118 protein-coding genes and 1 tRNA gene (2 of these 119 only partly in view) are annotated in these 110,135 nt (G+C 63.7%); 54 read left to right on the plus strand and 65 right to left on the minus strand.

The features are described from left to right. The 9 genes from glgA to gatC form a co-directional block, all read right to left on the minus strand. A protein-coding gene (glgA, locus tag ET21_RS0116115) for a glycogen synthase GlgA (RefSeq protein WP_030540487.1) crosses the window boundary here: on the minus strand, positions 1-768 show its 5' portion. 681 nt of this gene lie to the left of the window's left edge; 768 of the gene's 1,449 nt are visible here — the first part of the coding sequence; the start codon lies at positions 766-768; its stop codon lies off the left edge, out of view. Positions 769-783: 15 nt separating this feature from the next. Further along, the gene (glgC, locus tag ET21_RS0116120; RefSeq protein WP_030540488.1) at positions 784-2,046 is read right to left on the minus strand and encodes a glucose-1-phosphate adenylyltransferase; all 1,263 of its coding nucleotides are present in this window, start codon (positions 2,044-2,046) and stop codon (positions 784-786) included. Between the two features lie 17 nt (positions 2,047-2,063). After that, positions 2,064-4,256, minus strand: coding sequence for a 1,4-alpha-glucan branching protein GlgB (gene glgB / locus ET21_RS0116125; protein WP_051768198.1), 2,193 nt, complete (start codon positions 4,254-4,256; stop codon positions 2,064-2,066). A gap of 22 nt (positions 4,257-4,278) precedes the next feature. Next, entirely contained in the window at positions 4,279-6,744 is a 2,466-nt protein-coding gene (locus tag ET21_RS0116130) for a glycogen/starch/alpha-glucan phosphorylase (RefSeq protein ID WP_030540490.1), read from the minus strand. A gap of 88 nt (positions 6,745-6,832) precedes the next feature. Beyond that, a complete protein-coding gene (locus ET21_RS0116135; protein WP_030540491.1) occupies positions 6,833-8,035 on the minus strand; it encodes a serine hydrolase in 1,203 nt (400 codons plus the stop codon). A gap of 96 nt (positions 8,036-8,131) precedes the next feature. Further along, a complete protein-coding gene (locus ET21_RS0116140; protein ID WP_237751581.1) occupies positions 8,132-9,043 on the minus strand; it encodes a hypothetical protein in 912 nt (303 codons plus the stop codon). Positions 9,044-9,091: 48 nt separating this feature from the next. After that, on the minus strand, positions 9,092-10,594 hold the full coding sequence (gene gatB, locus ET21_RS0116145) for an Asp-tRNA(Asn)/Glu-tRNA(Gln) amidotransferase subunit GatB (protein ID WP_030540493.1): 1,503 nt from the start codon (positions 10,592-10,594) through the stop codon (positions 9,092-9,094). Positions 10,595-10,690: 96 nt separating this feature from the next. Further along, positions 10,691-12,175: an Asp-tRNA(Asn)/Glu-tRNA(Gln) amidotransferase subunit GatA gene (gene gatA, locus ET21_RS0116150; RefSeq protein ID WP_030540494.1), complete on the minus strand. Its 1,485-nt coding sequence runs from the start codon at positions 12,173-12,175 to the stop codon at positions 10,691-10,693. Positions 12,176-12,292: 117 nt separating this feature from the next. After that, on the minus strand, positions 12,293-12,580 hold the full coding sequence (gene gatC / locus ET21_RS0116160; protein ID WP_021239735.1) for an Asp-tRNA(Asn)/Glu-tRNA(Gln) amidotransferase subunit GatC: 288 nt from the start codon (positions 12,578-12,580) through the stop codon (positions 12,293-12,295). Between the two features lie 125 nt (positions 12,581-12,705). Here gatC and ET21_RS0116165 point away from each other — a divergent pair, with 125 nt between their 5' ends. Then, positions 12,706-13,824, plus strand: coding sequence for a DUF3089 domain-containing protein (locus ET21_RS0116165; RefSeq protein WP_030540495.1), 1,119 nt, complete (start codon positions 12,706-12,708; stop codon positions 13,822-13,824). An 8-nt stretch (positions 13,825-13,832) separates the two neighbouring features. Beyond that, on the plus strand, positions 13,833-14,297 hold the full coding sequence (gene ruvX, locus ET21_RS0116170) for a Holliday junction resolvase RuvX (RefSeq protein ID WP_193378982.1): 465 nt from the start codon (positions 13,833-13,835) through the stop codon (positions 14,295-14,297). 9 nt (positions 14,298-14,306) lie between these two features. Here ruvX and ET21_RS0116175 read toward each other — a convergent pair whose 3' ends face one another. From ET21_RS0116175 to serB, 3 genes are all read right to left on the minus strand, one after another. Next, positions 14,307-15,767, minus strand: a complete 1,461-nt coding sequence (locus ET21_RS0116175) for a murein L,D-transpeptidase (RefSeq protein WP_081856749.1) — start codon at positions 15,765-15,767, stop codon at positions 14,307-14,309. A gap of 101 nt (positions 15,768-15,868) precedes the next feature. After that, entirely contained in the window at positions 15,869-16,129 is a 261-nt protein-coding gene (locus ET21_RS0116180) for a hypothetical protein (protein ID WP_021239739.1), read from the minus strand. 154 nt (positions 16,130-16,283) lie between these two features. After that, on the minus strand, positions 16,284-17,162 hold the full coding sequence (gene serB / locus ET21_RS0116185) for a phosphoserine phosphatase SerB (RefSeq protein WP_030540498.1): 879 nt from the start codon (positions 17,160-17,162) through the stop codon (positions 16,284-16,286). On the opposite strand from serB, the gene miaA reads away from it, so the two are divergent. The 7 genes from miaA (at position 17,161) to leuA (ending at position 25,059) form a co-directional block, all read left to right on the plus strand. Beyond that, positions 17,161-18,105, plus strand: coding sequence for a tRNA (adenosine(37)-N6)-dimethylallyltransferase MiaA (gene miaA, locus ET21_RS0116190; protein WP_030540499.1), 945 nt, complete (start codon positions 17,161-17,163; stop codon positions 18,103-18,105). The genes serB and miaA overlap by 2 nt on opposite strands. 101 nt (positions 18,106-18,206) lie before the next feature. Continuing rightward, a complete protein-coding gene (locus tag ET21_RS0116195) occupies positions 18,207-19,955 on the plus strand; it encodes an acetolactate synthase 3 large subunit (protein WP_030540500.1) in 1,749 nt (582 codons plus the stop codon). Between the two features lie 10 nt (positions 19,956-19,965). After that, complete coding sequence (locus ET21_RS0116200; protein ID WP_021239408.1) at positions 19,966-20,316, plus strand: hypothetical protein; 351 nt, start codon at positions 19,966-19,968, stop codon at positions 20,314-20,316. Beyond that, entirely contained in the window at positions 20,316-20,831 is a 516-nt protein-coding gene (gene ilvN / locus ET21_RS0116205) for an acetolactate synthase small subunit (RefSeq protein ID WP_030540501.1), read from the plus strand. The genes ET21_RS0116200 and ilvN overlap by 1 nt, the downstream gene beginning before the upstream one ends. Before the next feature lie 189 nt (positions 20,832-21,020). Next, positions 21,021-22,040 (plus strand): ketol-acid reductoisomerase, encoded by a 1,020-nt coding sequence (ilvC, locus tag ET21_RS0116210; RefSeq protein WP_021239406.1) that lies wholly within the window; start codon positions 21,021-21,023, stop codon positions 22,038-22,040. 354 nt (positions 22,041-22,394) lie between these two features. After that, entirely contained in the window at positions 22,395-23,021 is a 627-nt protein-coding gene (locus ET21_RS0116215; RefSeq protein ID WP_021239405.1) for a YceI family protein, read from the plus strand. 367 nt (positions 23,022-23,388) lie between these two features. Beyond that, complete coding sequence (gene leuA / locus ET21_RS0116220) at positions 23,389-25,059, plus strand: 2-isopropylmalate synthase (protein ID WP_030540502.1); 1,671 nt, start codon at positions 23,389-23,391, stop codon at positions 25,057-25,059. Between the two features lie 115 nt (positions 25,060-25,174). On the opposite strand, the gene ET21_RS0116225 is transcribed toward leuA, so the two are convergent. Next, entirely contained in the window at positions 25,175-25,591 is a 417-nt protein-coding gene (locus ET21_RS0116225; protein ID WP_030540503.1) for a VOC family protein, read from the minus strand. Positions 25,592-25,653: 62 nt separating this feature from the next. Here ET21_RS0116225 and trmFO point away from each other — a divergent pair, with 62 nt between their 5' ends. Next, a complete protein-coding gene (gene trmFO, locus ET21_RS0116230) occupies positions 25,654-27,006 on the plus strand; it encodes a methylenetetrahydrofolate--tRNA-(uracil(54)-C(5))-methyltransferase (FADH(2)-oxidizing) TrmFO (protein ID WP_030540504.1) in 1,353 nt (450 codons plus the stop codon). Between the two features lie 4 nt (positions 27,007-27,010). Here the strand turns inward: trmFO and ET21_RS0116235 are convergent, their stop codons facing one another. Both ET21_RS0116235 and ET21_RS0116240 read right to left on the minus strand, forming a co-directional pair. Further along, positions 27,011-27,475, minus strand: coding sequence for an EF-hand domain-containing protein (locus ET21_RS0116235; protein ID WP_030540505.1), 465 nt, complete (start codon positions 27,473-27,475; stop codon positions 27,011-27,013). Between the two features lie 11 nt (positions 27,476-27,486). Beyond that, positions 27,487-27,990 (minus strand): hypothetical protein, encoded by a 504-nt coding sequence (locus tag ET21_RS0116240; RefSeq protein ID WP_337587957.1) that lies wholly within the window; start codon positions 27,988-27,990, stop codon positions 27,487-27,489. A 275-nt stretch (positions 27,991-28,265) separates the two neighbouring features. Here ET21_RS0116240 and ET21_RS0116245 point away from each other — a divergent pair, with 275 nt between their 5' ends. Genes ET21_RS0116245 through ET21_RS0116255 form a run of 3 tightly spaced genes read left to right on the plus strand, consistent with a single transcriptional unit; the run spans position 28,266 to position 31,578 of the window. Further along, on the plus strand, positions 28,266-30,281 hold the full coding sequence (locus tag ET21_RS0116245; RefSeq protein ID WP_030540507.1) for a TadE/TadG family type IV pilus assembly protein: 2,016 nt from the start codon (positions 28,266-28,268) through the stop codon (positions 30,279-30,281). Continuing rightward, complete coding sequence (locus ET21_RS0116250; RefSeq protein ID WP_051585415.1) at positions 30,278-30,886, plus strand: TadE/TadG family type IV pilus assembly protein; 609 nt, start codon at positions 30,278-30,280, stop codon at positions 30,884-30,886. The genes ET21_RS0116245 and ET21_RS0116250 overlap by 4 nt, the downstream gene beginning before the upstream one ends. 8 nt (positions 30,887-30,894) lie before the next feature. Continuing rightward, positions 30,895-31,578: a TadE/TadG family type IV pilus assembly protein gene (locus ET21_RS0116255; protein ID WP_051768199.1), complete on the plus strand. Its 684-nt coding sequence runs from the start codon at positions 30,895-30,897 to the stop codon at positions 31,576-31,578. A 48-nt stretch (positions 31,579-31,626) separates the two neighbouring features. Here the strand turns inward: ET21_RS0116255 and ET21_RS0116260 are convergent, their stop codons facing one another. The 4 genes from ET21_RS0116260 to eno all read right to left on the minus strand — a co-directional run bounded on the left by ET21_RS0116260 (position 31,627) and on the right by eno (position 35,860). Further along, positions 31,627-33,015, minus strand: coding sequence for a pyruvate dehydrogenase complex E1 component subunit beta (locus ET21_RS0116260; protein ID WP_030540510.1), 1,389 nt, complete (start codon positions 33,013-33,015; stop codon positions 31,627-31,629). Beyond that, on the minus strand, positions 33,015-34,088 hold the full coding sequence (gene pdhA, locus ET21_RS0116265; protein ID WP_030540511.1) for a pyruvate dehydrogenase (acetyl-transferring) E1 component subunit alpha: 1,074 nt from the start codon (positions 34,086-34,088) through the stop codon (positions 33,015-33,017). Before pdhA ends, ET21_RS0116260 begins: the two co-directional genes overlap by 1 nt. A 110-nt stretch (positions 34,089-34,198) precedes the next feature. Then, positions 34,199-34,510, minus strand: coding sequence for a septum formation initiator family protein (locus tag ET21_RS0116270; RefSeq protein ID WP_030540512.1), 312 nt, complete (start codon positions 34,508-34,510; stop codon positions 34,199-34,201). A 75-nt stretch (positions 34,511-34,585) separates the two neighbouring features. Further along, on the minus strand, positions 34,586-35,860 hold the full coding sequence (gene eno, locus ET21_RS0116275; protein ID WP_030540513.1) for a phosphopyruvate hydratase: 1,275 nt from the start codon (positions 35,858-35,860) through the stop codon (positions 34,586-34,588). A 211-nt stretch (positions 35,861-36,071) separates the two neighbouring features. Between eno and ET21_RS0116280 the strand changes: the two genes are divergently transcribed. The 5 genes from ET21_RS0116280 (at position 36,072) to ET21_RS0116300 (ending at position 38,288) form a co-directional block, all read left to right on the plus strand. Then, positions 36,072-36,662: a hypothetical protein gene (locus tag ET21_RS0116280; protein WP_030540514.1), complete on the plus strand. Its 591-nt coding sequence runs from the start codon at positions 36,072-36,074 to the stop codon at positions 36,660-36,662. Between the two features lie 51 nt (positions 36,663-36,713). Then, positions 36,714-37,085, plus strand: coding sequence for a phage holin family protein (locus ET21_RS0116285; RefSeq protein ID WP_030540515.1), 372 nt, complete (start codon positions 36,714-36,716; stop codon positions 37,083-37,085). Beyond that, the gene (locus ET21_RS0116290) at positions 37,082-37,405 is read left to right on the plus strand and encodes a hypothetical protein (RefSeq protein ID WP_030540516.1); all 324 of its coding nucleotides are present in this window, start codon (positions 37,082-37,084) and stop codon (positions 37,403-37,405) included. The genes ET21_RS0116285 and ET21_RS0116290 overlap by 4 nt, the downstream gene beginning before the upstream one ends. Then, entirely contained in the window at positions 37,398-37,985 is a 588-nt protein-coding gene (locus ET21_RS0116295) for a DUF883 family protein (RefSeq protein WP_030540517.1), read from the plus strand. The genes ET21_RS0116290 and ET21_RS0116295 overlap by 8 nt, the downstream gene beginning before the upstream one ends. A gap of 78 nt (positions 37,986-38,063) precedes the next feature. Then, positions 38,064-38,288: a DUF4170 domain-containing protein gene (locus ET21_RS0116300; protein WP_021239389.1), complete on the plus strand. Its 225-nt coding sequence runs from the start codon at positions 38,064-38,066 to the stop codon at positions 38,286-38,288. 19 nt (positions 38,289-38,307) lie between these two features. Here ET21_RS0116300 and ET21_RS0116305 read toward each other — a convergent pair whose 3' ends face one another. The 4 genes from ET21_RS0116305 to carA all read right to left on the minus strand — a co-directional run bounded on the left by ET21_RS0116305 (position 38,308) and on the right by carA (position 44,112). Continuing rightward, positions 38,308-38,946: a rhomboid family intramembrane serine protease gene (locus ET21_RS0116305; protein WP_030540518.1), complete on the minus strand. Its 639-nt coding sequence runs from the start codon at positions 38,944-38,946 to the stop codon at positions 38,308-38,310. Between the two features lie 26 nt (positions 38,947-38,972). Next, complete coding sequence (greA, locus tag ET21_RS0116310; protein ID WP_021239387.1) at positions 38,973-39,449, minus strand: transcription elongation factor GreA; 477 nt, start codon at positions 39,447-39,449, stop codon at positions 38,973-38,975. 81 nt (positions 39,450-39,530) lie between these two features. Then, positions 39,531-42,866 (minus strand): carbamoyl-phosphate synthase large subunit, encoded by a 3,336-nt coding sequence (gene carB, locus ET21_RS0116315; RefSeq protein ID WP_021239386.1) that lies wholly within the window; start codon positions 42,864-42,866, stop codon positions 39,531-39,533. Between the two features lie 52 nt (positions 42,867-42,918). After that, on the minus strand, positions 42,919-44,112 hold the full coding sequence (carA, locus tag ET21_RS0116320; protein ID WP_030540519.1) for a glutamine-hydrolyzing carbamoyl-phosphate synthase small subunit: 1,194 nt from the start codon (positions 44,110-44,112) through the stop codon (positions 42,919-42,921). Positions 44,113-44,267: 155 nt separating this feature from the next. Between carA and ET21_RS0116325 the strand changes: the two genes are divergently transcribed. The 8 genes from ET21_RS0116325 to ET21_RS0116365 all read left to right on the plus strand — a co-directional run bounded on the left by ET21_RS0116325 (position 44,268) and on the right by ET21_RS0116365 (position 52,686). Beyond that, positions 44,268-44,720 (plus strand): GatB/YqeY domain-containing protein, encoded by a 453-nt coding sequence (locus ET21_RS0116325; RefSeq protein WP_030540520.1) that lies wholly within the window; start codon positions 44,268-44,270, stop codon positions 44,718-44,720. Between the two features lie 63 nt (positions 44,721-44,783). Beyond that, positions 44,784-45,182: an endonuclease domain-containing protein gene (locus ET21_RS0116330; protein ID WP_030540521.1), complete on the plus strand. Its 399-nt coding sequence runs from the start codon at positions 44,784-44,786 to the stop codon at positions 45,180-45,182. Then, complete coding sequence (dnaG, locus tag ET21_RS0116335; RefSeq protein WP_030540522.1) at positions 45,179-47,056, plus strand: DNA primase; 1,878 nt, start codon at positions 45,179-45,181, stop codon at positions 47,054-47,056. The genes ET21_RS0116330 and dnaG overlap by 4 nt, the downstream gene beginning before the upstream one ends. A 43-nt stretch (positions 47,057-47,099) precedes the next feature. Further along, positions 47,100-49,145, plus strand: coding sequence for an RNA polymerase sigma factor RpoD (rpoD, locus tag ET21_RS0116340; RefSeq protein WP_021239381.1), 2,046 nt, complete (start codon positions 47,100-47,102; stop codon positions 49,143-49,145). 137 nt (positions 49,146-49,282) lie between these two features. Next, positions 49,283-49,963: a hypothetical protein gene (locus tag ET21_RS0116350; protein ID WP_021239380.1), complete on the plus strand. Its 681-nt coding sequence runs from the start codon at positions 49,283-49,285 to the stop codon at positions 49,961-49,963. Positions 49,964-50,311: 348 nt separating this feature from the next. After that, positions 50,312-51,157: a MoxR family ATPase gene (locus tag ET21_RS0116355; protein ID WP_021239379.1), complete on the plus strand. Its 846-nt coding sequence runs from the start codon at positions 50,312-50,314 to the stop codon at positions 51,155-51,157. 10 nt (positions 51,158-51,167) lie between these two features. Further along, complete coding sequence (locus tag ET21_RS0116360) at positions 51,168-51,581, plus strand: GFA family protein (RefSeq protein ID WP_030540523.1); 414 nt, start codon at positions 51,168-51,170, stop codon at positions 51,579-51,581. A gap of 82 nt (positions 51,582-51,663) precedes the next feature. After that, complete coding sequence (locus tag ET21_RS0116365) at positions 51,664-52,686, plus strand: hypothetical protein (RefSeq protein ID WP_030540524.1); 1,023 nt, start codon at positions 51,664-51,666, stop codon at positions 52,684-52,686. An 18-nt stretch (positions 52,687-52,704) separates the two neighbouring features. Here the strand turns inward: ET21_RS0116365 and ET21_RS0116370 are convergent, their stop codons facing one another. Then, complete coding sequence (locus tag ET21_RS0116370; RefSeq protein ID WP_030540525.1) at positions 52,705-54,069, minus strand: methyl-accepting chemotaxis protein; 1,365 nt, start codon at positions 54,067-54,069, stop codon at positions 52,705-52,707. Between the two features lie 141 nt (positions 54,070-54,210). Here ET21_RS0116370 and ET21_RS0116375 point away from each other — a divergent pair, with 141 nt between their 5' ends. Then, positions 54,211-55,386, plus strand: coding sequence for a VWA domain-containing protein (locus tag ET21_RS0116375; protein WP_030540526.1), 1,176 nt, complete (start codon positions 54,211-54,213; stop codon positions 55,384-55,386). A 3-nt stretch (positions 55,387-55,389) separates the two neighbouring features. Here the strand turns inward: ET21_RS0116375 and ET21_RS0116380 are convergent, their stop codons facing one another. After that, positions 55,390-56,478 (minus strand): anhydro-N-acetylmuramic acid kinase, encoded by a 1,089-nt coding sequence (locus ET21_RS0116380; protein ID WP_030540527.1) that lies wholly within the window; start codon positions 56,476-56,478, stop codon positions 55,390-55,392. A 119-nt stretch (positions 56,479-56,597) separates the two neighbouring features. On the opposite strand from ET21_RS0116380, the gene tyrS reads away from it, so the two are divergent. Both tyrS and ET21_RS0116395 read left to right on the plus strand, forming a co-directional pair. Next, positions 56,598-57,815, plus strand: a complete 1,218-nt coding sequence (tyrS, locus tag ET21_RS0116390) for a tyrosine--tRNA ligase (RefSeq protein WP_030540528.1) — start codon at positions 56,598-56,600, stop codon at positions 57,813-57,815. Between the two features lie 75 nt (positions 57,816-57,890). Beyond that, positions 57,891-58,244, plus strand: coding sequence for a PilZ domain-containing protein (locus ET21_RS0116395; RefSeq protein ID WP_030540529.1), 354 nt, complete (start codon positions 57,891-57,893; stop codon positions 58,242-58,244). Here ET21_RS0116395 and ET21_RS0116400 read toward each other — a convergent pair. Together ET21_RS0116400 and recG are read right to left on the minus strand one after the other, a co-directional pair. Further along, positions 58,216-59,295 (minus strand): mechanosensitive ion channel family protein, encoded by a 1,080-nt coding sequence (locus tag ET21_RS0116400; RefSeq protein WP_030540530.1) that lies wholly within the window; start codon positions 59,293-59,295, stop codon positions 58,216-58,218. The genes ET21_RS0116395 and ET21_RS0116400 overlap by 29 nt on opposite strands. 155 nt (positions 59,296-59,450) lie before the next feature. Next, positions 59,451-61,514: an ATP-dependent DNA helicase RecG gene (gene recG / locus ET21_RS0116405; protein ID WP_030540531.1), complete on the minus strand. Its 2,064-nt coding sequence runs from the start codon at positions 61,512-61,514 to the stop codon at positions 59,451-59,453. Between the two features lie 207 nt (positions 61,515-61,721). On the opposite strand from recG, the gene ET21_RS0116410 reads away from it, so the two are divergent. The 4 genes from ET21_RS0116410 (at position 61,722) to ET21_RS0116425 (ending at position 66,783) form a co-directional block, all read left to right on the plus strand. Further along, entirely contained in the window at positions 61,722-61,991 is a 270-nt protein-coding gene (locus ET21_RS0116410; RefSeq protein WP_021239368.1) for a succinate dehydrogenase assembly factor 2, read from the plus strand. Positions 61,992-62,063: 72 nt separating this feature from the next. Next, entirely contained in the window at positions 62,064-65,537 is a 3,474-nt protein-coding gene (gene mfd / locus ET21_RS0116415; RefSeq protein WP_030540532.1) for a transcription-repair coupling factor, read from the plus strand. Positions 65,538-65,654: 117 nt separating this feature from the next. After that, entirely contained in the window at positions 65,655-66,065 is a 411-nt protein-coding gene (locus ET21_RS0116420; protein ID WP_021239366.1) for a hypothetical protein, read from the plus strand. A gap of 25 nt (positions 66,066-66,090) precedes the next feature. Next, positions 66,091-66,783: a TorF family putative porin gene (locus tag ET21_RS0116425; protein ID WP_051585418.1), complete on the plus strand. Its 693-nt coding sequence runs from the start codon at positions 66,091-66,093 to the stop codon at positions 66,781-66,783. Positions 66,784-66,994: 211 nt separating this feature from the next. On the opposite strand, the gene ET21_RS0116430 is transcribed toward ET21_RS0116425, so the two are convergent. Then, positions 66,995-69,013: a bifunctional diguanylate cyclase/phosphodiesterase gene (locus ET21_RS0116430; protein ID WP_030540534.1), complete on the minus strand. Its 2,019-nt coding sequence runs from the start codon at positions 69,011-69,013 to the stop codon at positions 66,995-66,997. Between the two features lie 122 nt (positions 69,014-69,135). Here ET21_RS0116430 and moaA point away from each other — a divergent pair, with 122 nt between their 5' ends. The 5 genes from moaA to ET21_RS26000 all read left to right on the plus strand — a co-directional run bounded on the left by moaA (position 69,136) and on the right by ET21_RS26000 (position 73,197). After that, a complete protein-coding gene (gene moaA / locus ET21_RS0116435) occupies positions 69,136-70,149 on the plus strand; it encodes a GTP 3',8-cyclase MoaA (protein WP_030540535.1) in 1,014 nt (337 codons plus the stop codon). Next, positions 70,146-70,922, plus strand: coding sequence for an NAD kinase (locus ET21_RS0116440; RefSeq protein WP_021239362.1), 777 nt, complete (start codon positions 70,146-70,148; stop codon positions 70,920-70,922). Before moaA ends, ET21_RS0116440 begins: the two co-directional genes overlap by 4 nt. 79 nt (positions 70,923-71,001) lie before the next feature. Beyond that, positions 71,002-71,076, plus strand: a tRNA-Asn gene (locus ET21_RS0116445). 158 nt (positions 71,077-71,234) lie between these two features. Continuing rightward, entirely contained in the window at positions 71,235-72,470 is a 1,236-nt protein-coding gene (locus ET21_RS0116450; protein WP_030540536.1) for an integrase arm-type DNA-binding domain-containing protein, read from the plus strand. 16 nt (positions 72,471-72,486) lie between these two features. Next, entirely contained in the window at positions 72,487-73,197 is a 711-nt protein-coding gene (locus tag ET21_RS26000) for a hypothetical protein (protein WP_030540537.1), read from the plus strand. Between the two features lie 244 nt (positions 73,198-73,441). Here ET21_RS26000 and ET21_RS0116460 read toward each other — a convergent pair whose 3' ends face one another. The 3 genes from ET21_RS0116460 to ET21_RS0116475 form a co-directional block, all read right to left on the minus strand. Beyond that, on the minus strand, positions 73,442-74,257 hold the full coding sequence (locus ET21_RS0116460; RefSeq protein ID WP_030540538.1) for a DNA adenine methylase: 816 nt from the start codon (positions 74,255-74,257) through the stop codon (positions 73,442-73,444). After that, complete coding sequence (locus ET21_RS28915; RefSeq protein ID WP_081856751.1) at positions 74,148-74,447, minus strand: Com family DNA-binding transcriptional regulator; 300 nt, start codon at positions 74,445-74,447, stop codon at positions 74,148-74,150. Before ET21_RS28915 ends, ET21_RS0116460 begins: the two co-directional genes overlap by 110 nt. 626 nt (positions 74,448-75,073) lie before the next feature. Further along, on the minus strand, positions 75,074-76,270 hold the full coding sequence (locus ET21_RS0116475) for an integrase arm-type DNA-binding domain-containing protein (protein WP_030540540.1): 1,197 nt from the start codon (positions 76,268-76,270) through the stop codon (positions 75,074-75,076). A 155-nt stretch (positions 76,271-76,425) separates the two neighbouring features. Here ET21_RS0116475 and ET21_RS28920 point away from each other — a divergent pair, with 155 nt between their 5' ends. Further along, positions 76,426-76,656 carry a PadR family transcriptional regulator gene (locus ET21_RS28920; protein ID WP_369291713.1) on the plus strand — a complete coding sequence of 77 codons (231 nt, stop codon included), beginning with the start codon at positions 76,426-76,428 and terminating at the stop codon, positions 76,654-76,656. Beyond that, positions 76,649-77,152, plus strand: coding sequence for a hypothetical protein (locus tag ET21_RS0116485; protein ID WP_030540542.1), 504 nt, complete (start codon positions 76,649-76,651; stop codon positions 77,150-77,152). The genes ET21_RS28920 and ET21_RS0116485 overlap by 8 nt, the downstream gene beginning before the upstream one ends. 110 nt (positions 77,153-77,262) lie before the next feature. Here the strand turns inward: ET21_RS0116485 and ET21_RS27775 are convergent, their stop codons facing one another. The 3 genes from ET21_RS27775 to ET21_RS0116500 all read right to left on the minus strand — a co-directional run bounded on the left by ET21_RS27775 (position 77,263) and on the right by ET21_RS0116500 (position 78,630). Further along, positions 77,263-77,565 carry a hypothetical protein gene (locus ET21_RS27775; protein WP_156029233.1) on the minus strand — a complete coding sequence of 101 codons (303 nt, stop codon included), beginning with the start codon at positions 77,563-77,565 and terminating at the stop codon, positions 77,263-77,265. Positions 77,566-77,808: 243 nt separating this feature from the next. Then, a complete protein-coding gene (locus ET21_RS0116495) occupies positions 77,809-78,396 on the minus strand; it encodes a glycoside hydrolase family 108 protein (protein ID WP_030540544.1) in 588 nt (195 codons plus the stop codon). A 6-nt stretch (positions 78,397-78,402) separates the two neighbouring features. After that, the gene (locus ET21_RS0116500; RefSeq protein WP_037471198.1) at positions 78,403-78,630 is read right to left on the minus strand and encodes a hypothetical protein; all 228 of its coding nucleotides are present in this window, start codon (positions 78,628-78,630) and stop codon (positions 78,403-78,405) included. A 221-nt stretch (positions 78,631-78,851) separates the two neighbouring features. Between ET21_RS0116500 and ET21_RS0116505 the strand changes: the two genes are divergently transcribed. Continuing rightward, positions 78,852-79,625, plus strand: coding sequence for a bifunctional 2-polyprenyl-6-hydroxyphenol methylase/3-demethylubiquinol 3-O-methyltransferase UbiG (locus ET21_RS0116505; protein WP_156029236.1), 774 nt, complete (start codon positions 78,852-78,854; stop codon positions 79,623-79,625). A 41-nt stretch (positions 79,626-79,666) separates the two neighbouring features. Here ET21_RS0116505 and ET21_RS0116510 read toward each other — a convergent pair whose 3' ends face one another. From ET21_RS0116510 to ET21_RS0116670, 31 genes are all read right to left on the minus strand, one after another. Beyond that, entirely contained in the window at positions 79,667-80,413 is a 747-nt protein-coding gene (locus tag ET21_RS0116510) for a hypothetical protein (RefSeq protein WP_030540547.1), read from the minus strand. A gap of 11 nt (positions 80,414-80,424) precedes the next feature. After that, positions 80,425-82,086, minus strand: coding sequence for a hypothetical protein (locus ET21_RS0116515; RefSeq protein ID WP_030540548.1), 1,662 nt, complete (start codon positions 82,084-82,086; stop codon positions 80,425-80,427). Next, positions 82,083-82,478, minus strand: a complete 396-nt coding sequence (locus ET21_RS0116520) for a hypothetical protein (protein WP_030540549.1) — start codon at positions 82,476-82,478, stop codon at positions 82,083-82,085. The genes ET21_RS0116515 and ET21_RS0116520 overlap by 4 nt, the downstream gene beginning before the upstream one ends. Positions 82,479-82,501: 23 nt before the next feature. Further along, positions 82,502-84,766, minus strand: coding sequence for a hypothetical protein (locus tag ET21_RS26700; RefSeq protein WP_156029239.1), 2,265 nt, complete (start codon positions 84,764-84,766; stop codon positions 82,502-82,504). A 137-nt stretch (positions 84,767-84,903) separates the two neighbouring features. Continuing rightward, positions 84,904-85,302, minus strand: coding sequence for a hypothetical protein (locus tag ET21_RS0116530; protein WP_030540551.1), 399 nt, complete (start codon positions 85,300-85,302; stop codon positions 84,904-84,906). After that, positions 85,299-85,853 carry a hypothetical protein gene (locus ET21_RS0116535; protein ID WP_030540552.1) on the minus strand — a complete coding sequence of 185 codons (555 nt, stop codon included), beginning with the start codon at positions 85,851-85,853 and terminating at the stop codon, positions 85,299-85,301. The genes ET21_RS0116530 and ET21_RS0116535 overlap by 4 nt, the downstream gene beginning before the upstream one ends. Next, positions 85,853-86,461 carry a hypothetical protein gene (locus tag ET21_RS0116540; RefSeq protein WP_051768202.1) on the minus strand — a complete coding sequence of 203 codons (609 nt, stop codon included), beginning with the start codon at positions 86,459-86,461 and terminating at the stop codon, positions 85,853-85,855. The genes ET21_RS0116535 and ET21_RS0116540 overlap by 1 nt, the downstream gene beginning before the upstream one ends. Next, positions 86,458-89,514, minus strand: coding sequence for a hypothetical protein (locus ET21_RS0116545; RefSeq protein WP_030540554.1), 3,057 nt, complete (start codon positions 89,512-89,514; stop codon positions 86,458-86,460). Before ET21_RS0116545 ends, ET21_RS0116540 begins: the two co-directional genes overlap by 4 nt. 11 nt (positions 89,515-89,525) lie before the next feature. After that, positions 89,526-89,639, minus strand: coding sequence for a phage tail assembly chaperone (locus ET21_RS27160; RefSeq protein WP_081856752.1), 114 nt, complete (start codon positions 89,637-89,639; stop codon positions 89,526-89,528). Next, positions 89,639-90,067: a GTA-gp10 family protein gene (locus tag ET21_RS0116555; RefSeq protein WP_051768203.1), complete on the minus strand. Its 429-nt coding sequence runs from the start codon at positions 90,065-90,067 to the stop codon at positions 89,639-89,641. Before ET21_RS0116555 ends, ET21_RS27160 begins: the two co-directional genes overlap by 1 nt. Then, entirely contained in the window at positions 90,067-90,489 is a 423-nt protein-coding gene (locus ET21_RS0116560) for a phage tail tube protein (RefSeq protein WP_030540556.1), read from the minus strand. The genes ET21_RS0116555 and ET21_RS0116560 overlap by 1 nt, the downstream gene beginning before the upstream one ends. Before the next feature lie 17 nt (positions 90,490-90,506). Beyond that, positions 90,507-90,911 carry a DUF3168 domain-containing protein gene (locus ET21_RS0116565; protein ID WP_030540557.1) on the minus strand — a complete coding sequence of 135 codons (405 nt, stop codon included), beginning with the start codon at positions 90,909-90,911 and terminating at the stop codon, positions 90,507-90,509. A 2-nt stretch (positions 90,912-90,913) separates the two neighbouring features. After that, complete coding sequence (locus ET21_RS0116570) at positions 90,914-91,477, minus strand: hypothetical protein (RefSeq protein WP_030540558.1); 564 nt, start codon at positions 91,475-91,477, stop codon at positions 90,914-90,916. Beyond that, positions 91,474-91,827 carry a phage head closure protein gene (locus ET21_RS26705; RefSeq protein WP_081856753.1) on the minus strand — a complete coding sequence of 118 codons (354 nt, stop codon included), beginning with the start codon at positions 91,825-91,827 and terminating at the stop codon, positions 91,474-91,476. The genes ET21_RS0116570 and ET21_RS26705 overlap by 4 nt, the downstream gene beginning before the upstream one ends. Beyond that, positions 91,824-92,360 carry a phage head-tail connector protein gene (locus tag ET21_RS0116580; protein ID WP_030540560.1) on the minus strand — a complete coding sequence of 179 codons (537 nt, stop codon included), beginning with the start codon at positions 92,358-92,360 and terminating at the stop codon, positions 91,824-91,826. The genes ET21_RS26705 and ET21_RS0116580 overlap by 4 nt, the downstream gene beginning before the upstream one ends. 3 nt (positions 92,361-92,363) lie before the next feature. Continuing rightward, complete coding sequence (locus ET21_RS0116585; RefSeq protein ID WP_030540561.1) at positions 92,364-92,759, minus strand: hypothetical protein; 396 nt, start codon at positions 92,757-92,759, stop codon at positions 92,364-92,366. A gap of 70 nt (positions 92,760-92,829) precedes the next feature. Continuing rightward, positions 92,830-94,107: a phage major capsid protein gene (locus tag ET21_RS0116590; RefSeq protein WP_030540562.1), complete on the minus strand. Its 1,278-nt coding sequence runs from the start codon at positions 94,105-94,107 to the stop codon at positions 92,830-92,832. Positions 94,108-94,199: 92 nt separating this feature from the next. After that, positions 94,200-94,820, minus strand: a complete 621-nt coding sequence (locus ET21_RS0116595) for an HK97 family phage prohead protease (protein WP_030540563.1) — start codon at positions 94,818-94,820, stop codon at positions 94,200-94,202. Continuing rightward, positions 94,795-96,084 (minus strand): phage portal protein, encoded by a 1,290-nt coding sequence (locus tag ET21_RS0116600; protein ID WP_037471201.1) that lies wholly within the window; start codon positions 96,082-96,084, stop codon positions 94,795-94,797. Before ET21_RS0116600 ends, ET21_RS0116595 begins: the two co-directional genes overlap by 26 nt. Next, positions 96,084-97,865: a terminase large subunit gene (locus ET21_RS0116605; protein WP_030540565.1), complete on the minus strand. Its 1,782-nt coding sequence runs from the start codon at positions 97,863-97,865 to the stop codon at positions 96,084-96,086. Before ET21_RS0116605 ends, ET21_RS0116600 begins: the two co-directional genes overlap by 1 nt. Position 97,866: 1 nt before the next feature. Next, complete coding sequence (locus ET21_RS0116610; RefSeq protein WP_237751585.1) at positions 97,867-98,310, minus strand: P27 family phage terminase small subunit; 444 nt, start codon at positions 98,308-98,310, stop codon at positions 97,867-97,869. Between the two features lie 225 nt (positions 98,311-98,535). Continuing rightward, complete coding sequence (locus ET21_RS0116615; protein WP_030540567.1) at positions 98,536-98,862, minus strand: HNH endonuclease; 327 nt, start codon at positions 98,860-98,862, stop codon at positions 98,536-98,538. Next, complete coding sequence (locus ET21_RS0116620) at positions 98,862-99,206, minus strand: hypothetical protein (protein WP_156029243.1); 345 nt, start codon at positions 99,204-99,206, stop codon at positions 98,862-98,864. Before ET21_RS0116620 ends, ET21_RS0116615 begins: the two co-directional genes overlap by 1 nt. After that, on the minus strand, positions 99,170-99,856 hold the full coding sequence (locus ET21_RS0116625) for a DUF3164 family protein (protein WP_030540569.1): 687 nt from the start codon (positions 99,854-99,856) through the stop codon (positions 99,170-99,172). Before ET21_RS0116625 ends, ET21_RS0116620 begins: the two co-directional genes overlap by 37 nt. Continuing rightward, positions 99,853-100,020 (minus strand): hypothetical protein, encoded by a 168-nt coding sequence (locus ET21_RS27780; RefSeq protein WP_156029246.1) that lies wholly within the window; start codon positions 100,018-100,020, stop codon positions 99,853-99,855. The genes ET21_RS0116625 and ET21_RS27780 overlap by 4 nt, the downstream gene beginning before the upstream one ends. 13 nt (positions 100,021-100,033) lie before the next feature. Beyond that, positions 100,034-100,270 carry a hypothetical protein gene (locus ET21_RS0116635; RefSeq protein ID WP_030540570.1) on the minus strand — a complete coding sequence of 79 codons (237 nt, stop codon included), beginning with the start codon at positions 100,268-100,270 and terminating at the stop codon, positions 100,034-100,036. Between the two features lie 88 nt (positions 100,271-100,358). Beyond that, positions 100,359-100,754, minus strand: a complete 396-nt coding sequence (locus tag ET21_RS0116640) for a hypothetical protein (RefSeq protein WP_156029250.1) — start codon at positions 100,752-100,754, stop codon at positions 100,359-100,361. Positions 100,755-100,795: 41 nt separating this feature from the next. Next, complete coding sequence (locus tag ET21_RS0116645) at positions 100,796-101,431, minus strand: hypothetical protein (protein WP_237751582.1); 636 nt, start codon at positions 101,429-101,431, stop codon at positions 100,796-100,798. Next, positions 101,400-101,849 (minus strand): LexA family transcriptional regulator, encoded by a 450-nt coding sequence (locus ET21_RS0116650; RefSeq protein ID WP_030540573.1) that lies wholly within the window; start codon positions 101,847-101,849, stop codon positions 101,400-101,402. The genes ET21_RS0116645 and ET21_RS0116650 overlap by 32 nt, the downstream gene beginning before the upstream one ends. A gap of 62 nt (positions 101,850-101,911) precedes the next feature. Beyond that, positions 101,912-102,925: a hypothetical protein gene (locus ET21_RS27785; RefSeq protein WP_156029253.1), complete on the minus strand. Its 1,014-nt coding sequence runs from the start codon at positions 102,923-102,925 to the stop codon at positions 101,912-101,914. A 168-nt stretch (positions 102,926-103,093) separates the two neighbouring features. Further along, on the minus strand, positions 103,094-103,516 hold the full coding sequence (locus tag ET21_RS0116670; RefSeq protein WP_156029255.1) for a helix-turn-helix domain-containing protein: 423 nt from the start codon (positions 103,514-103,516) through the stop codon (positions 103,094-103,096). A 29-nt stretch (positions 103,517-103,545) separates the two neighbouring features. On the opposite strand from ET21_RS0116670, the gene ET21_RS26010 reads away from it, so the two are divergent. The 13 genes from ET21_RS26010 to ET21_RS26015 all read left to right on the plus strand — a co-directional run. Beyond that, on the plus strand, positions 103,546-103,809 hold the full coding sequence (locus ET21_RS26010; protein WP_037471204.1) for a DNA-binding protein: 264 nt from the start codon (positions 103,546-103,548) through the stop codon (positions 103,807-103,809). A 265-nt stretch (positions 103,810-104,074) separates the two neighbouring features. Beyond that, positions 104,075-104,542, plus strand: a complete 468-nt coding sequence (locus ET21_RS0116680) for a hypothetical protein (RefSeq protein ID WP_030540578.1) — start codon at positions 104,075-104,077, stop codon at positions 104,540-104,542. A 266-nt stretch (positions 104,543-104,808) separates the two neighbouring features. Next, the gene (locus tag ET21_RS0116690) at positions 104,809-105,198 is read left to right on the plus strand and encodes a helix-turn-helix domain-containing protein (protein WP_030540579.1); all 390 of its coding nucleotides are present in this window, start codon (positions 104,809-104,811) and stop codon (positions 105,196-105,198) included. Then, positions 105,188-105,400, plus strand: coding sequence for a hypothetical protein (locus tag ET21_RS0116695; RefSeq protein WP_030540580.1), 213 nt, complete (start codon positions 105,188-105,190; stop codon positions 105,398-105,400). Before ET21_RS0116690 ends, ET21_RS0116695 begins: the two co-directional genes overlap by 11 nt. Then, positions 105,397-105,681, plus strand: a complete 285-nt coding sequence (locus tag ET21_RS0116700; RefSeq protein ID WP_030540581.1) for a hypothetical protein — start codon at positions 105,397-105,399, stop codon at positions 105,679-105,681. Before ET21_RS0116695 ends, ET21_RS0116700 begins: the two co-directional genes overlap by 4 nt. Then, positions 105,668-106,012: a hypothetical protein gene (locus ET21_RS0116705; protein WP_051768205.1), complete on the plus strand. Its 345-nt coding sequence runs from the start codon at positions 105,668-105,670 to the stop codon at positions 106,010-106,012. The genes ET21_RS0116700 and ET21_RS0116705 overlap by 14 nt, the downstream gene beginning before the upstream one ends. Beyond that, complete coding sequence (locus ET21_RS0116710) at positions 106,012-106,407, plus strand: hypothetical protein (protein WP_030540583.1); 396 nt, start codon at positions 106,012-106,014, stop codon at positions 106,405-106,407. The genes ET21_RS0116705 and ET21_RS0116710 overlap by 1 nt, the downstream gene beginning before the upstream one ends. After that, positions 106,407-106,592, plus strand: a complete 186-nt coding sequence (locus ET21_RS0116715) for a hypothetical protein (protein WP_030540584.1) — start codon at positions 106,407-106,409, stop codon at positions 106,590-106,592. The genes ET21_RS0116710 and ET21_RS0116715 overlap by 1 nt, the downstream gene beginning before the upstream one ends. Beyond that, positions 106,585-107,136: a hypothetical protein gene (locus tag ET21_RS0116720; protein ID WP_237751583.1), complete on the plus strand. Its 552-nt coding sequence runs from the start codon at positions 106,585-106,587 to the stop codon at positions 107,134-107,136. Before ET21_RS0116715 ends, ET21_RS0116720 begins: the two co-directional genes overlap by 8 nt. Continuing rightward, positions 107,133-107,330 (plus strand): hypothetical protein, encoded by a 198-nt coding sequence (locus ET21_RS0116725; RefSeq protein ID WP_030540586.1) that lies wholly within the window; start codon positions 107,133-107,135, stop codon positions 107,328-107,330. The genes ET21_RS0116720 and ET21_RS0116725 overlap by 4 nt, the downstream gene beginning before the upstream one ends. A gap of 221 nt (positions 107,331-107,551) precedes the next feature. Further along, the gene (locus ET21_RS0116730; RefSeq protein WP_081856755.1) at positions 107,552-109,687 is read left to right on the plus strand and encodes a ParB/RepB/Spo0J family partition protein; all 2,136 of its coding nucleotides are present in this window, start codon (positions 107,552-107,554) and stop codon (positions 109,685-109,687) included. Further along, positions 109,684-110,016, plus strand: coding sequence for a hypothetical protein (locus ET21_RS0116735; RefSeq protein WP_030540588.1), 333 nt, complete (start codon positions 109,684-109,686; stop codon positions 110,014-110,016). Before ET21_RS0116730 ends, ET21_RS0116735 begins: the two co-directional genes overlap by 4 nt. After that, positions 110,013-110,135, plus strand: the beginning of a protein-coding gene (locus ET21_RS26015; RefSeq protein WP_051768206.1) for a hypothetical protein. 198 nt of this gene lie beyond the right edge of the window; 123 of the gene's 321 nt are visible here — the first part of the coding sequence; its start codon is at positions 110,013-110,015; its stop codon lies off the right edge, out of view. The genes ET21_RS0116735 and ET21_RS26015 overlap by 4 nt, the downstream gene beginning before the upstream one ends.

The following is a 110,135-nucleotide window of genomic DNA, read 5'->3' on the forward strand; positions in this document are numbered from 1 at the left end:
GTCCCAAATGGCCGTGTCCACCCCGTTCAATATGCCGTGCAGCCGGTCGGCCCGCCCGTTCAGCAAGCCGTCGAGGCCCATGCCTTGCGCAGGGGAGCGTATCTCCTGCGCATAGGAGGGGCTGACCGTGGTAATGAGGTCGGCCGATATCAGCCCTGCTTTCAAATAGCCGGTGCCGCCATAATATTCGACGCCATCGACGCCCCATGCTTCGGGCGGAAGGCCAAGGCTGCCGAATATCTCAGGGCCGAACCGCCCCTGAAAGGCGAGGTTGTGGATGGTCACGGCCTTGGGCATGTCACGGGCGGGGCCGTAGCGCATATAGGCCGCCGTCATGGCCGCCTGCCAGTCATGCGCATGGACGATATCGGGCCGCCATCCCTTGATCCCGTCCTCCGCCAGGTCAGCGCCCGCGCGGGAAAGCGCGGCGAAGCGCCTCCAGTTGTCGGGCCAGTCATGTCCGGCCAAATCCCCATAGGGGCCGCCTTCCCGCATGAAGAAGTCCGGCGCGTCGAGCACCAGCAGGTCGAGATCGCCCGCCTTCGCCGCCAGGATGGAGGCCGGTGCGCCGAACAGCGCGTCATAACGCCGCACCACCTTCGCCTTGCCGATGCGCGCCATGACCTGCGGATAGCCCGGCGCCAGCGTGCGCACGGCAATGCCCTCCCCAGCCAGAGCGGCGGGAAGCGCGCCCGCGACATCGGCAAGGCCGCCGGTCTTGATCAAAGGATAGATTTCGGACGCGACCGAAAGCAGCTGCATTCCCATGTCCCCCCGCTCAGCCTATCGGTGCGCCAGCCGCTCGATCATATATTGCGTGATCAGGCACACGCCGCTTTCGGTGCGGCGGAACCGGCGCGCATCCTCTTCCGCATCTTCGCCCACGATCAGGCCCGGCGGAATGATGACGTCGGAATCGAGCACGCATTTGTGCAGCCGCGCCCCGCGCCCGATCTCACAGCCGGGCATGATCACGCTGTCGGTGACGGACGAAAAGCTGTGCGTCCGCACGCCTGAAAACAACAGGCTGCGGTGCAGGGAGGAGCCGGACACGATGCATCCGCCCGCCACCAGCGACGATGTGGCGGACCCGCGCCGCCCATCCTCATTATGGACGAACTTGGCGGGCGGCGTCACTTCGGAATATGTCCAGAGCGGCCAGTTGCGGTCGAACAGGTCGAGCGAGGGCACCACCTCCGTCAGGTCGATGTTCGCCTGCCAATAGGCGTCGATGGTGCCGACATCGCGCCAATAGGGCACGGGCTCGCTTTCCGCCCGCACGCAGCTGCTGGAAAAGCGGTGGGCGACGGCCTTCCCATGCTTGACGATATAGGGGATGATGTCGCCGCCGAAATCGCGCTTGCTGGCGGGATTGTCGGCGTCGCGGCGCAGTTCCTCGATCAGGAATTTAGTGCGGAACACATAGATGCCCATGGACGCCAAAGCGAGATCGGGCTGGCCGGGGATGCCGGGCGGATTGCTGGGCTTTTCGACGAAATCGGTGATGACGTCGCGTTCATCCACATGCATGACGCCAAAGCCGCGCGCCTCCATGCGCGGCACCTCCAGGCAACCCACGGTCACGTCGGCGCCCGTGTCGACATGCTGCTGGAGCATCAGTTCATAGTCCATCTTGTAGACATGATCGCCCGCCAGCAGCACCATATATTCGGGCGCATAGCCTTCGATGATGTCGATATTCTGGAACACGGCGTCGGCCGTCCCTTCATACCATTGGCTTTCGGAAACGCGCTGGCTGGCGGGCAGGATGTCGAAGCTTTCGTTGCGTTCGGGACGCAGGAAGTTCCAGCCGCGCTGTAGGTGGCGGATCAGCGAGTGCGCCTTGTACTGCGTCGCGACGCCGATGCGGCGGATGCCGCTGTTGAGCGCGTTCGACAGGGCGAAGTCGATGATCCGCGCCTTGCCGCCGAAATGCACCGCCGGCTTGGCGCGCTTGTCGGTCAGTTCGCCCAAGCGGCTGCCGCGTCCCCCCGCCAGCACATAGGCCATGGCGTCACGAGCAATCGGCTGGTGCCTTGGTTGCATGGGAATTTTCCTTCTCCTTATCCCGGCGTCAGCCTGCTCTCGTCCCAATCATTATAGTCCAGTTCCAGCATCAAGGTTCCCAAAGGCGGGATGGTGATGCTGGCCCAGCCATCCTCATCCGCCGTCACCGAACCCATATTGCCCGCGCCGCTGCCGCCATAATCGGCCGCGTCGCTGTTCATGATCTCTCGCCACAGCCCGGCGGCGGGCAGGCGTATCCTGTAGCCCTGCCGCAGGACCGGCGTGAAATGGCTGATGACCACGACCGGCGCGGCGGAAGGGGAGCGGCGGACCCAGGCGAAGACGGAATCCGCCGCCGCGTCCACCAGCACCCATTCGAACCCCTCCGGCTCGCAATCGCGCGCGTGCAGCGCCGGGCGCGAGCGGTAGAGGCGATTGAGGTCCGCCACCAGCTTCTGCACGCCCCGGTGCGGCTGATGATCCAGCAGATGCCAGTCGAGCGCCCTCGCCTCGCTCCATTCGGCGCGCTGGGCGAATTCCTGCCCCATGAACAGCAGCTTCTTGCCCGGATAGGCCCACATCATCGCATAATAAGCGCGCAGGGTGGCGAATTTCTGCCAATCGTCGCCCGCCATCTTGTGCAGCAGGGACGCCTTGCCATGCACGACCTCGTCATGGCTGAGCGCCAGGACGAAATTTTCGGTGAAGGCATAGACCAGGCCGAAGGTGATGTCGTCATGATGGTGGGCGCGGTGCACGGCCTCCCGCGACAGATAGCGCAGCGTGTCGTGCATGAAGCCCATATTCCATTTGAAGCCGAAGCCAAGGCCGCCTTCATGGACCGGGTGGGAAACTTTGGGCCAGCTCGTGGACTCCTCCGCAACCGTCATCACGCCGGGATGGGTTCCGTACAGCGCCTTGTTCATCTGCTGGAGGAAATCGACCGCCTCCACATTCTCGCGCCCGCCCTGCGCATTGGGTATCCACTCGCCTGCCTTGCGCGAATAATCGAGGTAGAGCATCGATGCCACCGCATCGACCCGCAGCCCATCGACATGATAGCGCTCCGCCCAGAACAGCGCATTGTTGATCAGGAACTGCGCCACCTCCCGCCGCCCGAAATTATAGATGGCGGTGTTCCAGTCGGGATGGAAACCCTTGCGCGGGTCCTCATGCTCGTAGAGCGCCGTCCCGTCGAAACGGGCGAGGCCATGGGCATCGGTCGGGAAATGCGCCGGAACCCAATCGAGCAGCACGCCCACCCCCGCCCGGTGCGCGCCATCGACGAAGCGGGCAAAGCCATCCGGGTCGCCGAAGCGCGCGGTGGGCGCATAAAGGCCGGTCGTCTGATAGCCCCAACTGGGATCATAGGGATATTCGCTGATCGGCAGAAATTCGATATGGGTAAAGCCAAGCCCCACCACATAGGGGATCAGCCGGTTGGCAAGCTCATCCCAACTAAGGAAATTCCCATCTTCGTCGCGCTGCCATGATCCGGCATGCACTTCGTAGATGGAGACAGGCTCGCGCCGCGCATCCGCCTTTGCCCAATAGTCGCGATGCCGGTCATCGCCCCACACATGCGCGGGGGGAGCAGCGACGATGGAGGCGGTGGACGGCCGCAGTTCGGACTGAAAGGCGAAGGGATCGGCCTTGAGCGGCAAGGGCGTTCCATCCGCGGCCAGAAGCTCGAACTTGTAGGGGACGCCCGGTCCCACTTCGGGAATGAAGATTTCCCACACGCCCGCATCCTGACGGCGGCGCATCAGCCCGCGCCGTCCGTCCCAGCGGTTGAAGTCGCCGACCACGGACACGCGCCCGGCATTGGGCGCCCAGACCGCGAAATGGGTGCCGTCCACCCCTTCATGGCGGATCGGATGCGCGCCCATCTTGTCGAACAGGCGGCCGTGCGATCCTTCGGCGAAATAATAATCGTCCAGCGGCCCCAGCACCGGCCCGAACCCATAGGGATCGATGAAGCAATATTCGCCGCCATCGGGGAAGACCGCATGATAGCGCAAGGGCTGCCGCTTGCGCACCGCCACCTTGCCGAAGAACAGGCCCGCAGGATCGACCAGCGCCAGCGTGCCCGCCATCTTCCCGTCGAGCCGGTAGGCGGTGACGCTGACCGCTTCGGGCAGGAGGACGCAGGCGGTGAACGCCTTTCCGTCCGGGTGAACGCCAAGCGCCGCGAAGGGATCGTCCTCGCGGCCTTCGACCAGCCTGGCGATCTGCCCGGAACTCAGCACCCGGCTGCGCAGCCCATCATCATCACATCACCTTCCAGATATCGGCGGCATATTCCCTGATCGTGCGGTCGGACGAGAACCAGCCCATCCGGGCGACATTGTGGATCGCCATGCGCGCCCATTGCGCCTGGTCGCGCCAGATCGCATCGATGCGCCGCTGCGCCGCTGAATAGCTGTCGAAGTCCGCGGCGACCATGAACCAGTCATGATCGTAGATGCCCGCGATCAGGTCGCGATAGCGGTTCGGATCGTCGGGGGAAAAGACGCCGCTGGCGATCGCGTCCAGCGCCTGGCCAAGCTCGCGGCTCTGGCCGATGACGTCGCGCGGATTATAGCCGTTGGCGCGCCGTTCGTTGACCTGCTGCGCGGTCAGGCCGAAGATGACGATATTCTCCTCGCCCACATGATCGCGCATCTCGACATTGGCGCCGTCCAGCGTGCCGATGGTCAGCGCGCCATTCACCGCGAACTTCATGTTGCCGGTGCCTGACGCTTCCATGCCCGCGGTCGAAATCTGTTCGGAAAGGTCCGCCGCCGGGATCATCACTTCGGCCATCGAAACATTGTAGTTCGGCACGAACTGCACCTTCAGCAGCCCCTGCACCGCCGGATCATGATTGATGGCGCGGGCGACATCGCCCGCCAGCTTTATGATCAGCTTGGCATTATGATAGCTGGGCGCGGCCTTTCCGCCGAACAGCTTGACGCGCGGCACCCAGTCCCTTTCCGGGTGGGACCGGATCTGGTCGTACAGCGACACCGCCTCGATGATGTTGAGCAATTGCCGCTTATATTCGTGGATGCGCTTGATCTGGATATCGAACAGCGCGGCCGGATCGATCCTGGCGTTGACGCGGGCGCGCAGCAGGCCCGACAGCGCCGCCTTGTTGGCGCGCTTGACCGCCATGAACCTGTCCTGGAAAGCAGCGTCGCCGGCGAAGGGGTCAAGGTCCCGCAGCGCTTCGGGATCGTCCATGAAACGGTCGCCAATGGCTTCGCGGATCAGGTCGAACAGGCCGCGATTGCACTGCATCAGCCATCGGCGGAAGGTGACGCCGTTGGTCTTGTTGTTGATGCGCGCGGGATAGAGCCGGTGGAGGTCGGCGAACACGGTTTCCTTCATCAGGTCCGTGTGCAGCGCCGACACGCCATTGACGCTGTGCGATCCGGCGAAGGCCAGATTGCCCATCCGCACCCGCCGTTCCCCGCCTTCGTCGATCAGGGATATGCAGCCGACCGCCCGGTCATCAAACTGTCCCGACCGCCGCGCTTCGCCGAGCAGGCGGCTGTTCACCGCATAGACGATCTGCATGTGCCGGGGCAGCAGCCGTTCGAACAGCGGCACCGGCCAGCTTTCCAGCGCTTCGGGCAGCAGCGTATGGTTGGTGTAGCTGAACGTGCGCCGCGTCAGGTCCCAGGCTTCATCGAAATCGACGCCATGGTCGTCCAGCAGGATGCGCATCAATTCCGCGACGGCGACGGCGGGATGGGTATCGTTCAACTGGATCGCCGCCTTGTCCGGCAGCGTCCTTATGTCGCCGAAATATTGCATGTGCCGCCGGACGATGTCCTGCAAGGATGCGGAGGAGAAGAAATATTCCTGCCGCAGCCGCAATTCCTGCCCCGCTGGCGAACTGTCGGCAGGGTAGAGCACCCGCGTCAGCGCCTCCGCCCGGTTGCTTTCGGCCAGCGCGCCCAGATGGTCCCCGGCGTTGAAGCGATCGAGCAGGATCGGGTCGATCGGCTGCGCTTCCCACAGACGCAGCGTGTTCACCCGCTTGCCGCGCCAGCCAGCGATCGGCGTGTCATAGGGCGTGGCGATCACGCGCTCGCTGGGCCGCCACTGCATCTGGTGCGGCCCCGCATTCTCTCCTTCGGCGGGGTCGACGCGGCCGCCGAAGCCGATTTCATAGCTCGCCTCGCGCCGCTCGAATTCCCAGGGGTTTCCGTGCGTCAGCCAGGTTTCGGGCAGTTCTACCTGCCAGCCGTCCGAAATCTCCTGCCGGAACATGCCATTCACATAGCGGATGCCATAGCCATAGGCCGGGACGTCCACCGTCGCCATGCTTTCCATGAAGCAGGCGGCCAGCCTGCCAAGGCCGCCATTGCCCAGCGCCGCGTCCGGCTCCAGCGCGGCGATGATGTCTATGTCCACGCCCAGCGAGTCCAGCGCCGCCTTCACATCGTCCAGCATTTCCATGTTGGACGCCGCATCGCGCATCAGGCGGCCGATCAGGAATTCCAGGCTGAGATAATAGACCCGCCGTCCCTGCTCCTCATAGGTTTTCTGCGTCGACCTGATCCAGGCGTCGATCACCCGGTCCCGGATCGAAAGGATGACGGCGTGCAGCCAGTCGTGCGGCTTGGCGGCCTGCGCATTCTTGCCGATGCGGTAGGTCAGCCGCTCGACAATCTCCCGCGCGAGCGCTTCGGGACCGCCCTGCCGCGGAGCAGGCATGAAAAGCGTGGTGTTGCCCTTTACGTTCATGGCGCGCCCCTTGCTGATTCAGCAGGGATGATGACACAGGGCCGCAGGCGAGACCATCTGCAATTTCGCAGTGCAGCATGATCGCGCACTATCCCGCATACCCTTTCAGGATCGCGGCCTTGATGCCGTCGCGAAAGGCGCGGCGCAGGGGGTAGACGTTGGATGGAAAATGCTGGGTCATCAACAGGCCGATTATCCGTTCGCGGGGGTGAACGAAGAAGAAGGTGGAAAAGACCCCGCCCCAGAAAAATTCCTGCGTGACAAGGTCGGTCGCAAAGCCCAGCCCAAAGCCGACATCGGCATAATCGGCCTCGCTGAACATGGATGAGGACAGGCTGGCAAGGTCAGCGCCGCCGGGCAGTTGATTGGCGTGCATCATCGCTATGGTTTCGGGGCGCAGCAGCCGGACGCCGTCCAGTTCCCCGCCGCGCAGCAGCATCAGGGCGAAGCGATGATAATCCTCCGCCGTCGACAGCAGGCCCCCGCCCCCCGACCGGAGGCGCAGGTTGCGCCGCCAGCTGCTGCGCTCCCCCCGTTCGTAGAGCGACAGCCGCCCGTCGCTGCCAAGCTGCCACGCATCGGTCATGCGGCCGGCCCGGTCATCGGGCAGCCGGAAGAATGTGTCCGTCATGTCCAAGGGCGCGAAGATGCGATCGGCAAGGAAGCTGCCCAGATCCGTGCCGCTCAGCCGTTCCACTATGACGCCGAGCACATCGGTCGAGATGGAGTAATTCCAGCGTTCGCCCGGCGAGAACTCCAGCGGCAGGCGGGCGACGGCTTCGATGAACTCGCCCGGTCCTCGCTTCTGGTGGAACTCGTCCAGACCCTGTTCGCGATAGAGGGCGTCGATCGGCGTCTGCCGCTGAAGCCCATAGGTAAGGCCGGAGGTGTGACGCAGCAGGTCGATCATCCGCATCGGCCGCCGCAAGGGCTGACGGTCCATGCCGACGGTCAGGGCGGAAAATTCCGGCAGCACATCGGTCACCGGATCTTGAAGCGCCACCAGCCCCTGCTCCACCAGCATCATGAAGGCGGCCGAGGTGACGGGCTTCGTCATGGAGGCGATGCGGAACAGCGCGTCGTTGCGCAGCGGCTCACCCGTGGCGCGCGCGGCGCCGCTGACATGGTCCAAAAGCGGCTTTTCATCGCGCGATACCAGCAGGCGCAGATGCGGCAGCTTGCCGGACGCGACATAGTTCTGGTGCAGGCCGTCAGCCAGGGCATGCAGCCGCGCGGCGTCCAGGCCCGCCGCCTGCGCCGCTGCTTCGTCTGTCCATGTCTTCGCCTGCATGCTGCCTCCGGCCTATTCCGTCCCGCAGCTAGAACAGGCAAATGGCGGCCATGTCCATATGGGCTAGGCGAAATGACCGGACCGGATGGCCGCGCCTTACGGCTGGACCGCGAAGTCGAAGATGCGGGCCGACCCCGTGCCGCTGCCCCACATGCCCGGCCCCGTGCCCGCGCTGACGGAATAGAGGAAGCCATATTCTCCGGCAGGAAGGTCGGCCGTTGGCGTCACCTTGAACACGCCGGGCGTCACCTGCTCATAGTCGAAGGCGATGCGGTCCTTGTCCATCACGCCCGCCTTGGCTCCCGCCAGGTTCATGCTGCCCACCCGCGTTTCCCGCCGGTCCTTCTTCACGTCGAAGCGGATCAGCGAAAACTCGTTGGGCGAGGTGATGGCCGTCGCGGGCCCCGCCAGCCAGAGCGAAGGCGCGCCCGTCTGCGACAGGCCGCGCGTCGCTTCATCGAAGTAGAAATAGAAGGTAGGGCGCGGCCGCTGCGTGCGGGCCCTGGCGCTGGTGTTGGGAATGACCGCCTTGATGCTGAGCGAGGCGATGCCGCCGGTGAAGGCATAGCCCAATATGCCGCCGGTCTTGCTCTGGTTCGATGTCGTGGGGTCGATCCGCGCCATCTTGGGCTGAGGCAGCCAGTCCATCAGCATGTAGATGCCCGAAGGATGCGGCACCAGCGGATCGGGCGAGTCCGCGGAAAAAGCGGCCTTCGACGATACGGAACCGGTGGCCCCGGCCTCAATCATGGCGGCGATGACCGGGCCGGTGACGCCATTCCTTTTCAGCAGGATCAGATCATCGGTCGACAGCGCATAATGGGCCGCCGAAGCCTTGATCTTGGCGATGACCGCTTCCTCGCCCAGTCCCGCCTGGACCAGCGCCACCACCATGTCGTTGGTCAGCGTCTCCGCCCGCACATTCGCAGGCAGCACGCCCGCGCCCATCAGCGCGAGCGCCGCCATTGCCTTCCACAGCGTCATCTTGTCCCCCCTGTCGCCGGACATGCCCCCACATCCGGCCTCACGGCAAGGACTTAGACAGCGCGCCCCGATTCAGGCAAGCGCCTTGCGGATCAGTTCGTTGACGACCTGGGGATTGGCCTTGCCCTGCATGGCCTTCATCGTCTGGCCGACGAAGAAGCCGAACAGCGCCTCCTTGCCCGCCTTATACTGTTCCACCTTGTCGCCATTGTCAGCCAGCACCTTGGCCACGGCGGCTTCGATCGCGCCGGTGTCGCTGGTCTGCTTGAGCCCCTTTTCCTCGACGATCGCGGGCGCGCGCTCGCCGGTTTCGAGCATGATCTCGAACACCTGCTTGGCGATGGTGCCGCTGATCGTGCCGTCCGCGACGAGCGCCAGCAGTTCAGCGCCCTCTTCAGGACCGACCGGGCTGTCTTCAAGGCTTTTGCCCAGCCGGTTGAGCGCGCCATAAAGTTCGGACAGCAGCCAGTTGGCCGACGCCTTCGCGACCTCGCCCTCGCTCTTTTTCTGGATGCGCGCGCCTTCGGCCAGCAGCGCTTCGAACCAGCGGGCCGTATCGGCGTCGGCCGTCAGCGTCGCGGCATTATAGGCGGAAAGGCCAAGCTGCTCCTCATAGCGGCGGCGCTTGGCGTCGGGCAGTTCGGGGAGCGACTGGCGGCATTCCTCCAGAAACGCGTCGTCCAGCTCCAGCGGCAGCAGGTCGGGATCGGGGAAGTAGCGGTAATCATGCGCATCCTCCTTCGACCGCATGGAGCGCGTTTCATTCTTGTCCGGGTCGTAGAGGCGCGTTTCCTGCACGATGGTGCCGCCCGCCTCCAGCACATCGACCTGGCGGTTGGCCTCATATTCGACCACCGCCATGACGAAGCGGACCGAGTTCACATTCTTCGTTTCGGTGCGCGTGCCGAACTCATGCCCCGGCTTGCGGACCGACACATTGACATCCGCGCGCATCGAACCCTGGTCCATATTGCCGTCGCAGGAGCCCACATAGCGCAGGATCGTCCGCAGCTTCGACAGATACGCCCCTGCTTCGGCGGGAGAACGCATGTCCGGCTTCGACACGATCTCCATCAGCGCCACGCCCGAACGGTTGAGGTCGACATAGGAGCGGGTCGGGTGCTGGTCATGCATCAGCTTGCCCGCATCCTGCTCGACATGGATGCGCTCGATACCGATCCGCTTGGTCGCGGCGTCGGGGTTCTTCTCGTCGAGATTGATCTCGATCTCCCCCTCTCCCACCAGCGGATGGTAAAGCTGGCTGATCTGATAGCCCTGCGGCAGATCGGCGTAGAAGTAGTTCTTGCGATCGAAGCGTGACCATTTGTTGATCTTCGCGTTGATCGCCATGCCGGTGCGCACCGCCTGACGGATGCACTCGCGGTTGGGCACGGGCAGCATGCCGGGCATGGCCGCATCGACTAGGCTGACCTGCGTGTTCGGCTCTGCGCCAAAAGCCGTGGCCGCGCCGGAAAAGAGCTTCGCCTGGCTCGTCACCTGCGCATGGACCTCCAGGCCGATCACGACCTCCCACTCGCCGGTTGCGCCCTGAATGCGATAGGTTGATTCAGTCATCTTCTTGTCCTCAAGTGTTCCCGCGAAGGCAGGAACCCGGGGTGAGTGCAGAGCCAAGCGGCCCTGGGCTCCGGCCTCGCCGGAGCACGGTTCGTTTTACCACCACTTCTCCGGCCGCGCCGTGAAGCCAGCCCGCTCCTCGATCGCGAGCCCCGCGTTGAGCACACCTTGCTCGTCCAGCGCCTTGCCGATGATCTGCAACCCCAATGGCAGCCCTTGCGAGTCCAGCCCGCCCGGCACCGCCATCGCAGGCAACCCCGCCAGCGACGCGGGCACGGTGAAAACGTCGTTCAGATACATGGCCAGCGGATCGGCCTGCTTCTCGCCCAGCGCGAAGGAAGCGCTCGGCGCAGTCGGCGTCAGCAGCAGGTCGCACTTCTCGAAAGCCTGCTCGAAATCGCGCGCGATCAGGGTGCGGACCTTCTGCGCCTGCGTATAATAAGCATCGTAGAATCCCGCCGACAGCACATAGGTGCCGATCATGATGCGGCGCTTGACCTCCGGCCCGAAACCGGCGGCGCGGGTCGCGGCATACATATCCTGGAGACCCGCCCCATCGGGAAGCTCGCGCTGCCCATAGCGCACGCCGTCATAGCGGGCGAGGTTGGACGAAGCCTCGGCAGGCGCGATGATATAATAGGTCGGCAGCGCATATTTGGTATGCGGCAGAGAAACCTCCACCACCTGCGCCCCCGCATCCTTCAGCCACTCGATCCCGCGATCCCACAGCGCCGCGATTTCGGCGTTCAGGCCATCGGGGCGATATTCCCTGGGAATGCCCACCGTCTTGCCCTTGAGATCGCTCGAAAGATTGGCTTCCCACTGCGGCACCGGCAGGTTCAGCGAGGTCGAATCCCTGGGGTCGAAGCCCGCCATGCTCTCCAGCAGGATCGCATTGTCGCGCACCGTCCGCGCCATCGGCCCGGCCTGATCGAGCGAGGAGGCGAACGCCACGATGCCCCAGCGAGAGCAGCGGCCATAGGTCGGCTTGATCCCGCTGATGCCGGTAAACGCGGCGGGCTGGCGGATGGAGCCGCCCGTGTCCGTCCCGGTCGCCGCCGGGCAGAGCCGCGCCGCGATCGCCGCGGAGGAACCGCCAGAGGAGCCGCCCGGCGCGAGCGCCGCATTGTCGCCGCCGCCCCGCCGCCAGGGCGAGATCACATTGCCGAAATAGCTCGTCTCGTTGGACGATCCCATGGCGAACTGGTCAAGGTTCAGCTTGCCCAGCATCCCCGCGCCCGCATCCCACAGCTTCTTCGAAACCGTGGATTCATAAGTCGGCTTGAACCCTTCCAGCATGTGGCTGGCGGCGGTGGTCTGCACGCCCTCGGTGCAGAACAGGTCCTTCATGCCGATCGGCACGCCCGACAGCGGCTTCAACGCCTCGCCCGCAGCCTTCGCCTTGTCGGCTGCATCGGCGGCGGCCAGCGCCTTTTCCGGCGTCTCGACGATGAAGGCGTTCAGCGCCTTGGCGGACGCGACATTGGCATTGAACGCCTCCGCCACCTCGCGCGCGGAAAAGTCCCCGGCGCGGAAGCCGTCGCGAATTTCGGCAACTGTGAGGTCAGTAAGATCAGTCACGATTAAATTCCCGTTCGGGCTGAGCGAAGTCGAAGCCCATCACTGAGCGGAGCGAAGTGGCCTCCCGCTGGCCGGCCGTGCCCCTCGACAAGCTCCGGGCGAACGGATGGCGCGCCATCACTCAATCACCTTGGGCACCGCGAAGAAGCCATGTTCGGCCTGCGGCGCGTTCGCCAGCACCTTGTCGCGGACATCGCCATCGGTCACAACATCGTCGCGCAGGCGCAGTTTGTTGGGGATGACGGCGGTCATCGGGTCGACGCCGGTCACGTCCACCTCACCCAATTGCTCCACCCAGCCAAGGATGTTGTTGAGTTCGGGCACCATCGCTTCGGCTTCGGCGTCGGTCACCGAAATGCGCGAGAGGCTGGCGATCTTTTTCACGGTCTGAAGGTCTATCGACATGGGCCGCCGCTACCATCCGCTCACGCTTGCTTCAAGTCCGCACTTGCGCCCCGCTTGCGCCTGCGCCAGACATGCGCCCGCGCAGCGGGGGCGCGCAGCCCCGCATCGTGACGGAGAGCAGCCCCGTGGCCCGCAAATTCCTGTATGTCGTCGCCGGCCTGATCGTGCTGGTCCTCGCGGCATTGCTGGTCTACCGCATCTGGGGCATGCAACTGATCCGCGCGGTGATGGTCCCGCGCGAAGCCTTCACGCCGCTGCGGCCGCTTGCGCCCAATGCCTATGACGATCCCGGCATGTGGATCGCCCGGCCCGACATTCGCAAGGGCAATCCCGCCCTGTGGACGCCGCAGGGGTTGAAGGACGCGCCGGTGGCGAAAAAGGCGGCGGTCTTCTTCATTCACCCCACATCCTACATCACCACCTTCGGCGGCGCGCATTGGAACATGCGGCTGGACGACAAGGACGCGCTCAACACCGCGCGGCGCTTCGTGCAGGGTCAGGCAAGCGCCTTCAACGCGGTGGGCGACATTTGGGTGCCGCGTTACCGTCAGGCCAATTATGGCGCATTCCTGACCCGCGATCAGGCGGGCGATCAGGCGCTCGCCGCCGCCTATCGCGACGTGGCGCAGGCGTTCGCCGCCTTCCTCAAGGCCAATCCCGAAGGGCCGCTGATCCTGGCGGGGCACAGCCAGGGGTCGCGCCACCTGCTGCAACTTCTGCGCGAACAGGTTGCGGGAAAGCCCGTGGCGGAAAGGATCGCGGCGGTCTATGCGGTCGGCTGGCCCGTTTCGGTGGAGGCTGACCTTCCGGCGCTGGGCCTGCCCGCCTGCGCGCGGCGCGATCAGGCGCATTGCCTGGTGAGCTGGCAAAGCTATGCCGAGCCCGCCGACCCTTCCCCCATCATCGAAACGTTCGAGCGCCGCAACGGCTATACCGGCCGCCCGCGCAAGGGCACGCATATGCTGTGCACCAATCCCATTACCGGCGCGTTCAACGGGTCGGCCCCGGCCAGCGCCAACCGGGGAACGCTGGACAGCCGCGACGACGCCAGGCCGCCGCGCCTGCTGACCGGCATCGTGCCAGCGCGCTGCGACACCAGCGGCGTCCTTATGATCGGGGAGCCCATCGACATGGGGCCGTTTACGTTGCCGGGCAATAACTACCATGTCTATGACTACAGCCTGTTCTGGGGCGATGTGCGCGAAGACGCGCGGCAGCGGCTGGCGACGTTCCTGAAATCATGACGCAGACCCTGCTGACCGCCGACCGCACGGCTTTTCGTGACGCTTTGCCGCAGGGCGGCCGCCTGCTGGGCATGGATGTGGGCACGAAGACGATCGGGCTGGCGCTGTGCGATGCGGGCTGGTCGATCGCCAGCCCGGCGCACACGGTCGTGCGCGGCAAGTTCAGCAAGGACAAGGTCGCGCTAGCCGCCTTCATCGAACAGCAGCAGGTCAGGGGGCTGGTCATCGGCCTGCCGCTGAATCTGGACGGCAGCGAAAGCCCGCGCAGCCAGGCGAGCCGCGCCTTCGCCCGCAACATGGCCGACCTTGGCCTGCCGATCCTGCTGTGGGACGAACGCTGGTCGACCCAGGCGGTCACGCGCACCCTGCTGGAAGCGGACGCCAGCCGTGCGCGGCGCGGGGAACTGGTCGACAAGCTCGCCGCCAGCTACATTTTGCAGGGCGCGATCGACGGGCTGATGGCCGGGTTCTGAAGCCGCCGCCTATCCTCCGTCCCGGTCATAGACATCGGGCAGGAACTGCACGCCGTCTCCGCCCGGCGCCGCTGTCAGGTAAGTGAGATAGACCGGCACGGGCTGGGGCAGCGGCACATGCTGTTCGGGCTCGTCGCTTTCCGGCTTGAGCGGCTTGCCGAAAAACCAGCGGCCAAGGCGCTGCGCATCCTCCAGCCGGACGCAGCCGTTGCTGAAATGGCGCGCGGGCTTCGCCAGCAAATCGCGCGAGGGCGTATCGTGCAGATAGATGCCAAGGTCGTTGGGAAACATGAACTTCACCTTCCCCATGGCGTTGGAACCGCCCGGCAGTTGCCGCACCCTCAACTGTTGCCGCCCGTCGGCGACCGCCTGCCAGTCTATCTCCGACTGGCTGAGCGGCCGGGCGTTCGCGCTCCAGTCGGTCAGCGCCTCATAGTTCAAACGGCTGAGCGACGCGCCGTCGAGGATGCGGGGGGCAAGCTTGCGCTCCACCAGATCGGACGGCACGTTCCAATAGGGGTTGAGCGTCGCATAGCGCACCATGCCCGCCATCATCGGCGTCTGGCTTTCCTTCGCGCCCGCTACGACCTTCATCGTGCCGTCCTGCCGGCCCTTGCTATAGTACCAGAGGCGCGCGGAAGCGGCGTCCACCACCACATGCCGCACCCACGGCCCCGGCAGCAGCCGCGCCCGGTCAAGGTTCAGCGCCAGCTTGCGGTCGTACCAGTCCGGTCCGCGGTTCAGCGCCTCGATCGTCTGCGCCCCCGCGACGCCATCGGCCTTGAGGCCATGATCCGCCTGAAAGGCGCGAACCTTCGCGGCGAGCGCCTTGTCATAGCTGCTCCCGTCCGGCAGGCCCAGGCGGCGGCGCAGCATGGATACGCCCTGCCCCTTCCCGCCGGGACGCAGCTTGACGTCAGCGGGAATGGCGACAGCGGGCAGACCGCCCCAGCGCTTGGCGAAACTTGCTCTTGCGGCGCGCAGCTTCATGTAGAAGGGGCTCATCCACTCCGCATTGGCCACATAGTCGGGGAATGACGACGCCACGGCGGCGGCGCGCAGGATATCGGCGGGCTCCTCGTCCTTCGGCTCCACCTCCGGGTCGAGATAGCGCATCTTCACCCGCCTGGACGGCCGCCGCATGTCCTTGACCAGTTCGGCAAAGGCCTTGGACAGGGCGATGTCGGCGCGGGCGAGCAAGCGCGGGTCGCCATGGCTGCCGTTCGCATCCTCCATGGCGCGCTCCAGGCCGCGTGGATCATAATCCTTGGGGTTGAGGCCATCGAGCCGGGCCGTCCTGACCAGCGCCAGCAAGGCGTCCGCCTGCGCGCCAAGCCTGTTGCCGTCGACCCATAGCGGCCAATAGCCGCGCGGACCGTAGAAGTCGCGCAGCTTTCCCCCGGCCGACGCGCGGATTTCCGCCCCGATGGTCGATTGCGCCGCGTCCTGCCCCGCCACCGGCTGCGCCATGGCGGAAACCGGGACAAGCCCGGCAACCAACAGTCCCGGTATAAGGAAACGCCGAAACAGGCGGGCGCGGCAGGACAGCCGCGCCCCTGATATCAAATGTGTCAGCCGCGTTCTCCAGACCGGCTCGGCGGCGGGGGCGGAGGCGGCGGCGGGCAAGGCGGACCCTGCACCTCATGATACATGCCGTCGGCCGAATAATAGCCATCGACAATGCCGTCGCCATTGCGATCCGCGGCGACGGTGCCTGCGATCGCGCCGGGGCCGACCGGCGGCGCGGGCGCGATGGGTTCATCCCTTGTCGACGCGCACGCGCTCAGGGCGAGTGCCGTGCCGCCGAGAAGAGCCAATAGCCTGATTTTCATACCCTCTCCCTTGGCGACACGAGGACCGCGCGCCGGTTAGAACATGGACACTGCCAATCGCAGCGCAAGTGCAACGATCAACCCGCGCTTTGGAAGCCATTACCCGATCGCAATGACGATAGGCCGTTGCCTATGCGCGACGGATCGCGGCCGCCTATCCTTCGGCCCAATCCGCCGAAGCAATGCCCTGCGCATAAAGCAGCACGGACAGGTCGCCGTGCACAATCTCCGCATGCGCGGCTTCCCGCGTTTTGGGCTTGGCATGATAGGCGACGCCCAGCCCCGCGCCCTGGATCATCGGAATGTCGTTCGCCCCGTCACCCACCGCCAGGGTGAGCGCCCGGTCGATACCGCCCGCTATCGCCTGCTCCAGTTCCGCCAGCTTCCGCGCCGCATCGACGATCGGCAGGGCGACCGTGCCCGCCAGCGTCCCATCGGCGATGTCCAGCACATTGGCGACCGCGCTGTCGAAGCCGATCTCTTCGGCCACCGGCCCGGTGAAGCGGGTAAAGCCGCCCGACACCAGCAATGTCCGTGCCCCCCGTGCCTTCATCGTGCGGACCAGCGCCCTTGCGCCCGGCATGATCCTGACCCGCTCCGTCCGGCACCGGTCGATCGCCGCATCCTCCAGCCCCTTGAGCAGGGCGACGCGCTCATGCAGTGCGCCTGCGAAATCCAGCTCCCCGCGCATCGCCCGTTCGGTGATCTCGGCGATCTGCGGCTTGATCCCGGCATAATCGGCCAGCTCGTCGATGCATTCCACCGTGATCATGGTGGAATCCATGTCGGCGATCAGCAGCTTCTTCTCGCGCCCTTCGGCGGGCTGCACGATCACGTCCACCTTGTCGCCGGTGTCCGTCAGCGCCGCGCGCGCCGTCACCGGATCGCTGCCGAAGAAGATGTCCGCCGCCTTGCCCTCGTCCAGCCACCGGCTGTCCACCGGCGCGCAGCCGGCGGTGGCAAGCCGCGCGACGGCTTCCTCAATATCCCCCTGACTCAAGGCCGCACTTGCCACTAAGGTCGCGACGAACATGGACACTCCCGAAACAGATAAGGGCGAATCCCGCCCGCGCGTCGCGCTTATTGCCGGACCCACCGCCAGCGGCAAGAGCGCGCTCGCCATTGCTCTTGCGCAGGCGGCGAACGGCGTCGTCATCAATGCCGACGCCAGCCAGGTCTATGCCGACCTGCGCATCCTGTCCGCCCGCCCCTCGCCGGAGGAGATGGCGGATGTCCCCCACCGCCTGTTCGGCCATATCGACGGCGCGGAAGCCTGCACCGCCGCCCGCTGGGCCAGCGAGGCGCGCGCCGAAGTGCGCCGCGCGCATGATGAAGGGCGGCTGCCCATATTGGTCGGCGGCACCGGCCTTTACCTGCGCACGCTGCTGGAGGGGATCGCGCCCGTGCCGGACATAGACCCCGCCATCCGCGCCGCCGTTCGCGCCCTGCCCGTGGCGCAGGCGCATGCGGCGCTGGCCATCGAGGACCCTGCCGCCGCCGCGCGCCTCAACCCCGCCGACACGACCCGCGTCGCCCGCGCGCTGGAGGTGGTGCGCTCCACCGGACGCACGCTCGCCCTGTGGCAGCAGCATAAGAGCGGCGGCATCGCAGCGCAGATCAGCCTTGCTCCGCTCATCCTGCTGCCGCCCCGCCCGTGGCTGTTCGAACGATGCGACCGCCGTTTCGAGCAGATGGTGACGGATGGCGGGGTCGAGGAAGCCGAACGGCTGATCGCGCGCGGCCTTTCGCCCAGCCTCCCGGTGATGCGCGCCATCGGCGTGCCGGAAATCGCCGCATGGCTTGGCGGCCGGATCGATCGCGCAGCCATGATCGAGCGCGGGCGGATCGCGACCCGGCAATATGCCAAACGCCAATATACCTGGTTCTCCCACCAGCCGCCCGCCGCCTGGCGACGGGAAATGGGACAAATTGATGACAAAAGCATCAAGCGGATTGTAACTAAATTTCTTGAATAGCGGTTGACGCGGCATTTTATGTCGAATAGAGGCACCCACCTTGCCTTCGTTCCGCATCTGGAGCAGAGGGCGCAACCTGCATCCAGTGGAAGGATTTCATCGTGGCCGAAAAGAGCGGCGCGGACATTTTGGTTGAGTGCCTGATCGACCTGGGGGTCGAGGTCGTGTTCGGCTATCCGGGCGGGGCGGTGCTGCCCATCTATGACGCGCTTTTCGACCATCCGAAGATCCGCCACGTCCTCGTCCGCCACGAACAGGGCGCGACCCATATGGCGGAAGGCTATGCGCGCTCGACCGGAAAGCCCGGCGTCGTCCTCGTCACCTCCGGCCCCGGCGCGACCAATGCCGTCACCGGCATCACCGACGCGCTGATGGACTCGATTCCGATGATCGTCATCACCGGACAGGTCCGGACACAGCTGATCGGCACCGACGCGTTCCAGGAAGCCGACACGGTCGGCATCACGCGCCATTGTTCGAAGCATAATTATCTGGTCAAGGACCCGGCGAAGCTCGCCAGCGTCGTCCATGAGGCGTTTCACATCGCCACCACCGGCCGCCCCGGCCCGGTCGTCATCGACATTCCCAAGAATGTCCAGATCGCGACCGCGCCCTATGCCCCGCCGCTAAGCTTCGAACATGCAAGCTACAAGCCGCAGACGCAGGCCGACGCCTCCGCCATCGCGACCGCCGTTGAGATGCTGGCCAAAGCGGAACGCCCGGTCTTCTATACGGGCGGCGGCGTCATCAACTCCGGTCCCAAGGCGTCGCTGCTGCTGCGCGAACTGGCGGAACTGACCGGCGCGCCTGTCACCTCGACCCTCATGGGCCTTGGCGCTTTCCCCGCTTCCTCACCGCAATGGCTGGGGATGCTGGGCATGCACGGCACCTATGAAGCCAATTGGGCGATGAACAAGGCGGACCTGATCGTCTGCATCGGCGCCCGCTTCGACGACCGTGTCACCGGCCGCCTCGACGCCTTCTCGCCCAATAGCAAGAAGATCCACATCGACATCGACCGCAGCTCGATCAACAAGACGGTGGAGGTCGACCTGCCCATCGTCGCGGATGTCGGCAATGCGCTGACCGACATGATCACCGCATGGAAGACGCACGGCCACAAGGCGGCGGATCTTTCCGAATGGTGGGCGCGGATCGAAGGCTGGCGCGCGCGCAACAGCCTCGCCTATCCCGAAAGCCGCGAAGAGATCATGCCGCAGGAGGCGATCGCCGAACTCTACCGCGCTTCGAAGGCGGCGAAGGACGTCATCATCACCACCGAAGTCGGCCAGCATCAGATGTGGGCCGCCCAGCATTTCGGCTTCGAAGCGCCCAACAAATGGCTGACCTCCGGCGGCCTTGGCACGATGGGCTACGGCTTTCCCGCCGCGATCGGCGCGCAGGTCGGCAACCCGGACAGCCTGGTCGTGTGCGTCGCTGGCGATGCGTCGATCCAGATGAACATTCAGGAAATGGGCACCGCCACGCAGTATCGCCTGCCGGTCAAGGTGCTCATCCTCAACAATGAATATATGGGCATGGTCCGCCAATGGCAGGAACTGACCTATGAAAGCCGCTATTCCAACAGCTATTCCGACAGCCTGCCCGACTTCGTGAAGATGGCGGAGGCCTATGGCTGGACCGGCATCCGCATCGAAGGACCGCAGGAACTGGCGGCGGGCATTGCCCAGATGATCGACACGCCCGGCCCGGTGATCGTGGACTGCCGCGTGGCGAAGCTTTCCAACTGCTTCCCGATGATCCCTTCGGGCGCGGCGCATACCGACATGCTGCTCGACCCCAACCAGATTGCGGGCATCATGTCGGATGAGGCGAAGGCTCTGGTGTAAGGACGGGGGCGTGACGCAGCATCTGAAGCTCCGCATCCATGTGAGCGAACCCTTCGACTTCGAACGGCATGCGGGCACGGCCGAGCTGAAAGGCTGGACCGTGGACCATGCCGACGCGGAGAATGAGGATTGGGAAGTGCATCTGGATGAAGGCTTCGATTTTCATGGACGCCGGATCGGCCGCCTGCTCGTCAGCCCGCGCTATGTGGGCGAGCATCTGGCCCGCATGTTCGATGCCATCGCCGGATTTCCGGTCCGCATCGCCCATCGCGACGACGGCAGTTGGCAATATGCCTTTACCGGCATGATTTCCGAGCGCCACGAGCGCGAAAAAGAACCGGAAAACGGGACAAGCATCTGATGCATATCCAGGAAGAATATAGCGAGCGGCACGTCCTGTCGCTGATGGTCACCAATGAAGCGGGCATATTGGCGCGCATCGCGGGCCTGTTCACCGCGCGCGGCTATAATATCGACAGCCTGACCGTGGCGGACATCACGCCCGATCATGCGATCAGCCGCATCACCATCGTCACCAACGGCCCGCCCAAGGTGATCGACCAGATCATTGCGCAGCTCGACCGGCTGGTGCCGGTGCACAAGGTCACGGACCTCACCGCCAACGGCCCCTTCGTCGAGCGCGAACTGGCGCTGGTCAAGGTGTCCGGCACGGGCGAGGACCGGATAGAGGCGCTGCGCCTCGCCGATGTCTTCCGCGCCAAGGTGGTGGACACGACGATCGAAAGCTTCATCTTCGAAATCACCGGCACGACCGAAAAGATCGACAATTTCGTCGCCCTGATGCGGCAGATCGGGCTGGTCGAAGTGGGCCGCACCGGCGTCGTCGGCCTGATCCGCGGCAAGGAGCCGAATTGACTTAGACCCCTCTCCCGCCTGCGGGAGAGGGAGGGGCCTGCCGCGAAGCGGTGGGAGGGTGAGGGCCAGTCACGCACGGCCCCATCCGGTGGTTCCCCCTCACCAACTTCGACTGGGGCCCTCCGGCTCGGGTCTTCGTATCCTCTCCCTCCAGGGAGAGGGTCAGGATATGAAAAAGGAAGAACGGACATGAAGGTTTATTACGATCGCGACGCCGACATCGGCCTTATCAAGGGCAAGAAGGTCGCCATCCTCGGCTATGGCAGCCAGGGTCACGCCCACGCCCAGAATCTGCGCGACAGCGGCGTGGCCGAAGTCGCCATTGCCCTGCGCCCCGGTTCGGGATCGGCCAAGAAGGCCGAAGGCGCGGGCTTCAAGGTCCTGCCCAACGCGGAAGCCGCCGCATGGGCCGACGTCCTCATGATCCTCGCCCCCGACGAGCATCAGGCGGAAATCTACGCCAAGGACATTCACGAGAATCTGAAGCCCGGCGCCGCGCTCGCCTTCGCCCACGGCCTCAACGTCCATTTCGGCCTGATCGAGCCGCGCAAGGACGTGGACGTGATCATGATCGCGCCCAAGGGTCCCGGCCACACCGTCCGCAGCGAATATCAGCGCGGCGGCGGCGTGCCCTGCCTGATCGCCATCGCGCAGGACGCGACCGGCAACGCGCATGACATCGCCCTGTCCTATGCTTCGGGCGTCGGCGGCGGCCGTTCGGGCATCATCGAAACCAACTTCCGCGAGGAATGCGAAACCGACCTGTTCGGTGAGCAGGCCGTTCTGTGCGGCGGCGCGACCGCGCTGGTCCAGGCTGGCTTCGAAACGCTGGTCGAAGCTGGTTACGCTCCCGAAATGGCTTATTTCGAATGCCTCCACGAACTCAAGCTGATCGTGGACCTGATGTATGAAGGCGGCATCGCCAACATGCGCTATTCGATCTCGAACACCGCCGAATATGGCGATATCAAGACCGGTCCGCGCATCATCACCGAAGAAACGAAGAAGGAAATGAAGCGCGTCCTCGCCGACATCCAGTCGGGCCGCTTCGTCAAGGACTTCGTCCTCGACAACCGCGCCGGCCAGCCCGAACTCAAGGCCAGCCGCCTCGCCGCCCAGCGTCACCAGATCGAGGAAACCGGCGCCAAGCTGCGCGCCATGATGCCCTGGATCGGCGCCAACAAGCTGGTGGACAAGGAAAAGAACTAAGGCCCTTGGAAGGGGGCGGCCTTCCTCTGCCCTCCTCCAGATGCTGGTTTCACCCATCATCAATGCGCTAAAAGGCGCAGAGAACGTAAGGGAATTTTCTCCCGCGTCCTCTGCGCCGCCGCGCGATTAAATCACATAGAACACTCACTAGAATGACGTTCGCGCCAGGTCGCGGAGGTGGGCGTGCGCCGCCACCGCCGTTCGCTGAGCTTGCCGAAGCCTCCGGCTCACTCCGCCCGCCGGGTGGACAATCACCCTCTTCCCGTAACCCTTCGTTTCCGGTTACACCTCTGGAACAATCGAACGACGCCGCTATGGTAGCGCGTCCCTTGACTGCTTCTGGAGAACCCATCCATGCGCACGTTCCTGATTTCCGCCGCCGCCATCGCCGCCATCGCGGGAGGCACCGCCGTCATAGCCCAGCAGACGCCGGGCGTTCCGGGCGCGAAAGATCCATCGCGCGTGACCGGCGGCACCTATCAGGTCGATCCCGGCCACACCCAGGTCGCCTTCGCCTATGATCATATGGGCTTTTCGAACAATTTCGGCCTCATCTCCCAGCCGACCGGCACGCTGACGCTGGACCCCAAGAATGTCGCTGCATCCAAAGTGTCGATCGACGTGCCGATCGCCAATCTGCGCACCGGCATCCCGGCGCTGGACGAGCATCTGATGAAGGCGGACTTTTTCGATTCCGCCAAATTCCCCAAGGCGACGTTCGTTTCGACCAGCGTGAAGCCTGACGGCGCGACCAGCGCCGAGATCACCGGCAATCTCACCATCAAGGGCGTGACGAAGCCGGTGACGCTCGACGCCGATTTCTATGGCGCGGGCAAGGCTCCGGCGATGGCGGGCGGTAAGGAGAATGTCGGCTTCGTGGCGACGACGACGATCAAGCGCAGCGACTTCAACATGGGCTACGCCGTCCCCATGGTCGGCGACGCCGTCGAATTGAAGATCGTCGCGGCGTTCCAGAAGTAAGCCATCCTCCCCCTCTCCCATCAGGGAGGGGGGGTAAGCGCCACAAGATCGAACACCTTAACGTCATGCTGAACTTGTTTGAGCATGACCAACGTAGCTGCTTCAAATCCGCCCCGTTCGCTTCAAGCGCAGCCGAAAAGCCATTCTATCAAGAAACACTGGACGCGCCGCCCCAAAAAGGGTTAAGGCCGATCCATCATGCAGCGCGTGCTTCTTCCCCTGCTACGACTTACACGCCCTTAGGCGTGGCTTTTGTGCTGCTCTTCGCTTGAATGACGCAGCGATACGCCTAAGGGCATTTTCAAGCAGATAGTCATTCACTGGGCCAGCGCCGCGCTGCCCGTTTGCGTAAAGAAGTAGCTTTCCCATGATGCTGACCGATCCTTCGCAGAAATATCGCCCTTTCCCTCAGGTGGACCTGCCCAATCGCCAGTGGCCGGGCGCCGTCATCACCTCGCCGCCGCGCTGGCTCTCGACCGACATGCGCGATGGCAACCAGTCGCTGATCGACCCGATGAACGCGGAAAAGAAGCGCCGCTTCTTCGACCTGCTGCTCAAGGTCGGCGTCAAGGAAATCGAAGTCGGATTTCCCAGTGCAGGCGCGACCGAGTTCGACTTCATTTCCGGCCTGGTCCGCGATGGCGCGATCCCCGACGATGTATTCCCGCAAGTGCTGACCCAAGCGCGCGAGGACCTGATCGCCACCACCTTCGAAAGCCTGCGCGGCGCGAAGAAAGCCATCGTCCACGTCTATAACGCCGTGTCGCCCGCCTGGCGCAACATCGTGTTCCAGATGGACCGTCCGCAGATCAAGGAGATCGCCATCAATGCGGCGAAGCTGCTGCGCGACAATGCCGCCAAGCAGCCGGACACCGATTGGCATTTCGAATATTCGCCGGAAACCTTCTCCACCGCCGAGCTGGATTTCAGCCTGGAATGCTGTGAAGCGGTGATGGAGATCCTCCAGCCAACGCCCGAAAAGCCGCTGATCCTGAACCTGCCCGCGACGGTGGAGGCGGCGACGCCCAACATCTATGCCGACCAGATCGAATGGATGTGCCGCAACATCTCCAAGCGAGACAGCGTCGTCATTTCGCTGCATACCCATAATGACCGTGGCACCGGCGTCGCGGCGGCGGAACTGGGTCTGATGGCGGGCGCGGATCGGGTCGAAGGCTGTCTGTTCGGCAATGGCGAGCGCACCGGCAATTGCGACCTGGTGACTGTCGCGCTCAACATGTACACGCAGGGCATCAATCCGGGACTGGACTTCTCCGACATTGATGAGGTCATCCAGACCGTCGAATATTGCAACCAGCTGCCAGTCCACCCGCGCCATCCCTATGCGGGCGAACTGGTCTTCACAGCCTTCTCCGGCTCGCATCAGGACGCGATCAAGAAGGGTTTCGCCGCTCAGGAAGCGCGCAACGACCAGATTTGGGACGTCCCCTATCTGCCGATCGATCCCAAGGATCTGGGCCGTGACTATGAGGCGGTGATCCGCGTCAATTCTCAGTCCGGCAAGGGCGGCGTCGCCTGGGTGTTGCAGCAGGACAAGGGGCTGAAGCTGCCCAAGCGGATGCAGGCCGATTTCTCGAAGGTCGTGCAGGCGCTGGCCGACCGGAGCAGCCGGGAACTGAATGCCGCCGACATCTGGGCCGCGTTCGAAGATCATTACCGCCTGACTGGCGACCAGCCCTACAAGCTGATCGACTATAATGAGACCGGCCATGCGGGCGACCGCATCTTTACCGGCAAGATCGCGCACAAGGGCGGCGAGCGGAGCATTTCCGGGCGTGGCAACGGCCTGATCTCATCGGTGCTGGCGGCGCTGCGCGATGATCTGGGCGTCGATCTGGAGGTGGCGGATTATAGCGAGCATGCGATCGGCGTCGGTACGGATGTGGCCGCGGCCGCTTATGTCGAATGCCGCACACCCGATGGCCGCACGGTCTTTGGCATCGGCACCGACACGGACGTGGCGACCGCCTCGGTTCAGGCAGTGCTTTCCGCCGCCAATAGCGTCGCTGTGAGGTGATCAGCACGGGGCGGATGCCGGTGAAAATACGGCATCCGCGCCGCAGCAGCCTGGTTCGAGCGGCAGGACCTGTTCCTGCCCGCACAGGAACATGAACTTGGGTTAGCCGGAACGATCAGGGCGCTTCGTCAGGCGCGCTCAAGTCGACTTCCGCATGGCAGACGGCTTCCACATTGATGCCGTCCGGGTCCAGGATGAAGGCGGCGTAATAGCTCGGCCCATAATGCGGCCTTAGGCCCGGTGCGCCATGATCCCGGCCGCCTGCGCGAAGTCCTGCGGCATGGAAGGCGTGTACCTGCGCACGGTTTTCGACGCGGAAGGCGATGTGCGTACCCTCCCCCACCGCCTCATTATCGCCGATCCAGAAAAATGGATCATCATCCCGGCCATAGCCATGGGTTTCGCCGCCGCTGAGATTGTCGGCCGCCGGGATGGTCATCAGCCGTTGCAGCCCGATGGCGCCGAGCAGTTCATCGTAGAAGTCGCGTGACCGCGCCGCGTCACTGACCGCGATGCCGATATGATCGATCATTTTGCGCTCTCCTTTTGCCGCCGATTGACCTAAACGCCACGCACCAACGCATGGACGGGAAAATGGGCGAAGCGACAGATCATCAGGTGCATATCATCGGCGGCGGGCTGGCCGGGTCGGAGGCGGCCTGGCAACTGGCGCAGGCTGGCGTGAAGGTCCGTCTATCCGAAATGCGTGGCGCGGGAGACATGACACCAGCGCATCAAACCGATGGGCTGGCGGAGTTGGTCTGTTCCAACAGCTTTCGTTCAGATGATGCGGACAAGAATGCCGTTGGCCTGCTGCATCAGGAAATGCGGTGCCTGGGCTCGCTCATCATGGCTCAGGCGGAGCCCGCCAAGGTGCCCGCCGGATCGGCGCTGGCGGTCGACCGTCATATGTTTTCCGATGGCGTCACCCGCGCCTTGGCCGCGCACCCCAACGTCGAAATCGTTCGGGAGCGTATCGACCAGTTGCCTGCCGCAGGAATGACCATCGTCGCCACCGGGCCGCTGACTGCTCCTGCGCTGGCCGAAAGCATCGGGGCAGCGGCGGGCATGGATCACCTCGCCTTTTTCGACGCGATCGCGCCGGTCGTCCATTTCGACAGTATCGACATGGACAAATGCTGGATGGCCAATCGCTGGGACAAGATCGGGCCAGGCGGTGGCGAGGGCAAGGACTATATCAACTGCCCCATGAACCGGGAGCAGTATGAGGCCTTTGTCCAGGGACTGCTGGACGGGGAAAAGACCGAGTTCAAGGAGTGGGAGACGAACACGCCCTATTTCGAAGGTTGCATGCCGATCGAGGTAATGGCATCGCGCGGCCCCGAAACATTGCGGCATGGACCGATGAAGCCGATGGGTCTGGACGATCCGCGCACCGGTCGCTGGCCCTATGCCGTCGTCCAGTTACGGCAGGACAATGCATCGGGCACGCTGTGGAACATGGTCGGTTTCCAGACCAAGCTCAAGCATGGCGCCCAGGTTGAGCTGTTCCGCACCATCCCTGGACTGGAGAAGGCGGAGTTCGCGCGGCTGGGCGGCCTGCACCGCAACACCTTCATCCAAAGTCCCAAGCTGCTCGACGCCACGCTCCGCCTCAGGAGCGCTCCGCACATCCGTTTCGCCGGGCAGATGACCGGGTGCGAAGGCTATGTCGAAAGCGCGGCGATCGGCCTGCTGGCGGGACGGTTCGCGGCGGCCGAACTGCTGGGGCTGCAAATGACGCCGCCTCCACCGGAAACCGCGCTAGGAGCATTGCTGGGCCACGTCACCGGCAATGACGCGACCGCGGACTATCAGCCCATGAACGTCAATTTCGGCCTCTTCCCACCACTGGAGGACGTGAAGAAAAAGCAGCGGAAGGAGGCCATGACCTCCCGCGCGCGCGCCGCATTGGGAGAATGGCTGGGCGAGCTTCAGCCCGCCTGAGCCATCAGCATTTGCATTTGGCCGCTGCGCTGCGCTTGGGCGCAGTGGTGGCGAACTCGGCTGGCGTCAGCTTGCCGTCCGCATTCGCATCCGCCTTGCCAAAGCGATCCGATGTGGCGACCGCCCATTCCTCGAACGACAGAAGATTGTCCTTGTCTTTATCGAGCGCCTTGAAGGCCTTGACCCGGCTGCCCATCATCTCGATGCGGGTGATCACTCCATCGCGGTTGCGGTCATAGCGGGCAAAGCGCTTCTGTTCGCGGCTTTGCGGACTGGCTTCGGCAGGCGCCGGCAACGGCTTGCCCACTGCTGCGGGATTGCCCTTGGGCAGGTCCTCAATGGCCGGAGGCGGCGGCGGGACCACCATCGCCTGTGGCACGGGTTCGCTGGTCGCGCGTCCCTGCCACCAGAAAAGGCCCGCCGCTACCAGGAGCAACGCGGCGCCCGCACCTGCCATGATCCGCCCCACCAAGTCCTCCGTCAGCCTGTGCTCAATGCAACGCGCAGCAACCGCAGATAAAGACGCGGCGTCAGTCGCCCAGGCGCTGCCCAGCCCTTTATGATGTCCTGCCGCGCCAGACCATAGGCAATCCGCATCGGCCGCCATGCCGCTGGCCAAGGGAGTGGCCCGGAAAGGAGCTTCACCCTGGCGCGCTCGATCGCGTCAGCGGCGAGGGCGCGGTCGCTCACATGGCCTGACAAGTCCCACAATGCCCAAACGGCGCCAGCCTGGATCAGCCATGGCGGCGCCTCAGCCTCTCCCGCAAGCGAATGAAAGAATCCTCCCCCACGACCATCTGCATAGACGTCCAGATCGATGTCTCCGATCATCGCTTCCCAGCCGTCGAGCCATGCGGAAAGCCCCGCAGGCGGGATCGTTCCGATTTCTCGCAAGGCATCGATAAGGGGTTCGCCCCTTCCCTTCACCCCTTCCTCATCACTCAAGGCTTCATGCCACCAGGCCAGACGAATTTGTCCGATCATCGGTTCGCTTGTCGTTGCCGCCAACTTGGCGAAGCGCGCATCCAGGGCCCAAAGAAGCCGATGGCGCGGCATGCTTTCGCCAGCATAAGCGCTGAGCAATGCTGCCAGCCCGGAAGGTTCCGCATCCGCCAGATCAGTCATGACGCATATACCGGCAGGTATAGATTAGCGTCATTTTAACTATGTCCCGAATAATGATCATAACAACTGTCCATTATGGAACAGTGGCTGCCCTGCCTGCATGGGGGTCGGGACGAGTACGGGTGTAAGCAAAAATGAGCGACAGGATCAAGCGCACGCTGTTCATTTTAATGCGGCTATATCACAATCAGGCGGGCAATACGCTCGCTATGGTGGCGGCTGCCATTTTCCCCTTGGCGGCTCTCGTAGGCGGCGGTGTCGAGATGAGCCGCATCTACCTTACGAAGACTCGGCTACAGCAGGCCTGCGACGCTGGCGCGCTCGCCGGGCGGCGCTCCATGTCGGGGATCACCTGGACGACAACGGGCACCGGCAACAGCAAGGAAACAGCCGAGAAGTTCTTCAACATCAACTTCCCCGCGCACAGATATGGCACCAACTCCTCGACAGTCGACTATAACGCTTCCAACACCGGTGCGGTAACCGGCGTTGCGAGTGCGGTTGTTCCGATGTCGCTAATGTCGCTGTTCGGAATGCCTGCCAAAACGGTTACGGTCGAATGCACCGCAGACCTTCAACTGCCCAATACGGACGTCATGTTCGTCCTGGACACCACTCTGTCGATGAACGACATCAATCCGGGCGACAGCCAGAGCCGCATCGCTGTGCTACGTGCAGCCGTTACTGATTTCTACAACACTTTGCAAAGCGTCAAGCCTGCGGGCAGCCACATCCGGTACGGCTTTGTGCCCTATTCTTCTACGGTTAATGTAGGCATGTTGCTGAAGCGGGACTGGATACAGGATGTTGCCACCTACGATTCGCGAGTTAGTGACGGGACATCGATAATTCCGGGGAGCACCCAAGGTGCAACCATCACTACAACAACCACAGTTACGATTAGCGGATCAACAAGCACCGGCACGAAATATCAAGGTTCTTCGGAGCAATGCACCGCTCCGGCCAACAGCTTGTCAGATGACTATTCGGACTGGTCAGGCTGGTCGCCTTCTGCGACAAGTCTACCTCGCTCCCGTACGCGCACCCGCACTCGCAACGGGACCACTTATTCAGCAGGTCTGAACAACGGAATTTGCTGGATAACTCCGACTAATTATAACAACTTGGTTGAAGAACAAACTCAGACGATCAAGGAAAATCCGAACGCTGGGGATCAGAATGCGGACGGTACGGCTTATCACTGGATTTACCAGCGTGTGGATTACTCAATGGCGGACCTCAAGGGTACAGGCGACGGGAATGCTACAGTTAGCGGTGGAGATCTGGAAACTTGGGTCGGGAATAACCATACGCGTCGCGTGGTGAGTTGGAAACAAAGTAACGCCTGCATAGAAGAGCGAAAAACCCGTCGTTCGGACGAAGGCCCGGATGAATCCAGATATGATATGGATGTCGATCTAATACCTGACAAAAGCAATCGGGACACACAGTGGAAGCCTTTCCTCCCTGGGGTCGTCTATGGCCGGAAAAGTGGAAACTTGGCAGGTACGACCGGATGGGTTTACAGCGAATCCGCTGAGACAAAAACGCGCGACGTCAACATCAATGCGACCACCAACTATGTCACGCCGTCTTCCGACTTGACACAATATGGGGCCTGTCCGACTTACGCGCGCAAGCTTGCGGAAATAGATTCTAGCACACTTGCAACCTATCTGGCCGCTTTAAAGCCAGCGGGATTTACCTATCACGATATTGGCATGCTTTGGGGCCTGCGCCTTATGTCACGAGAAGGTTTGTTCGCGGCCGAGCATGCTGCGGCTGAAGCATCGGGCCGTTACGCCCGCAACCTCATCTTCATGACGGATGGGCAAACCGACACCCGCATCGGGGCTTACGACGCCTGGGGTCAGTCTGCCGTAGCGCGGCGGCGTACGCCCAAAGGATCGATTCCGACCAACGCAGAGCAAAATGCCATTACCGAAGCCCGGCTTACGGAGCTTTGCAACATCGCTAAGAATAATAAGAATATCACGGTCTGGGTCATCGCCTTTGGCACGGAGTTGACGAGCCTGCTGTCGAACTGCGCTTCGCCCGGCCGTGCCTATCAGGCCAACAATGCTTCGCAGCTAACGGAGACCTTCTCACAAATCGCCTCGCAGATCGCTCAGCTTCGGGTCACGCGATGAGCGAGATCGGCCTGGTAGGATGTGCAGGGAAGCTGACGCGAGACTCTCGCGGCGCGACAATCGTTGAGTTTGCGTTTGTCGCGCCCGTTCTCATCCTCTTCCTCATGTTCCTGTTCGACACTGGCTACTATCTCTATGCGCGATCCATTCTGACGGGCGAGGTGCTCAGAGCTGGCCGTGCTTCAACGCTGGAAACGGCCACTGACACCAATCGCGCCGCATTGGATCTGGCAGTCGAAACAGCGGTAAAGCGTCTGGTCAGCGGCGGAACGCTGGAATTCGACCGCATGGCTTATAAGTCCTACGGCCGTGCCCAGGCGAAAGCAGAAGCATTCATCGACAGCAACAACAATAATGTGTGCGACAATAACGAAAGCTTCGACGACGCGAACCGAAACAATGTGCGAGATCTGGATTCCGGAACATCCGGTCAAGGCGGCGCACGAGACGTAACCATTTACACGGTCACTCTGCATTACAACCGGTTGTTTCCCATGTCGTCGCTACTCGGCTGGAGTCAGGAAGTTACGATGCGAGCAAGCACATTGTTGCGGAATCAACCCTTCGATAAGCAGGCAGAAGCGCTGGTGGGCCATTGCACCTGAGGATCACTATGAATAAACGATCATTCCTTGGGCAATCGTCATGGGGGAAGCGCCCGCGCGCACTGCCGCTTGAATCGCTTGCTCAATCCGAAAGCGGCCTCGCACTTGTCGAATTCGCCATCACACTACCGTTTCTTCTGGTGCTCGCCACATCAGGACTTGAACTAACTAACTATGCGCTGACGGTAAAGCAGATCGGCGAACTGTCAGTAATGGTTGCTGACAACGCGTCGCGAATGGGGTCACAGACCGCGATCAACAACAAGCCGGTCAGCGAAGCGGAGATCAACGACGTCTTCATCGGCGCTGATCTGCAAGCGTCCAGCCTTAAAATGGGCACTAACGGACGGATTATCCTGTCCAGCCTGCAACAAAACGAACAAGGCGGCCAGACGATCAAATGGCAGCGTTGTTTCGGTGGAGTTTCTTACTCGTCAGTCTATGGCCCTGAAGGAACAGGCGCCACGGGAACCAGTTTTGCAGGCGTCGGACCGACGGGAGGGGAATTGAAGGCCGCCCCGGGTACAGCGGTGATGGTCGTTGAAATTCGCTATCGCTACCAACGTCTCCTGCCGCTGATCTGGCTACCTTTGCACGACATCACCGAAATGTCGGCCTTCAATGTTCGCGATAGCCGTGACATCACGCAAGTTTATAACACAGAAAATGTGACGCCCTCTACCTGTAGCTGATGGGAAAAAGAGGGAAGAACGGAGACCGCCTTCCCACTTTCCTCTTGATCAACTGCGATAGCACACCTTCTTCGCAGCAGTGACGACCCGATCTGCATCGATCAGGGCGGCCTTTTCCAGATTGGCCGCATATGGGAGCGGGACATCTTCGTTGGTCACGCGCAGGACCGGGGCGTCGAGATCGTCGAAGCCTTGCTCCATGACCACCGCCGCGATTTCCGACGAGATGGAGCAGACGGGCCAGCCTTCCTCGACAACCACAAGCCGGTTGGTCTTTTTCAGGCTTTGCAGCACCGTGGCGGTATCGAGCGGGCGCAGGGTGCGCAGGTCGATGACTTCGGCATCGATGCCCTCCCCCGCGAGCGTTTCGGCGGCGTCGAGCGCGACGCCGACGCCGATCGAGTAGCTAACCAGCGTCACATCCTTGCCTTCGCGGACGATGCGGGCCTTGCCGATCGGCAGCACATAGTCATCGACCTTAGGAACATCGAAGCTGCGGCCGTAGACAAGCTCATTTTCCAGGAACACGACCGGGTCCTCGGACCGGATCGCCGCCTTGAGCAGTCCCTTCGCGTCCGCCGCGTCATAGGGTGCGATGACGATCAGGCCGGGCACCGCCGCATACCAGGGTCCGTAATTCTGGCTGTGCTGAGCGGCTACGCGGCTGGCGGCGCCGTTTGGGCCACGGAACACGATCGGGCAGCGCATCTGGCCGCCTGACATATAGTTGGTCTTGGCCGCCGAATTGATGATGTGATCAATCGCCTGCATGGCGAAGTTGAACGTCATGAACTCGATGACCGGACGCAGCCCGCCCATCGCAGCACCAGCGCCGACGCCCGCAAAGCCATGTTCGGTGATCGGCGTGTCGATGACGCGCTTTGCCCCGAATTCTTCCAGCAGTCCCTGCGTGACCTTATAGGCGCCCTGATACTCGGCGACCTCCTCGCCCATCACGAAGACGCGCTCGTCGCGGCGCATTTCTTCCGCCATGGCATCGCGAAGGGCTTCGCGAACGGTGGTCTTCACCATCTCCGTGCCTTCGGGCAGGTCCGGGTCGGCGATGCTGGCCTTTGTTTCAGAGCCCAGTTTGGACGTGCCGCTTTCAGCCTTCTTGGGCGCTTCCGGCGCAGCTTCGGGCTTGGCAGGAGGTGCGCTCTCTTCGGCCTTGGGGGCTGCCGCCGCTGTCTCACCGCCTTCTCCGGCCATGGTAGCGATGACGGTCCCGACCTTCACGCCTTCGGTGCCTTCGGGCACAACGATTGCTCCGATCTTGCCTTCATCGACAGCCTCGAACTCCATCGTGGCCTTGTCCGTTTCGATCTCGGCCAATATGTCGCCGGACCGCACTTCATCGCCTTCCTTCACCAGCCATTTGGCGAGCGTGCCTTCCTCCATGGTCGGCGAAAGCGCCGGCATCTTGATTTCGATACCCATTAATACTGCTCCACCAGCACGTCGGTATAAAGTTCGGACAGCTCCGGCTCGGGGGATGTTTCAGCGAAGTCCGCAGCGTCGCTCACGATCTTGCGGATATCCTGGTCGATCTTCTTCAACTCGTCCTCGCTGACGCCCATCTCGGCCAGATATTTTTTGGCGCCTTCGATGGGGTCCGACTTTTCGCGCATCGCCTGCACTTCTTCGCGCGAGCGGTATTTGGCCGGGTCGGACATGGAGTGGCCGCGATAGCGATAGGTCTTCATTTCCAGCAGGATGGGGCCATTACCGTCCTGCACCCATTTCAGCGCCTCTTCGGTCGCGCCGCGCACGGCCAGAACGTCCATGCCGTCGACCTGCAAGCCCGGAATACGGAAGCTTTCGCCGCGCCGGTAGAGCTGGTCCTCGGCCGACGAGCGGTTGACGCTGGTTCCCATGGCATATTGGTTATTCTCGATCACGAAGATGATCGGCAGCTTCCAAAGCTCAGCCATGTTGAAGCTCTCATACACCTGGCCCTGGTTCGCCGCGCCATCGCCGAAATAGGCGACGCACACGCCGCCATCGCCCCTGTATTTGTGCGCAAAGCCAAGCCCCGTCCCCAACGACACCTGGGCGCCGACGATGCCGTGACCGCCGAAAAATTTATGTTCGACGCTGAACATATGCATCGAACCGCCCTTGCCCCTCGAAATACCGGCTTCACGCCCGGTCAATTCCGCCATGATCAGCTTGGGATCGATGCCGTAAGCAAGCATGTGGCCGTGATCGCGATAGCCGGTAATCACGCTGTCCTTGCCAGGCTCAAGCGCCGACTGGATGCCAACGGCGACGGCTTCCTGCCCAATATAAAGGTGGCAAAATCCGCCAATCAGCCCCAGCCCATAAAGCTGGCCCGCCTTTTCCTCAAACCGGCGAATGAGAACCATCTGCCGGTAAAATTCCATCAACTCTTCCTTGGACGCCTTGTAATCAGTGGGCGCTTCAGGGCGAGGCCGGTTATGGTCGGCGCTTGCAGGGCTGGGGGCCTTTGCTTTGGCGCGCGAAGGACGCGGCGTCGTTGGTTTCGCCAAGGTTCTTATCCTTTTGCGTGGACAGGGATGGAAGGAACGCCCGTATAGCGGCAGAAGTCCGCCGATTGCAACGTTAAGGAGCCGGAAAAAGGCGTCCGCCGCCCCTCAGGTCAGTTCAGTGGAACGACGACTTCGTCATGATGGATGACGCCCAACTGGCGCCTGATCAACTCATCACTGAGGTCTGGGTCAACCCTGCGCGGATTGAGCAGGTCGACACGATTGCGCAGTTCATTCCTGTGCGCCTCGACCTGCTTCAACTCCGCCTTGGCATGGTGCAACTGCCGCGTGTAATCACCCCATGCCAGCACCCCGTTGGAACCGAGCACGACATAACCAGCGAAGAACAGCAGAAGAAGCATCGCAATCGCGGGCCCAACAGCCGAAAACAACAACATGCGAAGTTTAGCGATATGCGCCATGGACAAGTTGAATCACAGCCGGAGGTCAGCCGCAAGTGAAATCTTGTTCACCTGCGGCCGGTTCGTCGCAAGAACTTAGCGGAAGATGGAACGGCCAGCATAAACGGCGACGTCCCCCAACTCCTCTTCGATACGGATCAGCTGATTATATTTGGCGAGCCGGTCCGAACGCGCGAGCGAGCCGGTCTTGATCTGGCCGCAGTTGGTTGCAACAGCGAGGTCTGCGATCGTCGCATCCTCGGTTTCGCCCGAGCGGTGCGACATGACAGCAGTGTAGCGCGCGCGGTGCGCCATATTGACCGCCGCCAGCGTTTCGGTCAATGAACCGATCTGGTTCACCTTCACCAGCAGGGAATTGGCAAGCCCCTTGCCGATGCCCATTTCCAGCCGCTTGGGGTTGGTGACGAACAGGTCGTCGCCCACCAGCTGGCACTTGCCGCCGATCTTGTCAGTCAGAATCTTCCAGCCGTCGAAATCATCTTCGGCCATGCCGTCTTCGATCGACTTGATCGGATAGCGAGCGACGAGATCGGCCAGATAATCGGCCATTTCGGCGGAAGTCAGGCTTTTGCCCTCGCCTACCATCTCATATTTGCCGTTCTTGAAGAACTCGGTCGAGGCGCAGTCGAGCGCCAGCATGACGTCATCGCCGGGCTTGTATCCCGCCTTCTCGATCGAGGCGAGGATGAAATCCAGCGCATCAGTGGTCGAAGACAGGTTCGGCGCAAATCCGCCTTCGTCGCCGACGGCGGTCGCCAGCCCCTTGTCATGCAGACCTTTCTTGAGTGTGTGGAAGATTTCCGCACCCACGCGGACCGCATCGGCCAGGCTTTCCGCGCCGACCGGCATGATCATGAATTCTTGGAAGTCGATGGGGTTGTCGGCATGCTCGCCGCCGTTGATGATGTTCATCATCGGCACCGGCAGGACATGAGCCGACACGCCGCCAACATAGCGGTAGAGAGGCAGACCACGCGCATCGGCCGCAGCCTTTGCCGTGGCCAGGCTGACGCCCAGAATGGCGTTCGCGCCAAGCCGGCCCTTATTCTCCGTCCCGTCGAGCGAGATCATCGCGGCGTCGACTTCGGCCTGATCCTCGGCGTCGAGGCCGATCAGTTGTCCGGCGATTTCGTCATTCACGGCCGCCACGGCGGCAAGCACGCCCTTGCCCAGATATTTGCTGGCATCGCCGTCGCGCTTTTCCACCGCCTCATAGGCGCCGGTTGACGCGCCGGAGGGTACGGCCGCGCGGCCGAAGCTGCCATCTTCCAGCATGACATCGACTTCGACAGTGGGGTTACCGCGACTGTCGAGGATCTGACGAGCGCGGATATCAAGAATGGCGGTCATGGTCGCTCCCTGGAATAGCGTGTTAGGCCTGCATGCGGCACCGCTTAGCCAGCACCTTGCCCGATGGCAATCCGAAGGGCTTGCAAGGACTCGAAAAATGCCGATGCTCAAAATAGTAACGGCAACGGAACTGTGGCACGCCGCGAAGCATTTGGACGGGTATCCACTCGCCCGCATCGCGACCCCACCAAATTTGAGGAGACATAGGACGATGGCCGACACACCGGAAACCCCGCCCGCAAAGCGCGCCAGGAAAGCTGCTAACCCCAAGCCAGCAAGCGGCACGAGCGTGACGCCGAAGCCAGCGGCGCCGGTGAAGACTGCTGCCACGGCGAAGGCATCAAGCGACCCCTCGGTCTCGCAGGGCCTTTCCTCCCAGATCGCTCCCATCAAGGCACAGGCCGAAAAGGCCGCGCGCGCGGCTGCCGACAAGCTGAACGCGGTCGATTGGAAGGCGCATATCGATCCGCTGAAGGATCAGGCGGCGAAGACCGCGATATCCGCTGCGGGCGTGGCGAAGGACAAGACGGGTTCGGCGATGCAGAGCCTCGCCAAGCTGATTTCCGACACGGCCGGGACCGTCGATGCCAAGCTGGGGCCGCAATATGGCGATTATGCGCGGCAGGCGGCCGAGACGGTGGCGGGCGCCGCCGACAAGCTGGACAGCAAGGATGTCGACCAATTGATGGCCGAAGCGCGCGATTTCGTGCGCAAAAGTCCTGCGGTGGCAATCGGCGCGGCGGCGGTGGTCGGCTTCGTCCTCATGCGCCTTGCGAAGGGGTCGGACGAGGACAAGGCCTAAACCGGTAATCCATGCCGACCAAAACAGACCCCGGCCGGGGCGGAGGGGCGTTTGACTGAAGATTCTAGCATAGTGCCGGAACCGGATACGGAAGCAGAAAACGACACCGTCCGCGCGGCGTTCGCACGTCTTTATTCCGATGGGCGCGCCTATGCCGATGCGGAAATCGAGCGGCAGAAGCTGCGGGCAGGCATCGCTGGATCAGGCGTCAGGGATGCGGCGATCTTCGGCATGGCCGGGTTCCTGCTGGTCCTTTCGGCGCTGATCGCCCTGCTGGTGGGGCTGATCATGACACTCGCTCCGCATATCGGGCCCGGCTGGGCGACGGCTGCGGTCTTCGGCGGATCGCTGATCATTGCGCTGGCGCTGCTGCTGATAGCCAAGTCGCGGATCACGCGCATGAGAAAGGCGCTGCGGTCATGACGGCAGAGGAGAGATACCGGCTGGCGACAGTCGAAGCGGAGCGGAAGAAGGCCGCCTTCCTGTCCAGCGCAGCGGAGGCGAAGGCGCGCGTTTCGCCTGCCCGGATCAAGCAGGACGTAAAGCAGAAGGCGGGCGAAAGCCTGCACAATGCGAGCGCGCAGGCAATGGCGAAGGCCAATGAGCATCCGGTCGCCACCGCCGCGGGCGCCGGGGCGTTCGTCCTGTACCTGTTCCGCCGTCCTCTGGCGGCACTTTTCCGGCGGACATACGTTCGCCTTTCCAATCGCACACCGGATCAATCGGAGAAAGATGATGGCTGATATCCGCGCCCAGATCACTCGCGTTCGCGATGCCGCGAACGACATTGCAGGAACGGCGACGGGCAAGTTGCGCGACACGACTGAAAAGGCGCGCGACAATGCCAGCGACCTGATCCACAGCGGCCGCGAACGCGCCGGAGACGCCTATAGCGAGGCCAAGGACCGCACCCAGCGGATCGCGACGCGCGCCAATGAAATCGTGCAGGAGCATCCCATCGCCGCAGTGGCCGGAGCGGTCGCCGCTGGCGCGGTGATCGCGTGGATGTTCCCCAAGAGCCGCGCTGCGTTGAAGGCCTTGCCCGCTCTTGCGACAACGGCGGGCAGCAAGGTGGTGGAAGCCGCGATCGCGGCGCGTGCCGCTGCTGCGGAGCGAGCGGAGAATGTCAAGGCCAGCGCCAGCGACGCGCTGCACCAGGCCCGCGAAAGCGCAAACCATGCCGCAGCATCAGCGCGCGAAACCGCGGCGTCGGCTGACATCACCGGCACGGCATCGCGAATGGCCGACGATCTTGTCGCTCTGGTCAGCAGCAAGATCGACGCGGCGAGCGAAGCGCTGAAAGCGCGCCTGCCGAAACGCTGATCGCTTCAATCCTCCTCTTGGATGCGGGCGGCCCGGCTGCTAGGTTGCCCGCAGCTTCCAAGGGAGATTACGAAACATATGAGCAAACTCCACCTGGTCATGGGCGGGCGCGTCAAGGACCCTCAAACCCTTGAGTTTGAAGATCTTGGTTCGATCGACATAGTGGGCGTCTTTCCCGACTATGCGTCTGCGGAAAATGCATGGCGGGGAGCAGCGCAGCGGACCGTCGATGATGCCGAGATGCGCTATGTGATCGTCCATCTGCACCGGCTGCTGGAGCCCGATCTTCCACAAGGCGCATAAGCCCTTGGGGCCGTGGCCGTCATACCAGCGAACGCGGCCCTTTTCGAAATCGCCACCATAGCAGCGGCCGGGTCAGCAGCAGGCCAGCGAGGAAGCCGCCGATATGCGCGGCAACGGCGATCTGCCCCAGGTCGCCCATACCGCCTGCGGTCGCCACGCCGATCATCAATTGAATGACGATCCACCCCGCCGCAAGCCATAGCACTCGCAGGACATTGGCGGAAAAGGGCCCCATCCGGCGAATGGGCTGCTGGCTGTAGAGCAGCGCATAAGTGGCAATGACGGCGGAAATCGCGCCGCTCGCCCCCACCATCGGGTTGGCGGAGGCAGGCTGAATGGCCCATTGCAATGCGCAGGCGGCATAGGCGCCAGCCACGTACAGGACCAGGAAGGCGCCCTTATGAAGCACCTGTTCCACCTGCCGCCCGCAAAAAACCAGCATCAGCAGGTTGAAGCCCAGATGCAGCCAGCCCGCATGGATCAGCGTACAACTGAGCGGCGTCAGCCATCCGGGCACCGCCAGCACGCCATCGAACAGGCCGGGATCGGCTATGCGCGCGGGGATGAAGCCGCCGAGCAGGGCAGCATTGTCGATCTGCCCGGTCAGCAACAGGATAACGAACGCGGCGAAGGTGATCGCCGCGATCGAACTGGTCATGCGGCCTGCGGGCAGTTTCACTTCGCTCAGATGAATTCGATCTTGTCGACCAGGTAGAATTTGTCACCCGATGGAACGGAGACTTCGACCTCTTCGCCGACCTGACGCCCGATCAACGCCCGTCCGAGCGGACTGTTGTAGCTGATCATGCCCAGCTTCGCGTCCGCTTCGGCCTGACCCACAATCTGATATTTCACCGGCTTGTCATCCTCATCGAGCAAGGTGACGGTCGCGCCGAAGATCACCTTGTCACCCGACAGGGTGGCCGGATCGATGATCTGCGCGCGCGACAGCTTGTCTTCCAGATCGGCTATGGTCGCTTCGACCTGACCCTGCCGTTCCTTCGCGGCATGATATTCGGCATTTTCCGACAGGTCGCCATGAGCGCGCGCTTCTTCGATGGCGTCCACGATCAAGGGCCGTTCGGCCTTGAGTTCGCGGAGCTGCGCAGTCAGCTTGTCATAGCCCGCCTGCAGCATCGGCATCTTTTCGACGGTCGCCATTATCGAAGATCCTTTGTCAAAACTTCCCTTTGGCGGCCCCTTCGTCGAGGCCGCCCGCAGCATGGTTCCTGATGCAGGGGGTCAGGCTTGCGGCTTTGGATAATAGGACTGTAGGGAACGCACTTCAAGGGCATGGCCGCGCAGCGCCTCGATCGCGTCCGCCGCAGCAAGGCTGGCGGCCGCCGTGGTGAAGCTCGCCACCTTGGCGCGCAGTGCGCTCGTGCGGATCGCCTTGCTGTCCTTGAGCGACTGCCACCCTTCCGTCGTGTTGAAGATCAGGTCGACGTCGCCATCGGTGATCTTGTCCACGATATGCGGCCGGCCTTCAGCCACTTTGTTCACAGGCTGCACTTCGATGCCCTGTTCTTCCAGATAGCGAGCCGTGCCGCCGGTCGCGATGATGGTGAAGCCGAGCGCCGCCATTTTCTGCACCGCGGGCAGGATGACGGGCTTGTCGCTATCCTTGACCGACACGAACACCGTGCCGCTGGTCGGCAGCATGGTGCCGCCGCCGAGCTGCGACTTGGCGAAGGCGGTCGCGAAATCGCTGTCGATGCCCATAACTTCGCCGGTGCTTTTCATTTCTGGCGAGAGGACCGGGTCGACGCCGGGGAAGCGCGCGAAGGGGAAGACGGCTTCCTTGACCGCGATATGGCTGATCGCGTTGCGGTCGATCTTCGGCAGGTCTTTCAGCTTCTCGCCCGCCATGACCCGGCTGGCGATCTTGGCGATCGGCGTGCCGATCGCCTTGGCGACAAAGGGCACAGTGCGGCTGGCGCGCGGATTGACCTCGATGAGGTAGACCGTTCCATCCTTGACCGCGAACTGGATGTTCATGAGGCCGCGCACGGAGAGCGCACGGGCAAGGACATCGGCCTGACGCTCAATTTCCGCGATCACCTCGTCCGACAGGCTGTAGGGCGGCAGCGAGCAGGCGGAGTCGCCGGAGTGAACGCCCGCTTCTTCAATATGCTGGAGCACGCCAGCCACCACCACATCGTCGCCATCGCAGAGCGCGTCCACGTCCACCTCGGTCGCGTCGCGCAAATATTGGTCGATCAGGACGGGGGAGTCGCCCGACACCTGAACGGCGGTGGCGATATATTCCTCCAGTTGGGCCTGACCATCGACGATCTCCATGGCGCGGCCGCCCAGGACGTAGGATGGGCGCATGAGGACGGGATAGCCGATCCGGTTGGCGACGGCGATCGCCTCCTCCCGGCTGCGGGCGATGCCGTTGGCGGGCTGCTTGAGCTTGAGCTTGTCTATCAGCGCGGCGAACCGTTCGCGGTCTTCGGCAAGGTCGATGGCGTCGGGCGAAGTGCCGAGGATCGGGATGCCCGCATCCTCCAGCGCCTGTGCCAGCTTGAGCGGCGTCTGGCCGCCGAACTGGACGATGACGCCCGCGAGCGTGCCGTTCGACATTTCGACGCTCAGGATTTCCAGCACGTCCTCTGCGGTCAGCGGCTCGAAATAAAGGCGGTCGGACGTGTCATAGTCGGTGGACACGGTCTCCGGGTTGCAGTTGACCATGATGGTCTCATAGCCCGCCTCGCTGAGCGCGAAGCAGGCGTGGACGCAGCAATAGTCGAACTCGATTCCCTGCCCGATGCGGTTGGGTCCGCCGCCCAGGATGACGACCTTTTTCCGGTCGCTGGGCTGCGCCTCATTCTCCGCCTCGCCAAAGAGCGGGGCTTCATAGGTCGAATACATATAGGGCGTCTTCGCCTCGAACTCGGCCGCGCAAGTATCGATGCGCTTGAAGACGGGGCGTACGCCCAGCTTGTGGCGCAGCGCGCGCACTTCGGCTTCGGTGACGCCGCCGGTCATTGCCTTGACCGCTTCGTGGATCAGGCCGGAACCGCGCGCGATGCCCCGTTCCATGCCGCGCAGGTTGGCGGACTTGAGCGCCAGCCAGGCAAGGCGCTGATCCGAAAAGCCCATGGACTTGAGCCGCCGCATGCCATCGGCATCCTGCGGCAGGCCGTTTTCCAGCACCTCCGCTTCGGCGTCCACAATCTCCTTGATCCGCTCCAGGAACCAGGGGTCGAACTTGGCGATGTTATGGATTTCCGAGACGGTCAGCCCTTCGCGCAGTGCCTGTGCGGCGACGAGCAGCCGGTCGGGCGTCGGCTGGGACAGCGCCGCAACGATATCATCCCGCGACGCGCCTTCCAGATGGGTGACGTTGTTGAAGCCGCACAGGCCCGTTTCTAGGCCACGCAGCGCCTTCTGCATGGATTCATGGATGTTGCGGCCGATCGCCATCACCTCGCCCACCGATTTCATGGCGGTGCCGAGCAACGGTTCGGAGCCCTTGAACTTTTCAAAGGCGAAACGGGGGATCTTCGTCACGACATAGTCGATGGTCGGTTCGAAGCTGGCCGGAGTCGCGCCGGTGATGTCGTTCTCTATCTCGTCCAGCGTGTAGCCGACGGCGAGTTTCGCCGCGACCTTGGCGATCGGGAAGCCGGTCGCCTTCGACGCCAGCGCCGAGGAGCGGCTGACGCGCGGGTTCATCTCGATCACGATCAGGCGGCCGTCCTTCGGATTGACCGCGAACTGGACATTGGAGCCGCCCGTTTCGACGCCGATTTCTCGCAGCACCGCGATGCTCGCGTTGCGCATGATCTGATATTCCTTGTCGGTCAGCGTCAGCGCGGGCGCGACGGTGATGGAGTCGCCGGTGTGGACGCCCATCGGATCGACATTTTCGATCGAGCAGATGATGATGGCGTTGTCGTTGCGATCGCGCACGACCTCCATCTCATATTCTTTCCAGCCGAGCAGCGATTCCTCGATCAGCACTTCGGTCGTGGGGGAAGCGTCGAGCCCTTCGGCGACGATCCGCTTGAACTCTTCCTTGTTATAGGCGACGCCGCCGCCGGTGCCGCCGAGCGTGAAACTGGGGCGGATGATGGAGGGCAAGCCGGTGAATTCCAGAGCCTCCAGCGCTTCTTCCATCGTGTGGGCGATGCGCGAGCGAGCGGACTCAAGACCAATCTTGTCCATCGCATCGCGGAACTTCAGGCGATCCTCAGCCTTGTCGATGGCTTCGGCGTCGGCGCCGATCATCTTGACGCCGAACTTCTCCAGCGTGCCGTCATTGAACAGGGCGAGCGCGGTGTTGAGCGCCGTCTGGCCGCCCATGGTCGGCAGCACCGCGTCGGGGCGTTCCTTCTCGATGATCTTCGCCACGATTTCGGGCGTGATCGGTTCGACATAGGTGGCGTCGGCGAATTCCGGGTCGGTCATGATGGTGGCCGGGTTGGAATTCACCAGGATGATGCGATAGCCCTCTTCCTTGAGCGCCTTCACCGCCTGGGTGCCCGAATAGTCGAACTCGCACGCCTGGCCGATGATGATCGGGCCGGCGCCGATGATGAGGATGGAGGAGATGTCGGTGCGTTTGGGCATTATTGCTCTCTAACTAAAGAATGAACTCGAAGGCTGAACGGATTTTTGAAAGTCACTTCGAGAGGCTGTCGACGAAGCGCTTGAAAAGGTAGAAGCTATCCTGCGGGCCGGGCGAGGCTTCGGGGTGGTACTGAACGGAGAATGCTTTCTTATCAGTAAGTTCTATCCCGCAGTTGCTACCGTCAAAGAGCGACACATGGGTCGGCTTCACGTTGGCGGGCAAGGTGTCGCTATCGACTGCGAAGCCGTGGTTCATCGAGGTGATCTCGACAAGGCCATCCTCAAGCCGCTTGACCGGGTGATTGGCGCCGCGATGGCCCTGGTGCATCTTCACCGTCTTGGCACCTGCCGCGAGGGCGAGCATCTGGTGGCCGAGGCAGATGCCAAAGACGGGCAGGTCCGCGTCCAGCGCCTGCTTGATAACGGGCACGGCATATTCGCCCGTCGCCGCGGGGTCGCCGGGGCCGTTGGAGAGGAAAAGGCCGTCCGGCTTCTGCTCCATCACCTGATCATAGGTCGCGGTTGCCGGAAGTACGGTGACGCGCGCGCCGGCCTTTACGAGGTTGCGGAAGATGTTGTTCTTCGCGCCATAGTCAATCGCGACGACATGGGGGCGTGGTTTCTCGACTTCGCTCGAAACGAACGGGGTTTCAGTTTCATCGAGGCCATAGCCATCGCCAAGCTTCCAGACGCCGTCTTTCCAGAGGCGGCTTTCCTTGCCCGTGACTTCGATGGCGAGGTCCATGCCTTCAAGGCCAGGCCAGTTCGCAGCCTTGTCCGCGAGCGCGGCGATATCGAAACGGCCCTCAGGATCGTGGGCGATCACGACATTGGGCGCGCCCTTCAAGCGGATCATGCGGGTAAGCGCGCGGGTATCCACGCCGGACAGGCCGATGCGGCCGTTTTCCTTCATCCACTGATCGAAAGGTTCGACGTTGCGGAAGTTGCTTGGCTCGGTCACATCCTGCCGGACGACGCAGCCCAGGGCGAAGGGATTGTCCGCCTCCACGTCGTCAAGGTTGGTGCCGACATTGCCGATGTGGGGGAAGGTGAAGGTGACGATCTGCCCGGCATAGCTCGGGTCGGTCATCACTTCCTGATAGCCGGTCATCGCGGTGTTGAAGCAGAGTTCGCCAACCGCGTCGCCGACCGCGCCGAAACCGCGGCCGAACACCGCGCTGCCATCGGCAAAAACCAATACCCCTGTCGCTCCTTTGGGCACGGTGAGGGTCTTGGCATCAGCCATGGTCGTAGCGTCCTTCATGTTTTTGCGGGAACCCGTCTTCAGCGGGTTAAACGGCCGGTCACCTATGCCTGTGAAGCCCTGCGGTCAACCGCTGTTAAAAAATCTCTTTTGGCATTATATCTGGTCTTTTCCCGTAGCACAGGATTCGTGTCGCCATGATTCGCGAGAAGGTAAAAAGCGCCCAGGTCGAAGCCATGAAGGCGGGGGACAAGGAACGCCTGGCCGCCGTGCGGCTGATCCTCGCCAAGCTGAAGGACCGGGACATCGAGTTGCGGACGGCTTCCAATGTGCCGGACGACGACACGGTCGTGGTCGAGGTGCTTCAGAAGATGGTGAAGCAGCGGCGCGAATCGATCGAGATGTTCAGGAACGGTGGGCGTGATGAGCTGGCCGCCAAGGAGCAGGCGGAGATGGAAGTCATCGAGAGCTTCCTGCCGCAGCAAATGAGCGAGGATGAGACGCGGGCCGCGATCGAGGGGATCAAGGCTGAGGTGGGCGCGAGCAGCGTCAAGGATATGGGGAAGGTCATGGCCGTGCTGAAGGAGCGGCATGGGGCTGTGATTGATATGAGCAAGGCTAGTGGGCTGGTTAAGGCGGCGCTTTCCTGAGGCTGCGACATAGTTCCCCTCCCGCCTTGCGGGAGGGGTCGGGGGAGGGCATGTTCGACGCCGATGGATAAAGGCTATGCCCGCCCTACCCTGCGTGCGCGCGCGCTGCGCAATAATGCGACCGATGCGGAGCGCGTTCTTTGGCAAGCGATCAGTGCGCGCAAAGTGGCTGGCGTTCGGTTTAATCGGCAGGTTCCGATCGGGCCATTTATCTGTGATTTTGTGGCGCGATCGATCCACTTGGTGATTGAGGTTGATGGCGGACAGCATCAGCCTTCCGTCGATGCGGGAAGGTCCCGGTATCTGGAAGCCCAAGGCTATCGGGTGATCCGTTTTTGGAATAATGATGTACTCGGCAATCTTGAAGGGGTTGTGGGAGAGATCGAGCGAGTCATTGCTGACATGCCCTCCCCCGACCCCTCCCGCAAGCGGGAGGGGAGCTTTTATGGTGACGGGACATGAGTCTCTCCCCCGCATTCCTCGACGAACTGCGCATGCGTACGTCGCTGTCCACGCTGATCGGGCGGACGGTGAAGGTGCAGAAGGCGGGGCGGGAGTATAAGGCCTGCTGCCCCTTTCATAACGAGAAGACGCCCAGCTTCACCATCAATGACGAGAAGGGCTTCTACCATTGCTTCGGGTGCGGGGCGCATGGGGATGCGATCCGGTGGATGACGGATCAGCGCGGCCTGCCCTTCATGGAGGCGGTGAAGGAATTGGCGGCGGCGGCGGGGATGGATGTGCCCGCGCCCGACCCGCGCATGGCCAAGCGCGCGGAGAAGGCGAAGGGGCTGCATGACGTCATGGCAGCGGCGCAGGCCTTGTTCGAGGAGCAGCTGGGCGGGATCGAAGGGGCCGAGGCGCGGGAGTATCTGAAACGGCGCGGGATTGGCGAGGCCACGCAGCGGGCTTTCGGCTTTGGGTTTTCGGCGGATTCCAAGGGCAAGCTGAAAGGCGCACTCAGCGAATTTGGCGAGGCGATGCTGATCGAGGCAGGGTTGCTGATCGATCCTGATGGCGAGCGGGAGAGCTATGACCGTTTCCGGGGACGGCTGATGCTGCCGATCCGGGATATTCGCGGGCGGGTGATCGCTTTTGGCGGGCGCATCCTGGGCCAGGGTGAGCCCAAATATCTGAATTCGCCGGATACGCCGCTGTTCGACAAGGGGCGGACGCTCTACAATATCGATCGCGCCTCCCCCGCCAGCCGCCAGAGCGGGCGGGTGATCGTGGTCGAGGGCTATATGGATGTGATCGCGCTCGCCCAGGCCGGTTTCGGCGAAGCGGTCGCGCCGCTGGGCACGGCGCTGACCGAGCATCAGATCGAGCGGCTGTGGAAGATGGTGGATGTGCCGGTGCTCTGCTTCGATGGCGATGCGGCGGGGCAGAAGGCGGCGATCCGGGCGGCGTCGCGGGCGTTGCCGTTGTTGCGGCCGGGGATGAGCCTGGCCTTTGCGACCCTGCCTGCGGGCCAGGACCCCGACGACCTGATCCGGGCCGAGGGACCGGCGGCGATGGAGCAGGTGCTGGATGCGGCGGAACCGCTGGTCGAGCGGCTGTGGAAGCATGAGCAGAATGCCGCGCCGCTCGACACGCCGGAGCAGCGGGCGGCGCTGAAGCAGCGGCTGAACGCCATCACTGGCGCCATCGCGCATCCCGATGTGCGGGCGCATTATGTGCAGATTTTCCGGCAGCGTTATGATGCGCTGTTCTTCGCGCGGCCTGAACAGGGGGGCGCCCCCCGGCACCAGCGGGGCGGCGGCGCTCGCCAGGGCTGGCAGCGGGACCGGAGGGGCAATTGGAAGCCCCCCCTGCCCCCGGTCGGCAGCGAGGCGCGGGCCATCGGGGTGAGCGGCATGGAGCAGCGGCTGCTGCGCGCGGTGCTGGCCAGCCTGCTGCGCCATCCAGAGCAGATCGCGCTGCACCGGGAGATGCTTTCGGCGCTGCATATCGGCGATTCGGCGCTGGCCGGACTGCTGCGCGCGATGGTGGCCGCGTCCTTCACGCAAGAAACAGTTGAAACAGAGGGCCTCCTTACCATATTGGGCCAAGGTGAAGTGTATAATATGGCGAAGGGAATGCTCCGGGCCGACACGTTCACATTCACCCCCAACAGGATGAAGACCGATTCAAGTCGCGTTTCGCGCGATCTGGAGGAGGCTATCCGGGTGATGGCGCAAGGACCGGAGTTAGAGACGGCGCTGGCGGAAGCCACCAGACGAGCAAGGGAAGACCTCAATGAGGAGACCTTTGCCGAGCAGCAGCGTATCCATCGGTTGAAGATGGATCACGACCAGCGCTTGGCGGAACTGGCGCAGTCCGAAGATATTATGTGATTTGATCGTCCCGACACCGGGGCGGCGGAGTTAAGGCGAATAAATGGCGAGCAAGGCGACAGGCAAGGGTGCGGGCGAGGATGTGGATACCGGCGATGCGCCGCTCCTTGATCTGAACGAGGCGTCGGTCAAGAAGCTGATCGCGCGCGCGAAGAAGCGCGGCTACATCACCTATGACGAGCTGAACGACGCCCTGCCGCAGGACCAGATGTCCTCCGAGCAGATCGAGGACATCATGGCCGCGCTCAACGAAATGGGCGTGAACATCGTCGAGAATGAGGAAGCTGGCGAGGACGGCGAGGACAGCCGTGACGACAGCGACGATGATTCGGCCGATGACGGTTCCGACGACGATGGCGGCCCCAAGCTGGTCACCGAGAAGAAGAAGGAAACGGTCGATCGCACCGACGACCCCGTGCGCATGTATCTGCGCGAGATGGGGGCGGTCGAGCTGCTGAGCCGCGAGGGCGAAATCGCCATCGCCAAGCGGATCGAGGCCGGGCGCGACACGATGATCCTGGGCCTGTGCGAAAGCCCGACGACCTTCAACGCGATCATCGAATGGTCGACCGCGCTCAACAATGGCGAGATGCAGCTGCGCGAGATTCTGGATCTCGACGCGATGCTGTCCAAGGACCCGGCTCCTGAAAATCTGGAGGAAGGGGCCGAGGATGATGACGGCGAAATCAGCGAGAAGACCGCTGGCCCCAGCTTCAAGGAAGAGGAGGAGCCCGAGGAGGAGGCAGCCGATTCCGACGAGGATGAGGATGATCTGACCGAGCGCCGCGCCCGCCGGGTGGAAGAGGATGAGGAGGAGGACAACACCCTCTCCCTCGCCCAGATGGAAGAGACTTTGAAGCCGATGGCTTTGGAGAAGTTCGCGACCATCACCGAAATTTTCCGCACCTTCTCCCGCGCGCAGGAAGCCCGCATGGCCGCGATGGCCAATGGCGAGGCGCTGAGCCAGAAGGCGGAGGATGAATATCAGGAACTGCGCGAGAAGCTGACCGCCGAGGTCGAAAGCGTCCAGTTCCACCAGCAGAAGATCGAATATCTGGTCGATCAGCTTTATGCCTATAACCGGCGCCTGACCGCGCTGGGCGGGCAGATGCTGCGCCTGGCCGAGCGTCACAAGGTGAGCCGCAAGGACTTCCTCGACCGCTATGTGAACCATGAACTGGACGACGGCTGGATGGATCGCGTGTCCGGCATCGACAAGAAATGGGCTGCTTTCGCCGCCGCCGAGGGACGCGCCGTCGAGCGCATCCGCACCGAGGTCAGCGAGATCGCGCAGGCGACCGGCATGTCGCTGGGCGAGTTCCGCCGCATCGTCAACATGGTGCAGAAGGGCGAGCGCGAGGCGCGAATCGCGAAGAAGGAAATGGTGGAGGCGAACCTGCGCCTCGTCATCTCCATCGCTAAAAAATATACGAACCGTGGCCTGCAATTCCTTGATCTTATTCAGGAAGGCAATATCGGCCTGATGAAGGCGGTCGATAAGTTCGAGTATCGGCGCGGTTACAAGTTCTCGACCTATGCGACCTGGTGGATCAGGCAGGCGATCACGCGTTCGATCGCGGATCAGGCGCGGACCATCCGTATCCCGGTCCACATGATCGAGACGATCAACAAGCTGGTGCGCACGTCCCGCCAGTTCCTGCACGAGCAGGGCCGTGAGCCGACTCCGGAGGAAATGGCCGAGCGCCTGTCCATGCCGCTGGAGAAGGTGCGCAAGGTGATGAAGATCGCCAAGGAGCCGATCTCCCTGGAAACGCCGATCGGCGACGAGGAGGATTCGCATCTGGGCGACTTCATCGAGGACAAGAATGCGATCATCCCGGTGGATGCGGCGATCCAGGCGAACCTCAAGGAAACGGTGACGCGGGTCCTGGCTTCGCTGACGCCGCGCGAGGAACGCGTGCTGCGCATGCGCTTCGGCATCGGCATGAACACGGATCACACGCTGGAGGAAGTGGGCCAGCAGTTCAGCGTGACGCGCGAGCGCATCCGCCAGATCGAGGCGAAGGCGCTGCGCAAGCTGAAGCATCCGAGCCGCAGCCGGAAGATGCGCAGCTTCCTCGACCAATAGAGGCGCAGGCACGGCGAAATGAAGGAAAAGGGCGGCTTCCGGGCCGCTCTTTTTTTGCCCCGTAAACGGCTCTTTTACCCCGTCATCCTATCTTTCCGGTTCAGCGGCAACGGGTTGCGCCGCATAGGGAAATTTCAATGAGCCAAGCAGCAGCGCGCCATTCGCAGGGCGGCATTTCTCAGGTCGTGGAAGCGCTGGTCGCAGCCGACGGAACCGCGGGCCATGCGCATGCCGCCAATGTCCGGTCGGGGATCGGGCGGGACGCGGTGCTGACGCTCGCCGACCTGGCGGATGCGGCGCATTATCTATGCCTGCTGCATGGCCGCCATCCGGGCGTGATCGATCATGCCGCGACGCGATCGGCCGACAATGCGGCGCGCGCCTGGCTGGTCCAGTCAGCCGAAGCCTTTGCGCGGGAGCGGGCCTATCTGACGCAGGTGACGGTGGCGGCAGGTCCGGCCCCAAGTACCGCCGGGCAGAGCGATTGCGAAACCGTGGTCAGCCAGCAACGCCATGCCCTGGACATGCTCGCCCAGTCCGACCGGCGCGGCTGCGCCATGGGGGCGGCGATCGCGCTGGTGCTCGACTGGCGCGCCGTGCGTCACGGGCTGGACATGGCGGCGATCCGCGTCGGGTTGGAGCCGCATGCCTGCGACCTGCCGGACCGGGCGGAGACGCTGGCCGTCGCCCGCGCCATTGGCGGCAATGACGCGGCGGACCGGGCGATACAGTTCGGCGCGCGGCAGTTGCTGGCGCAGCAGCGGGGCCTGTGGGACCTGTTGCAGGCGCGGGCCGAAATCCGCCAGCAGAGGCGCTGACCCTCCCCTCCCCGCCTGCCCCGTCATACCAGGACCAACGGGCATTCAGTTTCGCAGCCTGCAAATGGCGGCTCTTCGCGCCTCCGGTCCTCACATAATAGAGCAGGATGCGCGCCGGGCCATGAAAAACCACCATTTTAGCTGCGCTGGGCTTTCGGCTCGGATAGCCGCCTCCTGAACATCGATCGTTCCTAAGCCGAGGCATGAGCCGGACGTGCGCCAAGCGCCGGCCGGGCACGGGCCAGAAGACGGCCCGCGGCCCATTCCAGAGGAGGTCCGGGACAAACGCATTGCAGGCGCGAGCCGCTTTCCCTAGGTCGGTAGCGAACAGGAAAAGCGGACGAGCCGATGCGATTTGAAGGTACGGAAGATTATGTCGCGACCGATGATCTGAAGGTCGCCGTCAATGCAGCGGTGCTGCTGCGCCGCCCCCTGCTGGTGAAAGGCGAACCGGGCACGGGCAAGACGGTGCTGGCGCAGGAAATCGCCAAGGCGCTGAACGCTCCGCTGATCGAATGGAACGTCAAGTCCACGACCAAGGCGCATCAGGGCCTGTATGAATATGACGCCGTAGCCCGCCTGCGCGATGGACAGCTAGGCGATCCGCGCGTCCATGACATCAGCAATTATATCCGCAAGGGCAAGCTGTGGGAGGCCTTCACCTCCCCCACCCTGCCGGTGCTGCTGATCGACGAGATCGACAAGGCGGACATCGAATTTCCCAACGACCTGTTGCAGGAACTCGATCGCATGGCGTTCCACGTCTATGAGACGGGTGAGACGGTCGCGGCGAAGGAGCGGCCGGTTGTCGTGATCACGTCGAACAATGAAAAGGAACTGCCCGACGCCTTCCTGCGCCGCTGCTTCTTCCACTATATCAAATTTCCCGATCGCGAGACGATGCAGGCGATCATCGACGTCCACTTTCCCGGCATTCAGAAGATATTGGTCAGCCGCGCGCTGGAGATTTTCTACGAGATACGCGAGGTGCCGGGCCTCAAGAAAAAGCCTTCGACCAGCGAATTGCTCGACTGGCTGAAACTGATCCTGGCCGAGGACATGCCGCTGGAGGTGTTGCAGGATCGTGATCCAGCCAAAGCGATCCCGCCGCTTCACGGCGCGCTGTTGAAGAATGAGCAGGACATCATGATGTTCGAGCGGCTGGCCTTCATGGCGCGGCGGCAGGGCAGGTAGGAGACGGCCGATGGCGCATGGAGCGGGTTGCTTATGCGGTGCGGTCCGCATCAGCATCGATGCGGAACCGATGGCGGCGCGCATGTGCTGGTGCCGCCTGTGCCAATATCTGGGCGGCGGAACGGGAACCGTCAACGTCTGCTTCCCGGCGGACAAGGTCGATACGCAGGGCGAGGTCCGCTGGCATGAGAGCGTGGCGGACAGCGGCAACAGGATGCGGCGCGGATTTTGCCCGCAATGCGGAACCCCGCTGTTCAGCCTTGCCGAATCGCGGCCGCATCTGCTGTTCATCCGGGCCGGGGCGCTGGACGATCCGGGGCTGATAGGGCCGCAAGCGGTGATCTGGACCAGTACGGCCCCCGATTGGGCGCATATCGATCCTGATCTGCCCCATTATCCGGCCCAAATTCCTCCGGTATCCTGACAAGCCCTTGCGGTGGCGCTGAATCCGCGTCATCCTGCCTTTTCCATTCAAGGCCGCGCGAAGACGGTCTGGATCAGGAAGGATGCCAGTGCGACTCCATGCATTGCCCATGATCTCGGCCGTTCTGGCCTTGACCCTGCCCGCCGCTGCGCGCGCGGACGAAACTGCGCTTGTTCAGGAGGCGTGGACCGCCACCGGCGATATGCTGCGCGCGGGCGCGGCGGGGATCAGCGCGCCTCAACAGGCGGGCGGCCTTTCGCTTTCCAAGAGCGGGGAAGCGTCCAACGGCGGCAGCGGCATCGACAATTATGCCCAATATCTCTCGCAGGACGGCGCGATCCAGGCGACGCTCTACATCTATCTGCCAAGCTATGCCGACGCTTCGCTGGCGGCCTACATGACCGACAAGGCGATCATGAGCCGTTTCGGTGCGAAGACGCGCCGCACGGCCTATGACACGGTGCGCGTTGGCGGGCGCGATGGCGGAGCGATCAGGGCGGTATATGAAGATGCGGCCGATGGCGCGCTGACCACGGCTGCGGCTTTCGTGCATGCGGGCCGCTGGCTGGCGAAGATTCGCGTGACGGGCCCGGCGGAGCGCCAGCGCGAGGTGCTGGCCGGGCTTGACGGCATGTTGTCCTCCCTGCGCTTTGACGATGCGGCGTCGATCCATTCGACCAGGGCGGTGAGCTATGCCGATTGCGCCGACAGCGCATCCGCACGGGCGGCGGGCGCGGACGATTTGGCGTTGAAGCCGGAAGGCGGCGCGGCCCTGTGCGTTCGCAGCCGCATCGAAACGGCGGACGGTTCCTACGAGATGTTGCAGGCGCAGGGCGTCAAGGATGGCCCCGTCATCATCCCGGCCGATGACATGGGCACAGTGCTGGCCTTTGACCGGACGGCCAGCGGCCGGGGTTACCGGCTGTCGATCCATTCGGTTGGCCGCACCGATTTCTACGGCACCTACGCACGGCTGCCCGGCGCGCAGCAGATTGCCGCCATGCTGAACGGCAAGGACCCGCAAATCGCACAGGCCAGCAGCACCGCCGATTATGCCGCCAACGGCAAGGTCACGGTGCGCCATGCGCAGGACAAGGCGAACTGATCGCGGCAGGCCCGCGCGTCAGATCAGATAGCCGACCTCGTAAAGGCCCCAGCGCCTGCCGCGAAAGCTGAGCGGCACGAAGACGCTGCGCAGCGCCCGGTAGCGCCCCTCGCCCAGATCCTGCCGGTAGGTGAAGAGGAAGAAGTCGCCCTCTCCGTTCAGCGCCCGGCGGGTCTGGCTGTCCATGAAAATCTGGCGGTTGCGCGAATGTTCGATGTTCCAGCGGGGCTGGCCCGGCCGCTGCGGCAGGCTGCGCACGCTGATGTGGGTGGGCAGATAGCCATTGATGTCGATGAGGCAGCACCCCACGATCGCATCGTCCTGCGCCGTTCTGCGGTCAAGGATCGGCTGAATCACCCGGTCGGCAAAGGCGCAGAAGCCATTTTCATATTGCGCGGGATCGGACCCGGCAATGGGGCGGTATTCCGTGTCGAACAGGGCGGCGGCGGTCAGTTGCCCGGCCTCCAGCGCCTGAGCGATCAGCCGCTGAACCTCCTCCGCCCCCTCTTCCGCGAAGGCGATGTAGCGGCTGTTGCGGGTGGGCCGCCCGGCATGGGCCGCAGCGTTCAGCATGTCGTTGGCCATGCCTTCCAGCGTTTCAAGCTGTCCGCGCGCCGTTTCCACGCGAGAGGCGCTTTCGATCGCCGATCCGCTGAAGGTCGCAAGGCCCTGACGCAGCGCCGCGACATCGACGTCGGCCGCATCGGTGCAGGACATGATCGCGTCCGACCGTTCGCCAAATTGCGCGACAAGGGACGCGATCTCCACCACCGCCTCGCTCAACATATCGATATGGGTGCTGACGCCACGGCCGCGCACGATGTTCGCCTCCACCCCGCTGATCAGGCTGCGGGCATCGCGGTCGAGCTGGCCGAGCTTGTCGCCGACCGTCGCGGCCGCATCGCCCGCCTGCCCGGCGAGGCGGCGGATTTCCTCCGCGACGACGGCAAAGCCTTGGGTCGCTTCGCCCCCGCGCGCCGCTTCGATCGCGGCGTTGACGCCCAGCAGGCGGGTCTGCCGCGCGATGCCCGCAAGCTGTTCGGATATGCCGCCCACAGCCTCGATCACGTCCAGGAACTGGCGCAGATGGCCTTCAAGGCCCGTGACATGCTCGACAAGGCCGCTGAGTTCCGTCAGCGCGGTCGTTACGGCTTCATGCCCGTCGGCGATGATGTGCCCGGCGCGCCGTGCCGTCAGGCCGAGTTCCTGCGCCGCCGCGACGCTTTCATTCTGGCTGGCCGCAAGCGTTTCCATGGTGGATTGCAGTTGGGACAGACGGGCCGAGTCTTCCCGGATGCGCACGGTCAGCTCACCGAGGAACCCTGCCGTTTCGCTGCATTGCAACGCGAGGTCGCCAGACCGTTCCCCCAGCCCGACCAGCAAATCATCGTTACCCAATGAACATTGTCCCCATTAACTGGATGGATAGTGCCGCCTTTACGATGCAATGCAATATTTTTTACACAATGTGTCCTCCCGGCCGTGCTTGCATCCTGCCTCCGCCTGTCGGACAAGGGGCGCGTCATGATGCTCAACTTCCTAGACGCGCTCCGCACCGCCGGTATCCCTGCCGGGATCAAGGAGCACCTGCTCCTGCTGGAGGCGCTGGACCGCGACGTGATCGCGTGGAAGCCGGAGGAATTCTATTATCTCGCCCGCGCCACCTATGTGAAGGATGAAGGGCTGCTGGACCGCTTCGATCAGGTCTTCGCCCGCGTGTTCAAAGGCGTTCTGGGCGGCGAAGAGGTCAAAGCGGACATACCGGAAGAATGGCTGCGGCTGGTCGCGGAAAAATATCTCAGTCCGGAGGAAATGGAGAAGATCCAGTCGCTGGGGTCCTGGGACGAGATCATGGAGACGCTCAAGAAGCGGCTGGAGGAGCAGAAGGAACGCCATCAGGGCGGCAGCAAGTGGATCGGCACCGGCGGCACATCACCCTTCGGCCATGGCGGCTACAACCCGGAAGGCGTGCGGATCGGCGGGGAAAGCCGGCACAAGCGCGCGATCAAGGTGTGGGAAAAGCGCGAGTTCCAGAATCTGGACAATGACAAGGAACTGGGCACGCGCAACATCAAGGTGGCGCTGCGCCGCCTGCGCCGCTTCGCCAGGGAGGGCGCGGCGAGCGAACTGGACCTGGACGAAACCATCCGCGGCACGGCACGGCAGGGCTGGCTCGACATCCGCATGCGGCCGGAGCGGCATAATGCGGTGAAGCTGCTGCTGTTCTTCGACGTCGGCGGATCGATGGACCCGTTCATCAGCCTGTGCGAGGAACTGTTTTCCGCCGCGACCAGCGAATTCAAGAATATGGAATTCTTCTACTTCCACAATTGCCTGTACGAAGGCGTGTGGAAGGACAATCGCCGCCGCTTTTCAGAGCGCATTCCCACCTGGGACATACTGCACAAATATGGGCATGACTATAAGGTCATACTGGTCGGCGACGCGAGCATGAGCCCCTATGAGATCGTGCATCCGGGCGGATCGGTCGAGCATATGAACGATGAGGCGGGCTCCGTGTGGATGAGCCGGCTGCTGCATACCTATCCCGCCGCCGTGTGGCTCAATCCGCTTCCCCGCGCGCACTGGGACTATAGCCAGTCGACCCGGATGATCCGCGAGATCATGAGCGATCGCATGTATCCGCTGACCATCGAGGGCATCGATGCCGCCATGCGGGAACTGACCCGTAAGCGCTGATCGTCAGGCGGGGGGAAAGAGCACGCCGCCTGCCATCTCGCGCGGCGCTCCGGTGGTGCCGGGAAAGCTGATCGGCAGGCCCTTGAGGTGCCGTACCGCCATATAGGCAAAGCCCTGCGCCTCCAGCGCGTCGCCGTCCCAGCCAAGATCGTCCACCGGCCGCACGTCCACGCCGGTCCGTTCGCCGAGCATCGCCATGAGGGTGGCGTTATGGCGCCCTCCCCCCGCGACATAGATGCGCCGGGGCTTTTCGGGCAGATGCTCCAGCCCGCGCGCCACGGCGGCGGCGGAAAAGGCGGTGAGCGTGGCCGCGCCGTCCTCCAGACCGAGCCCGCGCACGGCGTCGATGGAAAAAGCCTCCCGGTCGATGCTCTTGGGCGGGGCGAGAGCGAACCAGGGATCGGCCAGCATCTCGCCAAGCAGGGCTTCGTCCACCTGCCCGCGCGCCGCGATCTGCCCGCCGGTGTCGAAGGCGGCGGCGCTATGCGTCTGCATCCAATTGTCGATAAGGCCGCTCGCCATGCCGGTGTCGAAGGCGATCAGCGATCCGTCCGGCCCGACCGCCGTCACATTGGCGACGCCGCCAAGGTTCAGGATGGCGACGGGCTTGGGCAGGGCTTGGGCAAGCGCGCGGTGATAGACCGGCAGCAAGGGCGCGCCCTGCCCCCCCGCCCGCACGTCGGCGCTGCGCAGGTCGCCGACGACCGGGATGCCGAACGCGCCAGCCAGCGCCGGGCCATCGCCGATCTGCCACGTCCATCCCCATTCCGGGCGGTGGGCGACGGTATGTCCATGAAAGCCGATGACGGAGATATCCTGCGCCACATGCCCGCTGCGGCCGAGCAGGTCCGCCACGGCATCGACATGCAACGCCGTCAATTCCTCTTCCGCCGCATGGATCAGCGGCTCGAACCCCGGCTTTTCCATGGCCATGGCACGCTGGCACGCTTCGGTCAGGCGCAGGCGGAAGCCGTCACCATAGGCCTTTGCATGAAAGGCGGCGGGCGTGACCCGCCCCTGGCCGTCCGTCTCGATCAGCGCCGCGTCGATGCCGTCGCGCGATGTGCCCGACATGAGGCCGATTGCCAGCATGGATTGGCTGTTGGTCAAGGTTTCGTCCTTCCGCTCACTCCTGCTCTGTGGGGCGGAATGGATCCTGAAACAAGTTCAGGATGACGGGTAAAGATGACAATGCTAGAGGGCGCGGCGTTATGACCAGCTATCAATCCGACCTGCTCCGCCTGCTTGAGACGCGCGGCTATATCCACCAGTTGACCGACGCGGAGGGGCTAGATGCCCTGGCCGCCAGGCAGATCGTGCCGGGCTATATCGGCTTCGACCCGACCGCACCGTCGCTGCATGTCGGGCATCTGGTGTCGATCATGATGCTGCGCCAGTTGCAGAAGGCCGGGCACAAGCCGATCGTCCTGATGGGCGGGGGAACCGGCAAGATTGGCGATCCGAGCTTCAAGGATGAAGCGCGCAAGCTGCTGACGACCGATCTGATCGCGCAGAATGTGGCGAGCATCAAGCGCGTGTTCGAACGATTCCTGACCTTTGGCGACGGTCCTACCGATGCCATCATGCTGGACAATGCCGAATGGCTGGACCGTTTGGAATATATCCCGTTCCTGCGGGATATCGGCCAGCATTTCTCGGTCAACCGGATGCTGAGCTTCGACTCCGTGAAGCTGCGGCTGGACCGGGAACAGTCGCTGAGCTTCCTTGAGTTCAATTACATGATCCTCCAGGCCTATGATTTCCTGGAACTGTCGCGCCGGTCGGGATGCCGGTTGCAGATGGGCGGATCGGACCAGTGGGGCAATATCGTGAACGGCGTCGAACTCGCCCGGCGCGTGGACGGCACGCAGGTGTTCGGCCTGACCACGCCGCTGCTGACCAATGCGGACGGCACGAAGATGGGCAAGACCGTGGGCGGCGCCGTGTGGCTGAACGAGGATCAGCTTTCCAGCTACGACTATTGGCAATTCTGGCGGAACACGGCGGATGCCGATGTGGCGAACAGGCTGCGGCTGTTCACCGACCTGCCCATGGATGAGGTCGAGCGTCTGGCCGCGCTTCAAGGCGCGGAGATCAACGAGGCGAAGAAGATCCTCGCCAATGAGGCGACGGCGCTGTGCCGGGGCGCCGAAGCGGCCGCCGCCGCATCCGAGACGGCGCGCAGGACGTTCGAGGAAGGCGCGTCGGACGCCAACCTGCCCACGGTCAGCATCGGCATGGACGGGCTGAACGTCGTTCAGGGCACGACCGCGCTGGGCTTTGCCGCGTCCAACAAGGAAGTGCGGCGCAAGCTGGCCGAGGGCGCGATCCGCGTGAATGGCGAGGTGGTGAGCGATCCTGCGATGGCGTTGAAGCCCGGCGACAAGCTGAGCTTTGGCGCAAAGAAACATGGGTTAGTAACCGCCTGAAAAATAAGGGGGTTAATCAGCGATCAACCATGGCGGGTAAGAAAGGGATGATCTTCCTTACCATAAGCTGCGCCCATGTCTTCGGTGCTCGCAAACCTGGCCCATGTCGCTAAATCCCGCGATCCTTCCATCGATCAACGGCGCGTGCCCCGCGTCCTGGTCGACATGGTCAGCCATATAAACTTCAACGGCCGCTCTTATGGAGCGCGAATCATCAACATATCGCCGCTGGGCCTGATGTGCAGGACAGAGGGAGAATTGCTGATCGGGCAGCATGTGTCCGTGTGGCTGCCGATCGTCAGGGATATGCAGGCCGAGGTCCGCTGGGCCGAGGACAAGCGGATCGGCATGGAGTTCCGCCAGCCCATCGAGCCGCGCCTGTACGACGCCATGCTGTCGCTCATCCCGCCACGGCAGACGGCGTGGTGAAGCCATCGGCGGCCTCGATCCGCTGACGCGACCTGACCAGCGCCTCGGGCATTTCCGTTCGCAGGAAGTGCAGCATCTCCTCCCGCACCTCGCAGCGCAGGTCGAAGGCGATGCCTGCATTGCGCGCGCTCAGCAGCCCGCGCAGTTCCAGCGCGTCGGCGCGATGATCGGTCACCTGCAATATGGCGACGCGCCCGTCCCAGCGCGCATTGGCCTTCACCGCTTCGACGAAGCGGGCGCGGATGCGTTCGACATCGGCCGAAGGATCGACATAGAGGAAGACGGTGCCGAGCAGGTCGGACGTCTTCGTGGTCCAGTTCTGGAACGGCTTTTCGAGGAAATAGGAGACAGGCACGACCATGCGCCGGTCGTCCCAGATGCGCACCACCACATAGGTGAGCTTGATATCCTCTATCCGGCCCCATTCCCCTTCCACGATCACAACGTCATCCAGGCGGATCGGCTCTGAAAAGGCCATCTGGATACCCGCGATCAGATTCTTGAGCGCGGGCTGGGCCGCCGCGCCGACCGCAAGCCCTGCAAGACCCGCCGACGCCATCAGCGTGACGCCCACCGTGCGTACGCCCGGAATCATGATCAGCATCAAGGAGACGATGAGGAAGCCGATGATGAATTGCGCCACGCGATAGAGGATGCGGATGCGGGTATGCTGGCGGCGGGCCTTCAGATTATCCTCGACGCTGATGTCGCTGCGCCGTTCGAGCAGGACGCGAAAGGCGCGCATCAGGGCGAAGATGAGCCAGCCCATCAGCAGGATGAAGACCATCCCCGAACCGATCGTCCAGATGGATTCGACGCGGTCGCTGAATTTCAGCGGCTGGACCCCGGCGGCGAGCGCCATCAGCACGACGAGCCAGCGGGTCGGGTGATAGATGGCGGGCAGGATCACCGGATCGAGCTTCATCCGCCGCGCGATCCGGCTGGCTATCCAATAGGCAAGCCAGTGCAGCAGGAAGGCGGCGGCGACCGAAATGCCGATCGAGATCGCCGCCATGGGCGTGATATGGTGCAGGCTGATGTCGGATTGCATGTGTTGGCCAACGACAGGGCGGCAGGATTGTTTCGCGGTTGCAGCATGATCGTGAGATAAGCCGTGTTGCTGCGTAGGCGAGGACCCGGTTTCTGCCGTTCCATAGATATGCTGCCGTTCGGATTGGGTTCCTGCCTTCGCGGGATGACGGCGTACTAGCCGCTGCGGAGCAGGCCGACGGCGGCGTCCCGTTCGAACAGATAGAGGCAGATGCGCGCCGCCTGTCCCCTCGCCTCGCTGAGGCCACCGTCGCGGTCGATCAGGAGATGCGCGTCGTCGCGCGCCGGGTCGAGCAAGGCGGAGAGATGTTCCGGCGTGGCGATCTTCAACTGCTGCTCGCCCGATTGCTTCGTGCCCAATATCTCGCCCGCCCCGCGCAGCCGCAGATCTTCCTCGGCTATGCGGAAGCCGTCATTGGTTTCCCGCATCAGGGCCAGACGGGCGCGGCTGGTTTCGCTGAGCGCGCCGCCGCGAAGGAGGATGCAGACGCTATGGTTCTGCCCCCGCCCCACCCGGCCCCGTAGCTGGTGAAGCTGCGCCAGGCCAAAACGGTCGGCGCCTTCGATGATGATGAGGTTGCTGTTGGGCACATCGACGCCGACCTCGATCACGGTCGTGGCTACGAGGATTTTCGTGCGGGCTGAGGCAAAGGCCTCCATCGCGGCGTCCTTTTCCGGGCCCTTCATGCGGCCATGGATAAGGCCGACGAGTTCGCCGAACCGAATTCGTAGTAATTCCGCGCGGGCTTCGGCGGCGGCCTGATCACTGGTTTCGCTTTCCTCCACCAGCGGGCAGACCCAATAGGCCTGTCCGCCGCCTTCGACATGGCGGGCGAGCGCTTCGACCACTTCGTCGAGGCGGTTGGCGGACATGACCACGGTCTGGATCGGCTGGCGGCCGGGCGGCATCTCGTCGAGGCGCGAGACGTCCATCTCGCCATAATAGGTCAGCGTCAGCGTGCGCGGGATAGGCGTGGCGGTCATCACCAGCAGGTGCGGCGTGCGTTCGGCCTTGGCCGCGAGCATCATGCGCTGGGCGACGCCGAAGCGATGCTGTTCGTCGATCACCGCGAGGGCGAGATCCTTGTAGCGAACGGCTTCCTGAAAGATGGCGTGGGTGCCGACGAGTATGTCGATGCTGCCGTCCGCCAGCCCCATGAGGGTGGACTCGCGTGTCTTGCCCTTTTCCCGGCCGGTCAGGATGGCGATGGAGACCGGCAGGCCCGACGCCATCTTGCGCAGCGTTTCATAATGCTGGCGAGCGAGGATTTCGGTGGGGGCGAGGAGCGCGCCCTGAGCGCCTGCCTCGACCGTGTTGAGCAGCGCCATGAGCGCGACCAGCGTCTTACCCGATCCGACATCGCCTTGCAGCAGGCGGAGCATCGGGACAGGCTGGGCCATGTCGCCTTCAATCTCTCCGAAGGCGCGGCGCTGGGCCCCGGTGGGAGCGAAGGGGAGTTTGAGCATGGCGCGAAGGCGGCCATCTCCGGCGATGGGGACGCCCCGGCGCTTGCGGGAGGATTGGCGGACCAGCATCAGGGCAAGTTGACCGGCGAAAATTTCATCATAGGCAAGCCGCTCGCGCGCCTTCGCATCGCTGGGATCGGCATGGATGCGGGCAAGCGCCTCCCGCCATGCAGGCCAGCCCTTGCGGCCGAGCAGGCTGGGTTCGATCCATTCGGGAAGGTCGGGAGCACGGGCCAGCGACTGGCTGACCAGATCGCGCAGGCGGTTGTTGGTCAGGCCCTCCGACAGCCCATAGACCGGCTCGCGCGCGGGGATGGTGGCGGCTTCCTCCGGCGGGAGAACATAGTCCGGGTGGACGATCTGAAGCGCGTCGCCATAGGCCTCCAGCTTGCCGGAGATGAATTTGGGCTCGTTCAGCGGCAGCAGCTTGCGGGGCCAGGCGCTGTTCTTGCCGAAATAAACAAGGGTGACTGTATTGCCGTGCCTGTCCTGCGCGATCACGCGGAAAGGCGCGCGGGCGCTGCCGGAGGCGCGATAGTCGGTGGGTGTCAGGGTGATGCCGATGACGCGGCCGGAGTCGCTCTGGGCAAGATCATCCACCATATGGCGGTCGATGAAGCTGACCGGCAAATGGAAGGCGACATCGATGGCGCGGGCAAGGCCGAGGCGCTCCAACGGCTTGGCCAGCGCGGGGCCAACGCCCTTGAGCGCTTCGATTTCGGCGAAGAGTGGGTTGAGGATATCCGGGCGCATGTCTATCTGGCGGTGTCTAGCCCAGCCGGGACGATGCGCAAACATCCGATCGGCTAAATTCCTGTGCCCGTCCTCTACCGCCGTTCGTGCTGAGTAGGGGCTGAGCGAAACCGAAGTCCCGTATCGAAGCAATGGGCGCGCATGCTCCTTCGATACGCCACTCCGGCAGGCTCAGTGGCTACTCAGGACGAACGGAGAGTAGTGAAGATGAACGAAGATCCTCGCATCCGCCGCCTGCAATTCCGGGCATGGCATCGCGGCATCAAGGAAGCGGATCTGGCCGTGGGGGGCTTTTTCGACCGCTATCATGCCGAATGGGGGCAAGAGGAGATCGACTGGTTCGAGCGGTTTATCGAGGAGCAGGATGCCGACATCATGGCCTGGGCGCTGGGCACGCTGCCATTGCCGGACGAATGGCGCGGGCCGATGTGGGACAGGTTCGTGAAGATGGATTTCGTGGAGATCGGGAGGAAGTGAGACCATCCCGCTTGCCTTAGCCTTCGCTCAGGCGGGCACTTCGACAAGCTAGTGCGAACGGATGTTGTTAGTTTGACCGACCTTCAGAAAATCCTCAATGCTTCCGCCCCCGTCACCCTGTCGGGCGTGCCAGCGGGGTTCCAGCCCTGGCTGCTGGCGGACATCGCACGCGCGGCGCCTTCGCGCGCCCTCTTCGTCGCGCCGGACGAGCAGCTTATGCGCGCGGTGGCGGATACGGCGCATTATTTCGCGCCGGAGATCGAGATTGTCGAGATTCCCGCCTGGGACTGCCTGCCCTATGACCGGGCCAGTCCTTCGCTGCGGACGGCTTCGGCGCGGCTGGCGGGGCTCTATGCGCTGCAAGGGAAGCCCAAGGGGCCGCAGCTAGTCCTCACCACCGTCAACGCGCTGACGCAACGGACGCTGACGCCGTTCCGCGTGCGGCAATTGGTGGCGAAGCTCGCGCCCAAGGAGCGGATCGCGATCTCGCGGCTGGCGGAGATGTTGCAGGCCAATGGCTATGTGCGAACCGATACCGTGCATGACCGGGGCGAATTCGCCATTCGCGGGGGCATCGTCGATCTGTTTCCCGGCGGCGAGGAACAGCCGCTGCGGCTCGATTTCTTCGGGGATGAAATTGAGACGGTGCGGCGGTTCGATCCGGCCGACCAGCGGACCAGCGGGAGCGTCGAGGGGTTCACGCTGCTCCCGGCTTCCGAGGCGCTGCTGGACGAGGAGACGATCAAGCGTTTCCGGGGCCGCTATCGCGAGACGTTCGGGGCGACGGCGACGGGCGATCCGCTTTATCAGGCGGTGAGCGACGGGCGGCGGCTGGCGGGGATGGAGCATTGGCTGCCGCTGTTCGAGGAACGGCTGGTGCCGATGACCGAGCATCTGGGCGATGACACCGTGGTCGTGCTGGATCATGGCGTGGCGGGCGCGGCCGAGGCGCGGTTCGAAGCGATCCGCGACTATCATGCCAACCGGGTGCAGGCGAAATCGTCCGATCCGGGGGCATATCGGCCCCTGGAGCCCAAGGCGCTCTATCTGGACGCGGAGGAATGGGATGCGGCGGTGCGCGAATGGCCGATGCACGCGACCACGCCCTTTCATGAGCCGGAAAGCGCCACCGTCCTTGATTTCGAAGTCGATGGGCCGCGTGATTTCGCGCCGGAGCGGGCGCAGAACGCCAATGTCTATGAGGCGGTGAGCAAGCATATCGCCGCGCTCCAGCGGGCGAAGAAGAAGGTGGTCATCGCCAGCTATTCCGGGGGTGCGCGGGAGCGGCTTTCGGGACTGCTGATCGACCATGGGCTGAAGCGGGTCGCGGCGGCGGATAGCTGGCAGGAGGCGCTGGGGATCGCTGCGGGAGGCAGCACGGTGCTGACGGTGTTGCCGCTGGACCATGGCTTCACCGCGCCCGATGTGGCGGTGCTGACCGAGCAGGACATGCTGGGCGACCGGCTGGTGCGCCGGGCCAAGCGCAAGAAGAGTTCGGATGCTTTTCTGGCCGAACTGGCGACGCTCTCGCCGGGCGATCTGGTCGTGCATATGGACCATGGCATCGGCCGTTATGAGGGGCTGACGCAAATACCGGTCGCCAAGGCGGCGCATGATTGCGTGGCGCTGGAATATGCGGGCGGCGACAAGCTCTATGTGCCGGTGGAGAATCTGGAGGTTCTTTCCCGCTACGGGTCCGACAGCGAGGGGGTGAGCCTCGACAAGCTGGGCGGCGAGGCGTGGCAGCGGCGCAAGGCGCGGATGAAGGAGCGCATCCGCGAGATCGCGGGTGAGTTGCTCAAGACGGCGGCGGAACGCGCGCTGCGGGCGGCTACGGTCGCGGAGCCGGACAGCGCGGGCTATCCGGCATTCGTGGATCGCTTCCCCTATCAGGAGACGGAGGATCAGGACCGCGCCATCACAGACGTGATCGAGGATCTGGGCGCGGGGCGGCCGATGGACCGGCTGGTGTGCGGCGATGTCGGCTTCGGCAAGACAGAGGTCGCCCTGCGCGCGGCCTTCGTCGCAGCCATGGCGGGGATGCAGGTGGTGGTGATCTGCCCCACTACCCTGCTCGCCCGGCAGCATCATATGAATTTCGAGGAGCGGTTCCGCGGCTTTCCGGTGAATATCGGGCGCCTGTCGCGGCTGGTGCCTGACAGGGAAGCCAAAGCCGTGAAGGCAGGGCTGGCCGATGGCACCATCGATATCGTGGTGGGGACCCATGCGCTGCTGGCCAAGGGCCTTGAGTTCAAGCGGCTGGGGCTCGTCATCGTGGACGAGGAACAGCGGTTCGGGGTGACGCACAAGGAGCGGCTGAAATCTCTCAAGACCGATGTTCATGTGCTGACGCTGACGGCGACGCCGATCCCGCGCACCTTGCAGATGGCGATGTCAGGGCTGCGCGAATTGTCGGTCATTCAGACGCCTCCGGTCGATCGTCTGGCGGTGCGGACCTACATCATGCCATGGGACGGGGTGGTGATCCGCGAGGCGCTGCTGCGCGAACATTATCGCGGCGGGCAGAGCTTCTTCGTCGTGCCGCGCATCGCCGACCTGACTGAGGTCGAGGAATATCTGCGCACCGAAGTGCCGGAGGTGAAGCCGATCGTCGCCCACGGCCAGATGAGCGCTACCGAGGTCGAGGAACGCATGTCGGCCTTTTACGACAAGCGCTATGACGTGCTGCTGTCGACTACGATCGTTGAAAGCGGGCTGGATATCCCATCGGCCAACACGCTGATCATCCATCGCGCAGACCGTTTCGGACTGGCGCAACTTTACCAGCTTCGGGGGCGCGTCGGCCGGTCGAAGACCCGAGCCTATGCCTATTTCACCACGCCCGCCAACCGGGTGATCACCGAAACGGCGGAAAAGCGGCTCAAAGTGCTGTCCGATCTGGATACGCTGGGCGCTGGCTTTCAGCTTGCGAGCCATGACCTGGATATTCGCGGCGCGGGCAATCTGGTGGGCGACGAGCAATCGGGCCATATCAAGGAGGTCGGCTTCGAACTGTACCAGTCGATGCTGGAGGACGCGATACTGGAAGCCAAGGCTGGCGGCGCGGGGCTGGAAAAGCGGGAAAGCTTCTCTCCGCAGATCAGTGTGGATGCGCCGATCCTGATCCCGGAAGATTATGTGCCCGATCTCGACCTGCGCATGGGGCTTTATCGCCGCCTGAACGAGGTCGAGGACCGGCAGGGGCTGGAAGCCTTTGCCGCCGAACTGATCGACCGTTTCGGCAAGCTGCCCGCGCCGACGCAGAACCTGTTCAAGGTGATCGAGATCAAGCAGAATTGCGTGAAGGCCAACATTTCCAAGATCGATGTGGGGCCCAAGGGCGCGCTAGTCAGCTTTTTCGAGGACCGTTTCCCCGCGCCGGAGGGGCTGATCGCCTATATCCAGCGGCTGAACGGCGTGGCGCGGCTGCGCCCGGACAGCAAGGTCGTGGTGAACCGCGCCTGGGCCGATCCCGCCGCGCGGCTGAACGGCGCCCTGCAATTGTCGAAGGGGCTGGCGAAGGCCGCTGGTCAGGAGAACGCCTGAAGGATTTCCAAAGGCAGCACCCTTTGTCGCCTGTCAGCAAAGTAGCAGCAACAGTCGCTATCTAAATTCCATGCCGATGACCGGGCATGAAAGCCCGGCATCGAGCAGGAGAATGACATGAGTGTAACCCTCATCGCGATGGCGGCCGCGGCTGCCACCCATAATGTGCAGATCGACCATGGCGGTAAGCCGGTGCAGGTGACCTACTCCGCTCGGACGGAATATGTCACGAAGACCGTGGGCGCGAAAACGCCCAACCGCATGAGCACCCAGCGGTGCCAGTGGACCGCGAAGGTCATGGTGGACCGTTCGCTCAACCAGGGCCCGGCGCTGGCGCGCACGGTTTCCAGCGACAAGCGCTATTCGGGCAGCGAGCATGGCGCCTGCATCGGCGGCAGCCGCGCGGCCGAACGCCATATGGCGCAGCATCAGGCGGAAATCCGCGACCATGTGATCGCGGTTGCCGAACGGGATCGCGGTCCGCTATTGGCCGAACTCGATGCTGTCCGAAATCTTGCCTCGAACTGAGTTGCGCCTTGCGCTGGCGGCCGGGATGACCTTGGCCGCCAGCGCCTCCCCTGCCCTCGCGCAATATGCCGGGGGCGTTTCCGGATCGATCGAAGTTGCGACCGATGAGCGGCGGCGGGGCCTGAGCTGGAGCGAGGGCGACCCGGTGCTGCGCGGGTCCGTTTCCGTTCCCGTGAGCGAAGGGCTGAGCCTTGATGGCACGGCGGTCTCGCTCTGGGGCAGCGACCGGCATGGCGGCGCCGATGCGGTGATCGATCTTGGGCCAAGCTATGTACGGCAGCTTGGCGGCTGGCGGCTGTCTGCCGAGGCGCGCTATCATCTGTTCCCCGGCGCATCGGACCAGGGCTATGGCGAGATTGGCGGCGGCGCCGGCTTCCTGCTTGGCCCGGCGAGCGTCGACCTGTTCGCCAGCTACGCCCCGCGCCAATCGGCGATCGGCGGCGACAACCTCTATCTCTCCGCTTCCGCCATGGCCGGGGTGCCGGGCACGCCATTCACCGTTTCGGCGCGCGTGGGACGATCGTCAGGCGATGTCCGCGACCCGTTGCGGGCGGCACGCCTGCGCCCTGATGGCGCTTATTGGGACTATGGTTTCGGGGTCGATTACCTCCAGGGACGCTGGTCGGCGGGCCTGCGTTACGCCGACAGCGGCATAGAAGGTCCGGGCAGCCGCCATGCTGGCCCCAGCCTGATCGGACGGCTGGCGCTGAACCTTTGACGTTGGGTCGAGCGGCGGGACTTCAAAACCCTTCGGCTGCCTGCTTGCAGCAGGCGCTCAGGATAGGGCTTCGACAAGCTCAGCCCGAACGGTGGGGGGGATTTCCGAACGGATGGGATTTACGAACGGACGGGTTTTACGAACGGACTGGTTTTTTCGAAAGCTGCGGGATTTTCCACGGGATGGGCGATTTCCGCTCATCGCATGATCTTCACGACTGCGACGCGAGCCTGACCAACTCGTCCGACGACACTCCGGCCGAACGCAGGAAACCCTGATAATAATCGCAGCCTTCGCGGGCGAGCAGTTCCAGCTGCTGCTGGGTTTCCACCCCTTCCGCTATCACATGCAGGCCCAGCGACTTTGCCATATGGATGACGCCCCGCACGATGATGCGGTCGCGGGAAGTGCCCGCAATGTCCTGCGCAAGGCCACTGTCGATTTTCAGATAATCGAGCGGCAGGCTCTTGAGATACGCAAGGCTGGAATAGCCGGTGCCGAAATCGTCCACGGCAACCGCCAGCCCTTCGGCGCGGAGCGCGGTCAGCAGCGTCGTGGCCGCCTCCACATCCTCGATCAGTCCGCTTTCGGTGATCTCCACCGTCAGGCGGGACCGGGGAAAGCCGCTGCTGTCCACCAGGCTGAGGAAACGCGCCATGAAGCCGGGCTGTGCGATGTCCTCCGCCGTGACGTTGATGGACAGGCGAAGGGCGCCGAGCGCGGGCGGCCAGGCCGATGCCAGCCGCAGCGCCTCCGCCTGGATATGGGCCGACAGCGGGAGCATGTAGTCGGACCGCTCCGCCGCCGCGAACAGCATGCCCGCGCCGAGCGGCCCATATTGCGGATGGTTCCAGCGCGCCAGCGCCTCGACCCCCACCATCGCGTCCCCGGCGACGGGATATTGCGGCTGAAAGAGGATGGCGATCTCCCCCCGGTGCAGCGCCAGCCGCAGATCGGTTTCCAACTGCTCCGCATCCACCTGACGGCTGCGCTTTTCGGCGGAAAAGATGCGGATGCCCTCCCCGCCGCCCTGACGCGCGTCGGCCAGCGCAGTTCCGGCCCGGCGCAGCAGTTGGGTGGCGTCGTCCTGCGCGCGTGACTGTGCGATGCCGCAGCGCGCCGTGAGCCGGATGAGATGGTCGCCCGCGCTGAAAGGACGGCCCACCGCGCCGATCAACTGGCGCGCGAGGAAGGTAGCGCGGTCGCTGGCCGCAGCCTCCCCGGTCAGGCCGATCAGGAATTCGGTTCCCGCGATCCGCGCGACGATCGCCCCATCGGCGACCTCGGCCGCGATCCGCTCTATCCGGCGGGCGATACGGCCCAGCAATGCGTCGCCGACCAGCGGGCCATAGGCCGCATTCATCCTGTCAAACTGGCTGATGGACAGCAGCAGGACCGTGGTCGCCATGCCCGTGCGCTGCTCCAGCCAATCGACCGCCGCCTGACGGGATCGCAGCCCGGTCAGTTCATCCCGCTCGACCGTGTCGGGCGCATGCGCGCCGGTCAGCCATTCGACGTCAGCGGCCACGATGCCATCGGACTTGCGCAGATGATGGACCAGCCGGTCCTCGCCTCCGCCCGGCGCGGCATGGGCGAAGGATTCGACGCGGCCGCTGCGCATCATCGCCCGGAGCGCGGCCATGATCGACCGGCGTTCCGGCCGGGGCAGGCAGCGGATGAAGGCGGCCGGGCTGATCATCTGCCGGTCGAGGCCAAGATGGCGCGCCAGATTGTCGCTGAGCTTGATCTCACGCCCGTTCGCATCCATTTCCCAGAACAGGGCGTCGCCGCGGCGGATGCGCTGGGCGCGCTGGCTGGACGATGCTCCGCCCCCCAGGCGCTCGACCAGCCGCTGCGCCGAGGCGAGGACCGCGCGAAGCTCCTCCGGCGAAAATGGCGCGGCGAGATAATGGGTCGCCCCCGCCTCCAGCAGAGCGGGCACGCCGCCGATCTGACTGCGGTCCACCAGCACGATCAACGCGCCTCCCCCCGCATTCACGGCGGCAACGATGGGCGCAAGGGCCGCGCCGTCCCCATCGGCGGGTCCGCGCATGTCCACCAGCGCGACCTGCGCATCGCTGTGCATCAGGCGGCGGGCGGCGTCGCTCGCCCGCCGCGCGGCAATGACGCGCCAGCCCGCCTGCCTCACCGCAAGGGACAGGCCGTCACGATCGCCGGGAGAAAGGATGAAGAGACTGCGCTGCCCATCGGCTGCACTATGGCCGCTCACACATGATACTCCCTGGAGCGGCACGCCGCCACATTGCCCTGGCGCATCGATACTCACCTGCTGGCGTCGCCGCAACCGCTGCCCGCTTGCGCGCGGCAAGTCCATGCCCTAGCTAACAGGGCATGGACATGGTCGATCTACCGCGCGCGGCGTTGATTGACGCGCTTGGTCGCCGGATCAGCTATCTGCGGATTTCGGTGACGGACCGGTGCGACCTGCGTTGCCGTTACTGCATGGCGGAGCGGATGACATTCCTGCCCCGCGACCAGTTGCTGACATTGGAAGAGATCGCACTGCTCGCCGACCTGTTCATCGCGCGAGGGGTGCGGAAAATCCGGCTGACGGGCGGGGAGCCGCTGGTCAGGCGGGACATTATCGACCTGGTGCGCCGGATCGGGCGGCATGTGGGTGAGGGGCTGGACGAACTGACGCTGACCACCAACGGCACAAGGCTGGCGGACCATGCCGATGCGCTGTTCGATGCGGGCGTCCGGCGCATCAACGTCAGCCTGGACAGCCTGAACCCGGACAGGTTCGCGCACATCACCCGGCGCGGGAATATCCAGCCGGTGATGGACGGGCTGGCGGCGGCACAGGCAGCAGGCCTTGCGGTCAAGATCAACATGGTGGCGCTCAAGGGCGTCAACGAAGACGAGATATTGCCGATGCTGCGCTGGTGCGGCGATCAGGGCTTCGACCTCACCCTGATCGAAACCATGCCGCTTGGCGAGACTGGCGAGGACAGGACGGACCATTATCTGCCGCTGACGGAGGTGACGAAGCAGCTTCGCGAGCATGTCGAGCTTACCCCCATCGCGCATCGCACTGGCGGCCCGTCGCGCTATCATGCGGTCGAAGGCATGGCCGCCCGCCTGGGCCTCATCACGCCGCTCAGCAATAATTTCTGCGCCGATTGCAACCGCATGCGCATGACGTGCGAGGGCAAGATCTTCATGTGCCTGGGCCATGACGATCATGTCGACCTGAAAAGCGCCTTCCGCACCGGCGGCGTCGCGGCCGTCGAACCTCTGATCGACCGCGCCCTGCGGCTCAAGCCTGCCCGGCATGATTTCCGCATCGGCGCTGGCGCTCCCCCCGCGGCGGTGCAGCGGCATATGAGCGTGACCGGCGGATGATCACCGAACCGCGGCGCGCCCTGGTCGCGTCCCCGACTCAGGCGGCCAAGGCCGCGGAAGAAAGGCTGCGCGCGGCCTATGACTTCGTGCCGGTCAACGAAGCCAATATGCTCATCGCCCTGGGCGGTGACGGCTTCATGCTCCAGACGCTGCATTCGATGCTGGAAGGCCGCCACATCCTGCCCGTGTTCGGCATGAATCTGGGCACGGTCGGCTTCCTGATGAACGAATGGCGGCTGGAACGGCTGGAGCAGAGGCTGAATGCCGCAAAGTCGTTCAAGGTCAACCCGCTGCGCATGACGGTGGATACGGTCGATGGCGAGCGTTTCTCCATCCCTGCCATCAATGAAGTGTCATTGCTGCGCGAAACCCGTCAGACCGCGAAGCTGGAGGTGCAGGTCAATGACCGGTCGGTGCTGCCCGAACTGGTGTGCGACGGCGTGCTGGTGGCGACCCCGGCGGGCTCGACCGCCTACAACCTGTCGGCGCATGGGCCCATATTGCCGCTGGGTTCCAGCCTGGTGGCGCTGACCCCGATCAGCCCCTTCCGCCCCCGCCGCTGGCGCGGCGCGATCCTGCCGGAAAGCACGACGATCCGCTTCACCGTCCTCGACCCGGTGAAACGCCCGGTCAGCGCCGTGGCCGACCAAAGGGAAGTGCGCGACGTCGCCCAGGTGGAAGTGCGCATCGACCGCGCCACGCCGCTGACCCTGCTTTTCGACCCGGAACATACGCTGGACGACCGCATCGCGGCGGAACAGTTCATCGCCTGAAAAAATCTGCAACTCAGCCCTTGCCATCCGAAGAATCCCGCTGCTATAGGCGCGGCCTGCCCAGCGAGAGCCGGGCTGCTCCCCGATAGCTCAGCGGTAGAGCATTCGACTGTTAATCGAATGGCCGTAGGTTCGAATCCTACTCGGGGAGCCACTTCTCCTTCCCAGGAGAGCGCGCAGAAGCCTGTAAGGCTTGGAAATCTGCGGATTTCGCCTTACCAATATTCCCACTTATTCTCATTGGGGCGCAGGCAAGCGCAGACACGCGAGGGGTATTTTGGGGGTACGCTCAGACTGCGTTGGGGGTAGCGAATGCTGACAGATCGTCAGTGTCGCGAAGCGAAGCCTGCCGACAAGGCGTACAAGCTCTCCGACGCCCACTCACTTTACCTGCACGTGGCGACGACAGGCTTCAAATCCTGGCGTTGGAAGTATCGATTCGGCGGCAAGGAAAAGCTGCTGGTGTTTGGCCCCTATCCCGCAGTCTCCCTGAAGGAAGCGCGAATCGCGCGAGAGGAAGCGGCTGCGGTTCTCCGGAATGGTCGAGATCCCGGCGAGCGTTCTATGGCGCCGGAAAGCCCGACGTTCGAATCGGTGGCGACGACTTGGCACCAAGGGCAGTCCCCGCTCTGGACGCCGAAATATGCGCAGTCGGTCATGGCTCGACTGAAGGCGGATATATTCCCTGGGATTGGACAGGCGCAAATCGGAGCGATCAAAGCGGCCGATGTGCGCCTGGTGCTGATCAGAATACAGGAGCGCGGAGCGATAGAGGTCGCTCACAAGTTGCGCGGCCATGTCGAGGATATCTTCCGCTACGCGATCGCGCACGAGTTCGCGGAGACCAATCCGGCAGCTGGCTTGGGCAAGGCATTGATGCCGATGAAAAAGGCGAAGCGGCCAGCACTGCTACAGCTTCCGCAGATCCACGCGTTCATCAAGGCCCTGGAAGCTGCGCCTTCACATCCACTGACCAAGCTGGCATCTCGCTTGCTGGCGCTCACCGCTGTTCGCCCTGGTGTGGTGCAAATGGCGAGGCCCGAGGAATTTGTCGGCCTGGATACCCCGGAGCCCTACTGGCACGTTCCGGCCGCGCGAATGAAGCTCGAACGGGCCGAAAAGGATCAGGAGGTGTTCGACTTCATCGTACCCCTGTCGAAGCAGGCGGTCGCGGTAGTCAAAGCGGCGCAGCAGCTGAGCGGGCACACGCCGTGGGTCTTCCCCAGCCGCAGGGATATGCGCAAGTCAATGAGCGAGAATGCGCTTGGCTACCTCTACGCTCGCATCGGCTACAAGGATCGGCACGTCCCGCACGGTTGGCGATCCAGTTTCTCGACCATCATGAACGAGCGAGCCGCGCTGCTGGGCAACGCTGGCGATCGGCAGGTGATCGACTTGATGCTCGCCCACCGGCAGCCCGGCGTCGAGCCCATCTACAATCGGGCGCTCTACATGCCTCGTCGACGCCAGCTGGCGCAGGAGTGGGCGGACATGCTGCTGAAGGACGCACCTTCGCCCTCAGCGCTGCTGGACGGTCCGCGAAGATAGCTGCGGGAGGCCGAGCATGACGGCTCGCGCCTTTGGAACTGTGGCAGAGCGGCTTGTTGCCAACAAAAAGCCCGGCCGACGCACCGAACAGCCTGTGCGGCGCAACAGCTATGATGTTGGCGACCGCCGTGCCCAGGTGTTTCGTCCGATAGGCGACGGCACGAAGGCTGGCGCAGGCCGATGGCGGAACCGCTACATGCAGGTGGCCGAAGAATACGATCGCCAGATGAAGAAAAAGGGCGAGCGGCACCCGATCGGTGCCAACGCGCTGCGTGTACTGAAGACGCTACTGTGGCTACCCGGACTCGATTTCAAAACGGGTCGGCTGGACCCCGCCATCGCGACTGTCCAGGAGCTGACCGGCTTTGCCCGCAAGACGGTGGTCGATGCGCTCAACCGCCTGAAGGAACACGGCTTCCTAAATTGGGTCCGCCGCACTGAGAAGACTGGCTCCGGACCAGGCGAAGGCCCGCAGGTGAAGCAGGCGACTAACGCCTATTTCTTCGACCTTCACCGCCTGCACAAGCGGGCACAGATGCGGCTCAGACAGCTGCTACGAAAATGCATGCCCGAGGCCTCCCAGCCTGCCACACCTAATTGCGCTGAGCAGGCCGCGGAGCGCTCCTGCGACCCCAAACTCGAACGTCTTTTGGCCTCAATGGCTACGGCTTTCGATACCTCTGCTGCGAGTTCAGAGAACGGTCGGAATCAGGGGGTCAGTGAATAAGAGGATGAGGACTGCCTTCGGCAGACGCAGTTAGAGGTCTCACGACGCACCCCAGGCCCCTGATTTAACAACCGAGCGCTCCTCCGCAGCGTTGGGGGCGGGGAGGCTGTGGCCTCCCCGCTTGGCTCCCCAGGGGGCCAAGAGGTTGGGACGGCCCTTCCCCGCCCAGGCAGCGCCTGGGGATATGCAGCAGGGGCGGAATTTATGCATAGACCCCCCGCGATAACACCGGCGGTCCTTCAGATCAGGCGATCGGAACGTTACTGATGATCAGTTCACCCACCTTCTTCCCCCCGCCGCGCGTGGCCGTCGCCACCGAATAGGTGGTCTCCACCTCGGACATGGCGAAGCCGGCGAAACATGCGCGCGCACCCGGCGTGTCATTGATGGAGAGAATGAATTTACCCGCGAGCCCGTGCAGCTGGGCGGCGAGGCGGTCGAAGTCCTCTCGACAGAAAACGCCGCGGCCGTAATCGCCCTCGCAGTCCCAATATGGCGGGTCGAGATAGAAGAGCATGCCCGCGCGATCATACCGGCGAAGGAAATCGCCATAGGGCAGCCGCTCGATGACGACCGGCTGAAGCCGATCGCGGATCGCCATAAGGGTTGCGCGGAGCCGCGCGAGATTGAACCGGGCCGGCGAGTGGCTATCGACGCCAAAGTTTCGGCCGACGATCTTTCCGCCGAACGCCAGGCGCTGGAGATAGAGGAAGCGGGCCGCGCGCTCGATGTCGGTCAGCGTCGCAGGATCCACCGCGCGCAGCCGCTCGAATTCTTCCCGGCCGGCCAGCAGCCATTCCATCTCATCGACGAACGCCTGGTAGTGCCGGCGCACCACCCGGAACAGCGCGGTCACATCGCCAGAGATGTCGTTGATCGCCTCGAACCTCGGCCGGGCGGCGCGGCGGAAAAATATGCCGCCCATTCCGACGAAAGGCTCGGCATAGCCGTCATGCTCCATCGCTTCGATGATGGCGCAGATCCGGCGCGCCAGGTTGCGCTTGCCGCCCAGATAGCCGGCCGCCGGAGCAACAGGTGAAACTTTGTCGAGGGACATCATGCTTGCCTTCTTCAGCCGCTCGATTGGCGGTCGGGTTCGGGCTCGATGGCCTCAGACAATTGAAGGTGCCGCATCGGCGGCACTTGATCTCGATGATGCCGGCGATCGCTGCCGGCTCGGCCTTGAAAAGGAGGGCGCTGCAGGACGCGCAGCAAATCGAAACGGGGACAGAATGAGTTGACGAACGCACGAAATTTCGCTCCTAGACACCCGCCCGTTGCGCGGGTGCGGGGCGGCCGGTCGGCCAGCTGTGTCGTGGCGAGGTAGTGCTCGTCGGTTTCCCGGGTGGCAGCCCGGTAACCCCCGCTCCCGGCGCTGTACGAGGAGGAGCGAAGCAGTTCGAATGTGTATGATAGATTGGTGTGGATTTACTTGGCAGGCGTTTGCCACTCTGAGTACCGGTGCAATGGCCGTCGGATCAGCGATCTACGTAGGGATGAGGCAGATCAAGATCGCACGAACTCAGGCTGAAACTGCTCAGATGACGTTGAGAGAGAAGCTCTTCGATAGGCGGTTCGAACTGTATGCCGATATGGACAAGGCGTTTTCGGCTGAGTTGAAGGGTGAGGCTAACGCATTTGCTGTCACGCCTGAACGGAGCAGGATCGTGCTGTCGTCGAAATTCTTGTTTCCGTTTAGCGTACGCACCACGCTGGGGCCGGCATTGGATCAGGTCAGGGCCCTCCGTGCCGCAAGGAACGAAACAATACCTGGCGAGACAGATCAGGCTCGCCAGGAGCGCATAACGGCAGCGAGAGACATATTGAGCGAACGCTACGAGACATTCGCGTCAAGGATGGGGGAGTATATGAAGCTCTACGATGCGGCTGCCGATGAAGAGGCCGATAGCAGCCCCGCCCAGTCCAAGAATATCTGGCGTCGTTTGTGGAGCAAAGTGGCTCGGTTATAGGCGCTCTCGCTGTCGCTTTCGCCCTTCAGCGTGTGCGCTAAAGCCATGTCGATTATTGCCCGTTGCTCGGGGAATCTCTCGTTGAGGATTGTCGAGAAGGTGGCGCGCCATCCATGCGGAACATGGCGACCGGCATAGCCGGCGCGAGAGTAGAGCGCGCCGATCGCCGCCGGCCGGATCGGAAACACCGTGGAAGAACGGGTATCATTCCCGACCTCGCGCACCTGGCGCAGGACGGCCACCGCCTCGGCCGAGAGCGGCACAATGTGATCGTTGGCGGCATCCGCCTTGCGGGCCTTCTTCAGCTTCATGCGAGCGGCCGGGATCCGCCAGAGCGGCGCGCTGCCGTCCAGCTGCTCGAACTCGTCCCAGGTGGCGCCGATCAGTGCCCCCATCCGGACAGCCGTCAGCGCCAGGAAGCGCGATGCCAGGCGCACGATCGGCGGACCACCCGCGCGATCGCAGGCAGTCAGCAGCCCGCGCGCCTCGGCAAGGTCGATCAGTGCCGGTTGCCGGCGTGTTGGCGGCGCGGGCCGCAACGCCTTCCCGACGATCGCGGCCGGATCCTGATCAACGATGCCCTCCGCGATCGCAAAGGCGAACACCGCGGAGATCCGCTGGCGGATGCGGCGCGCGGTTTCGATCGAGCCGCGGCGCTCCACATCGCGGAGTACCTGAAGGACCGCGGGCGCAGTGATCGCGCCGATCGGCAGCGGACCGATATCCGAAAACACGTTGCGCACAAGGCTGTCCAGGACGTCGCTTGCGTGCCGCTCGGTCCAGCGCTCCAGCTGCAGGGCATGCCACTGCCGGGCGACCGCTTCGAAGGTGTGCACCTGGCGCGCCGTACGCGCCGTTCCCGAAGGATCGACGCCTTGTGAAATCAGTGCCCTAGCGTCTTCTGCGCGATCGCGGGCGTCGAGCAGCTGCACGCCGGGCCACTGGCCCAGGCAGAGCAGCTTCTCCCTGCCGTCGATCCGATATTTCAGCCGCCAGCTACGCAGTCCGCCCGGTGTGACGAACAGGAACAGACCGCGCTCGTCGAACATCTTATAGGCGCGCGAGCGCGGCCGCGCGGCTTTCACTGCAGCGTTGGAGAGCATGACAAATACCTTGAGCGCCCCCTTTACATCTACAGCGTATACTATACATTGTAGAGCTAAGGAGCCGAAGTATGTTGGGTAAGTTGGAAGAATGGGTGCTGCTCGCCGCCATCAGGGCGGGCGAAGATGCATTGCCCAGCGAAATCTATGCGCGCATGACAGCCTCGGAGGGGTCAGACCGCCCGCCGGCTTTCGGAGCTGTTTACACTACCCTCGGGCGCATGGTCGCGAAGGGATTGCTGGAGGAAAACAGCAGACCTGACTCAGCGGGGCGGAACCGCCGAACCTTCACGATCAGCGGCGCTGGTCGGCTCGCGCTGACAGGTTCGATGCAGAGGATCCACGCTCTCGGTGGCTTTGGCCTAATTGGAGAGGCGCATGCCTGAGCAACCCAAAACCCCGGTTCAGATTAATTTGGCCAAGGGAACGTCTTGGAGCATGCCCGCTGGCACGCTGGTGAAGCTCGCCTCGGGAGAATATTTCCGCGAGTGCCGAGTTGAATACGCAGACGACTTAGTCGTTGACTTCCAAGCCTTTCAGCAGATCCCCGCTGAAGATAGCATCACGATGCATGGTGCCCGCATGGTTGTGCAGAAGGAATTGCTGCACGCAGTTGTTTTGATTGCCGAAGCCCAAAGTAACGCGAAGTTGCGTTACCGCCCGTCCCTCCTGCTCGACATGTTGGTGCCGGCAGAAAGGGCACAGGACATGCAAGCCAATTTGGCAGAGCTGTTCCCTTTATGGGTTGAACGCCATGGTCAGCTAAAAGCCAATATGATCTGTCGCTTCCAGGTGATACTAATGATCGGCGGGACGTGGTGGGAAAAGGTTCTCACGACATGTGAGCGCTTGCTGAAAGTATTTCGCTTGTCCGGCGGATAGCACAGAAGTGACGGACAACCCCTCCGTCGCGCGATAGCGGGGAATGGCAGAAATCAGCCATTTTCCCGGCGTCGGGAAAATGGGCGATACCCCACTCGATACCCCCGGCTTCAGGGTGCTTTCGGGCAATCAAAGGGCAGTTTGCCACCCTGGTCGATGACCCAGCGACATATAATTCCGCCAGCTGAAGAAATCGTATCGCCCCATTTTTCGACAGCAATGTCGTACTCGGCCGACGCCTTGGCGCTGGTGACGATCTCCGGCCTAGCGGCAGGCTTAGGGGTGACGATCGCCTTCAGGTCGGCAGTCGGCGGGAAGATCGGCTTCAGCTGCACCCTGGGCGCGCAGGCGCTGGCAGCCAAGGGCAACGCGCACAGCATCAGGCTTCGTGTCAGGCACTTTGGATATCGCATTGGTGAGCTCCTGCTCATGCTGGATAATTGTAATGCCGTTGGCCGCCCGGGCTTGGTCAGCATTGTCTCGCGCCCGCTCGTTAGTGGCGGCCACCTTCGTGTCGATCGCCGGGGGCGAAGAGACGCGGCGCCCGGCGCAATAGCCTAGCGGAAGACAGAGCCCCGCCATGGCTAGGCCGGTGATGATACACGTCCGTGCCTTTCGGATCAGGACGCGGGCGCGCAGCAGTCGGGCTGCCCAGATCATGCGCACTTCTCCAGCGGCACGTTGCCGATGCGATGATCGACCCAACCACGGTAGAAGACCTTCAGGCGGGGATTGACCCGGACGAGGCGGTCATATTCCGCCAGCTGCTTCGCATCGATGCGGGGCAGCATCGCCTGGCAAAGCAAGACGCGCTGACAACGGCTGAAGCCCGCGACCGTGGCCGGGCCAACCTTTCCATCGACGCTGAGCTTCAGCGCGGGGCAGATCTCATTCAGAGACTGCTGGAACCACCGTGACGGGCGCGCAGGGCCCATGTTCACCGCCGTGTCGAACAGCTCCTCGGTCACGGCGGCGTCGAGAGGGATCAGAGGCGCATAGCCAGGCTTCACCAGATAGCTCTGATAATAGATGCTCTCCGCGACTTCGCGCGGGAGCGCCCGCATTGGCCCGGTGTAGCCATGATCGACCGCGACCTTCTTGGTGATGCCCATGTTGGTCTCTCCGCCCGGATCCGACGGATGATTTACATAGCCGCCTTCGAGCTCGATCGTGGGGCTGATGATCGCCAGTGCGGTCGCCGTGGCGGCCGCCGTCAGCCCGGCGAGGATCTTCACCTTGCTCATGCCGGGTCAGCCCTTTTTCTGCGCCTGGTGAGCAGCTGCTGCCGATCGCTCCTGCCGCGGGCGGATCATCTTGTCCCAGACGAACCAGCCCATCTGCAGGAAGGTGTAGGTGAGCGTCGCGATCAGCACCCAATCGCTGAGGCTGATGCCCACGAGCGTGATGCCCGTGATCGCAACCGGCGGAGCCGATTTGGACGCTTCGACAAGCATGTCGGGCAAGTCGTTGGTCTTCATGCTGTTTCCTTGAGGTATTGCCGATCGACGGTCGCTGAGATCAGCTGGTGAGTGCCGTGGGCGGAAAAGGCGGCCCGGACCGCTGCTGTTAGCTGGGATGGACGCCTCACCTGCGGCCATTCACACCAGTCAGCTAAGATTCAAAATGCGTTTCCGATCGAAGCAATCGTTGCGTCGCAGGAATAGTTCGTTAGGTTCCGCCTCCAATTTTGGAGGGCAAGATGCACAAAACGCTAGATCTTTACGCTACCGACGCACCAAATCGGCAATCAACCGTTGATATCTTCGCAGGTACCTGGTCGACCCAACTGCCTGGAGGTCTACGCAGCGGTCCTTCGAACAACTTTTACGATCCCCGCATCGAGCTAGTTGAACGAGAGTTCGGTTTTTCGGGTAAAAACGTCTTGGAGCTGGGGCCGATGGAAGCCGGCCACACGTTCGGCATTCATGCTCTTGGTGCTAAATCGATCGTCGCGGTGGAAGGCAACTCGAACTGCTATCTGAAATGCCTCATGGTCAAAGAAATGTATAATCTTGACCGCGCATCCATTCTGTATGGCGACATCATCAAGCATCTCGAAGCGACGAACGATCGTTACGACATTATTTTTGCGAGCGGCGTGTTGTATCACATGATGGAGCCGCTGAAGCTCCTATCTGAGATTAGGAAACACACGAACAAAGCCTATATTTGGACTGGCTTCTATGATCGCGAGATTATGGAGCCAGCCTATGGCGAGCGCTTCAAAGACCGTTTCCGCGATCCGATTGAACTTGAGTTCGATGGGTTCAAATGCACTGGCTATCCCCAGAGCTATGAGGAAATGCTTGACCTCCCTCAATACTCAGGTGGTAGCGCGCCCGGTAGCGTTTGGCTCGCCAAGGACGACATTCTTAATTTCCTCCGCCACCTCGGCTTCAACAGGGTTGAAGCTTTGGATCTGGATTATTCCTACGGCTTCGCGCCTCGCGCCTCTTTTATCGCTGAGGTTTGAATTAGAGCGAGCCTCCGCACCCAACGGTGCCGGAGGCCCTCTCAAAGCACTCGCTCACCCCGAGCCGCATAATATGACCGCAGATATTCGTAAGTGGTGCGCATCATCTCTCTGGTGAACGCACCACGGTGGCGTGCCACGAAGGCGATATGCGCGGTGTCGTCATATCCTCCAGCATAGTAGTCCCCACCAATGCGCCAAGGCGAATCCCCGTCCAGCGCGCGAGTGACTGCTGTTTGCGAGTAATCTACTATCTTACCGCCAGACCGCTGATAGGCCGTCATTGCAGTGCTGGTGACCGTAGCCGCGCGGAAATAAAACACGGGCTGCTGGAAGCGGACGTCTTCGCTGAAATAGGCAGCGTCGGCACCCCCGTCTCTGGCCTGGAAGGCGCCCACGTTATGAACGGAGAAGCCATAATTTCCTGAGGAGCCAGCGCCGTTATAGTTTGAAAGGAGTCCGCGACCAGGTTCCGGAACCCCCAAAGCGGCATTCGGCATTCTGGCCACCGTTATGATTGTGAGGTCCGCATCCAAGCCTGGCACTGCGCTGTCCACAATCTGCGTCTGGAGATAGTTGGTCTGGCTGTCCCCGCTGAAGATAGCGTAGTTGTCCTCATAGGCGATCGCCCCATGGGCCGTTGCGTCAAGGCCGCCCAGCGCGCGGTTTTTGCAGGAAGAGATTGCCCCCTCGCCGACAATGAAGATGTCGCTTGCACTGTCGGAGAACGGATAGGCGGTGACGGCCGCCGCGTTCACGATCTTCGCGGAGGGGAGTTCAATTCGCATGTAAGGCTCCTTCAGCCGATGGTTTTGTCGAGAGCGACGATCCAATTGTGCAGTGGAAGATCCCGGAAGCCGGGATCGAACCTAGCGATCCAATCCCCCTGAGTGTCACGCAGCTGGCAGCGGTTGCCGTCATGCGGACCACTTGCCGACCCATCGGTTGCGCCACTAGCGCCGATACCCGCCGCCTCCAGGCGATCAGTTGCGAGCCAATTAGTGTCGCTGCGGAAAACGATGTCGTTCGTTCCGAAAAGCTCGACGCCTGTGATGTTACGGACGACGCCAGTCTGACTGAGCCGCCGGAACCCAAAATTGCTGACCGGCGTCATCACGCTTTCGTCTACCTCGAATGTTAGCGGATAGACATTGTTCAGCCGGGCGATCAGGTTGAGGCCGTCGCGCTGGAACGACACGATGTCGAGCGGCTCCCAAGGCAGCTGATCATGAATGACACGCTTCCGCACGAGGGCAGCCATTGCCGCTAGCACGTTCGTTCCGCCGGCGGTGAAATGGGCGTCCGGGTCGACGCCATCATAGGGGACATGCTCGATCTGGTAAGACGGCCCGATGCAATGGATGTCCGGATCGTCTTTCGCCAGCTGCACAAACTGCTCATAGCAATAGGCAGGGGATAAGCCATTGATTGGCTCCGGGTACCGCTGCCAGATGATCATCTGGAGCGGGTCACTGCGCAGCGGGAAGGCGGATGCGGTGTCAGCCTCAATGTCGGCGCGCAGCTGCGCTGCCTTCGCTGCCCAGTCCGCCTCGCCCACACCTTGAATATAGGTAAAGGCCGAGAAAGTAGCAGTCTTTCCCATCTCCGCTGCGCGAACTGCAACCGCCTGAGCCTGCGCAATCAGGCGGTTGTAGGTGTTAAATCCGTCTGAGCCAGCCCCTTTTGACAGCTGGTCGATGTTCATGTTGCCGTCGCCGGGGGCGCTAGACACCATGGCAAAGTCGACATTCTCAGGCCCCACATTGTTCTCGGCCGCCAGCAGATCCCACACATAATCTGTCAGCGCCGTGCACATAGATTGGCCGATCCCGTTGGGCAGGTAGACGGGATACTTCGGGGTGCCGAGATCCTGCCGCTCGCGCAGCGGTACGAGGCTCGCGTAGCGCGCGGGGTTGTCGGGATCGGAGCTGATGAGAGACTGGGTACGCACGCCGCCCACGAACATCAAGGAATTGTATCGCTGGGGCAGAAGCTCCGCGATATTCTCGAAGCCGGTCGGCCAGCTTTGACCGTATACTGGATGAAAGTCTATTTGCGCGGGGATATGAGTGCGCAGCCTGCGGCTGCTGCGGACCGTACCCGCAACGGTAAGAAGGCGGCTAATTCCATCCCATGCATAGGCTGCCTGGCCATCGCGATCGGTGGCAGATACGCCGCCCAGCATGTCGGTCGTGATGGTAGCGCCACCGGCGACGACAAGCCGGTTCAGCAAGTCGATGACAAGTGCCGCGCGCCCTTGGTCATCGGTAATGGAAAAGCCCAAGGCGGGATCGAATTTGATCGACAACTCGAACGGCTCGAGCCGACCACCTACCGCCGACGCTTCCGATTTCGCGTCGCCTGCGTCGGCAACCGCCTGATCGACGCTGTCCTGTTGCTCTTCCGTGAGGCCGGGGCCGCGCAGGCCGCCGACCTTCGCGCTGAAATATTGTGTGCTCAAGGCTGGGTTACTCCCGGTTCAACGATGAAGCGGCCGAGCGCCAGCTTGTCTTGCTGGCCATCGGCATAGGTCAGGATGATGTCGTAGGCGTAGACGTCGGCTTCCCCCGGCTCAGGCTGATTGAGGCCGGTCGGCATGGCGGCTAGCGCATCCTGATTGGCGCCGGGGAAGACACGAAGGCAGCGTTGTCCCCCGGGGGCCGAGGGCGGCAGATCCTGAAAGGCGAGGCTTTCCCCTACGATAAGCGGGGAACCCGGCTGCCCCGGATAGAGGCGCACCTCCATCTTGATGGTCGCACCATCGAGCGGCAGCTCAGCGCCGGGATAGAACAGGTCTATGGTCGGCGCCCACGCAAGGTTGCGCGAGGCCGTCAGGTCGAGGCTGGCGGTCATGGTTGCTCCGATGGTGGAGGGTGTCAGGTGCGGCGCTGGAAGAGCCCGGCCGAGAAGCCGGCGCCGGCATCGGTGTAGATGCTGCTGTCGAAATAAAGGGTTGCGGCAGAGGTGCCGATCGAGCGGAGCAGCGCTGCGCTCCTCAGTTCAGCTCCTTGCCAGTAGGAGATCGCGCTGCCGTCGGCGGACTGGACGACCCAGAGGACATCTCCCGGCACCCACGAGCCGACGATGTTCTGACCACCGCCCTCGATCGACTTCAGTACGCCACCGCTGTCGAAGAAGAAGCCGAAATCCACCGCATAATCGTCGGTCGCATTTGGGGCGGCGGATAGGCCGGCGATGACGATCGATGCGGCCTGCGGTGCTATGATTCTCGCCACCGCATTGCCGGTGAAGCCTGACGTGCTGACCGCCGAAGCATCCCACCCAGGCCCAGCAAGCGAACGGACGATGGAAAACATATCATCGCCCGCAGCCGTCACGGTCGTATTGCCGCCATCGGCAATAACAGCGGCAGCCGCCCATTCGCTGATGGATTCAGGCCCAAGGATTTGCCGAGCCCCCTGATTGCCCGCGACCCTGTAACGGACGGAAACCTCATATCCCACGCCCGCCGATATCCCAGCGATGACCTTGGTCGTCGTCGACGACGGTTCGAGGCTCGCGCCGATCCAGTTATCGCCGGCACCGTTGCCGGCATCATAGGGCCGATACTCGAAAGTGATTTCCTCGGCATTGCTGCTGGCTGCGCTGCCAGTGACCACGATCGATACGCCCGCACTTCCACCCAAGGCTTCAACCGACATCGACCAGCCGGTCGGCGTGTCAGGCGTGCCGGCTCCGCCGTTGTCCCAACTTGCGTCGTCGGAATCACCGGGAGGAACAAGCGTCGGCGGCGGCGGAGCGGTGCCGGTCATCGCCAGGGCCACTGCGTGCTTAGCCGTGTCCTCGGTCTCGAAGGTTAGGGTAACGGTGCTGGTGGAGATGTCCTTGCTGATCGCCGCCACGACGCAAAGATGATCGAGTCCGGCATCCGGATCGCTCACATGATAAGCTTCGCCGAGCCGGGCATACCAGAGGCGCGGCTTGCACGGATAGGTGATGCCTGCCAGTTCACGTCGGTTCATCAGTTCATAAGCTGTCAGCTGTGCAGCCTGGTCCTTGTCGGTCACTAGCTCGCAGAGAAACTCCTCCTCTTTTGGCTCCCCATCGAGGGCGATATAATCCTCGAACCTGACGGCCGCGGACTGGACATATTCCCACTTGTTGGTCTCGGACCGATATTTCGGGACCATGGTGTTGATGCGGTCCTTCCAGGTCCGCATGCCGGGCGCCATCCGCTCTCCGTCGGCGAAGTCGTCGCGTGTGATCGTATCGAGCGCTACTTTCGGCGACTGGAAGCGGACGGACAGCAGACCGCCGGAGATGACGGGCACGCCCGCCCCCGCCGCGCAGATCCGCTTCAGATTGTCCCAGAGGCTGAGGCCGGGCCCGTCGAAGACAGTCCCGTCGCTGTTCCAGCCATTGGCCTCGCAGACATTTGCGAAGGCGACCCACTGGGGCCAGTCGAACGTCTCATAGGGAAAGCCGCAGCCGATGACCTTGATGGTCTGCTCGCCGGTGGCGGGATCGATCGCATAGCGGCCGCGCGCATAGGTGATCGCATTCAGAGCCGCGTTCCGGTCGAATTCGAAGCTGTCCTCGTAATCGAAACGATGATCGCCGTCCCCGCCCGGATAGGTGCTGTCCTTACGAGGGTCATAGACGCGGGCCCATCGGGCGACCACGCCAAATGCCGGAATGCCGTTAGCCCAGACCTTGTTGTCTCGATCGAACCGGAAGTTCAGCATGCTGGCGCACATGCCGGACATCTTGTGCGCCGGGCTCCAATCCGGGACTGCTCCCCACGGCCCGGCGAGGGCGTCAGGCTCGGGCCGCAGTCCGAGCTGGTGATCGGCATAGAGCCAGGAGGCATAGTAACCGAGCGCCGAGGTGCCGGCGAAGCTCACGGCCTGCCAGTCCAGCAGGAGCGATTCCACGCCGTCGATCGGGCCGCCGGCGCTCCATACGAATACCTTGGAAAGATAGGGGTTCTTCGTCTTCCCCACCTTGCCGCCATAGCCCACGTCGTGCAGCTGAGTGCCGGCGTAAAAGGACCGGCCGACGCCATAGGGAATCGGGCTGTTGGCGCCGATCGTCACCTGGTTGACCGAACCTTGCAGTCCCGGCTTCTTGGCCATGACCTGGGCGCCCACCGAGGCCGCAGCCGCCACCACCGTCGCCACCTGTGCCACCGTCGATACCGTCGCCGCCGTCGAGGCGCTCATGGAGAGCAATCCCGCGCTGCCTGCCGCGCCGACGCCGGTCGCGACGAGGGCGATCGCGCCGGCAATCATGGCGACCTTCGCCAGTGTCTTGGCCATCAGGTCCTCCAAGCGGCCTTGATCTCGAGCGGCACGAGATTGACCATCTTGTCGCTCTCCTCGTGCCAGCCCATCACCTTATGGCCGACGCAGATCACGGCAGCGTCCATCCCCTCCTCGCCCTCCAGCACAGCGACATCGCCGAGCATCATGCGTGCGTGTGGAATGCGCGGCAGGATCGCGTCGAAGACCGCGACCAGGCCGCCCGCCTTCAGCAGAGCGCGCCGGGCGCCTATGATGGACTGGTACCGGGGCAACGCCGGTGGCTTATGCCCCATCTGCAACAGGTGAAAGCGGACCATCCGCACGCAGTCCGCATTGACATAGTCCAGCGTTCGCCCGCGATATTTCGCCAGCGTGGCCTCCGTCGCTATGCGACGCCGTTCCAGTTCGTTCATGTGTTTGGCGTCGCCGCTCCCCAGGCGGTCGATCGCGGCATGCCCGTCGCGTTCGCCATACCCAGCTCTCCCGGATAACATGCCTGCTGGAACCGATCGCAGAGCGCGTTGCCGCGCATCACCATGAACAGCCGCTTGGCTGCGCTCTCGAATTCGATATCGACCGATCTGGTGCCCTTGCCGATTTTGATGGTTGCGGTGTCGATCGCGAGGTCAGCCGTCAGATCCGGCGTGCCCACAACATGGCCGGTCACCGGATCATATTCTCCGAGCCAGAAACGCATCCGGCTGCCTTGCAGGGCCGGGTTGTTCAGGCCGACGCCCGCGGCCGCTGACGGCGGAAGAAACGTCAGCTTGCCGCCCGGGGCCTCATCGCCAGTCTTTTCCTCGAAGGTCTCGGCCGCAGCCACGGTGCCGAACAGTTCGTCGACACAGTCATATTTGTCTGCGCCCCAATAGACGAACCCGCCATCGCAAAGGCGCACGTCCCTGTCCGGAAGCTCGATCTTCATCAGGGCGACCAGGTTGAGGATCCTTCCGGTGAAGCCCATCAGCGCGCTTCCTGGATCTCGAACTGGACGCCCTCGACAAAGCCGGACAGTGCCTGCTCCCAGGCGATCTCGCTGCCAACGATGAACCCCTCGATCATCGGCCTCGCGACGTGGAGGGTCGCGCCATCGGGAGGTTCGATGCGGAGCATCTGCGAAAGGGTGACGGTCACCTTGCCGTCGGCTCCAGCAATCGCAGGGGCGGCGATGAAATCCAGATAGTGCTGCTCGTCCACTTCGAGGCTGACAGGCTGACCTTCTCGGAACGCATAGCGCGGTGCGAGCTGGCGCAGCGCCAACTGGCGACCTGCCTGGCCGGCACCGTCAACGACCACTGGCGTTCCGCTGGTGATGTTGGGCGCTCCAGGGTCGAAGCCGTCCATCGGCCACGCCATGCGCGCGCCCTCGCTCTTGCCGCGGATCAGGCGGTTCACGAAAATTCGCGCTTCCTTCCCACGCATCGGCGGCATGGTCACGGTGACAGCGTAACGGTTGCCCATCCGGTTCAGGCGTTGGGTCGGTCCTCCACCCGACGGCGTGAGGAAGCCGCCGAAGTCGATCAGCCGGGGTGCATCGACGCGCGATGCAGGCTTGTCAGGGATAATAATCACGGGATCCTCCTGCTCGCCTGCCGCGCAAGAGCGGTCTGTGCGCCGCTCGATCCCGCGCCTGCGGCTGCGTCCGCAAGCGGCGTGGCGACGGCGGCGGCACGACCATCCACCGTCGCTTCGAAGTAAGGGGACGGGGCCACCATCAGCTTCACGATCTGCGGGGCAAATCGCTGCATGGCGGCGGCACGCTCGGCAGCGTGGACGCTGGGAACGTTGGCGGCGGCAGCAGATGTCAGCCGCCCCGATCGCAGCGCGTCCAACGTATCGACGCCAATGCGCGCGGTGGCTTCGGCATCGAAGACATATTCTTGACCGTGGACCACCCCGGCGACAGCATCGCGCCGGTGATGACCGGTCCAGCCGCCGCCGGAGAAGCCCTTGAGGTTGAGATAGTCGATCGAGGATTCCAGCGCCGCGACGTTGTTGCTCGCTGTGTTGAGCGATCCTGCGAGGGGATTACTGCTCAGCCCCAAGAGGCTCCCGCCCAGATTGATGAGGCCGCCGAGCAGGCCGCCGCCGCCCATCGCCTGCTTGATCTGTAGCCGGATCACGTCGGCGATGAGCTGGTTGAAGAATTCGCCGGCGACGCCTTTCAGCTTAAGGAAACGGGTCGCGCTCTCCGCCAGCTCGTCGTTTAGATTGTCGAAGAACCGCACCTCGGCGCTCTGCAGCTCGTCATCGATGTCGAAGTCCGCCAGCTCCTGCCGGTATCGATCCACCGGGCTGGCATTCTGACGCTCGACCAGTTGCCGTCTGACAGCCGCATCACGTTGCTGGTTGCCCAGCTCGTCGGCGAGCATGGCCCGGCGCGCCGGATCCTTTTCACCGGCAAGCTGGCGCTCGATCGCCAGGCGCGCCTGCCTGCTCTCGATCTCCAGCAGCTCGAGCGCAATGCGCCGACGTTCCTTCGTGGTGCCGGCAAGTTGGCCCTGCAGCTGCAGCAGCTCGGCCTGGCCGTCCAGCTGCGCGAGCTCAGCATCCATCGCCTGCTGCCGGAGCGCGATCTGCTCCTTTTCCGTGATCGCGGCCTTCTCGGTGTCGGCGTTCTGCTGCGCCTGCAGCTTGACCGCGTCCGCCAGCTCCTGGGACCATTTGCCGAGCGCGACGCCCTTGTCGGCCGCGCGCACGATGTCGGCCTGCGCCCGGTCAACCTGTTGCCGCTCGTTGGCGGCAATGTTGCTGATCGTGACCAGGCGGCGCTGTTCGATGTTGAGCCGGTCATTCTGCACGCGGCTCAGCAGCGACGCATATTCGTCCTGATTCCGGGTGTCGGCATCTTCAGCGCGCTGCCCCGATCGGGCGATCTGCTCCGAGCTGCGGCGGGTCTTGCTGAATGCGACATGGAAATGATCATCATGATCCTTGTCGCCCGGGCCGAGCAGCTCCTGGATGTTGACGCCCTGACTCTCGAGATAGGCGCGGATCTGTGCCTTCGAAACCGAGCCCATGCCCCCGCGAGGGACGAAATCAACGGCCTGGCCGCGATAATGATAGGAGCCGGCCACATGCTTGCCGCCGGTGGTGGACGTGATCGTCCCGCCGAACTGGCCGGTCAGCATGCCGCTGATGTCATTCGGCGTTAGACGACCGTTCCGAACATCGCTCTCGCTGCGGCGTTGACTGGCCTGCCGATCTTGCTCGGCCTTCAGCGCACCTGTGCGCTGGCGCTCGATGCTCGCAAGCGTCTTGCCGATGCTGGCAGTTAGCTCGTCATTGCCGCGCGCCGCGTTCCTCGCAGCATCCGCCATGTCGTCATAGCGTTTGTTGATCGCGGCGATCGGATCGACTGCGGCCTTCGCTTCATCGACAGCGATGGTGATGCGGGCATCGCGAACCCCTTGGTTCGCCCGAGCCACCGCCGCTTTCAGATTGTCTACTGCCGCCTCGGCCTTGCGAAGCTGCTCTTCCGCCACGCGTAAGGCATCGCGATCGGTCTGGTTGCCGCGCGGGCCGTCCAGGTTGTTGGGATTCAGAACCCGGCCACGCGCCTTCTCGGCAGCAGCGCGCGCGGTCGCAAGATCCCGCTCCGCTGTCGCCAACGCCTCAGTCTGGTCGCGCTGGCTCTTTAATGACGTTTGAAGATTCTGCTGGTTGATCTGCCGCTGGCTAAGGAGCCCCCGCTCCATCTCCTCGTTCAGCTTGCGCTGGGCTTCGATCTGGCCTTCCAGCGTTCTGGTGAAAGCGGCATGCGCCTGCCGAGAGGTCTCCGCCTCGGACGCATCCTTTTTCAGTTTGTCGATTGCATCGCCCAGCGCATCATTGCCCTCGAGCAATTTGCCGACCCATGGAGTGAGCGCGACCAAGCCGGCACTGAAGGCGATGCCCCAGGGACCGCCGAGCAAACCGATCAGCCCCTTCGATTCCCCGCTGATCAGGCTGATGGCCTGGATCACCTGGCCGGACTGCTGCGCAAAGATGATGGAGGCGGAGGTGCCGGCGGCATATTGGGTGGCCACGTCGCCGAGCTGGAAGGACAGCTGCTGGTACCCAGCCCTCGCCTCGCCGCTCACGGCGACGGTCCGGCGCTGGGCAGCGCCTGCAGTGCCGAGCTGGCGTTCGACCAGGCCGAGAACCTGCGCCTGCTCGCGCAGCGCCGAAGCCTCCTTTTCGGCATTTACGGCGGCGGTGGCAGCTGCAACGGCGTAGGCGCGCGTCGCGGCGGTGCCGCCCTCGGTTGATGCGTCCGCGCGCTGGGCAGCCTCGGCGAGCAAGCGCAGCGACGTCGCCTTCGCGGTCGCTGCAGCAGCTGCGTCGCGCGTCGCGTTCGCATCGAGGATTTGTGCGGCCGCCGCGCCGGTCGGCGCGTTGGCCACTTCCCGGGCAGAATCGGCGATGCGGCGGAACGTGTCCTGATAGGCACGCTCCGCCTGCTTCAGCGCCGGCAGGCCGGAACTGCCGAGCTTGGCCATCTCCTTCTCGACTTCCTCGATCACGTTGATCGCGGCGCCGCTGAAGTCGTTGATGATGGTCTTGCCAGCGGTCATCGCAGTGCGCAGGCCACCAACGTCGCCCGACACCTGGAGATAGAGGTCGCGGCGGTTACCCCTTGCCATCCGCTATCTCCTTACCGTTGCTTGTTGGCCGCAATGCGCGCGTCCACCATCGACCAGAATTCATGGGGTGTGGCCGACCAGAACTGATCGGCGCTCCACCCGAAGCTATCGAGCGCCAGGCCCATCAGGCGGCGCCAGCGGTCCTTTTCGTCTCCGCTGGAGCCGCCTTCGCTTCCCCCGACGCCTTGCGCCCACCCGACGCCGCGTCGATGAGGCAGAGCGTCAACCGCGCCATCGCGCGATGGACGCCCTCCTCGAAGATCAGTTCGCCGATGCGATCGTCATCGACCTGGGCGGTGAGCTCATCGCCCTCCGCCGCGCCGGCGCGGATCAACTCCGCGGCGATCATGCCCATCTGCTGAAGGGACAGGCTGCCGGTGTTGCCGGCACGAAACAGGTCCATGATGCTAAGACCGGTCACCCGCTCGATCGCGACGATCGCGCCGTGCGATGGGCGCATGCGATAGGCAACGCCGGCGAGCACAAGCTCATGCTCGCCGCGCTCCGGATTGGCGGGCGACCGGGTCGCCGCGCCTTTCTTCGGTGCCGCCATTAGACGGTGGCCGTCAGATCATCGACGATCGGCGCGCCGATGTTGGCCATATCGCAGCTGAAGGTGACGGCGCCGGTCTGCGGATGCTCGGACGAGAAGTTGCCGACGCCCACGAGGCCGTGGAACTTGACCACGCTGCCCTTCTTGATCTGGACGTTGATCTCCGGCGGCGAAGCCTTCGAGGCAGCGAACAGCGCGCTGAATGCAGCATCCGGCAACTTCAGATTGCCCGACACGCTGATCGTCAGCTTCTGCTGGCCGTAGCCGGTGCTGCCATAAGAGCCGGAGCTCTTGTCGGACAGGTCGATTTCCGCCGATGCGCGGCGGAAGCTGAAGCCGGTTTCGCCGCCCAGCGCCGTGAAAACTTCCGGATCCTCGCCGTCGCCGATGCAGACGCGCCAGTCCTTGCCATATTCGTTCATAAGGTCTCCTTCCGGCGTCAGGCCGGCTCTGCGTAAAATTCAAAGGTGCTGATGCCCGCGTAAGTGACGCCGTCGGGCCCGGCGTTGCTGACGGTCGAACCCATGAAGTTGGGCGTCTCGAACTGGACTCCGTCTGCTTCCAGTTCGCGTCCTTCCAGGGCGGCGCGAGCGGCATGCATCAGCGCCAGCAGCGGCGCGCGGCTCGACCCGCGGGTCACGAAGTGCAGTTCGACGCTGACCAGCTCGGTCTGGCTACCCTTGCTGCCCTCGTTGGAGATGTCGATCGAGCCGACCATCACGAACGGTGGCGGCGTGTCCTGCTTCACATGCTGGTGCACGCTGCCCAGATCGGGCGGCACGTCCGCCTTCAGCCGTGCGATCACCGCGTCCTGCGACGGGGTGACCAGGTCGATGATGTCCATGACTATGCTCCGGCCCGGGCCAGTGTATCGCTCCAGAAATTCGCCAGCCTTTGGGTGGCGATCTCCTGGGCGTTGGGAATGAAAATGAAGGGATGCGCCGGTCGCGCTTTCACCTTCATCGAATAGGTGCTCGCTATGTCGGCCGCGAGCTTCCGCCCGCGCGACGTGCGCAGGATCCTTTTCTTGTTGCCGTCGCCGATGTCGGCAAGGACGCGCCGGCGCCGCTGGACGATGACCATCTGCGCCTTGCGGCCGAATTCAATAATGCGCCCGTAGAACAGGTCGCCATAGTTCCGCCCGTTCACCTTCTTGCGCCGGCGCTTGGATTGCCCGCTTCGCTGCCCCATCAGGCCGACACGCACGCGCAGCTGCTCGAGCATCAGCCACACGGACAAGCCGGCGCGCAGCGCGCCAGTGTCTTCCGGCGCGGCCGCACGCTGCTGGTCACGATATTCCCGGCCGATGATCGCCAGCTCGACGCCCAGCTGTTCGCGCGCAGCTTCCGTGAGCGTGTCGAAGCGGCGAAGGATGACCTCGGTCCCCTCGAGCCGGGAATATTGCATCATGCGACGTCGCTCCGCGCTCCAGCGCTATCGGCAATGATGACCAGGTCACGGCGAAGGCCATCTGGATCCTGGGCGGAAGTGATGTTGAGATTGATTGAGCCGAACTTGACCTGGTCGGCCGTCAGGATGTCGCCCCGCCAGCGGATCCGAAACCGATAGACTGCGATTCCCTGATGAACCTGGTCGAGCGTCGCTTCGCGGCCAGAAAGCCCCTCCGCCTCCGCCCAGGGAGCGGCGATCGTCACCCACTCGCTGGTGTATGCGCCCTTGCCGTCGTCGACCTCGACCAGGCGCCGGATCGTGATCTTGTGCCGCCGGCGCGGATAGTTGACGTAGCTGCGCCTGGTCACAGCCAGATCCGGTCGTTGGTCGTCGCTGCGAACAGATCGAACGGCACCCCATCGAAGCGGCCGCGCACATCCATTTTCAGCGCCAGAGAGATGGACGGAGGAATGGCATCGCCATATCCGACATTGAGGCGGACGCCGATCGCGCCGGAAGCTTGGCTCGCGGCACCGCGCGGCCAGCTGCGACCCGGCTTCGGACGGATTCCCTTCTCAAGCCCGGCGCCGAACAACTCATAGTCGGCCTGGTCGATCGTTACATCGCTGCCGGAAGCGTCACGATAGGTGATTTCCGCCACGGCGTTGACCGGGCCGATCGTAAGATGCTCGAGATCGTCGAAATGGTCGGCGCGGAGCTCGACCTGCTGCGCGCCGATCCGGGTGGACGTAAGGCGCTCAATCTCACCGATCGACGCATCGATGTAGGCGCGGATCTCTTCGTCCAGCTCGTCGCCATCGATGCGAAGAAAGGTTTTTACCGGCGCGAGCTCGACGACGTCGCCCTCCGGTCCGGTGATGACGATCGGCGCGCTCAGCATCGGTCAGCCTTCAGCCGGCGGATCGCAATCCACCGCAAAGCCAGCATTGACCAAGCGCTGCGCTTCCGATGGAGCGTCGCCCTCACCGGGAACGTCGCAGAACGGGTGCTTGTCACCCCGCGCCAGGCTAAGTTCAGGACCGGACAGCCCGGTTTCCATGCGCAGCCACCGCACCTTGCCTGACTTCGCGGGGGCCTCAACGGGCGCCTTTGCCTCGGCAAGTTCGGGAGCCGGCGCGGGCGGCGATTCGACGGGCGCAGCAGGCGCGCTGGCGGGCGGTGTGGATGCTGCCTTGATGGGAGCCGCCTGGGCGGGTGCTGCGGCAGCAGCGGGCGCGGCGGCTGAAGCCGGCGCAGCGGCAGTGCGGCGCGACGCGCCTCGGGGGGCTTTCGCCATCATGTTGTCTCCCGATGGAGTGAGGAAAGCGGGGCGGCCATGGGCCACCCCGCCAGCTCATGCTCTGCCTGGATCAGGCGAGCTTCAGGTGCTTGACCGCGTTCGAGTCCAGCAGGTCGCCGTCGTATCGGATGAGGCCCGCCATCCCGACCTTCGGCCAGAAGCGCTCGCGGACCGTTCCGATCAGCGGCGAGCCGACCTTGCGGACGGTGTAGCGGCTGAAGTCGCCGAAGATGATGGCGCGGTTGCCGGTGGCAATCGCGGGCACATCGTCGTTGACCGAGTAGGGCTTGCCCAGGATCAGGTCGGGCGCGCCGACGCGCACGTCGCCCATTTGCCAGAGGAAGTTGCCCTGGCCGTCCTTCAGCTTGCGGATCGACCCCAGCGTGGTGTCTGCGAACATCCAGCGGCAGAAGGGGCTGCGACGATAGGCAGCGTTCACCGAATGCTGCAGATCGATCAGTTCGTCGGCCGCGATCGCGGTGGCCGAGACCGCGGTCTTGCCCAGCGCCGAGGCAACGACGACGCCGCGAGCCTCATCGACACCGGTGCCGACCGTCAGCTTGGCGTTCGCGCCACGGCCGAGGCGTTCACCGAGCTTGCGCGCTACGAACTGCTCGATGTTGAACGCGGAGTCCTGGAGCAGCTCGAAGCTGATCTTCAGCCAAGGGGTGGCATAGACGAAGGCAGCCAACGACGCCTGGCCGAACACCAGATCTCCGCTGTTGTCATCCGTCAGATCGTCGCCCTCTTCGAGCAGCGCCGACGACTTGCCCGTGTCATCGTTGGTGGGAATGTCGAACGGATTGCCCGAACTGGTGATCATCTCATCGGTGATGGTGCCGTCATACATCGGACCCCAGTCCTTCATGACTTCCACGATGCGGTTCGCCAGCGTGGTCGGGACGGTATAGCCCCCGCCCGCGGCAGTGCCCGCGGTCTGCGTCCGATTTTCCACATAGCCCCGGCGCAGCAGCGATCGCTGCTCCGTATCCAAGGCGCTGATGTCGCCGCCTTCGCTCAGCATGGCATAGAAGGCGTCCCGATATTCAGCCTGCAGCTGCTCGGCGTCCTTCTCTTCATCGCCGCCTTCCTGGCCGCGATGCTCGACGTCACGGCCGCGCGGGCGATTGCGCGAGCGGCGCTCTTCCTCCGCGCGCTCGGCGGCGGCGGTGCGCTCTTCGCGGGCGATCTTCTGATCGAGGGCGTCCACCTTCGACATGACCTGGTCGTGGCGCTGTTCGAGCTCCGCAGCCTTCGTGGTGTCGGTTTCCTTCTCGGCCTGCGTCAGCAGGTCGCGGGCCTCGGTGACGAGCTGGCCCCGCTCCTCATAATACTGGGTGAGAATCATCTCATGCTCCTGGTAAAGAAAAACCCCGCACGGGCGGGGCGATCAGGGCGAGAAGCGGGCTGCTTTCGCCACCTCCGGCTTTCGCCGGGAACTCAGATTTTCCGCTCTGACTGAGCGAGCCGCATGCGCTTGGCGGCAATGCGGCCGAGTGCACCGGTTTTGTTGTGGCTGCGCCGCTCCTGGCGAGCACCTTCCAGCGATCGAAGCCCTACCTCCGTCTGATGCCACACCGGCATGGGCGTGTAGGTGATTTCATAGAGCTCGCCCTCCAGGATGGTTCGCCGGGGCGGCTCCGTGGTGTCGTCCCATTCCTGCTTCGTCGCTCGAAACCCGAAAGACATACCAGCAATGTCGCCGCGCTCGATCTGCACAGCAAGATCGCGGCCGTCAGACGTGTCGGGCAGCGGGTTTTCAAACGACAGGCCCTTGGCATCGGACCGGAGTGTCAGCGTGCCAGCATTCTTCCGGCCGACCACACGCCCGGTGTCGTGGCTGTGAACTGCGAGGACGTCCCGCTCCTGGAGCGACTTGTCAAACGCACCAGGTGCAATCGTCTCGATCCAAAGATCGTGGACGTTGGCCTCCTGGTTATAGAGCACGGCATAGCCGCTGGCTGTCCGGGCATCTGTGGCGCCATCAGCCGCGCGGATTTCTAGGCCCTCGGTGAGCGCGCGAAACTCACGCTGATCAGTCGTCGGTTTGGGTGCCGGCATAGTCGCCGTCCTCCTTGTTGTCGTTGATGGGCGGCTTGCCGCTGTTACCGACCGGCGGTGTCGTCCCGAGCGGCACCGTCGCGCCCTGGATGTAGAGCTTGGCTCCGGCACCGCTGGGATCGGCCGGTCGATCCTCGAGCGCCCTGCCCTCGTCCGGCGTCATCTGGCCCGTCATGATGGCGCGCGCGATGCCCTCGATCCGATCCTTGAACGCGCCGCGCTGCATGCCGTCCAGATTGTGCTTCACCTTGCGGCTGCGCCGGCGCTGGCCGAACAGCTTAAGATTGAGCTCGTCCTCGAACGCCTTGGCCCATTGGCCGAGCGTGTGCTTCACCAGCTGCAAATCCTGCTGCTCGGTGTTGGAGAAGGTGCCCTTGGACAGATCCTGCACAAAGACCGGAGGCAAGCCCCAGATCCGGGCGACTTCCTGGATCTGGAAGAGCCGCGCTTCCGTCATCTGACCTTTGGCCGGCTCGATACCAATCGGATTCAACTTATGGCCCGGGGGCATGCCGAAAAATGGCGCTCCCGCCCTTTTTGCCAGATCGATCGCGCGATTGATGTCCGCCTGCGCGCGCTTGAACGCCTCCGCGCCCTGGGGAAGTGGACCCTCCAGCGCGAGCGGCGGAACGCCGCCACTGGCGAAGAAGCTGCCGGCGAAGTCGTTCATGGCCAGCGCAAGCGCGATCGCCTTTCGGCCGAGGAAAATCGGGCTGTAATGGCCGACCAGATCCGACTTCGGCATGAACGTGACGTCGATCACGTCCCGCGCCGGATATTCACGCCCGCCGTTACGGTAATATTTCCGGCCATCACGGCGGATGATCGTCGTTTCGCGCGGATCGAGCGGCCAGAGCGCGACCGGCTTCACGCCCGCGCGTTCAATCCAACTCATGCCGCGGCCGCCGGTGAACACCTGCTGCCATTTGTGCCGCCGCCATTCGAAGCTGGAAACCTCCTCGTTCGGTGCTTCATTCAGCAGCATGGCCAGATTGCCGTCGATCTTCTCCCCGCCCTCTCCGCCGCGGAATGCCTGTAGGGGCAAGCTGGCAAGCGCGCGGGACAGGAAGCCGACCGCGCACATGACGGCGGGAACGCCCAGCGCCGCGTCGATCGACACCGGCGGCAGGGCACCGCGGCTGTCGAGCACGCCGAGCATGGACAGCAGGGCCTCGGGATTCTCGCTCAGGCGAGAGGTCGGATCTTCGATCGACCGCGTCTCTGTGCGAGCGCGGGACTGGCGGACATAATCATCGGGGGACATCAGGCTTCGTCCGCTCCGCTCATGCTGAATTCTGGGTCATCCCAGGGCGATGCAGGCATTTCTTCCTTCTCCTCGCCCATGTGGACGCCGAGGGCGCTCATCAGCGCGACCGGGTTGTCGATCTTGAGATGCGCCTGTCCCTCCGGCTTGTTGGGATAGACGTTGTCCTTTTTGTCGGGCGCGCCGACGACGTTGGAGATCTCCCACTCCATGACTGGGTCGCCGCCGTGGATGATCCGGCGGGACCGCATGAGAGCGTCCAGCTCTTTCATCGGCTCGCTGAAGTTCAGCACCGTTGGGCGATATTCGATCACCGGCACGCCGGTCTTGGCGAGCCGCGTCGACAACTGCGTGGCCTGGAACGGGTCGTAGGGGACACGCTCGACCTGGAACCGCTCCACCGCCTCGTTGATCGCCGCCTCGATCTCGTCATAATCGACGATGTTGCCGCTCGTGACATCCAGCAAGCCGAGCGCGTCCCATCCTAGATAGGCCGGAACGTCCGCCACGGTGTCTGCCGGAAGGAAGTATCGGCCAATGCGGATAAACGGATCCTCCGACGTCGCCTTCTCACCGATCGGCAAGAACAGATATTCCAATGCCGCGATGTCGATCTTCGACGCGAGGTCCAGTCCCAATATTACCCGTCGGCCGCGCAGCCATTCAAGCGCGAGAGCGTCCTGCGGGTTTGCCGGGATCTCCGGATCCTTGCATTTGCGCCAGGCTTCGACGTCGTAGTAGGCCGCCTTCGCCGAAACCCAGAGGTTCAGGTGTTTCGTCTTGGTGACGCCGGCCTTGCGAGGCGTCGCCACCGCATCGCGGATGCGCGCCCGAAGAAAGTCACCCGACACGGAAATGTCGATATTCGGGTTCGCCTTCCGAACCGCGAGTTCCGACTTCCAATCGTCGCCGTCGTCGATGGTATATTCGACGAACAGCGTCTCATGATCCAGCGGCGGTCCACCATCCCGGCCCACGCCGGCGAGGATCTTCCGCTCTTCCTGGATCAGCGCATAACACGGGCCTGCCAGGTTATCGCCTGCAGTGGTGATCAGCAGCTGCAGAGGCTGGTCGCGCGCGCCCATGCCGGTGATCATGGTGTCGACCTGGCCGTCGTCGGCATGCTCATGGTATTCGTCATGAATGGAGCAGCTCGGGCTCTGGCCGTCGCCGGGATCACCGACGATGGTTTCGAACTTCGATCCATCAGCAATCCTGACGATTGACTTTGCCGGCACCTCCAGGCCGAAATGCTTCTTGAGCGCGGGCGTGCGCTCCACCATCAGGCGCGCAGGCTTAAAAACCTCCCACGCCTGCTTTTCATTCGTCGCCCCAGAATAGACCTCCGCGCCAAACTCGCCGTCGGCGCAGAGCATGAAAAGCCCGATGCCAGCCGCGATCGCGGACTTCCCGTTCTTGCGCGGCACGACCAGGAACAGGCGGCGGAACCGGCGAAGCCCCTTCCGCTCCCCGTTCCGGTAAACCCATCCAAAGGTGACGCAGATGATCCAAACCTGCCACGGCTGCAGGACCAGGCGCTCCTTTGACCGCGCCCATTTCCCTTTGCTGTGCGGCAGCTTTTCGATGAAGCGACACGGCCGCGCTGCCTTCTCCTCGTCGAAAACGAACGGGAATTTACTGGCCCGGACCTTGCTGAGCTTTACCTCGTCCAGGAAGCGGCGGCACTGCAGGCGGATCTGCAGCCCTGCCGGGATCTTACCCGAACAGACGTCAGCGGCGTATTTGCGGGCAATCGCCGGATGTTCACGCTGCTCCCCCACATCAGAAGTCGGCGAAGTCGTTGTCCTGCTGCTGCTTATGGCCGGTGGCCAGCTTCAGCGCTGCGGACGGATTGAGCATTAGTTCGCCCAGCAGCGACTGGGCATGGCGGAGCGCCTCTGACAGCATGGCGACCTCGGGACGGGCTCGGATCATCTCGAAGACAACCTCCTTACCCTCGATCTTCTTACTGGTCTGGCTCTTGAAAGTGTCGCCTTCGACCTCGAGCACAGCCTGGTAGCGGGCAATCTGCGAGAGCCGCAGAGCAAGCAGCCCGACATGATCGGCGTAGTGTGGGCTCGCGCGCTTCTGATCTTCCAGAATTTGCGCGATCGCGGCGAAATGCTGGCGCTCGATTTCGGATAGGTGCAGCGGCGCGATCATCGGGCCGAGCGGCACGTCCTCATTGACTTTCGCGTCGCGATCGGCGCGATATGTGCCCTGCACTTCCTTCAATGTAGGGTCTTTACGCTTGCGACCGGCACCGGACCGGGATCCACCTCTCGCCATCCCAGGCCCTCACTTTTTACCCTTTGATTTTGACTGCGTAAGAAAATGCCTGACGTGCGGTCCTGGCAGGGGGTTTGCCCCCAAAACCACCCCTCCCCCTCCCCGGCCGGGCCTCGCCGGCCTCGCCGGGCGACCCGCAGGCATCGGCCCAGGCGGGCGGGATCAGACGCCGCGCCGCCTGCCTCGCGCCGATTCGCGCGCCGTCTTGGCCTTGCTGTGCGGCCAGCAGAGGCCCTGATAGTTCGACCGCACCGTCTTGCCGCCTTCCGCCTGGTTGGCGATGTGGTCGGCAACGGCAGTCGGCCGAGGTGGCACCACGCCGTCAGCGACGCACTGCCTGCAGTAAGGCTCCTCGATCAGCACCTGCTTGCGGATGGCATCGTGCTCGGCGCCATAGCCGCGCTGCTGCCGCGTCCTGTCCTTCGAGGTGGCCCACGGCTCGGGCGGGCGCCAACCGGGCGGGCGGAAGCGCGGCGCTTGGCTTGGCACTAAGCTTCCTTGACGGTGAGGGCGGAGATCTCGGCGATCAGCTGCTCGCCCTTCTCCTCGACGCCGAACACGTCCAGCTCGGCGAGGACAAAGCCCGGCAGGTAAACCGAGTTTTCGTCCAGCGTGTCCAGCCAGGCGCTGTTCGACACTCCCTCGACCAGCAGCGTGAGCCTATGTCGCCCGCCGATATAGGTGGGTCCGTCCCACGGCCTGGAGCGCTCGACCATGCAGTCGACGGTGCAGCCTGCCATCTCGGCCGACCGCTCCAGTTCGCGCTTCAGCCGATCCCCGGCGACGACATGGGCGCTCATGCCGCCGACACGTCGATGGTGATGGGTTGCCATGCAGCCTGAGCATTCGGCCGCTGGTACATGCGGATGTACCGCTTCGATCCGACGATCCTGATGCTGTCGCGGATGGCGGTCATCGCCTTCTGCCAGCGCGGATCGGAGATCTCCAGGCGCAGCAGCGAGAACAGCCCGGAGCGATTGATGCGCCCTTGGCTGTCGACGTCGAAAGCGCGGGTGATGAGCGTGCGGATCTCCGCGCGGCTTTCGGCCGACCATTCGCGCAGGCATTCGTCCACGATGCCCTTGGCGACCTGGAGCTCGGGCCCGAACAGGATCGCGTCGGCCACGGCGACCTTGATCATCATCAGGCCGTCATAGGAAGTGAAGGTGAGATTGCCCTTCGATCCGCCGCGCTTCGCCTGATATTCCTGCTCCAGCAGCGCGACGAAATCATCGACATCGTCGAAGCTGTGCTGGCGGAAGCGCGCGACCTGCGCCGAAAGCGGAAGTGCGAAGCCGACGATCTTGCGCACCAGCTCATCCTGGAGCTTGTCGATCGGCTTCACGGCGACGTCGGGGATCAGCCCGCCATCGGCGTTGGTCCAGTAAGTCGCGCCGTCGATCTCGCGGCGGCCGGCGGGCGGCCCAGCGCCGTCGCCATCGCCGGGCGCTCGCTGTGCCGGGGTATCAACCGCTTCGGTCATGGAATGGCCCGCCACCGCGCCGAAGTTTCGACGTCCAGAAGCGGTTTTGCGCTGGGCCGATCGACCAGGTCGAGAAGCGCGGCCAGATAGCGGCGCGTGACCAGCACCGGTTCCTCGCCGGAGCCTTCCCGCGCGATGGAGCGGAGCCGGGACATATCGATCATAACGGAACTCCGTTCAGAACCAGGCACTGGACTTTGCGCCCTGCGTCTCGATCGCGAGCGGCGGTGCCGACGGCGGCCGCTCTCCGCGATAGGGCGCGACGATGGAGGCGGCGATGGCCTGGGCCCGCTCTTCCAGCGCGTCATAGTCGCGCGTGTGCCGGATGTTGCGGGCGTCGCGGATCAGAAGGTCCAGCTCATGGCTGGCGCGCTCGAGCTGATCGGCGATCGAAGGCCGGGTTGGCTTGGCCATGGCAGCGCCTCCATCGACGCGAAAAAGCCCACCGACGGGAGGTCGATGGGCTCAGGACGCAGTTCATGCGGGGTCGGATTTGCCGCTTTCATGACCGTTTGGGGAGGCTCGTTTTTGTAACGCCCAGCCTTTCTTCCACCGTCGGCCAGGTCGGAACGCCTCGCGCACGCTTGATAAGGTCCTCGAAATCGACGGTCGCCTCGAACCCTACGGCGCGGGAAATCGCGCAGAAACAGGTGTGCAGGCTGTTCTGCCGCTGGACATCGGTGCTGTGCTGCGTCCGGCCCGGCCGCAGCTTCCCGACGGTGGCCTGCCAGAATTCGTCATAATACCACCGTTCCGCCGTGCGGCTCACGCTCCACAGATATGCAAGGGCGAAGCGCAATCCCGCCGATGGCGCGATCGGCGCGAGATGCGCTGCATCCCTGGCCTCATGCACCACGCACAATGCCTTGAAGACGAGATGGCCGGGTTCGAGTCGCATTCAAAGAACATAAAGGGAACATAGGGCCGAATGGCAAGGCTTCAGGCGATGCCCGCCTGTGCCGCCGCCAGATCGGCCGCGCTGATCTCCCGGCAGGCCTCGCCGATCATCCTTCCCCATAGCTGGAGCGACTGTTCCAATATCGCCGCCGCTTTCCGCGCCGATGTGCGGTACAGCCGCGCGGCCTCGGTAACGGCCATGTCGCTCACGATGATGTCGAGCGGCAGCGCGGCGCGGCCGCCCAGCTGCGCGCGCCAGCGCGAATAGGCGACCTCCGCACGCACCGCCCCCAGCGCCTCCCAGAAGACGTCGCCATGGCGGCTGGTGTCGACGCGTGTCTCCAGGCTGGCGGTGCTGACAGCGACGTCGGCGCCGATGCGTTCGGCCACGGTGCGGATCTGCTGCGCCCAGGCGACCTCCTCGATCACCAGCCGCCCGCTGCTGTAGAGCCGCGCGATCGCGCCCTGGCGGACCTTGCTGGCATGATGGTGGGTTTCCGGCGTGCCGTTGCGCTTATGGGAAAATTTGCGCAGCTGCTCGTCCCGTTCCTTGCGGAGGGCGCGCTCTTCCCGCGCAAGCCGGGGATGGCGGTGGGCCCATGCGGTATGGGCATGGGCCTGCGTCCTTGCACGTTCCGCTTCGATGCTATTGGGCTTTGCGCCCTTGGCCCTCGCCATTCCCGCTGTCTCCCTGCTCGCGCGCATCATGCGCGGCGGCGGGGTTCGGCGGCAGGCTCGCATTTGTAACGGCCTCCTCGATGTCCAGCAGGGGCAGCGCCTCGGGATGGACGATCTCCATCCGGCCGGGATTGACGATATAGCCCAGCGCCTGCAGCTGGCGCAGCGCTTCCTCATGGCTGCCGATCGGCGTCACGCCGCGCGTCTTCCCCGGCACGCGATGGATCCGCTGTTCCCGCTCCAGCTTGCGGATCGCGTCCTGCACGCGCGACCTGTTCGTGCCGACGGCCGCGGCCATCTCGCTCAGCGAGGGGCCGACGCCATGCCTGTCATGATACACCCGGATGAACGCCAGCACCTGCAGCTTCCTGCTCGCCATCTCCGGCGACAGGCGAGGTACGTCTTCCATGATCCCCATAGGGGCTGCCTCCCTGCGAAGGGAGAACATAAGGGGAAAGGCCTTGAAAATCCACCAGTACTCTAGTTGGCGTCGTTCCCGAACGGTGCCAGCTGCCATGCCATGGGCTGCGGCTCGCCCATCGCTTTGCTTGCCAAGGCTTCGCCGCGCTTGAACTCATCGGCATCAAGCACATAGCAGAATTTCGTCCAGCGCTTCTCCCGAAACGTGTCGCGATACACGATAAGGCCGAACACATAAAACTCTGCCTCTCCTTTGCGCACAGCTTCCAATTGTGCAGCGGTCACGGGCTCGGGGGGCACAATTTCGCCTTCGGCCTCCTCCCCGCCATGCACCACCATCGCCTTGGGACGGCCGATCTTGGGTATGGCATTCCAGGATCGAGTGGCATGCTGTTCCGCTTGCTGCTCAGTCAGGATGGCGGCTGAACCCATGTGCATAAGCTGATACGCTGGTGTTGTGCCGCCGTTACGAAGAGTGAATCTGAAGCAGATCGCCTGACTGCCATCCGAATGCCGGAAATGAACCAGTGTTCCAGGCCTCGCCGAAACATAGGCGCGCAGTTCCCGCCGGGTAGTTGAGCGTGTCTCGGCGAATGTCCATACCAGCAGCACCGTGCTAAATAAGCCCAGAGCGGACGATATGATCAGGGAAAGGACGGAATATTGGACGCCCTCGCGCGCGGCATCGACAGCCTTCCATTGAGCGCACAGCTCACTGCGGCGATCGTCGTTCTTCTCGTCGCAATTCACGTTCTGGGCAACGCCTACTATGCGATTGGCGACCGGGATGGTAGCCGCTGGCACACCGCCCGGCTCTGTGGCGCTGCTATCCTTCTGCTGTGGCTGGGCATCCATCTTCTGGTGACGGTGATCGCTTCCGCCCTTCCCGGCCGCTATTAGGCCGAGGCCAACAAGCGGCAGCACGAGCCAGATCGCTTTCCTCATTTCGGCCCGAAAACCTGTGTGATGAAGGGCGGGTTCACCATCAGCGGTTCCACCGCCCTTCCATCTCCAAGTTGAGACATCTTTGCTGCGCAATTTCAGCGTCGATTTCGGCGTTTGGGGCGCCTTCACGCAGCCGCTCCATTGCGACCTTACGTTCGGCGGCACATAATTCTCTTCCAGGTGCGCCCACCTTCCGCAACAGTTCCAATTCTTTCTCCGCCTTCACGCTCTCCTTTTCACCGCATGCCGCTACGCCAGCGGCAACCAAGACCGCTACCCAGATCGCGCGTCTCACGATTATTCCCCCCTGTATTCCATGCCCTGATCATGTAACGCAGCCCCCAGCGCCGGATTGTGCGTGTCACCCACTATGCGCCGGGCGAGCAGCAAGAATGCGTCTTGCGACTGAACATCCAAGCATTGGAACACGTCGAGCATGGCGGATTCGCGGACGCCTAACCGCGCACCGTCTCGTCGGCCGGTCAAAATGTACCCGACGTCCAACCCGTGCTCGGAAATCAGATCCAGATATTCGGCCCGAAGTTCCCGTTCACCGTTTTCCAAAAAGCTTTGGCGGTTGCGCGAAACGCCTATTTTTTCGCAGAATTTCCCCTGATGAGGTTCTACGCGCATGCGCTCTTCACGCAGCCGTGATGCATACGGCTGCGTTTTTGAAGAATCACCTTGACGTTTCTCCGTTTTCAAAGAATATTGCACCATAGTTCCACAATTCAGGTGCATCGCACATCATGGCCGAGTCTCCAACTGCCTCCGGCGGCGCAGGCGCTCGCGGCTTTTCGCCGCAGGCCTTTGCGCAGGCGAAAGCACGCCTGACAGCGCAGGGAGTCACCTATGGGCAGTGGGCGGACGAACATGGCTTCAGCCGCCGCCTTGTCTATGAAGTGCTCGCGGGCCGCCGTGCCTGCCGCCGCGGCGTATCGCATGCTGTCGCCGTCGCCCTTGGTCTCAAGGATGCGACCGCCGGCGACCAGTTGGAAGGCGTGCGCGGATGATCGGGTCACTCTTTGCCGCTATCGGACCTGCATGCTTGGGTCGCGCCCAATTCGCCGCCCATTTTGAGACCATCGAGACCCTGACCCCCGGCTCCCGTAACCGACTGCACGCCGGGGTCACACCTGCCGCCGCCGTTTCACATTCCCCCGAGCCGGCGGCGGCTTTTATTTTCGGGCGCTCCGGCCGTCCGGGATCTGCCGCAGCCTGGCCGGGCGCGAGGTCCAACCCATCCCTTCGGGTCGCACCAGGGAAGGGAGCCGGAGCATGACGAAGCGCCGCGCCCCGCTCTCGATCGACACCGCCCTCGCGCGCATCGCCGGCCAGCTGAACGGCGGCTGGGCGGATATGGCGGCTGTGACCGGCTATGCCGAACGCACCGTCCGTGCCTGGGGCGATGTCGATCGGGAGGAACAGATCAACCTCCCCGCCGCGATCAAGCTGGACATCGCGTTCCAGGCGGCTGGAGGTACGGGCGCGCCGATCTACGAAGCCTATGGCGATCTCGTCCAGGTCGCGGCGGCCGAAGCATTTGGCGACAAGCAGCAGCTGCTGCGCGCGACCATGGCCTTCATGCAGGAAAATGGCGAGGCGGAACTCGCCCTGCTCGAAGCGACCAAGCCCGACGCCGGGCCCGCCGAACTGGCGATCGCGCAGAAGCAGCTGCTCGATGTCCGCGAAGACGTCGACCAGATGCTCGCCGGCCTCTGCGGCCGCCAGCGCGAGCCTCCCTGATCCCGCAATTGGCCCCCCGGCCTGAATTCTTGATCCACTTTTGATCCACCGGCCGGCCCGTCGCGCATGATGCGCTTCCGGGAAGGCTTTTCTGCTGCCCGGAGAATGTCAGTGCTGAACAAAGCAAAATGGACGGACGCCATGCTTCGCGGGAGGCACAACGCACTGATGGCGCGCTATGCCATGCCCCGCGATCTGCGACCGACATTCGCCGCCTGCGCACGCAGCAGCTTTTTTCTGGCGCGCCACCATCGGACGGGTGGCCTGTGACCCCCGGCACATATCTCGCGAAGCGCCGCCACGCCGCCGGGCTGTCGATCGACGACGTTGCCGCGCTGGTCAGCACGTCGCCGCGTCTGGGCGAGATCGACCGCCGCGCCTGGATCGATCGTATCGAAAAGGACGTCGCCGCCATCAGCCCCGACGTGGCCGCTGCGCTGGCGGATGCCTTCCCCATTTCCCGCCGCGTGCTGCAGCAGCTGATCGACCTGCGCAGCTATGGCAGCGGCGCGGTCGAACTCCCGCGCATCTGCCTCGATTGCGGCTGCACTGAATTCGACGCCTGCCTCGATCCGCTCACCGGCACCGCCTGCGCCTGGGCGTCAGAGGATCTCTGCACCTCCTGCACAGGAAAGGACTTGCCCGATGCGGCATGAAGTCATCTCCACGAAACTGCATCCGCTTGACTGCCAGTGCGATCTCCACCGAGAGCCGCTGGTCCAGCGCTGGGCCCGCGCGGCCGATCCGGCCGACGAACTGGATGCTATCCGCAAAGGGCTGATTGCAGGCACCTGGGTGGCTGGGGTGCTGGCAGGCGCGAAATATGCGCCGACCGTCATCGACTGGCTTTGCTCATGACGGCCCTGCAACTGACCGAGCAGGACAAGGCGTCGATCGCCTATGTCTCTGATACGCTCGGCATGGCCTTCATCTCTGCTGGCAATGCTGCGCTGACGCCGATCTGCTCCAATCCGTCGGTCAGCCCGATCGCGTTGTTGCTCGGCCTCGTACAGGCGCACGTGAATGGCCTCGCATCAGCGCTCGGCCAACTCAACGAACCGACCCGCGACCGGCTGATCGCAGGCGTACCCGCGCAACTCGCCACGCTGATGCAGGGGGCTGCCAATGAACGCGGCTGATATCGGCTATCGCTTCCGCAACGGTGAGGTTGGCAATGTGGCCGATCATCCGACGGCGCCCTTCCCCGCTCCGATCCTCGTCAACGATCGCGGCGAAGGCTTCTTCCCCCATGCATTCTGCGCGGGCGAAGTGATGCTCATGCCAGTCTGCCGTGGCTTGGCGATGGGCTGGGCCGCGGCGCCGGAGGTCGGCGGCGCGCTGCTCTCGATCTTCGCGGGCAATCCCGACGCGCCCACCGATGAATCCGTTGCCACCCTCCTGTCGCGCGATGGCCTGCGGGCGCTGATCGCGGACCTCCAGTCCATCGACCGGCAGCTGGGGGAAGGCTGATGGGCGGGCGGCGCATCCTCTCCGACGAGCAGCTGGCCGAAATGGCCGAACTGCGCGAGCGCGGCTGGGGCCTGACCCGCATCGCCGAACATTTCACCGATGCGGGAACGCCGGTCAGCCGCTCGACCGTCAACTGGCAGTGCCTGCGCCTGGGGGCGGATGCCCCGCCTCGCCTGCGCGGCAGGCAGACTGCGCCCAGCGCGCCTTATTGGCGCGGCGGCAGGTCCTGCCGCCCCTGGACCGATGCGGAGGATCGCCAGTTGCTGCGGCTGGAAGCGAGTGGCGTGAGCGCGACGGACATGGCGCGCCGTCTCGGCCGCGCCAATAGCAGCGTTCGCGGCCGCCTCCTGACGCTCGCGCGCCGCGATGCGCGCCGCGAGGAGGCGCACGCCTGATGCGTGAACGCCGCACCCAACCCTACAGCGCGGAGGAACTGCGCGCGATGCGCCGCGACGGCGACAGCGTCGCGCAGATCCACGGCCGCGCATACCGCCTTGACCGCTCGATGACGAAGGACCGCCTCCGCGCGATCCTGTTCGAAGACGCCCCGGCGCGGCAGGAGGCACTGGCAAATGGCTGATGTCCGCGCATACCGGCCCGCCAACGGCACCGAGGGGGACTGGTTTCTCGGCCGCTGGTGCGATCGCTGCGCGCGCGGCGAGGGCGGCTGCGGCGCCTGCACCCTTTGCTGCACCGTGATGAAGGTCACGGCGCCTGCATTCGTGAAGCCCGCGCATGAGACCTGCGCCCATTGCACGTCCGGCGGCTGCGCGATCTATGCCGGCCGGCCGGAATCGTGCGCAACATTCCAGTGCTGGTGGTTGGGCAGCCAGCGCATGCCGGAATATTCCATGCCTTCGAACATGCGCCCCGATCGCACGGGCGTGGTTCTGGATCTGAATAGTGCCGGTTATGTCATAGCGCACTGCGCGCGGCCTGGAGCGTGGAAGCGCGCGCCCATGCGCGAGTGGCTGCTTGCAGCCGCGCGCACCACGCGGGTGCTGCTGGAGCTTGGCGCGACAACGCAGTTGCTGAACGCCGACGGCAGTGTCGAGCAGCTTGTCAGCGTCGGCGTCGATCCAAAGACGAACGAACGCCTTTACGTGCGCGAGACCGCCGCATGAAACCCAATCCCGGATATTGCCCGGCCGAGGCCGAAGGCAAGCGGGTCAGGGTCTGGCTCGCTCATGGCGGCGTTGGCGCCACCTATGACGATCCGATGGTCCCGCCCGGTTGGGCCGCTGACGGCCCGCGCGGCTGTTGCTGGGAAATCACCGGCCACCCCTTCGACATCGCTTTCTACGAGGTGCTCCATTGAGCCGCGTCGGCCGCGCCTTCCCGCTGATCGCCAGCCCGTGCAGCTGCGGCGAGTGCCAGCGGCTCGATCGAGATCATCCGAATGAGGGCCGTCAGCTTGCGCTGGTCGCCTCCACCCCATCCTTCGTTCTGCCGGAACACCTCCCGAATAACTGTGCCCGGCAGGCGAAGTCGAAGCGAGGCACGCGTCTCGCTTCGACCCCCCCCCGCGGGAGAAGCCCCATGTCTGTTACGACAATGACGATCGCCGATCTATGTGTATCGCCCTACAACTGCCGCATCAACGAACATGACGCCAACGCCGTGGTCGGCATGGCGGAATCGCTCCTGAAGCGGGGCCAGCTCTATCCCCTCGTCGTGCACCCGATGCCGTCGGGCAAAGGGAAGAAGCGCCGATATGGCGCGCTCGCTGGCGGCCGCCGCTTTCGCGCCTTCAGCCAGCTGGTCGCGGACGGCAAGTTGCCCGCCGATCACCCCATCGATGTGATCGTCCGTGACATCACGGATGAAGGCGAGTTGCGCGAGTTGAGCCTCGCGGAGAACCTGGTCCGCGTCGACCTGCGCCCGTACGAGGTTTATGCCGCTGTCGCGCGCGCGCATGCGAAGGGTCGCTCGCTCAGGGAAATCGCGGAGACCAACGGCCAAACCCTGGAGACGGTGAGCGGCTGGGCCCGGCTGGGCGCTCTGCATCCGAAGATCTTCGCCGCGCTGGAAGCCGGTCAGATCAGCCAGGAGCAGGCGCGGGCTTACGGCGCGACCGAGCACCAGCATCTCCAGCTCAACGTCTTCGAGCAGCTGTCGGTAATGTCGGCCACCACACCGGCGATGATCAGGAAGCTGCTCAAGGTGGGCGATAGCGAACTGACGAAGCTGCTCCGCTTCGTCGGCGAGAAAGCCTATGCCGATGCAGGCGGACGCTACGAACTGGATCTCTTCGCGGATCAGGCGGACGAGCGCGGCCGCGTCGAGGACGAAGCCCTGCTGATGCAGCTGGCGGAAGCGAAACTGGAAAAGACCAGGGAACTGCTGCGCGCGCAGGTTCAGAACCACACACCCGGCCGGGAACTGCGTTTCGAAGCAAAACCTCCCCGCGATGGAAACTATGGCGGCATAGCGCGCGATCTTGAAATAAGCGCGGATCCGGCCGATGTCGCACCGCAGGACGCGGACAGGGCCGCCTTCATCCAGAACGAGATGGCGGAACTGGAAAAGCGGGCCGAGCAGCTGCTCGCGGACCCGGCGCTTGACCAGGCCGCCCGCGATGCGGGCATCGCCGCGATCGATGCGGATTACGAACCGCTCGAGGCCGAGTTGACCGAAATCGACCAGCGGCGATCGCTTGCCCTGCCTTCCGGCGATATCTTCGCGACATTGGAGATCGAGCAGGACGGTTCGCTCGAACCGCGTTTCTGGTGGGCGAGCCGCAAGGCGAAGCGCGATGCTGCCAAACCCGCTGCCGTGGCGAAGCCGGTCTCCGCCGGTCCGATCCCCCGGCCCGAAGCAGATGCTGCTGCCCGCGCTCTGATGCCGAAGCCCGCGCCAGGCGGGACGGCGATCGACAACAGCTACGGCTATTCCGAGCGGCAGAAGGCGGACCTCGCGATCAAGGAGGAATTCGGCCTCACCGCCGACGGCGTCCAGATCATGCGCACCCTGCGCCGGGCAGTGTTGAGGTGTAGCCTCCTCGATGACGCGGAGTCGAACGGTACATATGGCCGCGATTATGCCCTGTGGTGCCTGCTGCGCCAGGAACTGGCGGGCGGTTATGGCTGGCAGATCGGCGCCCGGCGGCTGGCTGGGGGCTACGAGGCGAGCATCGGCGTGTCCGAAGTTGTCGCGCCGCATGTGGCGCGGTCGGTCGCGGGAATGCGATGGGAAAAGGAGCGGGCTCAGCTACGCGACCATGGCAGCATGATCCTTGAGGATCTCCCGGCCGCCTTCAGCGCCTTCCACAATGAAACGTCCGTGTGGAAGAACAAGGCGGCTGCGTTCCTCGCGGGGCTGATGCTCGAGCGGAGCCTGAACGCGCCTGGTTATCAGGTGCCGCTGCACGATGTGCTGGCTGCCGGCGTGAACCTGCGCGACGAGGATCTGCGCGTCTATGCCGAACCGACCGAGGAACTGGTCGACCTGTTCCCCAAAGCCCAGCGCCTCGCGCTGGCCAAGCCGCATGTCGACAAGACGGCATTCGGCACCTGGGGCAAGCTGAAGGCCAGCGAACTGACCGCTCCGGTCACGCGTGCGCTGCGCAAGGCCCGCAATTGGGCCCATCCCCTGATGCGCTTCGCTGCGCCTCCCGCCCCGCCAGCGGCGGAGGCAACGGCCGGCCAGGCGATCGAAGAAACGGAGGCGGCATGACCACTGGTCATCTGGAGCGTCCGATGCAGCCGGAGGCGGTAGCGATCGGCGAAAAGATCGAGGCGCGCATCTCCTCGCTTCTGGATCATGCCTATCAGCAGATCGGCGATCCCCGGCGGTTTGGCCCGAGCGCGCACAACGACGCCCTGTCCATGCTGTTCGAACTCGCCGCCGCGGTGACGGCCCAGGCGATCGAGCAGCTGGGCAAGCGATATCCACTCGCGACCGCCGATCAGATCTGGCTGACGGGCATCACGGATTTGCAGATGCGGGCCTCCGTCCGCTTGGCGGACTTTCGCGATCGTCAGAATGCAAAAGGCAACGCATGACCATCTATTACAAACTGGTCGACCGCGTGCCGGTGGAATGCGATATGCTTGAATGGGCCGCGTTCTTCGAAACGGCCGACAGGCGCGTTGCGCAAGATACCCTGGCGAACGGCATCACG

The sequence above is a fragment of the Sphingobium sp. DC-2 genome (assembly GCF_000722555.1).
GTDB classification, from domain to species: Bacteria; Pseudomonadota; Alphaproteobacteria; order Sphingomonadales; family Sphingomonadaceae; genus Sphingobium; species Sphingobium quisquiliarum.

What these genes read in the sequence shown, in the direction of transcription:
- ET21_RS0116290 (WP_030540516.1), top strand. Translation starts at nt 37,082, where the DNA reads ATGACGGCAGAGGAGAGATACCGGCTGGCGACAGTCGAAGCGGAGCGG.
- ET21_RS0116720 (WP_237751583.1), top strand. Translation starts at nt 106,585, where the DNA reads ATGGCTGATGTCCGCGCATACCGGCCCGCCAACGGCACCGAGGGGGAC.
- ET21_RS0116650 (WP_030540573.1), bottom strand. Translation starts at nt 101,849, where the DNA reads ATGGGGATCATGGAAGACGTACCTCGCCTGTCGCCGGAGATGGCGAGC.
- ET21_RS0116580 (WP_030540560.1), bottom strand. Translation starts at nt 92,360, where the DNA reads ATGCTGAGCGCGCCGATCGTCATCACCGGACCGGAGGGCGACGTCGTC.
- tyrS (WP_030540528.1), top strand. Translation starts at nt 56,598, where the DNA reads ATGACCAGCTATCAATCCGACCTGCTCCGCCTGCTTGAGACGCGCGGC.
- ET21_RS0116260 (WP_030540510.1), bottom strand. Translation starts at nt 33,015, where the DNA reads ATGGGTATCGAAATCAAGATGCCGGCGCTTTCGCCGACCATGGAGGAA.
- ET21_RS0116640 (WP_156029250.1), bottom strand. Translation starts at nt 100,754, where the DNA reads ATGCGACTCGAACCCGGCCATCTCGTCTTCAAGGCATTGTGCGTGGTG.
- ilvN (WP_030540501.1), top strand. Translation starts at nt 20,316, where the DNA reads ATGCATATCCAGGAAGAATATAGCGAGCGGCACGTCCTGTCGCTGATG.
- ET21_RS0116325 (WP_030540520.1), top strand. Translation starts at nt 44,268, where the DNA reads ATGATTCGCGAGAAGGTAAAAAGCGCCCAGGTCGAAGCCATGAAGGCG.
- ET21_RS0116355 (WP_021239379.1), top strand. Translation starts at nt 50,312, where the DNA reads ATGCGATTTGAAGGTACGGAAGATTATGTCGCGACCGATGATCTGAAG.
- rpoD (WP_021239381.1), top strand. Translation starts at nt 47,100, where the DNA reads ATGGCGAGCAAGGCGACAGGCAAGGGTGCGGGCGAGGATGTGGATACC.
- leuA (WP_030540502.1), top strand. Translation starts at nt 23,389, where the DNA reads ATGATGCTGACCGATCCTTCGCAGAAATATCGCCCTTTCCCTCAGGTG.
- ET21_RS26010 (WP_037471204.1), top strand. Translation starts at nt 103,546, where the DNA reads ATGGCCGAGTCTCCAACTGCCTCCGGCGGCGCAGGCGCTCGCGGCTTT.
- ET21_RS0116360 (WP_030540523.1), top strand. Translation starts at nt 51,168, where the DNA reads ATGGCGCATGGAGCGGGTTGCTTATGCGGTGCGGTCCGCATCAGCATC.
- ET21_RS0116535 (WP_030540552.1), bottom strand. Translation starts at nt 85,853, where the DNA reads ATGGGCTTCACCGGAAGGATCCTCAACCTGGTCGCCCTGATGAAGATC.
- miaA (WP_030540499.1), top strand. Translation starts at nt 17,161, where the DNA reads ATGGACACTCCCGAAACAGATAAGGGCGAATCCCGCCCGCGCGTCGCG.
- ET21_RS26000 (WP_030540537.1), top strand. Translation starts at nt 72,487, where the DNA reads ATGACGGCTCGCGCCTTTGGAACTGTGGCAGAGCGGCTTGTTGCCAAC.
- ET21_RS0116495 (WP_030540544.1), bottom strand. Translation starts at nt 78,396, where the DNA reads ATGAGCAAGGTGAAGATCCTCGCCGGGCTGACGGCGGCCGCCACGGCG.
- ET21_RS0116585 (WP_030540561.1), bottom strand. Translation starts at nt 92,759, where the DNA reads ATGATGGCGAAAGCCCCCCGAGGCGCGTCGCGCCGCACTGCCGCTGCG.
- ET21_RS0116270 (WP_030540512.1), bottom strand. Translation starts at nt 34,510, where the DNA reads ATGGCGCATATCGCTAAACTTCGCATGTTGTTGTTTTCGGCTGTTGGG.
- ET21_RS0116475 (WP_030540540.1), bottom strand. Translation starts at nt 76,270, where the DNA reads ATGCTCTCCAACGCTGCAGTGAAAGCCGCGCGGCCGCGCTCGCGCGCC.
- ET21_RS0116460 (WP_030540538.1), bottom strand. Translation starts at nt 74,257, where the DNA reads ATGATGTCCCTCGACAAAGTTTCACCTGTTGCTCCGGCGGCCGGCTAT.
- ET21_RS0116375 (WP_030540526.1), top strand. Translation starts at nt 54,211, where the DNA reads ATGATGCTCAACTTCCTAGACGCGCTCCGCACCGCCGGTATCCCTGCC.
- ET21_RS0116730 (WP_081856755.1), top strand. Translation starts at nt 107,552, where the DNA reads ATGTCTGTTACGACAATGACGATCGCCGATCTATGTGTATCGCCCTAC.
- ET21_RS0116330 (WP_030540521.1), top strand. Translation starts at nt 44,784, where the DNA reads ATGGATAAAGGCTATGCCCGCCCTACCCTGCGTGCGCGCGCGCTGCGC.
- ET21_RS0116625 (WP_030540569.1), bottom strand. Translation starts at nt 99,856, where the DNA reads ATGACCGAAGCGGTTGATACCCCGGCACAGCGAGCGCCCGGCGATGGC.
- ET21_RS0116440 (WP_021239362.1), top strand. Translation starts at nt 70,146, where the DNA reads ATGATCACCGAACCGCGGCGCGCCCTGGTCGCGTCCCCGACTCAGGCG.
- ET21_RS0116380 (WP_030540527.1), bottom strand. Translation starts at nt 56,478, where the DNA reads ATGCTGGCAATCGGCCTCATGTCGGGCACATCGCGCGACGGCATCGAC.
- ET21_RS0116505 (WP_156029236.1), top strand. Translation starts at nt 78,852, where the DNA reads ATGCACAAAACGCTAGATCTTTACGCTACCGACGCACCAAATCGGCAA.
- ET21_RS28920 (WP_369291713.1), top strand. Translation starts at nt 76,426, where the DNA reads ATGACAGCCTCGGAGGGGTCAGACCGCCCGCCGGCTTTCGGAGCTGTT.
- eno (WP_030540513.1), bottom strand. Translation starts at nt 35,860, where the DNA reads ATGACCGCCATTCTTGATATCCGCGCTCGTCAGATCCTCGACAGTCGC.
- ET21_RS0116225 (WP_030540503.1), bottom strand. Translation starts at nt 25,591, where the DNA reads ATGATCGATCATATCGGCATCGCGGTCAGTGACGCGGCGCGGTCACGC.
- ET21_RS0116295 (WP_030540517.1), top strand. Translation starts at nt 37,398, where the DNA reads ATGGCTGATATCCGCGCCCAGATCACTCGCGTTCGCGATGCCGCGAAC.
- ET21_RS0116215 (WP_021239405.1), top strand. Translation starts at nt 22,395, where the DNA reads ATGCGCACGTTCCTGATTTCCGCCGCCGCCATCGCCGCCATCGCGGGA.
- ET21_RS0116255 (WP_051768199.1), top strand. Translation starts at nt 30,895, where the DNA reads ATGAATAAACGATCATTCCTTGGGCAATCGTCATGGGGGAAGCGCCCG.
- gatC (WP_021239735.1), bottom strand. Translation starts at nt 12,580, where the DNA reads ATGTCGATAGACCTTCAGACCGTGAAAAAGATCGCCAGCCTCTCGCGC.
- ET21_RS27160 (WP_081856752.1), bottom strand. Translation starts at nt 89,639, where the DNA reads ATGGGCCTGGCGCTCGATAGCTTCGGGTGGAGCGCCGATCAGTTCTGG.
- carA (WP_030540519.1), bottom strand. Translation starts at nt 44,112, where the DNA reads ATGGCTGATGCCAAGACCCTCACCGTGCCCAAAGGAGCGACAGGGGTA.
- ET21_RS0116485 (WP_030540542.1), top strand. Translation starts at nt 76,649, where the DNA reads ATGCCTGAGCAACCCAAAACCCCGGTTCAGATTAATTTGGCCAAGGGA.
- ET21_RS27775 (WP_156029233.1), bottom strand. Translation starts at nt 77,565, where the DNA reads ATGCGATATCCAAAGTGCCTGACACGAAGCCTGATGCTGTGCGCGTTG.
- moaA (WP_030540535.1), top strand. Translation starts at nt 69,136, where the DNA reads ATGGACATGGTCGATCTACCGCGCGCGGCGTTGATTGACGCGCTTGGT.
- ET21_RS0116560 (WP_030540556.1), bottom strand. Translation starts at nt 90,489, where the DNA reads ATGAACGAATATGGCAAGGACTGGCGCGTCTGCATCGGCGACGGCGAG.
- ET21_RS0116420 (WP_021239366.1), top strand. Translation starts at nt 65,655, where the DNA reads ATGAGTGTAACCCTCATCGCGATGGCGGCCGCGGCTGCCACCCATAAT.
- ET21_RS0116280 (WP_030540514.1), top strand. Translation starts at nt 36,072, where the DNA reads ATGGCCGACACACCGGAAACCCCGCCCGCAAAGCGCGCCAGGAAAGCT.
- glgC (WP_030540488.1), bottom strand. Translation starts at nt 2,046, where the DNA reads ATGCAACCAAGGCACCAGCCGATTGCTCGTGACGCCATGGCCTATGTG.
- ET21_RS27780 (WP_156029246.1), bottom strand. Translation starts at nt 100,020, where the DNA reads ATGATCGATATGTCCCGGCTCCGCTCCATCGCGCGGGAAGGCTCCGGC.
- ET21_RS0116140 (WP_237751581.1), bottom strand. Translation starts at nt 9,043, where the DNA reads ATGTCCGGCGACAGGGGGGACAAGATGACGCTGTGGAAGGCAATGGCG.
- ET21_RS0116365 (WP_030540524.1), top strand. Translation starts at nt 51,664, where the DNA reads ATGCCAGTGCGACTCCATGCATTGCCCATGATCTCGGCCGTTCTGGCC.
- ET21_RS0116510 (WP_030540547.1), bottom strand. Translation starts at nt 80,413, where the DNA reads ATGCGAATTGAACTCCCCTCCGCGAAGATCGTGAACGCGGCGGCCGTC.
- ET21_RS0116305 (WP_030540518.1), bottom strand. Translation starts at nt 38,946, where the DNA reads ATGACCAGTTCGATCGCGGCGATCACCTTCGCCGCGTTCGTTATCCTG.
- ET21_RS0116425 (WP_051585418.1), top strand. Translation starts at nt 66,091, where the DNA reads ATGACCTTGGCCGCCAGCGCCTCCCCTGCCCTCGCGCAATATGCCGGG.
- ET21_RS0116130 (WP_030540490.1), bottom strand. Translation starts at nt 6,744, where the DNA reads ATGAACGTAAAGGGCAACACCACGCTTTTCATGCCTGCTCCGCGGCAG.
- dnaG (WP_030540522.1), top strand. Translation starts at nt 45,179, where the DNA reads ATGAGTCTCTCCCCCGCATTCCTCGACGAACTGCGCATGCGTACGTCG.
- ET21_RS0116410 (WP_021239368.1), top strand. Translation starts at nt 61,722, where the DNA reads ATGAACGAAGATCCTCGCATCCGCCGCCTGCAATTCCGGGCATGGCAT.
- ET21_RS0116590 (WP_030540562.1), bottom strand. Translation starts at nt 94,107, where the DNA reads ATGATTCTCACCCAGTATTATGAGGAGCGGGGCCAGCTCGTCACCGAG.
- ET21_RS0116705 (WP_051768205.1), top strand. Translation starts at nt 105,668, where the DNA reads ATGAACGCGGCTGATATCGGCTATCGCTTCCGCAACGGTGAGGTTGGC.
- ET21_RS0116700 (WP_030540581.1), top strand. Translation starts at nt 105,397, where the DNA reads ATGACGGCCCTGCAACTGACCGAGCAGGACAAGGCGTCGATCGCCTAT.
- ET21_RS0116245 (WP_030540507.1), top strand. Translation starts at nt 28,266, where the DNA reads ATGAGCGACAGGATCAAGCGCACGCTGTTCATTTTAATGCGGCTATAT.
- ET21_RS0116180 (WP_021239739.1), bottom strand. Translation starts at nt 16,129, where the DNA reads ATGAAAATCAGGCTATTGGCTCTTCTCGGCGGCACGGCACTCGCCCTG.
- recG (WP_030540531.1), bottom strand. Translation starts at nt 61,514, where the DNA reads ATGCGCCCGGATATCCTCAACCCACTCTTCGCCGAAATCGAAGCGCTC.
- greA (WP_021239387.1), bottom strand. Translation starts at nt 39,449, where the DNA reads ATGGCGACCGTCGAAAAGATGCCGATGCTGCAGGCGGGCTATGACAAG.
- ET21_RS0116680 (WP_030540578.1), top strand. Translation starts at nt 104,075, where the DNA reads ATGACGAAGCGCCGCGCCCCGCTCTCGATCGACACCGCCCTCGCGCGC.
- ET21_RS0116350 (WP_021239380.1), top strand. Translation starts at nt 49,283, where the DNA reads ATGAGCCAAGCAGCAGCGCGCCATTCGCAGGGCGGCATTTCTCAGGTC.
- ET21_RS0116395 (WP_030540529.1), top strand. Translation starts at nt 57,891, where the DNA reads ATGTCTTCGGTGCTCGCAAACCTGGCCCATGTCGCTAAATCCCGCGAT.
- ET21_RS0116240 (WP_337587957.1), bottom strand. Translation starts at nt 27,990, where the DNA reads ATGATCGGACAAATTCGTCTGGCCTGGTGGCATGAAGCCTTGAGTGAT.
- ET21_RS0116250 (WP_051585415.1), top strand. Translation starts at nt 30,278, where the DNA reads ATGAGCGAGATCGGCCTGGTAGGATGTGCAGGGAAGCTGACGCGAGAC.
- ET21_RS0116710 (WP_030540583.1), top strand. Translation starts at nt 106,012, where the DNA reads ATGGGCGGGCGGCGCATCCTCTCCGACGAGCAGCTGGCCGAAATGGCC.
- gatB (WP_030540493.1), bottom strand. Translation starts at nt 10,594, where the DNA reads ATGACTGAATCAACCTATCGCATTCAGGGCGCAACCGGCGAGTGGGAG.
- ET21_RS0116565 (WP_030540557.1), bottom strand. Translation starts at nt 90,911, where the DNA reads ATGGACATCATCGACCTGGTCACCCCGTCGCAGGACGCGGTGATCGCA.
- ET21_RS0116545 (WP_030540554.1), bottom strand. Translation starts at nt 89,514, where the DNA reads ATGGCAAGGGGTAACCGCCGCGACCTCTATCTCCAGGTGTCGGGCGAC.
- ET21_RS0116595 (WP_030540563.1), bottom strand. Translation starts at nt 94,820, where the DNA reads ATGCCGGCACCCAAACCGACGACTGATCAGCGTGAGTTTCGCGCGCTC.
- ET21_RS0116520 (WP_030540549.1), bottom strand. Translation starts at nt 82,478, where the DNA reads ATGACCGCCAGCCTCGACCTGACGGCCTCGCGCAACCTTGCGTGGGCG.
- ET21_RS0116135 (WP_030540491.1), bottom strand. Translation starts at nt 8,035, where the DNA reads ATGCAGGCGAAGACATGGACAGACGAAGCAGCGGCGCAGGCGGCGGGC.
- ET21_RS0116450 (WP_030540536.1), top strand. Translation starts at nt 71,235, where the DNA reads ATGCTGACAGATCGTCAGTGTCGCGAAGCGAAGCCTGCCGACAAGGCG.
- ET21_RS0116670 (WP_156029255.1), bottom strand. Translation starts at nt 103,516, where the DNA reads ATGGTGCAATATTCTTTGAAAACGGAGAAACGTCAAGGTGATTCTTCA.
- ET21_RS0116695 (WP_030540580.1), top strand. Translation starts at nt 105,188, where the DNA reads ATGCGGCATGAAGTCATCTCCACGAAACTGCATCCGCTTGACTGCCAG.
- ET21_RS0116725 (WP_030540586.1), top strand. Translation starts at nt 107,133, where the DNA reads ATGAAACCCAATCCCGGATATTGCCCGGCCGAGGCCGAAGGCAAGCGG.
- ET21_RS0116635 (WP_030540570.1), bottom strand. Translation starts at nt 100,270, where the DNA reads ATGGCCAAGCCAACCCGGCCTTCGATCGCCGATCAGCTCGAGCGCGCC.
- ET21_RS0116620 (WP_156029243.1), bottom strand. Translation starts at nt 99,206, where the DNA reads ATGGCAACCCATCACCATCGACGTGTCGGCGGCATGAGCGCCCATGTC.
- ET21_RS0116600 (WP_037471201.1), bottom strand. Translation starts at nt 96,084, where the DNA reads ATGTCCCCCGATGATTATGTCCGCCAGTCCCGCGCTCGCACAGAGACG.
- ET21_RS0116400 (WP_030540530.1), bottom strand. Translation starts at nt 59,295, where the DNA reads ATGCAATCCGACATCAGCCTGCACCATATCACGCCCATGGCGGCGATC.
- ET21_RS0116735 (WP_030540588.1), top strand. Translation starts at nt 109,684, where the DNA reads ATGACCACTGGTCATCTGGAGCGTCCGATGCAGCCGGAGGCGGTAGCG.
- ET21_RS0116715 (WP_030540584.1), top strand. Translation starts at nt 106,407, where the DNA reads ATGCGTGAACGCCGCACCCAACCCTACAGCGCGGAGGAACTGCGCGCG.
- ET21_RS0116555 (WP_051768203.1), bottom strand. Translation starts at nt 90,067, where the DNA reads ATGGCGGCACCGAAGAAAGGCGCGGCGACCCGGTCGCCCGCCAATCCG.
- ET21_RS0116500 (WP_037471198.1), bottom strand. Translation starts at nt 78,630, where the DNA reads ATGAAGACCAACGACTTGCCCGACATGCTTGTCGAAGCGTCCAAATCG.
- ET21_RS0116300 (WP_021239389.1), top strand. Translation starts at nt 38,064, where the DNA reads ATGAGCAAACTCCACCTGGTCATGGGCGGGCGCGTCAAGGACCCTCAA.
- ET21_RS0116570 (WP_030540558.1), bottom strand. Translation starts at nt 91,477, where the DNA reads ATGATGCAATATTCCCGGCTCGAGGGGACCGAGGTCATCCTTCGCCGC.
- trmFO (WP_030540504.1), top strand. Translation starts at nt 25,654, where the DNA reads ATGGGCGAAGCGACAGATCATCAGGTGCATATCATCGGCGGCGGGCTG.
- ET21_RS0116175 (WP_081856749.1), bottom strand. Translation starts at nt 15,767, where the DNA reads ATGGCGCAGCCGGTGGCGGGGCAGGACGCGGCGCAATCGACCATCGGG.
- ilvC (WP_021239406.1), top strand. Translation starts at nt 21,021, where the DNA reads ATGAAGGTTTATTACGATCGCGACGCCGACATCGGCCTTATCAAGGGC.
- ET21_RS0116645 (WP_237751582.1), bottom strand. Translation starts at nt 101,431, where the DNA reads ATGGCGAGGGCCAAGGGCGCAAAGCCCAATAGCATCGAAGCGGAACGT.
- ET21_RS0116530 (WP_030540551.1), bottom strand. Translation starts at nt 85,302, where the DNA reads ATGAACGAACTGGAACGGCGTCGCATAGCGACGGAGGCCACGCTGGCG.
- carB (WP_021239386.1), bottom strand. Translation starts at nt 42,866, where the DNA reads ATGCCCAAACGCACCGACATCTCCTCCATCCTCATCATCGGCGCCGGC.
- serB (WP_030540498.1), bottom strand. Translation starts at nt 17,162, where the DNA reads ATGTTCGTCGCGACCTTAGTGGCAAGTGCGGCCTTGAGTCAGGGGGAT.